Raw genomic sequence first — 89528 nt, 5'->3', positions numbered from 1 at the left:
AAGGACGACCAGGATTCATTCGGTCTCCTTCCCACTTCAACCATACACCAGAACCAACACACAGGATTCCAGGGTCTTCGCGACGGAGCTTCGCTCCTGCTCCGCCCTCGAATGACGATCGCGATGGGCGTTTCGGCCAATCCCCAACGCACCTGCCAACGCAAACAGCCGATCGATCAAAATCCCTGTGCAGAGCGTTGCTTCAGAAGAATTGTGGTTTACCAATCCCGGCGTCGCCATCCAGCCGCCCTTGACGGCGGATCGCGATGACCGCGACCGACCACGACGATCAAGAATGAACTTCGGCCATTTAAAGAGCCGGACCTAGCCGGACAGGGCTTCCGTCATAGAAACGCGACAATCGAAAACGGCTGAGGTCGTGGCCGGTTTCATTTCCCTGGATCATGTCGCAGACGATGCGGCCGATGCCAGGCCCGATACCGAATCCGTGGCCGCTCATGCCCGTCGCGACGAAAAGACCGCCGATCGCCTGGACCCGATCCACGACGGGAACGACATCGGGCATGGCGTCGATCATGCCGCCCCAGCCGGCCTTCAGGCGAACAGTCTCGAACCGGGGGAAAAGCTGTTTGAAATTGCGCTCGATCGAGCGAAGCTTTGCCGGCTCAGGGGTTGGGTTGAGCACGCGCATTCTTTCGAAAGGGCTTGAGGAATCCGGCGCCCAATCGCGTGGCGTCGACCAGCCATCCGGGTAGCCTGACGGAGCGAACGGGAAATAGCGCGTGCCGAACGGGTTGTCCCTGAGGGCGGGAATATACTTGGTGAAGTGCCGGAATGCGTCAGGCCCCAGGTAAAGCAAGTGGCTGCCGCCCGCAGCGAGCGTATATCCGCCATCCTGCCTGCGCCTGAAAGCGATATGGTCGTCGGCGGCCGCGCCTCGATAGACCTCAGGCATGGGTTCTGTGGCGGCCACGGTTACGCGGACGCTGAGCTGGGGGATGGCTACGCCATGTCTCGCCAGGAACAGGGACGACCAGGCGCCGCCCGCGACCAGCACGGTTGAGGTCTCGATATATCCCGCCTCGGTCCAAACGCCCTTGATCCTGCCGGCTGCGATCTCGAGGGTGCGCGCCGCGCAATTCTCCACGATCCTGGCGCCTTTTCGCACGGCAAGCCTGGCTAACGCAGGCACCGCCAACCAAGGTTCCGCGCGCATATCGGAGGGCGTCGTCATCGCGCCCTTGAACCTGCGCGACATGCCGGTGATGAGTTTTGCGGTCTCGTCGACGCCCAGGAGGCGTGTGTCGAGCTCATGGATCGCGGCGATCCTCATGAATTCTTCGAACTTGGCCATATCCTTGTCGGCGTTCGCCAGGTAGGTCACGCCTGTCTGGTTGAGCCCGATGTCCTCGCCGCATTCCTCGGCCAGTTGCCGCCATAGGCGAATGGCCTCGATGACGATCGGCAGCTCATCCGCGTCCCGTCCCTGCTTTCTGATCCACCCCCAATTGCGGGAGGACTGTTCGGCCGCAACGCGGCCTTTTTCCAGCAGCGTCACCGGAATGTTTCGGGAAGCAAGGAAGAGGGCCGTCGTTACGCCGATGATGCCGCCGCCGACGATCACCACCTCCGAAGCCTTCGGCGGAGGACCGGGGTACTGGACTGGATCCGCTTCGGTGAATGGGAATGTCGGCAAATGGCGCATCCGGAAGGACTGGTTGACGGTTCTGGCTTACCGGTTGTCACCGTCCAATATCAGGAGCAGCCGAAGGCTGACCGTTGTCCCACGGCAGTTGCCGGGAATGAGCCAGTGGCGAAGCTGTTGGATTAGGCGCCTATATCGGCGCTCCGGCCACCGATCCCCTGACGATCAGATCTACCGGCCAGACCTCACCGCGAGCCCCCTCTTCCAACCCCGATATCCGCGCCGCGAGCCGTTCTGCGACACGTGCGCCGGCGAGGCGGATCGAGGAGCGTGTCGTCGACAGCGGCACCGGGAAATTCTCCGGCCGCAGCCAGGGGAAGACGTCGTCATGGGCGACCAGCGAGAGGTCGCCCGGAATGGTGAGGCCGAGATCGCGCACCGCGCGCACCACACCCAGCGCCATGATGAGGCTGGAGCAGACGATCGCCGTCGGCGGCTCAGCCTCCTCGAGCAGGCGGCGGGCGGCGCGGTAGCCGTTCTCCTCGGTCATCGCCACCGAACGGATGTGGCGCTCGCCGAGCGCCAGCCCGTTCGCGGCAAGCGCGCGGCGCATGCCGCGCTCGCGGTGGATGGCGAAGGTCTCGCGCTCGTTGCCGTTGATCAGCGCCAGGCGCTTGTGGCCGAGCTGGATCAACAGCCTCGACGCTTCGTGGAAGGCGCCCTCATTGTCGATGTCGAGATAGGGATAGTCGAAATCGAAGCCCTCGCTGCGGCCGTGGACGATGAAAGGGATGCCCAGCGTGTTGACCAGCGCCAGCCGCTTGTCGGCCGGCCGCGGCGCGGACAGGTAGACGGCGTCGACCTGGCGGTTGGCGACGATGCGCCGGTAGGTCGTTTCCTCGTCGTCGGCGTCGGCGGGCGAAAGCACAAGGTCGAGCTCGTGCGCACGCGCATAGTCGCCGAGGCCGGAGAGGAATTCGACGAAGTGCGGATCGATGTCGACGGCGGCCCCGGTCGGCAGCACATAGCCGATCATTCCCGACTTGCCGGTGGCGAGCCGGCGCGCGCTGGGGTTGGGCCGGTAGCCATGGCGCTTGGCGGCGTCCACAACCCGGCGCCGGGTCTCCTCGTTGACCTCGGGGTAGCCGTTCAGCGCCCGGCTCACCGTGGTCTGCGAGAGCGACAGCATATGCGACAGCTGCTTGAGGTTCATCGGAGGCCTCCAGCCTCAAAGCGCTTTCAATTTTGAATCGGTCTGACGATTGTTGGCGAGATCATCAAGCATGACGACCTTAGAGGCCAGACAGCGTCGTTTGAAGCAAAATTGCTACTGCAGTGCCAAAAAAGCATGCTGCGCTGCACTTTTTTCGCTTAATCTTCTCCTATTTAAATCGATTAATGACGTCGCCCACTTGACTCCAAGGCGATTCAATGGCGTGATCAAAATAGCCAAAGCGCTTTGGAAGTCTCTTCAAAAGGTTGCGGTTGCCCTTTCGCTGAGTCACAGTTCCGCGGCGTCGGCGGACGAAATGGAGGTTTCGTCCTTTTTGTGATCACTGGGAGGACTTGCGATGAAGAAAATGCTTCTCTTGGGTGCGGCATTCGCGGCACTCACCCTCAGCCTGCCGGCGCAAGCCGAACTGAAGTTCAAGCCGGGCGAGGATTCGAAATTTCATTGGGCCAATTACGACGACCTCAAGAAGGTCGACCTCAAGGGCGAGACGCTGACGATCTTCGGGCCGTGGCGCGGCGAGGACGAGGCGCTTGTCCGATCCGTTCTCGACTATTTCCAGGAAGCGACCGGCGCTGAGGTGAAATATTCCTCGTCCGAGAATTATGAGCAGCAGATCGTCATCGACACCCAGGCCGGCAGCCCGCCCAACATCGCCGTCCTGCCACAGCCGGGCCTCATCCAGGATCTTGCTTCCAAGGGCGTGCTGACCCCGCTGGGCGACGACGTCGCGGCCTGGATCAAGGAAAATTACGCCGCCGGCGACTCCTGGGCCAAGCTCGGCACGTATACGGGCAAGGACGGCAAATCGGGCTTCTATGCCTTTCCCTACAAGATCGACGTGAAGGGGCTCGTCTGGTACTCGCCCGACAATTTCGACGAGGCCGGCTACAAGGTGCCGAAGACCCAAGAAGAACTCGCCGATCTGGAGAAGAAGATCGTCGCCGACGGCGGCAAGCCCTGGTGCATCGGGCTGGGTTCGGGCGGCGCCACCGGCTGGCCGGCGACCGACTGGGTCGAGGACATCATGCTGAGGACGCAGCCGCCGGAAGTCTACGACAAGTGGGTGAAGAACGAGATTCCGTTCACCGACCCGGCCGTTGTCAACGCCATCGACATCTTCGGCAAGATCGCCACCGACGACAAGATGGTGGACGGCGGCGCCAAGGCGGTCGCGGCGACCGACTTCCGCGACAGCCCGAAGGGCCTCTTCACCGTGCCGCCCAAGTGCTACATGCACCACCAGGCATCGTTCATCCCCTCCTTCTTCCCGGAAAACGTGAAGCTCGGCCAGGACGCCGACTTCTTCCCCTACCCGCCTTACGCCTCCAAGCCGGAACTGGGCACGCCGCTGGAAGTGGCCGGCACGCTGGTGATGATCACCAAGGATTCCAAGGCCTCGCGCGAGTTCATCAAGTTCCTCGAGATGCCGCTCGCGCATGAATTGTGGATGGCGCAGAAGAGCTTCGTCACCCCCTTCAAGGCGGCCAACAAGGAGGCCTATGGCAGCGACGCGCTGAAGAAGCAGGGCGAGATCCTGGTCGGCGCCACGACGGTCCGGTTCGACGGATCCGACCTGATGCCGGGCAAGATCGGCGCGGGTTCGTTCTGGACCGGCATGGTCGACCTAGTGGGCGGCAAGTCCGCGCAGGACGTCGCCGCCGACATCCAGAAAAGCTGGGACGGCATCAAATAGCATCCTGAAATCTTCCTAATCCTCCTACTGGACCCGGGCTACGGCCCGGGTCCGACCGGCGGTCCGCGCCGGAAGCCTTCGCGTTTCGATTGTTCCGAATAACCGAAAGTCGGTGCATCCGATCGCCAGCCTCGGCCGGCCGGTCATGCGCAGGGAGAGGGACCCATGGCGGCTCAGATTTTCTCGGCCATATTCGTTATCATCATCGGCGTCGGCGGCTGTGTCGCCTATTTCTGGGGCGCCAACAAACTGCTCGATCTCGTCTTCCCGTCACGCGGCGTCTCTGGCACCGCCGCCGTCGACAATTTGCGCCGGCAGGGAATGGTGCGGCCCTGGCTGTTCGTCGGCCCGGCGATGATCATCCTAGCCATCTACCTGATCTACCCGGTGATCGCGACGCTGTGGCTCTCCTTCTTCGACCGCGGCGGCACCAATTTCGTCGGGCTCGCCAATTATGAATGGGCGGTCAGCGATCATGATTTGCGCAATTCGATCTTCAACAACATCCTGTGGCTGGCCGTGGTGCCGGCCGCCTGCACCTTCCTCGGCCTGATCATCGCCGTGCTCACCGACAAGATCTGGTGGGGCACCATCGCCAAGAGCCTGATCTTCCTGCCGCTGGCGATCTCCTTCGTCGGCGCCAGCGTGATCTGGAAATTCATCTACGAGTATCGCGGCGAGGGCCAGGTGCAGATCGGCCTGCTCAACGCCATCATCCAATATTTCGGCGGCCAGCCGCAGGTTTGGATATCGCTGCCGTTCTGGAACAATTTCTTCCTGATGATCATCCTGATCTGGATCCAGACCGGCTTTGCGATGGTCATCCTGTCGTCGGCGCTGCGCGGCATTCCGGAAGAGACGCTGGAAGCGGCCGTGATCGACGGCGCCAACCCGTTCCAGATCTTCTGGAAGATTATGGTGCCGCAAATCTGGGGCACGATCGCCGTGGTGTGGACCACCATCACCATCCTGGTGCTGAAAGTGTTCGACATCGTGCTGACCATGACCAACGGCCAGTGGAATACCCAGGTGCTCGCCAATCTGATGTTCGACTGGATGTTCCGCGGCGGCGGCGATTTCGGCCGCGGCGCGACCATCGCCATCATCATCATGATCGCGGTCATCCCGATCATGGTCTGGAACATCCGCCAGGCCAACAAAGAGACGGGAGGGCACTGAGATGGCGACCAAGACCGGAAAGTCCTTCGTCGGCCGCTTCGGCGTCCATATCGCCGTGCTCGTCTTCGTGGCGATCTGGACCATTCCTACCCTCGGCATCCTCGTCTCGTCGCTGCGCGACAAGGACCAGATCGTCGCCTCCGGCTGGTGGAACTCCTTCGCCAGTTCCAGCCAGAGCGAGGCGGGACGGCTGCCGGGCGCGTCGGCCCAAACCCAGAAGGACGGCAAATACGTCATCGAGGGCAATATCTTCGGCGATGGCCCCAAGCGCGAGATCAGCGCCTTCGGCGTCAAGTCCTCCGCGCCGACGCAGTACAAGGCGGGATCGGTTGCCGACCTCGATGACGGCGTCACGCTGCAGATGAATGCCGACGGCGGCTTCGTGCTGTCGTCACCGAAGGCCTTCGAGGGCGACCGCGGCCAGCGCGTCTATTTCGCCTCCTCGGCGCCGCCGAAATTCACCACGGACAACTACGATTCGGTGCTGTTTTCCGAAGGCATCGGCCGCTCGTTCATGAACTCGCTGACGGTGACCATCCCGGCGACGATCATCCCAATCCTGATCGCAGCCTTCGCAGCCTACGCGCTGGCCTGGATGCGCTTTCCCGGACGGCCGCTGCTGATCGCGGTGATCATCGGCCTTCTGGTGGTTCCGCTGCAGATGTCGCTGATCCCGCTGCTCAGGCTCTATAACGGGGTCGGCGCCTTCTTCGGCGTGCCGTCAAAGACCTATCTCGGCATATGGCTGGCACATACCGGCTTCGGCCTGCCCTTCGCCATCTACCTGCTGAGGAGCTATATCGCCGGCCTGCCGCGCGAGATCATGGAATCGGCACGCATCGACGGCGCCAGCGACTTCGAGATCTTCGTCAAGATCGTGCTGCCGCTGTCCTTCCCTGTGCTTGCCTCCTTCGCCATCTTCCAGTTCCTGTGGGTATGGAACGATCTGCTGGTGGCGATGGTTTTCCTCGGCACGGCGCCCGATCAGATCGTGCTGACAGCCAAGCTCAACGCGCTGCTCGGCTCGCGCGGCGGTAAGTGGGAGATCCTGACCACATCGGCGTTCATCACCATCATCGTGCCGCTGTTCGTGTTCTTCTCGCTGCAGCGCTATTTCGTCCGCGGGCTGCTTGCCGGCTCGGTGAAAGGAGGTTGAAGACATGCAATCGGCTTTGAAGGCGACGTCGCAGCCAGACCCGGCCGTCGACCGCGACTGGTGGCGGGGCGCGGTGATCTACCAGATTTACCCGCGCTCCTATCAGGACTCCAACGGCGACGGCATCGGCGACCTGAAGGGTATTGTTCAGCGCCTGCCCTATATCGCTTCGCTCGGCGTCGATGCCATCTGGATCTCGCCCTTCTTCAAATCGCCGATGAAGGATTTCGGCTATGACGTGTCGGACTATTGCGACGTCGACCCGATGTTCGGAACGCTCGCCGATTTCGACGCGCTGGTGACGGAAGCCCATCGGCTGGGGCTTAAGGTGATGATCGACGAGGTGCTGTCGCACACCGCCGACATCCACCCCTGGTTCAAGGAAAGCCGTTCCAGCCGCAACAATCCGAAAGCCGACTGGTATGTGTGGGCGGACGCAAAGCCCGACGGCACGCCGCCCAACAACTGGCTGTCGATCTTCGGCGGCTCGGCCTGGCAGTGGGACACCAGCCGCCAGCAGTATTACATGCACAATTTCCTGGCCGAGCAGCCCGACCTCAACTTCCACAACGCAGAAGTTCAGGACGCGCTGCTCGACATCACCCGCTTCTGGCTGGAGCGCGGCGTTGACGGCTTCCGCCTCGACACGATCAATTTCTACTTCCACAGCCAGGGGCTGGAGGACAATCCGCCGCTGCCGCCGGAACAGCGCAACGACCAGACGGCGCCCGCGGTCAATCCCTACAATTATCAGGACCATATCTACGACAAGAGCCGGCCGGAGAATCTCGGCTTCCTGGAGCGCTTCCGCGCGCTTCTCGACGAATATCCGGCGCAGGCGGCCGTCGGCGAGGTGGGCGATTCCCAGCGCGGCCTGGAGGTGGTCGCCGCCTACACCGCCGACGGCAAGCGCGTGCATATGTGCTATTCCTTCGACTTCCTGGCGCCGGAGAAGATCAGCGCGGCGAAAGCGCGCGCGGTGCTGGAGGCCTTCGGCACGGTCGCCAGCGACGGCTGGTCGTGTTGGGCCTTCTCCAACCATGACGTGATGCGGGTCGCCTCGCGCTGGGCCGCCAACGAGGCGGATCCGATCGCCTATCTGAAGGTGATCTCGGCGCTTTTGATGTCGCTGCGCGGCTCGGTCTGCATCTATCAAGGCGAAGAGCTCGGCCTTGGCGAGGCGGAGCTGAAGTTCGAGGACCTGCAGGATCCCTATGGCATCCGGTTCTGGCCGGAGTTCAAGGGTCGCGACGGCTGCCGCACGCCGATGGTTTGGGACGCGGCCGCCAAGAATGGCGGTTTCTCGACCGCCAAGCCGTGGCTGCCGGTGCCGGGCAAGCACCTGTCGCAGGCGGTCAACGTGCAGCAAGGCGACGCAAGCTCGCTGCTCGAACATTACCGCCGCTTCCTCGCCTTCCGGCGCCAGCATCCGGCGCTGACCAAGGGCGACATCGACTTTATCGAAAGCGATGGCGACACCGTCGCCTTCACGCGCCGCGAGGGCAATGAGCGGATCGTTTGCGCCTTCAATCTCGGCAGCAAGCCCTCCGAGGTCGATCTCGGCAAAGGTGCGCTGCAACCCTTGCCCGGGCACGGCTTTTCGGGACAGACTGGCAGCGGGCCGGTCCGCCTCGGCGGCTACGGCGCCTGGTTCGGACGCATCGACTGAACTTCTAAAACAGGGATCAACGGGAGAAGAAAAACATGGCCGATGTCACGCTCAACCAGGTGAAGAAATCATACGGCAACCTCAACATTCTCCACGGCATCGACCTCGATATCAAATCAGGCGAGTTCATCGTCTTCGTCGGGCCGTCGGGTTGCGGCAAGTCGACCTTGCTGAGGTCGATCGCCGGCCTCGAGGAGATCACGTCGGGCGAGCTGAAGATCGACGGCGAGGTGGTGAACGACGTGCCGCCGTCGAAGCGGGGCATCGCCATGGTGTTCCAGTCCTATGCGCTCTATCCGCATATGACAGTTTACGACAACATGGCCTTCTCGATGAAGATCGGCAAGGAAAGCAAGGCCGAGATCGACAAGCGCGTGCGCCAGGCGGCGGAGATCCTGCAACTGACCAAATATCTCGACCGCCTGCCCAAGGCGATGTCGGGCGGCCAGCGCCAGCGCGTCGCCATCGGCCGTGCCATCGTGCGAAACCCGAAGGTGTTCCTATTCGACGAGCCGTTGTCGAATCTCGACGCAGCACTGCGCGTCGCCACCCGCATCGAGATCGCCAAGCTCAAGGAATCGATGCCGAACACCACCATGATCTACGTCACGCACGACCAAGTCGAGGCGATGACGCTGGCGGACCGCATCGTGGTCTTGAAGGAAGGCGTTATCGAGCAGGTCGGCACGCCGATGGAACTCTACAAGCGGCCCGGCAACCTGTTCGTCGCCCAGTTCATCGGCTCACCGGCCATGAACATATTGCCGGCAAAGATCGAGAAGGCCGGCAATCCGACCGTGGTCAGCCATGTCGGCGGCCGCAAGGCCACGGTGCCGATCGCGACGCCGGCCTCGGCCAATGGCGCGGCGGTCAGCTTCGGCGTGCGGCCGGAGGATCTCGCGATTGCCACAGGCGCGGACTTTCTGTTCGAAGGCAAGGTCGACTATATCGAGCAGCTCGGCGAGGTTCAGCTCGTCTATATCGATATCGGCCGCGCCGACCTGCCGCTGGTTGCCAAGCTGCCGGGCAATGTCGAGGTCAAGCGCGGCGAGACGCTGCGGCTCAACGCCGGCGCCGGCGATCTGCACATCTTTGACGCCGACGGCCATTCCTTCACGCTGCATCGCGAGGAAGCAAAGGCTGCCTGACGCTAGAGAGTTTCACCGTTTCACCGAAACGGCGAAACTCTCTATCTCTTTGTTTTCACGCAATTTCGGACGGAAAACCGCTTACACTTTTCCTGGAATTGCTTTATCGGCAGGCTGGCTTTCCCGGCAAAAAAAGAGAGCGGCGGGCCTGGCCCGCCGCTCTCTCTTTCAAATCACAGTCGGCTATCAACGGTTGCCGAAGTGGTCGCGGTCGGCACCCTGAGGCGCCGACTTCTGCACGTCGCGCGACGAGTTCAGCAACTTGTAGACGGGCGAGTCGGTGCCGATCGATGACGTAGGGGCGGTATCGACCGCCGGGGCCGGCTGGTTGACGCCACTGTTGTTGTAATTGTCGCTGCCCGCAAAAGCAGCGCCGGAAACCGCCAGCAGGGCGGCCGTGGCAAGAACGATCTTCTTCATTTCAGTGCTCCTGAATCTTGTGGTCCGACCGATGCGGCGGGCGAGCCCGCCGCCGGTTCAAGGTCGGCTGTTAGTTGTTGCCGAAAAGGTTGTGGTCGGCGCCCGTCGTGGCAGGCTGCTGGGTGGCCGGCGCAGACTGGCGGACCGCAGCCGTGTAGGACGAGTCGACCTTGGCCGCCGCCTGATTGGCTTCATTCGGGTTGTAATGGTCGCTACCAGCAAAGGCGCTGCCAGAAATTGCCAGAAGGGCTGCGGCAGTGAGAACAATCTTTTTCATTTTTGCTACTCCAGTATCTTTATTCAGTCCGTCTAGCGGCGTGTCTTGGGAATGAAACTCGCGTCGTTCGGACAGCGCTGATTTGGGTGAGCCGAGGGCAGGATTCCAATCACGAAGTTTTTCCGTCTGGACCATGATTCCGCATCTTGAAGTTTTGATAAGCATGCCTATAACTTTATTTTTATCGCATTTAATCAATAACTTATGCAGATTTGACCGTTGGCTCACCAAATGTATCGGAGCGCCAACGTTCACACCGTCCTGCACGCACCGTCAACAGAAACGAACCGTTCAGTTCGATTTTAGAATCTCCTAATAGTCACTTTTCGATACTATTAACCATCATACCCCCCGTTCCACCGGCCGATTCGGCCCGCTCCATGACCGTGTTCAGACTGAAGGCCAGCGGGCATTCGCGCCGGAAGGGTCGCAGTCGCCCTGCTTGTCGGTGCCCGTAATCGGGGCTCGAACCGCGAATTGAACACCAAAATGGTCGAGATGACGCCGTTATGCCCTGCCTTGCCAAGCAAGGATCGAGTGTTTACAGGCGTTGTCCAGGGGTCAGGGCAACGATACGACCGGCGCAGCCGCCGGCCGGAATTGCAGAGCGGGGGTCAAGAACATGCCTCTTTCCGACGTCTACGCCGTTGCAAGCCGGGACATCGTCTTCGAATCCTTCGACGGCGAAGCTGTCGTGCTCGACCTCTCCAACGGCAAGTATTTCGGCTTCTCCGATTCCGGCAGCAAAGTGTGGCAGGCGCTGTCCTCGGGTGTCGGCACCGAAGCGCTGATCCGATCGGCCGCTGGCAGGATCGACGCCGCCGCTATCGAGGCATTCATTACGCAGCTGGTCGAGTTCGGGCTGCTGGCGCCTTCCAGCGCAACGCCGCTGCCGTCATCCGACGATTTGCCGGCGGCGCTGGCTGCGGCGAGCGAACCGCTCACCGTGAGCGTCCATGACGATCTTGCCGACTTGATCATCGTTGACCCGATCCATGAAGTCGAGGAGCCGCTCGGCTGGCCGGCCGTCAGGCAGGTTTCCTGAACCGGCGAAGGGTCAGGGCGGCCGGAACAGACCATGCCACATGTGACGCTCGAGACCCTGCCGGACTATGCCCGCTTTCTCATCGCCGCTGCCGAAGGCGCCGCCGGGCAGTTTCCGGTCCGGCGTGCTGTCCGCCTGCCAGGCCTGGAATTGATCGCGCATCTCGATCCCGGCGCGCTCGCTGATGCCCTTGGCCAGGCCTTCATCGAAGCCGAAGGCGATCCGCGGGACTCCCGCCAATGCCGTATCTTCATCGGCCATCCAGGCATCGGCGACATGCCGGAACCGGCAAGCTGGGGCGATGCGCATTTCACCGAGCACGGCTTTGCCCGGAAACTTGCGGAGGCAGGGCTGCGCGGCCATCATTACCACGATCTGGATTTCTGGCAGGTCTACGATCCCGCCCGACGGATCGGCGTCCAGTTGATGCGGTCTCCCGACGCGTTTCCGCCTTGGGAGCAGGGGTCGCCGCTGCGCGCCTTCCTGCACTGGGAATACGCCGCGCGCGGCATGCGCCTTGCCCATGCCGGCACGCTGGGCCTCGACGGCAGGGGCGTGCTGCTGGCAGGCGCCGGGGGTGCGGGAAAATCCGGAACCGTCGTTGCAGGACTGCTCAACGGGCTGGACAGCGTCGGTGACGATTACGTGCTGATCGATCTTTCCGGCGGCGTGACAGCGCGACCGCTGTTTTCGATCCTGAAGCAGGATCCGCCGGGTTTCGCCCGGCTCGGGCTGGAAAGGCGGCTGGGAACCGGCCGCCCGCTCAACTGGCAAGGCAAGCATGCCTTCCACATTCACGAGATCGCGCCCCGGCCAGTAGGTGAGAGTCTGGACATTTGCGCGTTGCTGGTGCCACATGTCAGCGGCGGAAAGATAAGTTCGATCGCACCGATTTCGCGCAAGGATGCCATCATCGCGCTGGCGCCGTCCGGCATCGCCCAGATGCCTGGCGAACGCGACAGCGGTTTTCGCTTCTTCAGCGATCTGACCCGGCTACTGCCATGCTACCGGATTTCGCTTGGGTCACGCCCAGGAGAAATCGCCGCTACGATTGCGGATTTCCTTGTCCGGAGCGCCCGGTGAAGTTGAGCGTGATCATGCCTGTCTACAACCGCGAGCGCTATGTCGTTGCGGCATTGCGTTCGCTCATCAGGCAGCGCGACGCCGCCGATCTCGACATCATCGTCATCGATGACGGCTCGACCGACGGTTCGGCCCAAGCGGTGCGCGCGATGATGGACGAAGCGCCTTGCATCCGGCTGTTTCGGCAGGAAAACATGGGCGTGACCCGGGCGCGCAACAGCGGGCTCAGCCGGCTCAAGCCGGAGACGGAACTGGTGTCCTTTCTCGATTCGGACGACATCTCGCCGGCCGGGCGCTTCGCGGCGGATCTGGACCTTTTCAGGCGCGATCCTTCTCTCGAGCTCACCTATTCCAGGATGATGCTGGTCGACAGGATCGACGACGAGACGCTGGAGCCGACCCGCGACAGCACCAGCATCACGGTTCGCGGCATCCATCTCTCGGCGGCGATCTTCTCGCGCCGTCTGGTCGACCGGATCGGCGCTTTCGACGAGGACTTCGTCCAGGCCGAGGATACGGACTTCCTGCTGCGCAGCTTTGAGGTCGGCCCCCGATGCGCGCTTCCGGACACGCTGGCGCTTTATTACCGGCGGCACGCCGGCAACATGACAAGGCAGCAAGATGTCCAGTCGCGCGAGTTCATGCGCGCGATCTACAAGTCGATGAAGCGGCGCAGGGCCAACCCTTCGCTCAAGCCGATCGAAGGCATCTTCGAACTGAAGAAACTCGCGGACTGGCAGTTCATGTGATGAGCGCATACGGCGTCGTCATTCCGGCCTACAACGCCAGCGCCACGATCGCGGAGACGCTGCGATCGGTGGCGGCGCAGACGTTGCGGCCCGAACTGGTCGTGGTGGTCGACGACGGCTCGACCGACGATCTCGCCGGCGCGATCGGCGGCATCGACCTGCCGCTCAGGCTTTTGCACCAGGACAATGCCGGACCCGGCAGCGCGACCACCCGCGGCATCGCCGCGCTGTCGACGCCCTTCGTGGCCACGCTCGATGCCGACGACCTTTGGCTGCCTGGAAAGATCGCGGCGCAGCTTGCCCATCTCGAACGGCTTCCCGGCATATCCGGGGTCTTCGCCCATATGCGCGCCTTCCGCGACGGAGAACCCGACGCGATGGCCCCGACCGCAACCCCCGGCTGGTCGCGCTCAACGATGCTGATGCGCCGGCAGACCGCGGAGAGCGTCGGCCCGATGGTCGATCCGCCGGGCGGCCGCGGCGAGATGATCGACTGGATCGCCCGCGCGCGGGAAAGCGGTTTTGTCCTCGACATGATGCCTGATGTCCTGGCGCTCCGGCGCATCAGGCCGGGGAGCCTGTCCTATGGGCGCGACGCGGCACGCGACCGCGGTTACCTGGAAGTGGCACGCCTGGCCATGCTGCGACGGGCACAAAGCAAAGCCAGTTCCAGCTGATGGCGAAGATCCGTCGCATCGGCAGGCGTTTTCCAGACTATGGCTGGTCCTGGCCGACCGGCTCGCTCGACCAGTTGCTCAAGGCGGCACTTCTGCCCGACGAAGAGGCGGCGCGCCTTTGCGCCGCCGGCTGGCTGAACGAGAACGACATCGACCACGTCTCCTTCCGGGAACACCGGTTGCTTGCCGCGATTTCCGACAGGTTCGGACGCAAGCTTGCCGGCAACGCCGCTTATCCGCGCCTGGTCGGCCTGCAGAAGATGCTGTGGACGAAGTCGCGCATGGCCATGCGCGAGGCCGAGCCCGCACTGAAGGCGATGGTCGATGCCGGCTGCACGGTGATGTTGATCAAGGGCGCCAGCCGCACCGCGCTCGATGCCGCCGCGCAGCGCGGGCGCGTGGCGCATGACATCGATATACTGGTGCGGCCGGGCGATATGCAGCCGGCCTTCGATGTGCTGCGCGACCGCGGCTGGCAGATCGCCAGCGGTGTTTCCCCGCAATATCTGCGCGCACGGCTGGGATCGCTGCGCTCGATGAATTTCTTCAAGGGCAATTACGGCGACATCGACCTGCATCAGCTTGCCTATGACGGGTCGCAGCAGAACACCGAGGACGACCTCGCCATCTGGCGCCGCGCGATTGCCGCCAAATTCAGCGATGTCAGCGTAGTCGTCCCCTCGGCAGCCGACCGCATCGCGCTCGCCATCGCGCATGGCGGCCTCGACGCACATACGCATAGCGACTGGCTGGTCGATTGCACCGTGGCCATCGAGGGCGGCACTGTCGACTGGACCATATTCCTCGATGTCATCGCCAGGCGCAGTCTCGCCGTCGCCGCGGCGGTGGCGCTTTCCTATCTTGCGCTGGAGATCGGCATCGCTGTGCCGGAGGCCGTGCTGGCCAAGGTGGTGGACATGGCTGACCGGCGCGGCGCGGCCCGGTTGTCGTCGGTTCTGCAGGCCAAGCCGCGCACCGATTTCGGCGCGCTGACCTGGCTGTCGCGGGGATTTGCAAAGCAGCTGCGCCTGCAGCGCAAGAAAGGCCGGCTGAAGCAGACCGAGCCCGACATCGTGTGGCGCGGCAAGTCCGTGAAGACCAAGGCCATAGGCAAGCCTGCCGCATTTGTGCTCTCGCAACCCCTGGATGAACCGGAGGGCGAAGCCAGCGAGATGATGCTCGATCTCATCGTGCGCATCGTCGTCCCGCCGGTCAGGCGACGCATCGAGATGGAGATCAATGCGGGCGACCGGCACGTGGCCCGGCTGCGCTCGATGGCGATCAGCCGCTCCGGCGGGGAGCGGATGCTGCGCTTTCGCGGCAAGGTGAAGCTTGAGCGGGCGGGACGGGCCCTGGTGCTGGAGGCTCGGCCGTCACGCCAGTTTCGCGTCTGGGACAGCGAGCAGGCCGTCGCCAGCTATGGCGCGCTGCCTTTCCAGCTCGTTTCGGCGAAATTCTCTCCGACCGGCTGACATCAGCGCAACAGTCCGGGACGGCTCAAGAGCCTGGGGTAATCAGCTTCAAGGAGGGGAAATAGGTTCGATATCGGCCGATATCGCGGGTCAGAAGTGGAAGATGGCCGACCGCAGCGTGCGCACCAATGAAGAAGTCCGGCAAAACACCAGTCTTTTGTCCTCCTGACCGGCGGTACTGTGTAAATACCTTTCCGGCCAGGAAAAGAGCGGCCCTCGGCATGGGAGCCATTTCAAGACCGGCCGCATCGAGAAAAGCGTCAAGATCCTCGATGCGGGCGTAGCGTACGGCGAGCTCGGCATAGACCGCATCGTTGATCAACAATGGTCCGTTGAGGCTCGCCGCCTCAAGCTGAGCAACCGACCAATCTGCCCAGTTTGGATCGTCAGTAACAAGGTCAAGCAGGACGTTGGTGTCGATGAGCGTCACGCTTCACCACGCGTCAGCGCCATGATCGCGTCGGTCGTAAGCCCCTCGCCGGCATGGCCGCGCAACTTGGCGAAGCGGCTCGCCGTTTGCTTTCTGTCGACACGAGCAAGCACTACGCTCCCATCGGCGGCGCGCCGGAAATCGACCCTGCTTCCCGGGACAATCCCCAACAGATCGCGGACCGGTTTTGGAATGGTGACCTGTCCTTTTGACGTAACGGTGGTAGCCATCTTCGCTCCCCAGTAATACCAATTGTAAGCAAGGTATTACCTTTTGGGTCGAATTTCAACGGGCTTCTGTCAAACTCCATAGCGCTCGGTGCGGATAATCCCCGCCGGAACGCCGGCGCCAATCAGGGCATCAGCGGCGGCCGAGACGAAGGCGTTCGAGCCGCAGACATAGGCGAGCCTCGGTGCCTTCGGCAGGCGCTCGACGGCCTGCACCATCATGCGGGCGTCGACGCGCCGGGAATAGTCGGACGGCCGCCTAGCCGGCTCGCGGGTCAGCGTCAGCACCAGATCGAAACCGTCGCGGCGATCGTCGAGACCGATCAGCTCGTCGCGGAAAATCACCTCGTCCCAGACCCGCGCCGAGAACACCAGCACAACGGGTACCGCCGTGTTGCGCAGCATACGATGGCGCACCATCGCCATCAGCGGCACGACGCCCGAGCCGCCGCCTACCAGAAGGATCGGCCCGCCGTCGCTCTCCTCCCAGATGAAATGGCCACCCAGCGGCCCGCGCAGCTCGATCTCGTCGCCGACGGCAGCCACGTCGTGGAAGAAGGGCGAGACCTCGCCGTCGTCGAGCCGCTCGATCGCGAGCTCGACGACGGCACCTGCTTCGGGCGCCGAAGCTATGGAATAGGATCGGCGCGCCTGATAGCCGTCCGGCGCCGTCAGCCGGACGTCGACATGCTGTCCGGCCAGATGGGCGAAAGGCCGCGACGGTTGGAACCAGAAGCTGGTGACGCGTGGCGTGCGCTTTTCGATGCGGGTGATCGTGGCTTCCTGCCAGGGCGATTGCGGCGACGGCTCGGCACTCATCGATTGCTGCTCATAAATCGCCGCTCACGGGTCACTGGAATAGCGCTGCTCGCGCCAGGGGTCGCCATACATATGATAGCCGCGCAGCTCCCAGAAGCCCGGCTCGTCGCGCTCGGTGAACTGCAGCCCGTTCACCCATTTGGCCGATTTCCAGAAATAGAGATGCGGCACCAGAAGCCGGGCCGGCCCGCCATGATCGGGCGTGATCGGCTTGCCTTCGTAGAGCAGCGCCACCATCGCCTTGCCGGTGACGAGGTCCTTGGTCGGCACATTGGTGGAATAGCCGTCAAAGGACAGCGCCAGCGTGTAGGCCGTCGGCGGCTCGATGCCGGCATCGGCGAGGACGTCGTCGATCATCACGCCTTGCCAGGGCGTGTTGAACTTGGTCCAGGCCGTGACGCAATGGATGTCGCGCGTCATCTTGCTTTGCGGCAGGGCGTTGAACTCGGCCCAGTTCCATTTCTTGAGCGGTCGCGGCCCCTGCTTCAAGGTGAAGGACCAATTTTCGGTGCGCACGCGCGGCGTCGGCCCGGCCGAGAGAACCGGGAAACCTTGTTCCAGGTACTGGCCCGGCGGGATGCGCGCGTCGGCGTCGGAAGGAGGACGCCGTCCGGAAAAAAAGCCGCGCGTGACCATCGAGACGCCTCCTGCACCGGTGGAAGGATGCGGGGAGTGTTCTCGAATATACCTCTACGGGCAACAAGAATCTTGGCGACCCGCCTTGCAACAGGCAGGTCGCCACGACGTCGTCAGCCGGCCGCGAAAGGCACTGCGACGAAGATCTGCTGGTCGCCGCGATCAACAAGCAGCAGCACCGACTTCTTGCCCGACTTGGCTGCCTCGGCGATCGCCTGGTTCGCCTGTCTGGCGTTCTTTACGGGCGTCTGGTCGACGCCGATGATCACGTCTCCCGGCTGGAGGCCCGCCGCCGAAGCCGCCTTGTCCGGATTGACACGCTCAATCACGGCGCCGTGCTGGTTGTCGGCAAGGTTGAGCTCCTGCCGGATATCGGGAGTGATATCGGTCAGCCCGAGGCCGAGCGACGGCACGCCCTGGCCCGCTGACGGCTTGCCGCCTTCGCCATTCGAGGCGGTCTGCACCTCGTCGGTGTTGCGGCCGACGTCTGCGGAGACCTGAACCGCCTTGCCCTTACGCCAGATGTCGACGGTTTCCTTGTTGCCGGGCGGGACATCTGCGACGGCGCGCGACAGGTCCTTCGGATCCTTGATCTCCTGGCCGCCAAAGCCGGTGATCACATCCCCGACTTCAATGCCCGCCTTGGCCGCCGGCGAGCCCGGCGTGACCGACGAAACCAAGGCTCCGGCAGGATGGTCGAGGCCGATGGCGCCGGCAACATCCGGAGTGACCGGTTGGATCTGCACACCGAGATAGCCGTATTCGATGTCGCCGCCCTTCATCAGCTTGGCCACGACTTTCTGGGCCTGATCCGACGGGATGGCGAAGCCGACGCCGACGCTGCCGCCATTGGGCGAGTAGATGGCGGTGTTGATGCCAATCACATTGCCATGGATGTCGACCAGCGGACCGCCCGAATTGCCGTGATTGATCGGCGCGTCGATCTGAATGAAATCGTCGAACGGCCCGCTATGGAGATCGCGGCCGCGCGCCGACACGATGCCGGCGGTAACCGTGGTGCCGATGCCGAATGGGTTGCCGATCGCCAGCACCTGGTCGCCGGTCATCAGCTTGCTGGAATCGCCCCACTTGACGGTCGGCAACGGCTTGTCTGCCTTGATCTTGAGCACAGCCAGGTCATGCTTCGCATCGTGGCCGACAAGCTTGGCCGGAAGCTCGGTGCCGTCGTCGAGCGTCACCTTGATCGAGCTGGCGCCGTCGATGACATGGTTGTTGGTTACGATTGTGCCATCCGCGCTGACGATGAAGCCGGAGCCGAGCGCCTCGCTACGTGGTGCCCGCTGAGGGGGCGTCTTGGGCATCGGCATGCCCTGGTCGCCGAAGAATTGCCGGAAATAGTCGTCGAAAGGCGAGTTGCCGTCGAAGGGCGAACCCTCGCTCATGGCGTCCGGCTGGCCCTTCATCATTGTCGTGACTGTTACGACTGCCGGCTTTGTGGTGGCAACGATGGGAGCGAAGGAGCCGTTAGGCGCGGTAACGCCGGCGGCGGGAGTTTGCGTGGTGGCGACGGCGTTGCTCAATCCGGCGTTGTTCGTGCTCTCGGCAAAGGAACCAATAACGGGAGAAATGATCAGCGCAGCGCCCAACAGGGCCGCGACGCGATGTCTGCGAAGAATGTTCATGGGTGACATGGTCGTTTCTGTCCGGGCGAGAGGTTGATCGGGCACCCCGGATGTGTCTCGAAGCACGCATCCGTTGGCGTGTCGGCGACCGGGATTGCCTGCCTCGCCTTGCATGGCAGCCGGCCGGATCGACAATCAGGATTTAGGGTGCGGAATGGCCTGAATCAGGGCCTTTGGATGACCTTACGAAGATTTAATTCAGAGAGCGCTTACGAACCGCTCTCTCCGACGCAGATAAGCGGAGGCGATCTCACGCATTCGCTGGCCGGTAAAACTCGGGCCATGGCCGCCATGGCCGATGCGGATCGGCAGGTCGAGCAGGCGCCGCATGGTGCGGCAATAGGCCGTGCGGTCCGAATCCGGCAGATCGTCGATCAGCATGCCGTCATAGATGGCATCGCCGGCGAGGAAGAGGCCATCGGCCTCGTCGAAAAGCGCGATCGAATCCGGCGAGTGTCCAGGCAGATGCAGCACACGGAATTTGCGGTCGCCGAGATCGACGATGTCGCCTTCGTCGAGCGCACGCGTCAGCGGTGCTGACGGAATCCGGTAATCGGCCGCCTTCCAGTCCGGCGCCGGCAGTTTCGAGACGGCGCCGTCGAGATTGTGGAACATGTAAGCGTAGGTGACGGCATCATCCATGGCGTCGAACCGCGGCGCGCTCATCTTCGGGCCCAGGCGCAGCGGGAATTCATGCAGCGAGCCGACATGGTCGAGATGGATGTGCGTGGCGACGACGATGAGCGGCTTGCCGGGCGGCGTGTCGATCTCAGGCGCCAGCGGACGGATGCCCATGCCTGTGTCGACCAGCAGATCCGCCTCGCGGCCCTTCAGATGCCACATATTGGCGCGCACGAAATCGTGCACGAAAGGCTCGGTCAGCATCGTCGTGCCGGCATCGACTTTCGCCTTGCCGAACCAGTCGCCAACCTCAAGCTCGGGCATCGAGCCGCCGCCCATCAGATGAACGGCTTGCCGACCTTGTATTTTTCCGGCACCAGCCGCTTCAGGTAGGCCATGCCGGCTTCCGAAAGCTGATTGGCGTCCGGCTTCATGAAATCGTCGGGCATGTGGCGGGTCTTGCCGGCCACCGCCTTCAGCGACACCTTCTTCAACACCGTCTTCGACCCGTCATATTGCAGCGCGACCGAGCCGCCGCCTTCGCCTGCGACAGCAACCGCGAAAGCGCCGGCGTCGAAGGCTTCCTTGGCGTCCACGGCGCTGATCGCGCCGACGTAACCGCGCGGCATGTAGCCCAGCGCGTCGACCCGCGCGCGCTTGCCGGGCAGGCCCTCGGCCAAGGCCCGTTCGAGCGCCGCCGGCAGGTCGCTGCCCGACAATTTGACGTTGCCGTGCTGATCGCGCTCCAGCTTGTCCGGCGGCACCAGGCTTTCGACCAGCGCCTTGCCGTCGGCAGTGCTGACGCCCTCCGAGACAGCGACGATGCAGCGCTTGTGGCGGTCCAGCTTTTCGCGCACTTCCTCGATGAAGCGCTTCGCCGAGAAGGCGCGCTCCGGCACGTAGATCAGATGCGGTCCGCTGTCGGGATCGAGCTGCCATGCGGCCGCGGCGGCGGTCAGGAAGCCGGCATGCCGGCCCATGACGATGCCGACATAGATGCCGGGCAGGGCGCGGAAATCGAGGTCGACGGAGAGGAAGGCGCCAGCGACGAATTCTGCCGCCGAGATGAAGCCCGGCGTGTGGTCGTTCTCCTCGAGGTCGTTGTCGATGGTCTTGGGCGCGTGCACGAAGGCGATCGAGCCGCCGGCGGCATCGGTCAGGATCTGCTGCGTGCCCGAGGTGTCGTTGCCGCCGATATAGATGAAGGCGTCGGCGCCGGCCTTTTTCAAGCCGTTGAGGATGACCTCGCAATAGGCGGCGTCCGGCTTGTCGCGGGTCGAGCCGAGGGCGGCGCTCGGCGTGCCGGCAATCAGCCGCAACCTGTCCTCGGGGATGGCGGAGAGATCGACATAATTGCCGTCGCGCATGCCGCGCACGCCGTGGAGCGAGCCCAGCACCTTGGCGCCTGGATGGCGTTTGCGGATTTCCAGCGTGGCGCCGACGACCGTCTGGTTGATGACGGCGGTCGGGCCGCCGCCTTGCGCGATGACGAAGGTTCCAGACATGCTCGATTTCTCCCGAAGCGAAGGTTTTCAGGTACCTTGGCCTGTCTTGCGGCATCGCGCAACGGAAGAAACGGTATCTCGAAATGGCGGCCAGACAGGTCGCCTGGAAAGATCAGACCACGACGACCGGGTTCTTCTTGGAAACGCGGCTGTAGAGGTCGATAATGTCCTGGTTGATCAGGCGCACGCAGCCCGACGACATGGCCTGGCCGATGCTCCACCATTCGGGCGAGCCGTGGATGCGGTAGCCGGTGTCCTTACCGTTCTGGTAGATGTAGAGCGCCCGGGCGCCCAGCGGATTGGTGAGGCCGCCGGGCTGGCCGCCTTGCCATTTCACCAGTTCGGGCTTGCGCTGGATCATTTCCGGCGGCGGCGTCCACACCGGCCATTCGCGGCCGTACTGGATGTTGGCGCGGCCCGACCAGCGGAAGCCGTCCTTGCCGATGCCGACGCCGTAGCGGATGGCGTCGCCGCCCGGCTGGACGAGATAGAGCATGCGCTCCTGCAAGTGGACGACGATGGTGCCGGGCGCCTCGCCGGTCTTGTCGACGACGATCTGGCGGCGGAACTGCGGCTTGACCTTCTGCCACGGCACCTCCGGCACCTGGAAGCCGCCGTCGGTGAGCGAGGCATACATGACGTCCGGGCCGGTGATGTTCTTGTCGACGCTGATCGCCGGACGCATCGGCGGCACGGAACCGGTGACGGTGTTGTCGAGCTGCATTTGCGGCAGGTCGAGCGTGTCGGTGGTGCTGCAGCCGGCAAGGCCGAGCAGCGCCATGGCGCCGGCGCCGGAAAGCATGGCGCGGCGGGAAAGCTGAATTTCGGTATCGATTGCTGCGCCGTTGGAAGGCGACGTCAGACGTTGCGGCAACTCGCGCATGCACAAACCCTACGCTGCCGGCGGGGGTCCGGCCGGATCGCAGGCATTTTCGCCATTCATCGTTGAAAAAGGGTGAAAGAGCCCGTGCCGGGCTTAACCCTAACGGATCGTTATGGCGGTAGATGAGCCGCCGGCCTCGGCGCTGAAGATTTTTCCAACGGCCCCTTTACATTCTCCCCGGCCCCAGGATTTATCCTTTTCTTTGCGTTCAAGGAGCAGGGAAATGTCCTTCGAAAACTGGGCTGCCTTCGCCGCCGCCTCTTCCATTCTTCTCATCATTCCTGGCCCGACGATCCTCCTGGTCGTCTCCTATGCGCTTGGGCAAGGCTGGCGCACCGCGTTGCCGATGGCAGTGGGCGTGGCGCTGGGCGACTTCACCGCCATGACGCTGTCGATGCTCGGCATTGGCGCGCTGCTTGCGGCTTCGGCAACGGTGTTCACCATGCTCAAGGTGATCGGCGCCGGCTATCTCATCTATCTCGGCATAAAACTGTTCCGCGCCGGCGGCGCGCTGAAGGCCGAACCGCGCACCGACGCGGTCTCGGCGGCACGGATGATGGCGCATGCCTGGCTGGTGACGGCGCTGAACCCGAAGAGCATCACCTTCTTCGTCGCCTTCCTGCCGCAATTCCTCGACCGGCATGCCGATTTCTGGACGCAGATGCTGATCTTCGAGACGACCTTCCTGACTTTGGCCTTCGCCAATGCCTTCGGCTACGCGCTGGTCGCGTCCAGGGCCAGGGCGATCGTGCGCAACCCGAAGGCGATCCGCATCTTCAACCGCACCGGCGGCACGCTGCTGGTCGGCGCCGGCATCGCCACGGTGGCGATGCGGTCGGCCAACTGAAGCTATGAAGGACGCATTCGGTCTTACCTATTCCGGTGCGACCGAAGCCGGGTTTTCGTCCTACGCCCGCGCTGTGCATGAATTGCAATGCTTCATCGGCGATCCGGTCAGCTCCATCGACCGCGCTATTGGCGAAAATCCCGGTTTCGTCATGGCGCATGTATTCAAGGGCTATCTGTTCGGCCTGGCGACGGAGCGCGAAGCGACTGCCGTGGCCAAGGCGTGCTACGAGGCGGCGTTGCCGCTTGCGGCGACGACCCGCGAGCAGGCGCATGTCGCCGCACTCGGCCATCTCGCGGGGGGACACTGGCACCAGGCGTCGCGCATTCTGGAAGATGTCGCCATCGACCACCCGCTCGATGCTGTGGCGCTGCAGACCGGGCATCAGGTCGATTTCTTCACCGGCAATGCGCGCATGCTGCGCGACCGCATCGGCCGGGCGCTGCCGGCCTGGCAGAAAGACATGCCGGGCTACCACGCCGTTCTCGGCATGCAGGCGTTCGGGCTGGAGGAGATGGGCGATTATGGCCGTGCCGAATCCTTCGGCCGGCAGGCTGTGGAGATCGAACCGCGCGACGGCTGGGCGCAGCATGCGGTCGCGCATGTCATGGAAATGCAGAGCCGGCAACGAGACGGCATCGCCTGGATGCGGGCCAATCCCGACGCGTGGTCGACGGACAGCTTCCTCAAGATCCACAATTGGTGGCATCTGGCGCTGTTCCATTACGATCTCGGCGAAACCGACGAGGTGCTCAAGCTCTATGACGGGCCGATCTATGGCGACCGCTCGACATTGGCGCTCAACATGGTCGATGCCTCGGCGATCCTGTGGCGCCTCGCACTGGGCGGCGTCGATGTCGGCGACCGCTGGGCGGCGCTTGCCGGCAACTGGATGCCAAAAGCCGCCGCCGGCAATTATGCCTTCAACGACGCGCATGCGATGATGGCCTTTGTCGGCGCAGGCCTGGAGGCGCCGGCCAAGACGCTGCTCGAGGCGCAACGCGAAGCGATGCGCGGCGAGGATGACAACGCCGTCTTCACGCGCGATGTCGGCCATCCGCTGACGCTTGCGATCAAGGCTTTCGGCGAAGGCAAATATGACGAGGCCGCGCGCCTGATCCGGCCGATCCGCTCGATCGCGCATCGTTTCGGCGGCAGCCATGCGCAGCGCGACGTGATCGACCTGACGCTGATCGAGGCCGCGTTGCGCGCCGGCGATACGGCGCTCGCGCGGGCGCTGACGGTCGAACGGCAGCTCGCCAGGCCCGACAGCCCGCTGTCGGCGCTGTTCTCGCGTCGCGCCGCCGATTTGTCAGAGAATTGACCCGGAGCGGATCTTGTCCTAAAAACTGGCCAAGCCAGATTTTTTCGGGATCCGAAAAAATTAACGGCAGTGGGAGGAAATCATGTATCTCGGCCTCGACCTGGGCACTTCGGGCGTCAAGGCGCTGCTGATCGACGACGGCCAGAAGGTCATCGGCTCCGGCCATGGCTCGCTCGACGTTTCGCGGCCGCATCCGGGTTGGTCGGAGCAGGATCCGGCGCATTGGATCGAGGCCTGCGAGACGGCGATTGGCGAACTCAAGGCTTCCCATCCGAAGGAGCTGGCCGCGGTCAAGGGCATCGGCCTTTCCGGCCAGATGCACGGCGCCACCCTCCTCGACGCCTCGAACAAGGTGCTGCGCCCCTGCATTCTGTGGAACGACACCCGCAGCCATGTCGAGGCGGCCGCGCTCGATGCCGATCCACGCTTCCGCAAGCTCACCGGCAACATCGTCTTCCCCGGCTTCACCGCGCCGAAGCTTGCCTGGGTGAAGAACAACGAGCCGGCAATCTTCGCCAGGGTGGCCAAGGTGCTGCTGCCAAAGGATTACCTGCGGCTCTGGCTGACCGGCGAGCATATTTCGGAAATGTCGGATTCGGCCGGCACCTCGTGGCTCGATGTCGGCAAGCGCCGCTGGGCACCCGAATTGCTGGCGGCGACGTCGCTCGACGAAAAGCACATGCCCTCGCTGGTCGAAGGCACGGCCAAGGCCGGCGCCTTGCGCGGCGAGCTCGCGTCGAAATGGGGTATCGCGGCGGGAATTCCAATTGCCGGCGGCGCCGGCGACAACGCGGCCTCGGCCTGCGGCATGGGCACGGTCGGCGCCGGCCACGCTTTCGTGTCGCTCGGCACGTCGGGCGTGCTGTTTGCGGCGAACGCCTCCTATCTGCCCAATCCGGAAAGCGCGGTCCACACATTCTGCCATGCGCTGCCCGACACCTGGCACCAGATGGGCGTGATCCTTTCGGCCACCGATTCGCTCAACTGGCTGTCGGAGATCACGGCAAAGAGCGCCGGCGACCTGACCGGCGAACTCGGCGATACGCTGAAGGCGCCGACGGGCGTTACCTTCCTGCCCTATCTCTCCGGCGAGCGCACGCCGCACAATGATTCCGCCATTCGGGGCTCCTTTACCGGGCTGGCGCATCAATCGAGCCGGGCCGTGCTGACGCAGGCCGTGCTTGAGGGCGTCGCTTTCGCCTTTCGCGACAGTCTCGAGGCGCTGAAGACGGCCGGCACCACGCTGAGCCGGGTGACCGCGATCGGCGGCGGCTCGCGCTCGCGCTATTGGCTGAAGGCGATCGCTACCGCGCTGCAGGTTCCGGTCGATATTCCGACCGACGGCGATTTCGGCGCGGCGTTTGGTGCGGCAAGGCTTGGGTTGATTGCGGCTACGGGGGCCGATCCGCTTGCCGTCTGCACTGCGCCGGCCACGGATGCGACGATCGAGCCGGATGTCGGGCTGGGTGGCGCTTATGCTGATGCGTATCAAGGGTATCGGGCGCTGTATCCGGCGATAAGAGCGATAACTGCGTGACTATGTGCGAGGCCCCCCTCTCTGCCCTGCCGGGCATCTCCCCCGCAAGTGGGGAGATTGGATGTCACGCCGGCTTTCGCCAATCGCCGGCGTTGCAAGGAGAGGCGAGGCCTCGAAGCTGCCAATCTCCCCCCCTGAGGGGGAGATGGCCGGCAGGCCAGAGAGGGGGGCCTCGCATCCCACCTCTCCAGTTATCACTGCGCCGGCACCTTATCCAAAAACCCGGTGACACTCTTCAGCCGCCCATTCTCGATGACGCCGATGTCGGTGCCTTCGATGACGGAGTCCGTGCCTTCCGGCCCAAGATTCCACGAGAAGCGGATGCGGTCGGCGAAACCGTCCGGCTCACCCTTCAGCGAGAAGCGGAAGCCGACGAAGCGCTGTTGCACGCCGTCGATCAGCGCGGCGATGCCGTCATGGCCATCGCCTTGCATGATCGGGTCGCGATAGCTGACGTCGCTGGTGAAGGCGGCTTCGAGCAGCGCCTTGCGGCGCTGCGCATCGATCTCGTTCCAGGCGGCGATGTAATTGCGGGCGATCGTGTTGAGGTCGGTCATAGTCATGGTCCTTCGTTGGATCGTTTCGACATGACGCTTTTCGCCCGGCAAAAGAGTGAAACCAATTACGCCTGAGGTAATCGGGAAACCATCTCGGAGAGGAAGGAAACCATGAGCAGCGGATTTTTCGGCGACATCAAGACAATCAAATATGAAGGGCCGGATTCGACCAATCCGCTGGCCTACCGCTACTACAACCCCGATGAGGTGGTGGCCGGCAAGCGGCTGGAAGACCATCTGCGCTTCGCCGTCGCCTACTGGCATTCCTTCGCATGGCCGGGCGGCGACCCGTTCGGCGGCCAGACCTTCGACCGACCCTGGTTTGCCAAGCCGGGCGGCGTCGACACGATGGAACTGGCCAAGCTCAAGGCCGACGTCGCCTTCGAGATGTTCTCGCTGCTCGGCGCGCCCTATTTCTGCTTCCACGACGCAGACGTGCGCCCGGAAGGCAAGGATTTTTCGGAGAGCGCCGCGCGCCTCGACGAGATCACCGACTATTTCGCCGACAAGATGAAACAGACCGGCGTCAAGCTGCTCTGGGGCACGGCGAACCTCTTCTCGCATCGCCGCTTCATGTCCGGCGCGGCCACCAATCCCGATCCGGATGTGTTCGCCTATGCGGCGGCGACGGTGAAGAGCTGCATCGACGTTACCAAGAAGCTCAAGGGCGAGAACTATGTGCTGTGGGGCGGCCGCGAGGGCTATGAGACGCTGCTCAACACCGACCTTGCCCGCGAGCAGGAACAGGCCGGCCGCTTCCTCAACCTCGTCGTCGATTACAAGCACAAGATAGGCTTCACGGGCACGATCCTGATCGAGCCGAAGCCGCAGGAGCCGACAAAGCACCAGTACGACTACGACGTCGCGACGGTCTACGGCTTCCTCAAGCGCTTCGGGCTGGAGAAGGAAGTAAAGCTCAACATCGAGCAGGGCCACGCGATCCTGGCCGGCCATTCCTTCGAGCACGAGCTGGCTTTGGCGAATGCGCTGGGAATCTTCGGTTCGATCGACATGAACCGCAACGACTACCAGTCGGGCTGGGACACCGACCAGTTCCCCAACAACGTGCCGGAAATGGCGCTGGCCTACTATCAGGTGCTGCAAGGCGGCGGCTTCAAGACCGGCGGCACCAATTTCGACGCCAAGCTCAGGCGGCAGTCGCTCGATCCGGACGACCTCCTGATCGGCCATATCGGCGGCATGGATGCCTGCGCGCGCGGTCTGAAAGCTGCGGCGAAGATGATCGAGGACAAGGCGCTGTCCGGCCCGCTCGCCGAGCGCTATGCCGGCTGGAACACCGCCGAAGGCAAGGCGATGCTTTCGGGCGAGCGCACGCTGGAGGAGATCGCCGAGCGCGTGGTGAAGGAGAAGATCGAGCCGCAGCCGCGCTCCGGCCGGCAGGAACTGCTGGAGAACATCGTCAACCGCTACGTCTGATCGCTCAGGCGGAATGCCCGAGCGTATAGCATTCGCGCGGGGCAGAACTTCACGACAAGGTTTTGCCCCGAGCCGCCCCTCAATCGCCCCGCTCTTGCCTTCAAACAGCCGTCACGGAACTCGTATAAACGTGGCTCCTGTGGCGGGTGAAGAAGAAGGAGGCGAACCGATATGCAGCACGAACGCGAGATCGACGCCCTGCTTTCGTCCGGTGAAACCGGATCGATCATCGACCGGCTGATGGCCTTGCCCCATTCGAAAGAGGGCGGTCGCAAGACAAATGAATGGGACCGCGCGGTCGCCGCGCGGTTGGAAACGGCGCTGGCCAAGAGCATGCGCACGCGCATCGTCGGCGAAGGCCGCGACGCCGCCTGACAATTCCCGTGATTTGACGAAAAGAGGTGGCTTCTCCATCCTGCACCGATGATACGCGCGGTGCTGCTTGACCTTGTGGGTGTCGTCTATGATGGCGATCACCCGATCGCAGGAGCCGTGACCGCGGTCGGGCGTTTGCGCAAGGCCGGCCTGCCGCTCCGCTTTGTCAGCAACACGACACGCTCGCCGCGCAGCAAGATCGTCGCGCAACTTGCCGCCATGGGCATCGAAGTTGCGGATGAAGAATTGCTGACGCCGGCGCGCGCTGCGATCGAATGGTTGCGCAGGCATGGCCGCGAGCCGCATCTGCTCGTCCATCCCGATCTCGAAGCAGAGTTTTCGGGCCTGGAGGGAGGAAGCGGCAAGGCGGTCGTCGTGGGCGATGCCGGCGAGGCGTTCGGCTACGCCAGTCTCAACCGTGCTTTCCGCGCGTTATCCGCCGGCGCCGATTTTGTGGCTTTGGCCACCAACCGCACCTTCAAGGATGCGGACGGCCAGCTCAGCCTCGACGCCGGCGCTTTCGTCGCGACCCTCGAATTCGCCAGCGGCCGAAAGCCCGTCGTGCTCGGCAAGCCGTCGGCGGACTTCTTCCATTCGGCGCTTGCCGATTTGAACTGCCCGGCCGCCGATGCGGTCATGGTCGGTGACGACGCGGAGAGCGATGTCGCCGGCGCGCTCAGCGCCGGGCTCGGCGCGGCGCTGCTCGTGCGGACGGGCAAGTACCGACCCAAGGACGAGACGCGATACGATCCGGCTCCGACGGCAGTGGTCGATGACCTCGCCGCCGCAACAGACTGGATTCTCAATCGCGCCGCAGCCTGACCGGCGCCTCGCCGAAAGCCCTGGAAAATGCCCTGGAAAATGCCGCGGCCGAGGAAAAGCCGGTGCGCCCGGCGATGTCGGCCATGGCGATGCGCGTATCGACCACCAGACGCCGGGCGGCGCTGAGGCGCAGCCTCAGATAATAGGCGCCGGGCGTCTCGCCGATCGACTTGCGAAAAATGCTTTCCAGCGTCCTTGCCGTGACGCCGGCGCGTTTTGCCACGGCGTCGATGGTGAGCGGCTGGTCGACATGCGCTTCCATCAGCCGGATCGCCTGGGCAAGCCGCGGATCGTAGCCGTCGAGCCGGCCAAGCGAGACTAGCGGCTGCGCGTCGGTCGCGGCGCGCGCCTGGTCGTAGATGAAGACGCTCGCCACATCGAGCGCGGCGGCCATGCCGAGCCGGGTGCGAATGAGATGCAGCATCAGGTCGAAGGTCGGCGAGGCGCCGCCGGAGGTGAAGACCGGCCCGTCGATGACATAGCGGTCCGGCCGCACGTCCACGCCCGGAAAGGCGGTCGAGAAATCCTCCATGTCTTCCCAATGCGTGGTGGCGCTGCGGCCCTCGAGCAGGCCGGCGCGCGCCACCAGCCAGGTTCCCGCCTCGACACCACCGCAAGCGCGTGCAGCGCGCGCTGCCCTGCGCAGACCCGCGAGCAATGCCGAGGTGGCGTAGTTCTGCGTGCCGAAGCCGGCGACGACAACCAGCATGTCGGTGGCCTCGGCCGCGTCGAAGCGGCCGCTGACGGCCACGGGGAGGCCGCATGTGGTCACCGGCGCCTCGCCGGTGACCGAGACCAGCTTGAAATCGAACAGCGTCTCGCCTGAGATGCGGTTTGCTGCGCGCAGCGGGTCGACCGCCGAGGCCACGCACATGATCGAGGACCCCGAGAACACGAGGAGCGTAACCTTGAGCCTCTCGCGCTCGGACCGAAAGATGGTCGGCTTTTCGCTTTTGATCATGAGAGCTTCGTAAAACGCAAAACAGTTTCCGGCAAGTCGGGCATTCTTGCTAAATTGCCGTGCATGCCGTGCCGCTGTCGGCTCCCGCTTCTGGGTGGCATGCATGGCCGATCGAATCTGGGAGGATCAAGATGCCGCTTGCGATGAACCGCGAGGTCTTCATTACCTGTGCCGTGACCGGCTCCGGCGGCACGCAGGACCGCAGCCCGCATGTGCCGCGCTCGCCTAAGCAGATCGCCGATTCGGCGATCGACGCCGCCAAGGCGGGTGCGGCGATCGTCCATTGCCATGTGCGCGACCCCGAGACCGGCAAGCCGAGGCGCGACGTGCATCTCTACCGCGAGGTGACCGAGCGCATCCGCGAAGCGAACGTCGACGTGGTGCTGAACCTCACCGCCGGCATGGGTGGCGACATGGTGTTCGGCTCGCCGGAAGCGCCTTTGCCGCTCAACGAGAAGGGCACCGACATGGGAGGCGCCACCAACCGCATGGAGCATGTGCGCCAGTGCCTGCCGGAGATCTGCACGCTGGATTGCGGCACGATGAACTTCGCCGAGGCCGATTATGTGATGACCAACACGCCCGGCATGCTGCGCGCCATGGGCGGCATGATGACGGCGCTGGGCGTGAAGCCGGAGATCGAGGCCTTCGACACCGGACATCTGTGGTTCGCCAAGCAGTTGGTCGAGGAGAAGGTGCTCAACCCGGATGCGCTGGTGCAGCTCTGCATGGGCGTGCCGTGGGGAGCGCCGGACGATCTCAACACCTTCATGGCGATGGTCAACAACGTGCCCTCGACCTGGAACTGGTCGGCCTTCTCGATCGGCCGCAACCAGATGGCCTATGCGGCGGCTGCGGTGCTTGCCGGCGGCAATGTCCGTGTCGGCCTGGAGGACAATCTGTGGCTCGACAAGGGCGTGCTGGCGACAAACGCGCAGCTCGTCGAACGCGCGGCTAGCATCGTCACCAATCTCGGCGCGCGTATCCTGGGGCCTGAGGAAGTGCGCAAGAAGCTCAACCTGACCAAGCGGGCACCGATCGCAGCATAGTTTGGGGGTGCAGATGGCTACCGTCAAATTCACCGCGATGAAGGACGGCGACAAGGAAGACTACGAATTCCTGACCGCCCATGAGATCGACTACGCCGCCAAGACCGGCGACCGGCTGCTCGACGCGCTCGTACAGCTGGATGAGGGTCTTTCCGGCTACAAGATCACCCGGCTCGGCCATTCGCTGCAGGCGGCGACGCGCGCCTGGCGCGACGGCGCCGACACCGACTGGATCGCCTGCGCGCTGCTGCACGACATCGGCGACATCTACGCGCCCTACAACCACGACGAATATGCGGCTGCGATCCTGAAACCCTTCGTGCGCGAGCAATGCACCTGGGTGGTGGAAAAGCACGGCGACTTCCAGCGCCTCTATTACGCGCATCACCTGGGCGGCAATCGGCATGCCCGCGACCGCTTCGCCGGCCACCTCTATTTCGATGACTGCGACCAGTTCTGCGAGCGCTGGGACCAGTCGAGCTTCGATCCCGACTACGAGACGCTGCCGGTCGAGTTCTTCCGGCCCTTCGTGCTCGAGGTCTTCGCCCGAAAGGCCTACGATCCGGCGGTGATCCGCGCCGGCGAGCGCGTGGCCCTCACAGATCCCGAAACAGCCAAGACGAGAACCGGAGCCTGACAAGCATGAGCATCATCAACAAGGCGGCCGCCATCGGCGGCGGTGTCATCGGCGCCGGCTGGGTGGCGCGGCTGCTGCTCAACGGCATCGACGTGTCGATCTTCGATCCGGATCCGGAAGCCTCGCGCAAGGTGGGCGAAGTGATGAAGGGCGCGCGCCGCGCCTACAAGCAGATGCTGCCCGGCGGCCTGCCCAAGGAAGGCAAGCTCACCTTCGCCAAGACCATCGCCGAGGCGGTTGCCGACGCCGACTTCATCCAGGAAAGCGTGCCGGAGCGGCTCGACCTCAAGCACAAGGTGCTGGCCGAGATCGACCAGCATGCGCCCGCCAACGCCATTGTCGGCTCCTCGACCTCCGGCATCAAGCCGACCGACATGCAGGTGGCGATGAAGAAGCATCCGGAGCGGCTGGTCGTCGGCCATCCGTTCAACCCGGTTTATCTCTTGCCGCTGGTCGAGATCGTCGGTGGCGAGCAGACCTTCCCCGAGGCGATCGAGGTGGCCAAGGAGCTCTACGCCTCGATCGGCATGAAGCCGGTGGTGGTGCGAAAGGAGATCGAGGCCTTCGTCGGCGACCGCCTGCTCGAGGCCGCATGGCGCGAGGCGCTGTGGCTGGTCAAGGACGGCATCTGCACCGTCGAGGAACTCGACGACATCATGCGCTATTCCTTCGGCCTGCGCTGGGCGCAGATGGGCATGTTCCAGGTCTACCGCGTCGCCGGCGGCGAAGCCGGCATGCGCCACTTCATGGCGCAGTTCGGGCCCTGCCTGAAATGGCCGTGGACCAAGCTGATGGACGTGCCCGAGTTCAACGACGAGCTGGTCGACCTGATCGCCACGCAGTCGGACGAACAGGCGCACGGGCTGTCGATCCGTGAGTTGGAGCGCATCCGCGACGACAATCTCGTCGCGATCATGGAGGCGCTGTCGAGGCAGAACAAGGGCAAGGGCTGGGGTGCCGGCGCGCTGCATAAGGACTATACCAGGCAACTCGCCAAGCTGGCAGCGAAGAAGACTCCAGCCAAAACTGCCGAAAAGCCCAAGCCGGCGAAGAAGGCAGCCAAGCCGGCAAAGGCTGAGAAGTCCGCCAAGGCCGACAAGGCGAAGAAGAGCAAGAAGAAGGGCTGAGGCGATGCATTTCGGTCTTTCGGAAGAACAGAAGCTCATCGTCGAAACGACGCGCGCCTTCGTCGAGAACGAGCTCTACCCGCATGAGCGCGAGGTGGAGCGCACCGGCGTGCTGCGCCGCGAGCTGATCGACGAGTTGAAGGCCAAGGCGATCGAGGCGGGGCTTTATGCCGCCAACATGCCGGCCGATGTCGGTGGCGCCGGCTTGGACACGGTAAGCTGGCTGCTCTACGAGAAGGAGCTTGGCCGCGCCAATTACGCGCTGCACTGGACCTGCGTGGCGCGTCCGTCCAACATCCTGCTTGCCGGCACGCCGGAGCAGCGCGAGAAATACCTCTTTCCCTGCATCCGCGGCGAGAAGTCGGACTGCCTGGCGATGACCGAGCCCGGCGCCGGCTCCGACCTGCGCGGCATGAAGGCGACCGCGGTGCAGGACGGCTCGGACTGGGTGCTCAACGGCACCAAGCACTTTATCTCGCATGCCGACATCGCCGACTTCGCGATTTGTTTCATGGCCTCGGGCGAGGAGGAGACTTCGCGCGGCAAGCGCAAGAAGATCACCGCCTTCTTCGTCGACAAGGGCACCAAAGGCTTCACGGTGCGCGACGGCTATCGCAATGTCTCGCATCGCGGCTACACCAATTCGATCCTCGAATTCGACGATTGCCGGCTGCCGGCTTCCCAGGTGCTCGGCGAAGTGCACAAGGGCTTCGACGTCGCCAATTCATGGCTCGGCGCCACGCGCCTGCAGGTCGGTGCCACCTGCCTCGGCCGCGCCGAGCGCGCGCTGTCGCATGCCATCGAATATGCCGCGCAGCGCCAGCAGTTCGGCCAGCAGATCGGCAAGTTCCAGGGCGTTTCGTTCAAGCTGGCCGACATGGCGACGGAGCTCAAGGCTGCGGACCTGATGGTGTTCGAAGCCGGCTGGAAGTACGATCAGGGCACCGTCACCGACCAGGACATGGCGATGGCCAAGCTGAAGGCCACCGAAATGCTGGCCTTTGTCGCCGACGAGGCCATCCAGATCCATGGCGGCATGGGACTTATGGACGACCTGCCGCTGGAGCGCATCTGGCGCGATGCCCGCGTCGAGCGCATCTGGGAAGGCACGTCGGAGATTCAGCGACATATTATTTCGCGGGCGCTGCTGCGTCCGTTCGGAGCTTAGAGCATGATGCGCCAAGGCCCGGATCCGGCCTTGGACAAGATCGCGCTCAAACGAAAAGATGGCCATGCATAAACTCGAACGTCTCCTGCGCCCGAAATCGATCGCCGTGTTCGGCGGGGCGCAGGCCGCCGCCGTCGTGGCGCAGTCGATCAAGATGGGCTTTGCCGGCGAGATCTGGCCGGTGCATCCGACCAAGGATGAGGTCGCCGGCCGCAAGGCCTACCGCTCCGTCTCCGACCTGCCCGGAGCGCCGGACGCCGCATTCGTCGGCGTCAACCGGCATCTCACCATCGAGGTGATCAAGGCGCTGGCCGAGCGCGGCGCCGGCGGCGCCGTCTGTTTCGCCGCCGGCTTCCTCGAGACCGAGGCCTATGACGAGGACGGCGAGCGGCTGCAGGCCGAGCTCGTCGCCGCCGCCGGCCAGATGCCGATCATCGGCCCGAACTGCTACGGCCTAATCAACTATGCCGACGGCGCGTTGCTTTGGCCCGACCAGCACGGCGGCATCCGGTTGGCCGAAGGCGGCAAGGGCGTCGCTATCATCACCCAGTCGTCCAACATCGCCATCAACATGACTATGCAGAAGCGCGGCCTGCCGATCGCCTTCCTGATGACCGCCGGCAACCAGGCGCAGACCGGCCTTTCGGAAATGGCATTGGGCCTGATCGAGGACGAGCGCGTCACCTCTCTCGGCCTGCATATCGAGGCCTTCGATTCGGTCGCCGGCTTCGAAAGGCTGGCTGCGCGGGCGCGCGAGCTGAAGAAGCCGATTATCGCCATGAAAGTCGGCCGATCGGAGCAGGCAAGGCAGGCGACGGTGTCGCACACCGCTTCGCTGGCCGGCTCGGACGCCGCCTCCGGCGCGTTCCTGAAGCGGCTCGGCATCGCGCGCGTCGATTCCATTCCGGCCTTCATCGAGGCGCTGAAGCTGTTGCACATCACCGGACCATTGCCCGGCTACAGGCTCTCGTCGATGAGCTGCTCGGGCGGCGAGGCTTCCGTGATGGCCGACAGCGCCGAGGGGCGCTGGGTGCATTTTCCGGCCCTGACGGCCGAGCACCGCGCGCATGTCAAATCGACGCTCGGACCGCTGGTCGCGGTCGCCAATCCGCTCGATTACCACACCTTCATCTGGAACAACGAGCCGGCGATGACGGCCACTTTCACCGCCATGGTGTCGGGCGGCTTCGACCTCAACATGCTGGTGCTCGACTTCCCGCGCCCGGACCGCTGTTCCGACGTCGACTGGTGGGCGACGCTGCGCGCCTTCGAGGCGGCGCTGAAGACCAACAAGGCGCAGGGCGCGATCGTCTCCTCGCTGCCGGAAAACCTGCCGGAGGAATACACCGCCGGATTGATGGCGCGCGGCATGGTGCCGTTGTTCGGCATCTCGGAAGCCATGGACGCCGCCCAAGCCGCCGCCTTCATCGGCTGGGCATGGCGCGAGCCGCAGGCGCAGCCGGTCGACACCACGGCGGCGGGCACGTCGGAAGCCAAACGCGTGACGCCGGACGAGGCCGAGGCCAAGGAAAGGCTGATCAACGCCGGCCTGCCGGTGCCGAAGGGCGAGCGCGCCTCCAATGCGGTCGAGGCGGTGATTTCCTCGATGAGCTTGGGTTTCCCGGTGGCTCTGAAGGCTCTCGGCGTCACGCACAAATCGGAAGTCGGCGCCGTCAGGCTGAACCTCAAGGACGCCGAATCCGTCAGCGCCGCCGCGCATGACCTTTTGCCGCTCGGCACGGGACTCTACGCCGAGCGCATGGTGCGCGACGGCGTCGCCGAATTGATCGTCGGCTTCACCCGCGACCCGATGTTCGGTGTGGTGATGACGCTCGGCACCGGCGGCGTGCTGGTCGAGCTGTTGCGCGACAGCGTGACCCTGATGTTGCCGGCGACGCGCGACGATATCGAGGCGGCATTGCGTGGATTGAAACTCTATCCTCTGCTCGAAGGCTATCGCGGCCGGCCCAGGGCCGACGTCGACGCCGCCATCGACGCCATCGCCGGCATTGCCGACTTCGTGCAGAAGAACGAGGGCGAGATTGAGGAACTCGACATCAACCCGCTGATCGTGTGCGCCGAAGGCAAGGGCGCCTGGATCGCGGACGCCCTGCTCGTGCTTGGAGAGAAGAAGAATGGCTGAAATCATCACCACCCGCCGCGAAGGCGCTGTCCTCGAGGTCACGCTCGACCGGCCGAAGGCCAATGCTATCGATCTGAAGACATCGCGGCTGATGGGCGAGACCTTCAAGGCGTTCCGCGACGATCCCGACTTGCGCGTCGCCATCGTCAAGACAGCCGGCGACAAGTTCTTCAGCGCCGGCTGGGACCTGAAGGCGGCGGCCGCAGGCGACGCGGTCGACGGCGACTATGGCGTCGGCGGCTTTGCCGGGCTGCAGGAGTTGCGCGACCTCAACAAGCCGGTGATCGCCTGCGTCAACGGCATGGCGGTGGGCGGCGGCTTCGAGTTGGCGCTTTCCTGCGATCTCATCTACGCCTCGGACCATTCCTCTTTCGCGCTGCCCGAGATCCGCGCCGGCACGCTGGCCGACGCCGCGACGATCAAGCTGCCGAAGCGCATCCCCTACCATATCGCCATGGACCTTCTGTTCACCGGCCGCTGGATGGATGTCGCCGAGGCGCATCGCTGGGGCCTAGTCAACGAGGTGCTGCCCAAGGACAAGCTCGAGGAGCGCGTCTGGGAGATCGCAAGATTGCTCGCCAGCGGCCCACCGCTGGTCTTCGCCGCAATCAAGGAGACGGCGCGGGTGGCCGAGGCGCTGACCTTCCAGGACGCCATGAACAAGGTGACGCGCCGGCAGCTGCCGACGGTCGATAAGCTCTACGGGTCGGAAGACAATATGGAAGGGTTCCGGGCTTTCGCGGAGAAGCGCGAGCCGGTTTGGAAGGGACGATAACGTCGGAGATGACGGCGCGAGGCACCCCCCTCTGGCCTGCCGGCCATCTCCCCCGCAAGGGGGGAGATTGGCAGTGTCGGCGCCGGCGCTCCCTTTCCAACGTCGGCGATTGGCGAAAGTCGGGGCGACATCTGATCTCCCCCCTTGCGGGGGAGATGTCCGGCAGGACAGAGGGGGGTGCCCGGGCTCGACCTCTCCAGTTGGCCCAGCCAGCATGACCGACTACAAAACCCTCATCGACGCAGAAACCTGGGCCTTCATCGAGAAGACCAACTCCTACTATCCGCCGAACACGATCGACTACACGATCGAAGAGCAGCGCGCGATCTATGACCGGATGTGCCGGGAGTTCTTTGCCGGCTATCCGCAGGGCGTGACCGCCTTGACGACAGGCATCGCCGACGGCATCCCGATCCGCATCTATCGCAACGCGGAGCCGAACGACGCTGCGATGGTGCTCTACCTTCATGGCGGCGGCTTTATCCTGGGCGGGCTGGAGAGCCATGACGATGTCTGCGCCGAGCTTTGCGCCCGCACCGGCTACGAGGTGGTCTCGGTCGATTATCGGCTGGCGCCGGAGCATCTGCATCCGGCCGCCTTCGACGACGCCATGGACGCGTTCGAATGGGCCGCCAAGACCTATGACTGCCCTGTCGTGCTTTGCGGCGACAGCGCCGGCGGCAATCTCTGCGCGGCGGTAGCGCATGCGACGCGCGGCCATGAAAAGAAGCCGGCCGGCCAGATGCTGATCTATCCCGGGCTCGGCGGCGACCATTCGCGCGGCTCCTACGTCACCCATGCCGAGGCCCCGATGCTGACCGCGCGCGATCTCGACTTCTACAAGCATATCCGCACCGGCGGCGTCGACCAGACCGGCGACATCACGCTCTATCCGCTGGCCGACGCCGATTTCGCCTATTTGCCGCCGACGGTACTGATCACCGCCGAGTGCGACCCGCTGTCGTCCGACGGCGAAGCCTATCGCGACCGCGTCATCGCGGCCGGCGGGCGCGCCGCCTGGTTCGAGGAGCCGGGCCTGGTGCATGGCTATCTCAGAGCCCGCCACATGGTCGGCCGGGCACGGACGAGCTTCACCCGCATCGTCGAGGCGGTGTCGGCCCTCGGCCGGGGCGACTGGATCTGGTAACGCCCCTGGCGACCGCAAACACTTTCCACCCCGCTATCCGCCCATGAACCTTTCCATGCCGGCCAGCGACTGACGGCCAGGCGCCGCAATGGCGCGGCCCGGAAAGGAAAGCCGCCATGACCAGAAACCCAGAGACTTCGCGGTCTCCGGGAACAACGGGAATCCAGCGCGATCACCGCCTTCGGGAAGGGGTCGACGCGCTGGGCTTCCGGCTGATTCCGTTGACCCTGCCCAGCAGCCGGCGTATCGTCGCCAAGAGGAAAACAGACAATTCGAACGGGGAAGAACGTGCCGCAACGCCGCGCCTTGCCCTGGTTGGCGCGGTAGAGGCGGACGTTCCTTCCAGCGGCTTCGGGGGGAGTTCAATGTCTGGCGTTCGCGGCTCGTTCCTGCGTTCCCGTGGCCGCCGTTTGCGCCGCGCAATCGCAACAAGCGGCGGAATTCTGGCTTTGGCGCTGTCCGCCGGCTTGTGGCTCGGCGCGGCGAAGGCGCAGGAAACCCAGATCATCTATCCCGGTTCGATGGCGGTCACCGGCTTTCCGGGCACCACCATTCCCGATTTCGATCAGGGTCTGCCCCCCGGCGTCGACGCGGTCGACGAGACCTTCATCGATACGTCCCGCGCATCCTTGCGCATTTTCGACGTCTCGCATCTCGGCGGGCCCGCTTCCGGCCAACTCGTCAACACGCGGCCGCCCTTCGATGTGACGGCCGGGCAGATCGGCGAGGTGTTCGGCCTCGCCTATGACGATGGCGTGCGCGACGGCGTGCCCTCAGGCGTTCCCAACCTCTACGCGGCTGCGACCTCGCTGCATGGCGTCGAGATCGTCACGCCGGACGCCGACCATGACGGCAGGCCGGAACGGCAGCGCCGCGGCACCGCGGGCGCCACTTTCATGGACGGCCAGTTCGGCACCGAGAATGGCGGCGGTCCAGGCACGATCTGGAAGATCGACGGCATCACGGGCGCCGTCTCCAAATTCGCCGACATCGACACCAACAGCGGGCCGGGCATCGCCAATCTCGCCTTCGATCCGACCCATCGCCAGTTCTTCGCTTCGGATCTCGACACCGGGCTGATCCACCGCATCGATATCGAGGGCAATCTGATCGACAGCTTCGACCATGGCGTTGCCGGGCGCCCGGCGCATGGGCTCGCCCCGGTCGCCGACGACACCGCCGTGATGGACATCCAGGCTGCCGCTTTCGATAGCGAAGACCCCGCGACCTGGGGCTACACGCAGGATGCGCGCCGGGTCTGGGCCGTCGCCTATCATGGCGGCCGGCTCTACTATTCCGTCGGCGAGAAGGCCGAAATCTGGTCGGTCGGCATCGCGAGCGACGGAGGCTTTGCCGGCGGTCCGCACTGGGAACTGACGGTCAAGGCGGACCAGGACTATGCCGTCACGGACATCGCCTTCGACAACAAGGGCTTCATGTACCTCGCCCAGCGCGGCCCGGTCGAAAACCGTTACGATTACAGCCGCTTCGCCCATACCGGCAAAGGCGAGCTGATCCGATACTGGCGCGAGGACCCGGACGATCCGACGACGGAATCGGCCTGGGTCGAGGTGCCGCAGGAATATGCCGTCGGCTTCCCGCCAGGCAACCGCCAGTCGGCCGGCGGCGTCGACCTGCAATATCGCTATGACGCCGAAGGCAATCTCGACACTTCCGTTTGCACCGACACCGTCGTCAACACCGGCGACAAGTTGCGCGACAATCCCGAACTTGCCGAGCGCCTCGCCGCTGGCGGGCCGCTTGCCGTGCATGGCGTCCAGCTGACGCCAAGCGCGCTGGTCAAGCCGGCGAATGTTCCGCCCTTCGGCTCATGGTTCGTCGACTTCGACGGCTATTTCGAAGACCCGGACGTCCAAGGCCATGTCGGCGACGTAAGGGTCTGGCGCCCCTGTGAGGGCCGCGCCGGCTATTACGAGGAAATCCCCGGCGGCGGCTACCTGCCTCCGTTCTATCCGCCGGACTTCCCGCCCCCCGGCAACCTGCCGCCCTGCATCGATATCGAGGACGTGCATTATTACTGCACGCCGCGCGGGCTTCAGGCCGAGCTCTATCTCCATGACCATGCCGGCTTCGGCGGCGATTCGATCAAGGCGCAGTCCAGGACGCCCGGCGTCGGGGTATCAACCCTCATGTCGCATGTTCCGGGCAAGCCCTACACGGTCGACATCACCGGCCACGATCCTGGCGACACCGTCAATGTCGGGCTCTGCTTCTACCGCAAGTCCGACCAGGACAAGGGTGGCTACTACCCTTGCTGCAAGATGACGCTGCCGCTCAGAACGCCAGCCGTCAGCTGCGAACGTTGAGGGAGGGACAGATGAGCAATCTCGCCCTTTCCCGCTTCGTTTCGAGCAACCCGAAACCCGTCATGGAGACGATCATGAAACCCCTGTCATATGCCAGGCGCGGCGCGCGCTGGCTGATGGCGGCCGGTATCGCGGTCGCCATGATGCCGGCACTGCCGGCGCTCGCCCAGGACCAGGCTCCGGCCAAGACCAATCAGGCCGCCAATCCGGCGTCACGCGGCATCAATGCGGAACTCGCCCGGATCGTGCCCTTCTTCACCAAGAAAGGCAGCCAGAAAAGCTGCGATACGGTCGAATATGTCCTGAGCTTCGGCATCCATGGCGACCCGCAGGACTTCGACCGCCCAAGCGTGGCCGCCCTGCTCAAAGCGACAAGGCTCGATTTCAAGGACCAGCTGCCGCACGGCCTGCAGATTGTCGGCGTCGATGTCACCGGCGACGGCACCAGCGCCTCCGGCGGAGCGCTGCCCGCTGTTTCAATCGGCACGTCGGACAGCCCGAACGACACGGCCAGCGTTTCCAACTTCCGCATCAGCGCTGCCAACCTCGATGGCGCGGGTGCTGCGAACGAACGCGTCATCACCTTCCGCATCACCGCCAGGATAGACCATGCGACCTTTCCCGTGCCGACGACGGTCGACAACCAGGGTGAGATCGAGGTGGCCTTCAGGGGCGGTTCGGCAACAACGATCCACTCGCAGGATCCGGACAGACCGGACGACGGCGATTTCCTGACCGGCGTGAAGACCTCGATCAAGATCGACCTGATCAAGTGCAACCCGCCGCCGCCACCTCCCGGCAAGGAATGTTTCAAAGTCGAGCGCGGCACGGTCGATTGCGTGCCAGGCGGCGGCGCCTTCATCTATCATATGCCGGCCGGCCCGGAGATGGGCGACAAATGGGTGCAGGTGTCGACGACGACGCCCGGCGTCAGCATCGTTCCCGACATGCAGAAGGTGCCGATCGGCGGCGGCGTGCTGAACTGGAAGATTATCGGCGCTTCGCCCGGCGAGACCATCCACCTCGTCGTCACCGGCATCGAGACCTATGCCGGGCCGAAGGAAGGCTGGGGGCTCTGCTGCACGCAGGTGATCGACATCGTCATCCCGCGTGACCTGAGATGCCCGCCCAAGGACAAGGAGCCGGACCTCAAGGTCGAAAAACATGCGGACGTGCCGCGTTGCACGATGGCCGGCGGCTGCGACTTCACCATCACCGTCACCAATGTCGGCGACGCGCCCTATAACGGCAAGATCGTGCTCGACGAGGTGACGCTGCCGGCAAGCTCAGTGCTGACCTCCGGGCCAAACGCGCCCTGGGTCTGCGCGCCCGGCACGACGCCGATGACCTGCACCTATCCGGCGACTACGCTCAACCCCGGCGCCTCCGTCAACCTCAAGCTCGGCTTCAAGCCGGCGGGCGGCTGGCAAGGCGGCATGCTGCGCAACTGCGCCGCCTATGACTACCAGGCCAGCGGCAAGCCGCTGTTCGGCAGGCAGCAGAACGACCGCGGCTGCGCCTCGATCCCGATCTGCCGCCGCGGCGATCGCGATCCGCAGTGCAATCCGCCGGTCGAGAAGAAGGTCGACCTGATCCTGAAGAAGCGCGCCCGTACCCCGGTCTGCACGCCGGACGGCGCCTGCACTTTCGTGATCGACATCATCAACAACGGCACCGACACCTATAACGGGCCGCTGACGGTGATCGACACCTACCCCGGCGGCGCGCCCACCTCGTCGACCTTCGGGCCGAGCCCGCCATGGGCCTGCGGACCGAACGGCCCCGGACAGTTCCGCTGCGACAATGCCGGCATCTCGCTGCCTCCGGGCGCCTCGACGCCGATCGTCGTCAGAGCGGTGATGCCGACGAACTACCGGCCGGACACGGTGGAGAACTGCGCCGAGGTGAAGGGCATTGCCGGCGAGGTCGACCTTGCCAACAACAAGGCTTGCGCCACCGAGCGCATCCGCCACCCGAATGGCGGCCAGCCTGGCCTGCGCATCACCAAGACCTGCGATGGCTCGCTGGCCGGTGCCGCGGTTTCCTGCCGCATCACCGTCACCAATGCCGGCACCGCCGCCCCCACCGGACCGGTGCGGGTCAGCGATGCCGCGACGCTGGTATCGGGCGGAGCGCCTGTGCAAATCCAGAGCGTCACCCCCGGCGGTGCGGACTGGGCTTGCGGACCAGTGCCTGCCAACACGCTGTCGTGCCAGATTCCCGGCGCCGCGATGACGCCCGGAACCAGCCGGCACTTCGACGTGACGGTGAGCGGCAATGGCGCGTTCGAGAACTGCGCGCGCGGCTCCTACGGTCCGGCGCCGGGTGACGACATCGTCTACCCGATCGGCCAGGCCTGCGCGAAGGGCGGCGGCGGCTCGACCATCCGCGTCGAGAAGACCGGCGATGCCGAATGCCGACCGGGAGAACCATGCTCGTTCGAGATCACCATCACGAACGATGGGCCTACCCGCTTCTCCGGTCCGGTCCGCATCGGCGATGCGATCGGCATCGACGGCATCGGCAGGCTGGAAGGCGTCCGGATCACCGCGATCGAGCCGCCCTTCGGCTGCTCGCCGGAGCCGGCGACGCTGCCGGCGTCCTGCATCGCCAACCTGGCGCTCGGCGCCGGGGAAAGCCGCAAGCACCATGTCACCGTGACCCTTCCCAACGACAGCCGGCTTGCCGATCTCAAGGGCACGGTCACGGGGCAGAATTGCGTCGGCGTGCTCTCGCCGAACACGCCGGTGCAAAGCGGCGGCGACGTGCTGTCGCGCACGCCGAGCGGCATGCAGGGCGATCGCGGCAAGGCCTATGCGTGCCATCCCTTCACCGTCAGCCGAGAGGTTAAGAACCAGTGCTTGTATGGAATGGTGCTGAACTCGGCCGGCCGCTGTGTCTGTCCGGAAGGCACCACCTTCCGTGACGGCCAATGCTCGTCCGGTGGCAGCAAGCTTCTGCCGCTGCCGCAGCGTTGCGTCCTGCTGCAGGGCCAGATCCGCACCGAGGACGGACGCTGCGTCTGCCCGCGCGGCACCGAGCTGGAGAACGGCAAATGCGTGCGGGGCGAAGAGCCGCAGGAGCCGCAATGCACGCTGCGTCCCGGCCAGTACCGCGACCAGAACGGCAACTGCGTCTGCCGCCGCGGCGAGCTGGTGAACGGCGTATGCCAGGTCGTCCCGCCGAAATGCACGATCCGTGGTGCAGTGCTGACGACGGACGGCTGCGTCTGCCCGAAAGGTACGCATCTCGACCGTGCCGCCAAGGCTTGCGTGCCTGACAGGGAGCCGCCCGCCCAGTGCCGTATCCGCGGCCAGTCCCGCAACGCCGATGGCGATTGCGTCTGCCCGAGCGGCATGGAGGTGCGCGGCGGCGCCTGCCGGCCGATCGTGTCGAAGCAGTGCCCGGTCCGCGGCCAGCTGCGCGACGCCAACGGCAACTGCGCCTGCCCGGACGGCCTGGTGGTGCGGGGCAAGGCCTGCCAGCGGCCGAAGCCGAGCCAGGAGCAGTGCGCCATCCGCGGCCAGGTCCACAACAAGCGGGGTGACTGCGTCTGCCCGCGCGGGACCGAAATCCGCAACGGCGCCTGCCGCAAGGCGTCGGTGGAATGCGCACCGGGTGCGGAGTTCATCGACGGACAGTGCCAGCCGGTTTTCACCCGGCGGCGCTGCCCGGCCGGAACGGCCGGACAGTATCCGGATTGCTACCCGATCCGCAGGCAGCCGGACATCGAGATCAACCCCGGCATCCTGCTCAACCCGAATGTGCTGCAGCAACTGGTGCCGCAGCGCCAGCCGCGCCGCATGCTGCAGGATCCGGCGGGCGCCAACATCCAGAACTTCAAGCCGTAATCGTGCGGCTGAAGATCGAGACCCGCCGGAGCGATCCGGCGGGTTTTCTCTTCCACATCGAAGAAAGCTCCACGGCAGGCGGGCCAGTGCGCCCGTCGAAAACATGCCGCCCCTTGGCCGGATCATGGTCCAGGGCGTTGCACCGTTTCACGAAAACGGTGAACGCCCTATCTCTTTGTTTTCACGCAATTCCGGACGGAAAAGCGCTCGCACTTTTCCTGGAATTGCTCTAGGCAATCGCCCTGACAGGCGCGCGACCACGCGCACAGGACCGCCGGGAGAATTTGCGCCATGAGCAAGAAGACCCTGATCGCGCCATCGGTGCTGGCGTCGGATTTTTCGAAGCTGGGCGATGAGGTCGAGGCCGTCACCGCGGCCGGCGCCGACTGGATCCATCTCGACGTGATGGACGGCCATTTCGTGCCCAACATCACCTTCGGCCCGCCGGTGATCAAGGCGATCCGCAACCGCACCAAGGCCTTCTTCGATTGCCATCTGATGATTGCGCCGGCCGATCCTTACCTGGCGGCCTTCGCCGAAGCGGGCTGCGACGGCATGACGGTGCACGCCGAGGCCGGGCCACATCTCGACCGCTCGCTCCAGACCATCAAGGGCCTCGGCAAGAAGGCAGGCGTGTCGCTCAACCCGGCAACGCCGGAAACGGCGATCGAGTATGTGCTCGATCGGCTGGACCTCATCCTGATCATGACCGTCAATCCGGGCTTCGGCGGGCAGGCCTTCATCCCGGCGATCGTGGACAAGGTGAAACGGGTGAAGGCGCTGATCGGCGGTCGGCCGATCCGTATCGAGATCGACGGCGGTGTTTCGGCCGAAACGGCGCCGCTGGTGACCGCGGCCGGAGCCAATGTGCTGGTAGCGGGCGCCGCAGTCTTCAAGGGCGGCAGCGTCGAAGCCTATAGGGCAAATATCGAAGCAATTCGAACGGCTGCCGACAGGGCCGCCAGTTAAACATATAACGGTGCGAGCCTCGCGGGAGTTGTACAACCGCGACAGGGATTGAACGATTGTTCATTCTATGAAGCGACGCAGGAACATCGACTTTCCCTGAGATTCTACTCTGTTCAATAAATAGACGATCCGCTTGTCTTAAAGTCGAATATCGTCATCTTCCGCTTGAGACACCTCATTGCCCGGCTGTATGATACATGTACGGGAATTGCTTCGCCGCGGGGCCCTGGCAAACCAGGGGCAAAGCAACAGGAGTTCGATTGACAAACGGAAGCACCGAGCCGGGCGAGAGCAAGGGCGGCAAAAGCACGCTTGCCAGCTCGGTCTACCAGCAACTGCGCGACGACCTGCTGCGCGGAGCTCTGGAGTCCGAGACGAAACTGCGTGTCGAATGGGTCGTTTCCCGCTACGGCGCCGGCGCCTCGCCGGTGCGCGAGGCGCTCAACCGCCTGGCCGCCGAGGGCCTGCTCGGCCGTCACGACCAACGCGGCTTCTTCCTGATGCCGGTCAGCGCCGCGGAACTGGAGGAGCTGACGCGTACGCGCTGCTGGCTGGAGGAGCGGGCGCTGCGCGAATCCATTGCGCACCGCACCGCCGAATGGGAAGAGCAACTGGTGCTTGCGCTGCACCGCCTGGCGCGCGCCGAGCGCCGCCTGCCGGATGACCCGGCAACCAACAATCCGGAATGGGAAAAGCTGCACCGAGCTTTCCACCGGGCGCTGATCGCGGCCTGCCGGTCGCACTGGCTGATCGGCTTTTGCGATCAGCTTTCCGACCAGGCCTCGCGCTACCGCCTGATCGCGCAAAACGCGCCAGGCACGGGGCGCGATGATCTCGGCGAGCACCGCATCATCGCCGAACGCACGCTGGACGGCGACGCCGACGGCGCGGTCGAGGCGCTTCTCAATCACTACCGCCTCACCGCGGCGATGTGCATGGAACGCCTTGCCCAGGGTTATGATCCAAGGGCCGGCAAGTCCCAACGCGGCCGTAAATAGCGGATCGAAAAATCAACGCAGTTTTTGCTCCGGGCGCCAAATCTGGTATTCGCTCAGGCGAGCGCAAGGCATGCGCCATTCGGCCTTCGTCCGCCTTGAGGACATTTCATGCCCAATCATCTCTTCAGCGCTTTCCGTTCCCGCATGCCGGCGCCCGGCCGGTTGCTGATGGAGACGGATGACGGCCGTTCGATCACCTATGGCGACATGGTGGCGAAGTCGGCGCAGCTGGCGCATGCCCTGGCGCAGGCCGGCGTCGAGCCCGGCGACCGCGTCGCGGTCCAGGTCGAGAAGAGCCCAGAGGCGATGCTGCTCTATCTCGCCTCGTTACGCACCGGCGCGGTCTTCCTGCCGCTCAACACCGCCTACACGCTGCCCGAGCTCGACTATTTCTTCCGTGATGCCGAGCCGAAACTGATCGTTTGCGATCCGGACCGCCTTTCGGGCGTCGAGCCGCTTGCCGCGGCGGTCGGCGCCACGGTGCTCACGCTCGGCCGCGACGGCCAGGGGATGCTGGCCAGCCAGGCTTCGCGGCAGGCGACGGACTTCAGCGACGTCGCGCGCGGGCCGGGCGATCTTGCCGCGATCCTCTACACTTCCGGCACGACCGGCCGTTCCAAGGGCGCGATGCTCAGCCACGAGAATCTCGCCTCAAACGCCCGCGTGCTGGTGGAGCAATGGCGCTTCGGCGCCGACGACGTGCTGATCCACGCGCTGCCTATCTTCCACACACACGGCCTGTTCGTCGCCACCAACGTCGTCTTGATGGCCGGCGCGAAAATGTTCTTCGAGCAGAAATTCGATCCCGCGCGCATTCTGTCGCTGATGCCGCGCGCGACGGCTTTGATGGGCGTGCCGACCTTCTATGTGCGGCTGTTGCAGCAGGACGGCCTGACACGCGAGGCGGCGAAGACGATCCGGGTCTTCATTTCCGGCTCGGCGCCGCTGCTCGCCGAAACGCACAAGGCCTGGCGCGAGCGCACCGGCCACGCCATCCTCGAGCGCTACGGCATGACCGAGACCAACATGAACACGTCCAACCCCTATGACGGCGAGCGGCGCGCCGGCACGGTCGGCTTCCCCTTGCCCGGTGTCTCGCTGCGCATCACCGATCCCGAGACGGCCAAGCCGCTGGCCCAGGGCGAGATCGGCATGATCGAGGTCAAGGGGCCGAACGTCTTTGCCGGCTATTGGCGCATGCCCGACAAGACCAAGGCCGAGTTCCGCGACGACGGCTTCTTCATCACCGGCGACCTCGGCCTGATCGATGCCGACGGCTATGTCCACATCGTCGGGCGCGGCAAGGACCTGATCATCTCGGGCGGCTACAATGTCTATCCGAAGGAGATCGAGAGCGAGATCGACGCGCTGGACGGCGTCAGCGAAAGCGCGGTGATCGGCGTGCCGCATCCCGATTTCGGCGAAGGCGTCACGGCGGTCGTGGTGCGCAAGCCGGGCTCGGCGATCAGCGCCGCCGACATTGCCGGCGCCATCGCCGGCCGGCTGGCGAAATACAAGCATCCGAAGCAGGTGATCTTCGTCGACGAACTGCCGCGCAACACGATGGGCAAGGTGCAGAAGAACGTGCTGCGCGAGGCGTATAAGGATATCTACTCCAAAGCCGGCTAACTATCGAGGTTAGCCGAGACGCCCGTAGCGTTCGTCATCCTAGAGCAATTCCGGGAAAAGTGTGAGCGGTTTTCCGTCCGGAATTGCGTAAGAACAAGGAGATAGTGCGGTTCGCCGTTTCGGTGAAACGGTGAAACGCACTAGGGCGAGCAAGGAGCGAAGCGACGCGCGCAGACCCTAGGATCCATTCCGTGACGCTAAGGCGTTGCAACAGTTACAGAATTCTGCACCGTTGCGCCCTGCGGCAGAGGTCACGGAATGGATCCTCGGGTCAAGCCCGAGGATGACGAAACCGCGAGGGCCTACGCTCCAAACACCTTCCTGCCGCCGATCCAGACGTTGCTGACATCCAGGTCCTCCGACAGGCGGACAATGTCGGCGGCGGTGCCGTTGGCGAAGCGGCCGAGGCGGTGGGCCTGGCCGATCGCCTCGGCCGGATAAAGCGAGGCCATGCGCAGAGCCTCGTCGAGTTCCAAGCCGACGACACGATGGACGTAGCGCACGGCCGAAATCATGTCGAGATCGGCGCCGGCCAGCGTGCCGTCGGCAAGCCTGAGACTCCCGTCCTTGCGGTAGATGGTGCGGCCGTTGAGCATGAACGATGTCATGTCGGTGCCGATCGTCGCCATGGCATCGGTGACCAGCACGATCTTGCCAGGCCCCTGCTTGCCGCGCAGCGCAAGCATCATCGTCGCCGGATGGACATGGATGCCGTCGGCGATGATCCCAGCATACAGGCGGCCGGTGTCGGTCGCCGCACCGGCCAGGCCCGGCTCGCGGTTGCCGATCTGGCTCATGGCGTTGAAGAGGTGCGTGACCACCGTGGCGCCGGCTTCGGCGAAGGCGGTGGCCGTCGCGTAATCGGTATCGCTGTGACCGAGGCTGACGACGACGCCGGCCTTGGCCAGCGCCGCGACACGTGCCGGCTCGACCGATTCCGGCGCGATCGTGGTGAGCAGGACGGGAAGCTGTTTGCGCGCCGCGATCAGCGCCGCCTGGTCGGCGTCGGTCATCGGCCGGATCAGCGCCGGATCATGCGCGCCCTTGCGGGCTACCGAGAGATGCGGCCCTTCCAGGTGCAGCCCGAGGAAGCCTGGCGCCTTTTCCCGGGCGGCCTCGGCGCCGGCGGCGATGGCGGCGGCGGTGATCGCCGGCGTGTCGGTGATCAGCGTCACCAGCAGCGCGGTGGTGCCGAAGGGCGCGTGCGCCCGGCAGATGGTCGTGATCGAGGCGACATCGGGATGGTCGTTGAGCATGACGCCACCGCCGCCATTGACCTGGATGTCGACGAAACCGGGCACAAGCAGGCCGCCGCCGGTCTCGACCGTCGAAACGCCGGACGGAATGGCGCCGGCGGGCAGGATGGCCTCGATGACGTCGCCCTTGACGACGAGGGAGGCGTTGTCATGCCAGTCGGCGCCGTCGAAGATGCGGGCGCCGGTGAGTGCGAAACGGTCGCTCATACGGTTTCCGTCACCTTGCGCAGGTTGCGCGGCGCATCGGGGTCGAGGCCGCGATGGCGCGCGAAGGCCTCGACGAAGCCGTAGAAGGACACGATCAGCGGCAGCGGATCGGTCAGCGGGTGGCCGGTGGCGACATGGGGAAGAAGCCGCGCGGCCTTCGCCTTGTCGGATGTGATGAAGGCGGCGGCGCCCTTGGCCGTCAATCCGTCGGCCGCCTCGGCGACCGAGGGTTCGGACGCATCACGGGCGGCAAGCGCCAGGACCGGAAAACCCGGACCGACCAGCGCCAGCGGCCCATGCATGACCTCGGCGGCGCTGTAGGCCTCGGCATGCATGGCGCAGGTTTCCTTGAATTTCAGCGCCGCCTCGCTGGCAATCGCGAAGGACGGGCCGCGGCCGAGGATGAACAGCGATTGCGGGTTTTCCAAAGCGCCGGCGAGCGCCATCCAGTCGCAGGCGATCGCCTTCTCGAAATGGCCGGGAAGGCCGGCGAGCGCCTTGATCAATGCTTGGTCATCCGTGGCATGCGCCATCAGCGCAAGGCCGGCGACGGCCGAATTGACGAAGGTCTTGGTGGCCGCGACGCTACGCTCAGGTCCGGCCAGGATATCGATGGCATAGTCGGAGGCCCGCGCCAGCGGCGAGTCCGCCGCGTTGGTGATGGCGACGGTGAGCGCGCCGCCGGCCCTTGCCGTTTCGGCCATTGCGACGATGTCCGGGCTCTTGCCCGACTGCGAGATCGCCAGGCAGGCCGAGCCCCGGAGCCTCAACCTGGCGCCATAGATCGATGCGATCGACGGCCCGACCGAGGCGACGGCAAGGCCTGCCGTCAGCTCGACGGCATATTTCATGAAGGTCGCGGCATGGTCGGACGAGCCGCGCGCCACGGTGACGACGAAATGCGGATCGCGCTCGCGAAGGCCGCGACCAGCCTCGGCCAACATGGCGGACGAGCCGTCGAGAAGACGCGCGGCCGCTTCCGGGATCTCGTTGATCTCGCGCCGCATATGGGTGGTGCTGGCATTCATGGCCGGAGCTCCTCTCCCGGCCCGGTCAGCCGGAGTTCCGCGACAAAGTCATAGGCGTCGCCCCTGTAGACCGAGCGGGTGAACTCGATCACCTTGCCGCTCGCCAGATAGGAAATGCGCTCGATCTGCAGTCCGGCAACCCCCGGAGGCACTTCCAAGAGGCGCGCATCGGCGTCGCCGAGATTGGTGGCGGAGATGCGCTGCACGGCACGTACCGGGCGATTGCCGGTCGTTTCCAGCGCCGCATAGAGCGAGGAGCCGATCGCTTCGGGATCGGGCAGGACGCTGGCCGAGAGCGCCGCGCGCTCGATCGCCAGCGGCGTGTCGTTGGCGATGCGCAGGCGCGCGACGCGCGCCACCAGCTCGGTCGAGGAGAGGCCCAGCACCATCATCTCGTCCGGCGACGGCGCATAGAGACCGCGATCGAGCCAGACCGAACGCACATTCATGCCGCGGCGCGCCATGTCCTCGGTGAAAGAGGTGAGCCGCGACAGCGACTGCTCGACACGCTCCATGCGCGGCGCGACGAAGGTGCCCGAGCCGTGACGCTGGACGAGGATGCCGCCCTTGACCAGGTCCTGCACCGCCTTGCGCACCGTGACGCGCGAGATGTCGGCCTTGCTCGCGATGTCGCGCTCGGAGGGCAACGCGTCGCCCGGACCGATCAGGCCGCGATTGACCGCTTCCTCGATGCTGCGCCTGAGCTGCAAATAGAGCGGCGCGCCGCTCTGCGAGGATTCTTTCAGCATGGAGAAGATCTGGTCGGCGGCGCTCATCGGGCGGCCTCCGGACCCTTGGCAAAGATGCGCACGGCCATCTGCACGGCGCCGCCCAGCGCATCGTCGAGCGGGGCTTTGAGCAGCGCCTGATAGCGTGCCGAAAGGCGCGGCGCGTAAAGCGGCGCCAGGCCGCCGAGCAGGCAGAGCGGAGCATGGTCGGCAAGCTCGAGCGCGTTGAGCGACGCCTCGACATCGGCGACCGCCTTGCCGAGGATGAAATTGGCGACGAGGTCGCCCTTTTCTGCATGCTCGAAAACCTTTGGCGCGAAGCCGCCGAAATCGCCCGGCTTGGCGTTGGTGGTGAATTCGACCACGTCTTCGGGATTGTTGCGGAAGACAGCGAGCATGGCGTCGGTCAAGGGCGAGCCCGGACGGATGCCGTCATAGGCAAGCAGCGTCTGTTCCAGCAGGTCGCGGCCGATGCGGGCGCCGCTGCCCTGGTCGCCGACCTGGAAACCCCAGCCGCCGATGGCGCGCGACTTGCCGCCCTTACGCGCCATATAGGCGGTGCCGGTGCCCAGAATGGCCATGGCGCCGTCACTAGGCCCGACCGCGCCCTCTAGCGCGATCTCGGCATCGGTTTCGACACGACTCCGGCTGAAGGGCAGGATCGCCTCGAGCTGCTGCCGGTAAGTGCCGACATTGGCGCCGGCGAGACCGAGAATGGCCGGCGTTTGGGGAATCAGTTCCGGATCCGCGCCGGCGGCCAGAAAAGCCTGCCTGGCCGCCTCGACAATGTTGGCACGGGCGCCGGTGAGATCGGTGCGGATGTTGGCGGCGCCGCTCTTGGCGCGGCCGACAACGGCGCCGCCGACGGTCGCAAGGGCCGCCCTGCAGCTGGTGCCGCCGCCATCGATGCCAAGCACGAATTTCACGCGATTTCTCCTCGGAACCGGATAATACCAATAAAATACCAATAGCCAAGAGTTAATTTCTGTTCAAAAAAGGTTAAGGCGCATTTTATTGAAAAATCACGCCAATTTGCCGACAAGGGAGGTCCGCCGCCTGAAATTCATTAATGCGTGTGGACAAGTGGTATTTTTTTGGTATTGTTCGCTCAATCGGAGGAAAATGCATGGCCGAGACGCGCACCGAAGCGCTCCACCAGAATGCCGAGGGGCTGGATGTCCAGGCCCCGGAAACCATTCTGGCGTTCCTGGCCAACGCCCAGATCGAGGCCGGCAAGGCCGTGCACGGCGCCATTCCGGCGATTGCCATTGCCGCCGAACTCATCGCCAAGCTGTTGAAGAGCGGCGGCAAGCTCGCCTATGCGGCGGCCGGCAGCTCCGGCCTGATGGCGGTGGCCGACGCGCTGGAACTGCCCGGCACCTTCGGCATTGCGCGCGACCGCATCGCCATACTGATCGCGGGCGGCGACGACGCCTTCCGCACGCTGGCCGGCGGACCGGAGGACGATACCGAGGAAGCGGCGGCGGCGGTTGCCGCGGCCGCCATCGGCAAGGGCGACTGCCTGATCGCCATTTCCGCCAGCGGCTCGACCCCTTATGCGGTCCAGGCGCTGCAGGACGCGCGCAGCCGGGGCGCCGCCACCATCGCGATTGCCAACAATCGGGGCGCCGTCCTGTTCAAGCAGGCGGACGTCGCCATCCTGCTCGAAACGCCGCCTGAGCTGATCGCCGGCTCGACGCGCATGGGCGCGGGCACGGCGCAGAAGATCGCGCTCAACATGCTTTCGACGCTCACCGCCATCCATCTCGGCCATGTCCATGACGGCTATATGGTTAACCTCACCGCCGACAATATCAAGCTGCGCGACCGCGCCGTGCGCATGGTCGCCGCCATCAGCGGCAAGAGCCGCGACGACGCCGCCCGCCTGCTCGAAGAGAGCCGCGGCGGCGTCAAGACCGCCATTCTGCTCGCCGCGGGCGCCGCCAGCGCCGACGCGGCCGAGAAGATACTGGAAGGAACCGGCCAGAAGCTCAGGCCGGCGCTTTCCGCGCTGGGGCATGATCCCGAAAAATGGAACCCGCTTTTCGGAAAAGATCACGCCCTAACAAAGAGGTAGGGCTCTTTTCATCCCGATTTCCATCGGGGTGAAACGGGCTTGCGAGGGGAGCAAGGGGCGCTGAGCCTCTGTTCTCAAAACCGAACCTGAAAAAGGTCAACAGGGAGACTGAAGATGAAGACCAAACTACTGACGGCCCTTCTGCTCGGCACAAGCATTCTCGGTACGGGCATCCTCGGCACGACCGGGATGGCGCTGGCCGAGGACGTGACGCTCAACATCGAAAGCTGGCGCGGCGACGACCTGACCATCTGGAAGGACAAGCTGATCCCGGCTTTCGAAGCCAAGAACCCCGGCATCAAGGTGGTGTTCGCGCCTTCGGCGCCGACCGAATACGACGCGGCCCTCGGCGCCAAGCTCGCCGCCGGCTCGGCGGGCGACCTGATCACCTGCCGCCCCTTCGACAAGTCGCTGGAGCTGTTCAAGAAGGGCAACCTCGCCGACCTGAGCTCGCTGCCTGGCATGGAGAACTTCTCGCCCGTCGCCAAGGCCGCCTGGCAGACCGACGACGGCAAGTCGAGCTTCTGCGTGCCGATGGCCTCGGTCATCCACGGCTTCATCTACAACAAGGATGCCTTCGACAAGCTCGGCATCAAGGTGCCGCAGACCCGCGACGAGTTCTTCGCGGCGCTCGACAAGATCAAGGCGGACGGCACCTATATCCCGATGGCGATGGGCACCAAGGACCTCTGGGAAGCCGCGACCATGGGCTACCAGAATGTCGGCCCGAACTACTGGAAGGGCGAGGAAGGCCGCCAGGCGCTGATCAAGGGCGAGCAGAAGCTCACCGATCCGCAGTGGGTCGAGCCCTTCAAGGAATTGGCCAAGTGGAAGCCGTATCTCGGCGACGGCTTCGAGGCGCAGACCTATCCGGACAGCCAGAACCTGTTCACGCTCGGCCGCGCCGCCATCTACCCGGCCGGCTCGTGGGAGATCGGCCTGTTCAACACCCAGGCGCAGTTCAAGATGGGCGCCTTCCCGCCGCCGGTCGAGAAGGCCGGCGACACCTGCTACATCTCCGACCACACCGACATCGGCATGGGCCTGAATGCGGCATCGAAGCATGCGGAAGAGGCCAAGAAGTTCCTGTCCTGGGTCGCCTCGCCGGATTTCGCCACCATCTACGCCAACGCACTGCCCGGCTTCTTCAGCCTGAACTCCTCGCCGGTTAAGATGGAAGACCCGCTGGCGCAGGAGTTCGTCTCCTGGCGCGGCAAGTGCAAGTCGACGATCCGCTCGACCTACCAGATCCTGTCGCGCGGCACGCCGAACCTCGAGAACGAGACCTGGGTTGAATCGGCCAATGTGATCAACGGCACCGATACGCCGGAAGCTGCGGCCAAGAAGCTGCAGGACGGCCTCGACAGCTGGTACAAGCCGGCGAAGTAAGAGCATCGATTGCGATGCCGGCCGGGCTCGGGCCCGGCCGGCGTTCAAACAGTTCCCGATAGCGATTGTCGGCGCAGCCTCCTGGTCTTACCCTCGCCGTGCGGGGAAGACGGAGCCGATCTGTCGCTGGCCTTGTCTTTCTCCTCAAGGGGACAGCCAAGCCGTGCATCGAGGCATCAGCTAGCATCAACCGACCTGGAACCCAGAGACGGCGGGGAACCGAACTCATGGCTACCGAACTCATGGCTGCAGAAACGCGACCGAAAAGAGCGATCCGCTGGCATGTCGGCGTCTTCCTGGCGCCGGCGGTGCTGGTCTACACCGCATTCATGATCCTGCCGCTGTTCGGCACGCTGCAGCTTTCGCTGTTCCGCAACATCGAGCAGTCCCAGGTCTTTGTCGGACTGGGCAATTTCCGCACGCTGTTCGGCGATCCGAACTGGTCGGTGAATTTCTGGAACGCGCTGAGGAACAATGTCTGGTTCTTCATCATCCACATGCTGGTGCAGAACCCGATCGGTGTGCTTCTGGCGGCGCTTCTTTCCAGCCCCCGGCTGCGCTTCACCGCCTTCTACCGCACGGCGATCTTCGTGCCGACGATCCTGTCCTTCGTCATCGTCGGCTTCGCCTGGAAGCTGATCCTGTCGCCGATCTGGGGCGTGGCGCCGCATCTGATGGATTTCGTCGGGTTGAAGAGCCTCTTCACGCCGTGGCTCGGCAAGGAGCAATATGCGCTCACCGCGCTCAGCCTGGTCTCGGTCTGGCAGTTCGTCGGCATCCCGATGATGCTGATCTATGCAGCGCTGCTGTCGATCCCCGACGAGGTGATCGAGGCGGCCGAATGCGACGGCGTCACCGGCATGGCGCAGTTCTGGAAGATCAAGCTGCCGCTGATCCTGCCCTCGATCGGCATCATCTCGATCCTGACCTTCGTCGGCAATTTCAACGCTTTCGACCTGATCTACACGGCGCAAGGGGCGCTGGCCGGGCCGAACTATTCGACCGACATCCTCGGCACCTTCCTCTACCGCGCCTTCTTCGGCTTCCAGCTGCAGGTCGGCGATCCCAACATGGGCGCGACCATCGCCACGATCATGTTCCTGATCATCCTCGCCGGCGTCTGCGTCTATCTGTTCCTCGTGCAGACGCGCCTGCGTCGCTACCAGTTCTGAGGCGCACCATGAGCACAGCCACACGTTCGCTTCCCCGCGCCATCGGCGCGCATGCGATCCTCCTGACCTACACGGCGATCGCGCTGTTTCCGGTGGTCCTGGTGGTGATGAATTCGTTCAAGTCGCGCGCAGGCATCTTCGGCGCGCCGCTGACGCCGCCGACGCCGAAGACCTTCGACCTGATCGGCTACACCACGGTGATCGGCCAGGGCGACTTCATCCACTATTTCCAGAACAGCCTCGTCGTCACCGTCGCCTCGCTGTTCTTCGTGCTTCTGTTCGGCGCGATGGCCGCCTTCGCGCTGTCGGAATACCGCTTCCGCGGCAACACGATGATGGGACTCTACCTCGCGCTCGGCATCATGATCCCGATCCGCCTCGGCACCGTCGCCATCCTGCAATTGATGGTGGCGACCGGGCTGGTCAACACGCTGACGGCGCTGATCCTGGTCTATACCGCGCAAGGCCTGCCGCTGGCGATCTTCATCCTGTCGGAATTCATGAAGCAGGTGTCCAGCGACCTGAAGAATGCAGGCCGCATAGACGGGCTTTCGGAATACACGATCTTCTTCCGGCTGGTGCTGCCGCTGGTGCGTCCGTCCATGGCGACCGTCGCCGTCTTCACCATGATCCCGATCTGGAACGATCTGTGGTTCCCGCTGATCCTGGCGCCTTCGGAGGAGACCAAGACCGTGACGCTCGGCGCGCAGCTCTTCCTCGGTCAGTTCGTCACCAACTGGAACGCGATCCTGGCGGCGCTGTCGCTGGCGATCCTGCCGGTGCTGATCCTCTATGTCATCTTCTCGCGGCAGCTGATCCGCGGCATCACGTCGGGAGCGGTGAAGTGAGCCGCAATAGCCAACTTTTGATAGGGCTGCGCTTCACCCTCTCAGGAAAAAATGGAGCAGTCAGGTGAGCGATAAAACCCCTCTTCGCGTAGTCGTCGCCGGCCTCGGCAATATGGGCCGCAGCCATGCGCTTGCCTACCACAGCAACCCAGGCTTCGAGATCGCCGCACTCGTCAACCGTTCCGACGTGCCGCTGCCGGACGGGCTCGCCGGCTACGGCATAAGGCGCTCCTTTGACGACGCGCTGCGCGACGAGAAGCCGGATGTCGCGGCGGTCGCCACCTATTCCGACAGCCATGCCGACTATGCGGTGCGGGCCTTCGAGGCCGGCTGCCATGTCTTCGTCGAGAAGCCGCTGGCGACCACGGTTGCCGACGCAAAGCGAGTGGTCGATGCCGCGAAGGCCAACGGCAAGAAACTGGTAATCGGCTATATCCTGCGTCACCATCCGTCCTGGGTGCGGCTGATCGCCGAGGCGCGCAAGCTCGGCGGCCCATATGTCTTCCGCATGAACCTCAATCAGCAATCCTCCGGCCACACCTGGGAGACGCACAAGCAGCTGATGCAGACGACGTCGCCGATCGTCGATTGCGGCGTGCATTATCTCGACGTGATGCTGCAGATCACCGACTCGAGACCCGTCGAGGTGCGCGGCATGGGGGTGCGGCTGAGCGACGAGGTGGCTCCGTCAATGTACAATTACGGGCACCTGCAGGTGCTGTTCGAGGACGGCTCGGTCGGCTGGTACGAGGCCGGCTGGGGGCCGATGATCTCGGAAACGGCCTTCTTCGTGAAGGACGTCATGTCGCCGAAGGGCTGCGTCTCGATCGTGATGAAGGAGGGCGTCAGGTCCGACGACATCGACACCCATACCAAGACCTCGACGATTAGGCTGCATAGCGCGGCGACTGGGCCGGACGGCAAATTCGCCCGGGAGGACCAGCTGCTGTCGATGGAAGGCGAACCGGGCCACCAGGAGCTTTGCGACCTCGAACAGGCCTTCCTGCTCAAGGCCATCCGCGAAAACATCGACCTCACCCGCCACATGGACGATGCCGTGAAATCGCTCGCCGTCTGCCTTGCCGCCGACGAGAGCGTGCGCAGCGGCAACGCCGTGAAACTCTAGAACAGGGACGACGCCGTGGGTTCGCTGAAGATCGAGAATGTGAAGAAGGCTTTCGGGCCGGTCGAGGTGCTGAAGGGCATCAACCTCGAAGTGACGGACGGCGAGTTCGTCGTCTTCGTCGGCCCGTCCGGCTGCGGAAAATCGACGCTGCTGCGCGTCATCGCCGGCCTGGAAGATTCGACCTCCGGCCGCGTGCTGATCGATGGCACGGACGTTTCCGTCACGCCGCCGGCCAAACGCGGCATCGCCATGGTGTTCCAGACCTACGCGCTCTACCCGCATCTGACGGTTAAGAACAATATGGCGCTTGGCCTGAAGCAGGCCGGCACGCCGGCGGCCGAGATCGAGCGGCGCATCAAGATCGCCTCCGCGATGCTGTCGCTGGAGCCCTATCTCGAGCGCCGCCCGGCGGAACTGTCGGGCGGCCAGCGCCAACGCGTCGCCATCGGCCGCGCCGTGGTGCGCGAGCCGAAGCTGTTCCTGTTCGACGAGCCGCTGTCCAACCTCGATGCCGCGCTGCGCGTCAACACCAGGCTCGAGATCGCGCAGCTGCACCGGCGGCTGAAGGCGACGATGATCTACGTCACCCACGACCAGGTCGAAGCGATGACGCTGGCCGACAAGATCGTGGTGCTCAATGCCGGCCGCATCGAGCAGATCGGCAGTCCGATGGAGCTCTACAATTCGCCGGCCAACGAATTCGTTGCCGGCTTCATCGGCTCGCCGAAGATGAATTTCATCGACGGCGCCAGGCTTGGCGAGACGGCCAAGACCATCGGCGTGCGGCCGGAACATGTCACCGTCGACGCGACGTCGGGCGCCTGGAAAGGCACGGTCGTGCATGCCGAGCATCTCGGCGCCGACACCAATCTCTATCTCGACTGCGAGAAGGCCGGGCTGATCACCGTGCGCATCTTCGGCGTCTACAACGCCGAGCCGGGCGCGACGCTCTACGCGACCCCGGATGCGGCGAAGACGTATCGGTTTGGGGCGGATGGGAAGGTGCTGAAGTAGGCGGCGGCGTTCCCTTCTCCCCTTGTGGGAGAAGGTGGATCGGCGCGCCAGCGCCGAGACGGATGAGGGGTGCTCCAGCGGAGTGCGCCCTCAAAGATTGAAGAATTCCAGGCGTAATTCTGCAGCGCGGAGATCCTTCCAACACCCCTCATCCGGCCGCTTCGCGGCCACCTTCTCCCACAGGGGGAGAAGGGGAAATCTGAGCTTACTCGTCCGCTTTGAAGGTCTGCTTCTGCTGGCCCAATCCCTCGATGCCGAGCTCGACGACGTCGCCGGGCTTCAGGAACACCGGCGGCTTCATGCCGAGACCGACGCCGGGCGGGGTGCCGGTGGAGATGATGTCGCCGGGATGCAGCGACATGAACTGGCTGAGATAGGCGACCAGATATTTCACGCCAAAGACCATGGTCCTGGTCGAGCCGTTCTGCATGGTCTTGCCGTTGACGGTCAGCCACATCTTGAGGTTCTGCGGGTCGGCGACCTCGTCCTTGGTGACCAGCCAGGGGCCGGTCGGGCCGAAGGTGTCGCACGATTTGCCCTTGGTCCACTGACCCTGGCGCTCGGCCTGGAAGGCACGCTCGGAGACGTCATGCGCGACGCAGTAGCCGGCAACATAATCCAGCGCGTCGTCCTCCGAGACATACTTCGCTGTCTTGCCGATGATCACGCCGAGCTCGACTTCCCAGTCGGTCTTGACCGAGCCGCGCGGGATCAGCACGTCGTCATCGGGCCCGACGATCGCCGAGCTTGCCTTCATGAAGATGATCGGCTCCGGCGGCACGGTGGCGCCGGTCTCGGCAGCGTGATCGGAATAATTCAGGCCGATGCAGATGAACTTGCCGGTGCCGGCGACGCAGGCGCCCAGGCGCGGCTTGCCGGGGACCACCGGTAGCGACTTCGGATCGAGCTTCGAGAGCATCTCCAGCGAGGCCGGATGAAGCGCCGTGCCGGCGATATCGGCGACATGAGCCGAAAGGTCGCGGATCACCCCATCCGCATCGAGCAGGCCGGGCTTCTCGCTGCCAGCTTCGCCATAGCGCAACAACTTCATCATTCTTCTCCTAAGGTGCGGCCTGAAGCCATTTGCAAAATTCGTTTCGATGGGGACGTTGCGAAAGCCGGCCGGACCGTAGCCATCGATCTGATCCCCGGCAAGCGCGAACGCCGCATCGGGCGATCTGGCGAAAGGGATTTTCAGACTGATCGATGCAGTACCCCGATCTTCCTGCCAAGCCCTTCCGATTCCTCAGATCGACCAGCCGCCGTCGATGTTATAGGCCTGCCCCGACGTGTAGGTGGCGCCGGCAAGGTAGACCGCGAGATCGGCGATCTCCTCCGGCGTGCCAAGCCGGCCCATGGGCTGGCGGGCGATGAAGGCGGCGCGCGCCGCCTCATAGTCGCCCTGCGCATGCATGCGGTCCTGCAGCGACGGGCTTTCGACCGTGCCCGGGCAGATAGCGTTGCAGCGAATGCCCTTGGCGACATAATCGGCGGCGACCGCTTTGGTCAGGCCGACCACGGCTGCTTTGGTCAGGCCGTAGACGAAGCGGTTCGGCACGCCCTTTTGCGAGCTTGCCAGCGAGGCCATGTTGATGATCGAACCGTCGCCGCGCTCCAGCATGCCCGGCAGCACGGCGCGGATGGTGCGGATCATCGAACGGACATTGAGGTTGAGCGCGAAGTCGAGATCCTCGTCCTTCATCTCGAGGATGGAGCCGCCATGGACGAAACCGGCGCAGTTGAACAGTACGTCGACTTGGCCGATCTCGGCGAAGGCAGTAGCGACGGCTGCATCGTTCAGCACATCGAGCTTGCGTATCTTGATGCCAGGCGTCTTGCCCAGCTCGGCCAGCAGCGGCTCGTTGATATCGGTGGCGTGAACGGTCGCGCCCGTCTTGGCGAAAGCCAGCGCGCTCGCCCGGCCGATGCCTTGCGCCGCCGCGGTGACGACGACCACCTTACCTGCCAGATCCGCCATGTTTTCTCCTCGCTTCCCTGGAGTGTTTCACTGTTTCACAGAAACGGCGAACCGCTCCATCTCCTGCTTTGGCGCAATTCCGGACGGAAAGCCGCTCACACCTTTCCTGGAATTGCTAGTGCGTCCGCCTCTATCGATGGCCGGCCCAGGCGTCGTGTGCCAGACAGCCGGCATCGTGCGGTCAGATTTCCGCTTCATACATAAAGATGTTTTTTCTCGTTAAAGAACACGCGCCCGGGCGTCAAGCCCGAGGGCAATCACCTTCGCGGCAGCGGCCAAAACGGCTCCGTCGCGCGGCGCGCCTCAACCGGAACGCCATCAGTCGCCGTACGGCACCCAGACGTTCTTGACCTCGATGGCGCGGCGCAGGAAGGCCTCGCCTGCCGCCTCCCCCGAGGCCCAGTCGAGCGTGCGGCCGTTGCCGGTCCAGACCCGCTTCAAGTTGCCGATGGAGTCGGCCTCTGCCTTGGCACAGGCGTCGGCATCGGCAAACACCCAGAGCCCGTCGACGTCGTCATGCTTGGCCAGCACGCCGGCCAACTCCGCGCTACGGCCGGTGACGATGTTGATGGCGCCGGCAGGCAAGTCGGAATATTCGATCACCTGGTAGAGGTCTGTGGCCAAAAGCGGATGCCGCTCGGACGGGACGGCGACGACTGTGTTGCCCATGGCAAGCGCCGGCGCGACCAGCGAAATGAAGTTGAGCAAAGGCTGGTTGTCCGGCGCAACGATGCCGACGACGCCGACCGGCTCATGCAGCGCGAGCGTCACGACGCGGGCCGGCGGCTGGTGGACGCGGCCCTCGAACTTGTCGGTCAGGCCGGCATAAAGAAACAGCCGCTCGATCGACTGCTCGACCTCTTCGCGCGCGGCCTTCGCCGTCACGCCGGTCAACTGGACAAGGCGCGCGGCGAACTCATCGGCGCGGCCCGAAAGGTTCTCGGCGAAATAATAGAGCACCTGGCTGCGGTTATAGGCAGTCGCGTCCGGCCAGGCCTTGCAGGCGCGGGCGGCGGCGACGGCATCGCGGATGTCCTTGCGGTTGCCGAGGCCGACTTCGCCTGCAAGCTTGCCCTTGGCGGTGGCGACGGCGAGCGAATAGTTGCCATCCGGGCGCACCTGCTTGCCGCCGACGAACAGCTTTGCCGTGCGGTCGATCGCCATGCCGTCGGCCTGTTCGACCGGCTGGGCCGTTCCGGCCACGGCTGGCTTGATGACGGACCCGACCGGCAGCTTGGCTGCGAGATATTCGAACATGCCCTCGCGGCCGCCTTCGCGGCCAAAACCGCTTTCGCGATAGCCGCCGAAGCCGCAGGCGGCGTCGAACATGTTGGTGCCGTTGACCCACACCACGCCCGCCTTCAATTGCGGCGCGACATGCAGGGCCAGATTGATGTTCTCGCTCCACACCGAAGCGGCAAGGCCGTAGCGCGTGTTGTTGGCAAGCTCGATCGCTTCCTCGGTGTTGCGGAAGCTCATCGTCGCCAGGACAGGGCCAAAGACCTCTTCCTGCGCCAGAATGTTAGCCGGCGAAACACTCGTCGCGAGCGTCGGCAGGTGATAGTAGCCTGTCGTCGGCAAGGCAGCGTCCGGCTGCCAGCAGACGGCGCCCTGTTTCGCGCCCTCGGCGATGAGACCCTTGACGCGGTCCAGCTGGGCGCGGTCGACAAGCGGGCCGATGTCGGTGTTCTTGTCGAGCGGACTGCCGACGCGCAGCCGCGCCATCCTGACCTTGATCTTCGCAATGAGGGCCTCGGCGATGCCTTCCTGCACCAGGAGGCGCGAGCCGGCGCAGCAGACCTGGCCCTGGTTGAACCAGATGCCGTCGACCAGACCTTCGACGGCGCTGTCGAGATCGGCATCCTCGAAGACGATGAAGGCCGACTTGCCGCCGAGCTCCAGTGAAAGCTTCTTGCCCGACCCGGCGGTGGCCTTGCGGATGATCTTGCCGACTTCCGAAGAGCCGGTGAAGGCGATCTTCTGGACGCCGGGATGATTGACGATGGCCGCACCGGCCTCCGGTCCGCCCTGGACGATGTTGACGACTCCTTTCGGCACGCCGGCCCGCTCGCAGATCTCGGCGAACAATATGGCGGTGAGCGGCGTGAATTCGGCCGGCTTCAGCACCACCGTGCAGCCGGCGGCCAGAGCCGGCGCGATCTTCCAGGCCAGCATCAGAAGCGGAAAATTCCACGGGATGACCTGGCCGACGACGCCTACCGGCTTGTGATCTGGAAAATCCTTGTCCAGCGTCTGCGCCCAGCCGGCATGATGGATGAAATGACGGATCGCCAGCGGCACATCAATGTCACGGCTTTCGCGGATCGGCTTGCCGTTGTCGATCGATTCCAGCACCGCGAGCAGGCGCTGGTGGCGCTGCATGGCGCGGCCGATGGCATAGAGCACTTTCGCGCGGGCGTAGCCCGAGGATGCCGACCATTTCGGCAGCGCTTTTGCCGCAGCAGCGACCGCGCTATCGATGTCGGCGGCGCCGGCATCCGAGACCTTGGCCAGAAGCTTGCCGGAAGACGGCTCGCTGGTGTCGAAAGTCTTGCCGCTTGTCGCCGCTTTCCAGCCGCCGTCGATGAACAGCGCCTTGGAGAAGTCGCGCGAGATCAACCAGGCGTCGGCCTCGTTGCGGGCTTCCGGCGCCGGGCCGTATTCCATGGCGTGATAGCGTTCGAGGATGTTCATGGGGCGCACTCGTAGCCTACGCCATCGCGTGGCGGTGGTTGGCCGAATAGTGGCCGGTCAAATGATGTTCGAGCTGGCGCTCGATGTCGGTGAGCAGGCTGGAGGCGCCGAAGCGGAACAGGTCCGGCTCGAGCCAGGGACGGCCGAGCTCCTCTTTCATCAGCACCAGCCAGTCGAGCGAGACTTTTGCCGTCGAAATGCCGCCGGCCGGTTTGAAGCCGATGAGATAGCCGGTTTCCTCAAAATAGGCGCGGATGGCGCGCACCATGGCAAGGCCGACGGGAAGCGTGGCGTTGACGCCTTCCTTGCCGGTCGAGGTTTTTATGAAATCGGCGCCCGCCATCATCGCAACCATCGAGGCGAGCATCACGTTGCGCAGCGTGGCGAGGTCGCCGGTGCCGAGAATAACCTTGAGATGCGCATCGCCGCAGGCGGCGCGCATGGCGACGATCTCGTTGAACAGCTCGCGCCATTTGGCGCCGTAGACCAGGCCGCGCGGAATGACGACGTCGATCTCGTCGGCGCCGTCCTTCACCGATGCTTCGATCTCCTGCAGGCGGGTCGAGAGCGGCGCAAGGCCGTGCGGGAAAGCAGTCGAGACGGCGGCGACATGGATGCCGGTGCCGCGCACGGCGTCGACCGCGGTGGCGACGAAGGGATGGTAGACGCAGACCGCCGCCGGACGGATCGCCTCGCTCGATATGCCGAGGCCCTCGACGATATCGCGACGCAGGGGATTGATCGCCTTGGCGCAAAGCCGGCGCACGCGCTCGTCGGTGTCGTTGGAGTTCAGCGTGGTGAGGTCCATGCAGGCGATGGCGCGCAGGAGCCAGGCGGCCTGGTTGTCGGCCTTGATCGAGCGCCGCTTGGTGAGCGTCGCGACGCGACGCTCCAGCGCCGAGCGGTTGACGCTGCGCACCGATTCCAGAAAGCCGAGATCGAGCTTCATGCCGGGGTTGCGGGCGATGCCGTGTTCCAGCGGCAGCGGCGTGTTGGCGGCGGCCCGCGCCGGCAGCGGCATCACCTTGGGCGCGCCTGCGCCGGCCTCGCGGATCGTGCTCATCTCCTGCCCTTTCACTCAGCGCCTTTGCGCTTTTATGCCTTCGTGGGTGTCATTGGGTGGCACGAACGAAGATAGCCCGTGAAGCGATGCTTCACGAGTCTTTCAAAGGGTCATAGCGCAAAAAGCCCGCTCAGGCAGCAGATTTTTGACCGTATGGTCAAAACATCATGCTGGGTAGGCGCTCCATGCGTTGGAGATTGGCCGAAATGCCCATCCCTTCGTCATACTCGGGCTTGACCCGAGTATCCATGCCGTGACCTCTGCCGCAGAGTGCAACGGTGCAGAATTCCGTAACCGCCGCAATGCCTTAGCGTAACGGCATGGAGGGTCTGCGCGCGTCGCTCCGCTCCTTGCTCCGCCCTAGAATGACGAAGCGCGAATGCCGTCGCTAATCTCAGACGCCTCCAACAGAGCAGGCGGACCGCGATATGTCTCAGCCGACGAAAGCGCGCTCGACGACGAAGCTGGCCGGGTGGCTCAAGGAGCCTTCCTGGAAGCCGAGGCTTTCGGCGAGTTCCTTGACGTCCTTCAGCATGTGCATCGAGCCGCAGATCATGATGCGGTCCGTCTCGGGATTGAGCTTGTCGATGCCGAGGTCGGAATAGAACTTGCCCGAGCCGATCAGCGCGGTGATGCGGCCCATGCGCGCCGACTCTTCGCGCGTCGTCGAATTGTAGAGCGTGACGCGGCCGCCGGTCAGCTCGCCGATCAGCGGATCGCTTTCGAGCGCCGCCACCAGCTCCTGGCCATAGGTGAGCTCGGCATTGTCGCGGCAGGTGTGGGTGAGGATGACCTCGTCGAACTTCTCGTAGGTATCGGGGTCGCGCAGCAGGCTGGCGAAGGGCGCGATGCCGGTGCCGGTCGAGATCATGATCACGCGCTTGGCAGGCGTCAGCGCGTCGAGCACCAGCGTGCCGGTCGACTTCTGACGCATGATGACGGTGTCGCCGACCTCGATCTTCTGCAGCTCGGACGTCAGCGGACCGTCCGGGACCTTGATCGAGAAGAATTCGAGCTCGTCGTCCCAGGCGGGGCTCGCGACCGAATAGGCGCGGAAGATCGGCTTCTCGGCATTGGGCAGGCCGATCATGACGAACTCGCCGGAGCGGAAGCGCAGCGACTGCGGCCGGGTGATGCGGAAGGAGAACAACCGATCGGTATAATGCTTCACCGACACCACGGTCTCGGCATAGACATTGGCCGGGATCGGGAACTGCAGCGGCTTTGCGCCGGCGACGTTCAACGCGGATGTCGTGTTCATTCCAACCCAACTTTCCGGCCCAGATGAAACGCACTGGGCGCCAAACTTTCTCCTACGCGCCCGAACGGTCAGGTTCCGGCGTGCTCCCTGCACACTGTCAAGCGGTAAGCTCTTGTGTCGATAATTTATTAGTATACAAATGATCTTCAGGTCAAGATGGCGGCGTAAAACGCCTTTCCAAACCGAGGCATATCCGTAGTCCTGGCATTTCGGGTTTCGGCAATGAATGAGAAATTTTCGGCGTCGGCGGGAAGCGTCGTGGCTGGCATCGATGTCGGCGGGACTTTCACCGATCTGCTTTTGATCGACGGCAAGGCGGGCGGCAAGGTCCATATCGCAAAGACACCGACCACGGTGGAAAACCAGGCCTTCGGCGTCGTCGCGGCACTTGGCGCCACCGGTTTTCCGATCGACGCCATCGACCTCATCGTGCATGGCACGACGACCACGACCAACGCCGTGCTGGAGCGCCGGTTGGCGCGGACCGGCATGATCACCACCCGAGGCTTTCGCGACGTGATCGAGCTTGGGCGGCGCACGAGGCCGCAGGCCTATGGGATGACGGGCACTTTTGTCCCCGTCATTCCCCGCGACCTTCGGCTTGAAGTGTCGGAGCGGGTCGAGGCGTCGGGCGCCGTGCGCATTGAACTCGACGAAGCCGAGATGCGCGATGCGGTGAAGGCGCTGCTCGACGCCGGCTGCGAGTCGCTGGTCATCCATTTCCTGCACTCCTACGCCAACCCGTCGCATGAGCGGCGTGCGGCAGAGATCGCGGCGGAGCTCTGGCCGAACGGCCACATCACCACCGGCCATGCGCTGCTTTCGGAAGCGCGCGAGTTCGAGCGCGGCGTCACCGCGGCGGTCAACGCCTCGGTGCAGCCGATCCTGGAGCGCTATGTCGAGCGGCTGCGCAAGGAGCTTGCCGCGAAAGGCTATGCGCGCGACTTCCTGATCATGAACGGCAATGGCGGCATGATCTCGGCCCGCTTCGTCACGCAGGAATCGGCCAAGACCGTGATGTCCGGCCCGGCCTCCGGCGTGATCGCCGCCGCCTATACGGGAAAACGCGCCGGCTTCGGCAATCTCGTCACCTACGACATGGGCGGCACCTCGACCGACGTGGCGCTGATCCGCAACGCCGAACCCGCCGTCTCCAACGAGATCGAGATCGAATATGCGATGCCGATCCATGTGCCGATGGTGGCGGTGCACACGGTGGGCGCCGGCGGCGGCTCGATCGCGCGCGTCGATGCGGCCGGGCTGATCCAGATCGGCCCGGAAAGCGCCGGCGCCAACCCAGGCCCGATCTGCTACGGGCGCGGCGGCATCGAGCCGACCATCACCGACGCCAATCTGGTGCTCGGCCGCCTGGCGCCGAAGAAATTGCTGGCCGTCGACAATCCGGTCACGGTCGAGCGCGTCACCGGGATTTTCGAGGAGAAGATCGGCAAGCGCACAGGGCTCTCCGGCGTCGAAGCGGCGGGTGCCGTCTTGAGGCTCGGCAACATGAAGATGGCGGGCGCCATCCGCATGGTCTCGGTCTCGCGCGGCCACGATCCGCGCGATTTCGCGCTGTTCGCCTTCGGCGGCGCCGGACCGCTGCACGCCACGGCGCTCGCACGCGAGCTCGGCCTGCCCAGGGTGCTGGTGCCGGCGCGCCCGGGCATCACCAATGCGCTCGGCTGCGTTGTGGCCGATCTGCGGCACGACTTCGTCAACACAATCAATCAGCCCGTCGGCGGCCTCGACGAAACCGCGCTTCGCGAGGTGTTGGAACGGCACCGTAACGAGGGCGAAGCGCTGATCGCCAAGGAAGCTGTGAAGCCGGACGAAATCCGCGTCACCCATTCGGCCGACATGCAGTTCGTCGGCCAGACGCACATTATCAACGTGCCGCTGCCCTCCTCGTCGGTTTCACGAGAAACACTGCAGCTTCTGTTCGAAAAAGCCTATTTCGCCCGCTTCAAGGTCGAGCTGCCGGAAATCCGCGCCAACCTCGTCAACCTCAACACCTCGGTCACCGGCGTGCGGCCGCAGATCGACCTGTCGCGGCTGATCGACCCCGCAGGACGCGCGGCCACGCTTGAGGAGGCGCGGCGCGAAATCCGGCCGGTCTGGTACAACGGGGGCTGGCACGACACCCCGGTCTATGCGCGCGAAAAGCTGCCGCTCGACGCCACAATCGAGGGACCGGCGATCCTGGAGCAGATGGATGCGACGACCGTGCTCGAACCCGGCGACCGGGCGCGCTCGGATGCGGACGGCAACATCATCATCGACATCGGCGAGGCTTAAGATGGCAAAGCTCGACACGATCACGCTTTCGGTGCTGCAGGCGGCGCTGCAGCAGGTCTGCGACGAGATGGACCTGACCTTCTCGCGCGCGGCCTTCTCGCCGGTCATCGCGGAAGCCAATGACCGTTCGGACGGCATCTATTCGGCCGTCGACGGCTCGCTGATCGCGCAAGGCAGCCGGGGCCTGCCGGTCTTCGTCGGCGTCATGCAATACTCGACCAAGACCGTCATCGAGATGATCGCCGACGGCCGTTGCCTGGCACCGGAGCCCGGCGATATCTACATCGTCAACGACCCCTATCTCGGCGGCACACATCTGATGGATGTGCGCTTCGTCATGCCGGTCTATCGCGGCAGCAAGATCTTCTGCTGGCTTTCCAACACCGGTCATTGGCCGGATATTGGCGGTTCGGTGCCGGGCGGTTTTTCCGCTTCGGCCACGGCGGTCGAACAGGAAGGCCTGCGCCTGCCACCGGTAAAGCTGTTCAAGAAGGGCGCGCTCGATCCGGAGATCTACGCCATCATCTGTTCCAACATCCGGGTCGCCGACCAGCGCATCGGCGACATCCGCGCGCAGGCTGCGGCGCTGCTGATCGGCCAGGACAGGCTCAACGAAATCCTGGATCGTTACGGGGACGAAACCGTCGTTGAGGCCATTGCCGAACTGCGCCGCCGCGCCGCTGAGCAGATGCGCGCCTCGATCGCCGTGATCCCGGACGGCGTCTACCGCTCGCAGGCCTTCGTCGATTCCGACGGCGTGGTGAACGAGCCGCTGACCATCAATCTCGCCGTCGAGAAGCAGGGCGACACGCTGACCTTCGACTTTGCCGGCTCATCGAAACCCTGCGCCGGACCGATGAACAGCGTGCTGGCGACGACGCTGTCGTCGGTCTATCTGGCCATGCGGCATATCTTCCCGGAAGTGCCGATCAGCGCCGGCGCTTTCGAGCCGCTGAACGTCAAGCGGCCGGAAGGCACGTTCCTCGACGCCAAATATCCGCGCCCGGTCTCGGGCTGCGCGGCGGAGGTTTCGCAGCGCATCGCCGAAGCCGTATTCGCGGCGATGGTGCAGGCGCTGCCGGAAAAGGTGACGGCGGCGCCCGCCGGCTCCAGCGGCAATTTCGCGCTCGGCGGCAACGATCCGGCGCGTGGGCGCGACTATGTCATGTACCAGATTTCGGGCGGCGGTTATGGCGGCAATGCCGGCCATGACGGGTTGAGCAACGGCTGCTCGACCATCGGCATTTCGAAATCGCCGCCGGTCGAGATCATGGAGCAGGCCTTTCCGGTGCTCTACCGGCACTATGCGCTGCGCGAGGGCTCCGGCGGCGCGGGAAAACATCGCGGTGGCTTCGGGCTCGCCTATGAAGTCGAGCTATTGCGCGGCGAAGCGCGCGCATCATTCGTCATGGATCACGGCCGCTTCGGGCCGCAAGGCGCGCTCGGCGGCAGGGACGGCGCGCCGAACAGCGTCACCGTGTTCCGGGGCGGCGAAGCGCATGTGCCGCCGCATCTTTCCAAGGAACAGGACATCGCGCTCAAGGCCGGCGACCGCGTGCGTGTCGGCACGCCCGGCGGCGGCGGTTACGGCGATCCGCGCGAGCGCGACCCGAAGCAGGTCGCCGAGGATGTCAGGCTCGGGTACTATACGGCTGAGCAGGCCAGGGAGATGTTCGGGGTGGACGTGTAGGCGGACGGGCGTGGCGGATAGGTCGCGATCCAATCCAATCGCCCGCGTCGAGTTCCCGCCAACCCCCCTCTGCCCTGCCGGGCATCTCCCCCGCAAGGGGGGAGATCGATGTCACCGGCACTTTCGCAAATCGCCAGCGCCTTAGGAAGGCACCGGGTGAGAAGCTGCTAATCTCCCCCCTTGCGGGGGAGATGGCCGGCAGGCCAGAGGGGGGTGCTGTCCCTCCAGCGTCTAAAGGTGCCACCCTCTCGAAAGCAACCCTTCACGCCAGCTTCGCCAACAGCCGCAGGAACGTCGCGGTTTCCTTGGCAGTCAGCGGCGCCAACGTCTCCTCGGTGATTGCGCGCGCGAGCGGGATCAGCCGCTCGATCGTCTCGCGGCCTTCCGGCGTCAGATTGACCAGCAGCCGCCTTTTGTCGACCTCGTGCTTGGAAACTTCGACCAGCCCGCGCGCCTTCAGCCGGTCGATGACACCCTTCACGGTCGCGGCGTCCATGGCTATCAGCGTTCCCAACTGGTTCTGCGAGGTTTCGCCGATGTCGTAAAGCTTGGCCAAAGCGGCAAATTGCGGCGGCGTCAGGTCGCCGATATGCGAGGCGAAGATCGAAACATGGCGCTGGTGCGCCTTGCGCAGGATGAAGCCGACCTGGTCCTGCAGGTGGTAGTTGTTCTCGTCGCCGTCTTCGGCTTCGACCAGCCGCAGCAGATTGTCCTCGGCGCTCATCTCAGGCCGTCCCATGCCTTGATGTCCTCGGCAGCCAGGCCGCCCATGCGGTTGTGGACGCGCGGACCGCAGGTCATGGCGAGGCAGAACAGGATCTCGTCCGGACGCGGGCCGTCGCTGATGCCGACCTCCATGGCGTCGAAATGACTGCGCACATAGGCGGCGTTGATATGGCCGAGCGGCACATCGAGCCTTGACCCGAAGGCGCCGACCTTCTTGGCCGAGGGCACGATCGCCTTGGCGTCGCCGAGGCGCTCGCGCATGGCATAGCCGCCAGGGACATGCCACAGCGCGCCGTGCTCCAGCTCCCCTGCCGTGCCGACGATGGCGCCCTTGCCGTAGCCGTCGATCTTCTTCACGTCACCGCCGAGCGCCGCGATCAGCCTGTCCGAGAGCAGAAGCCCGAGCGGCTTCAGGTCCTCCATCGCGCCCTGCAAATCCTCGACATAGCGGCCGGCGAAGGGGTTCTTGACCACGGCAAGAGCCGCCGCGCGCAGGCGGGGTTCTTTCACCACCGGTCCGCCGTCGTGAAAAATCTCCTCGGTCAAGACCGCGACCTTGCGGATCGGAAACTCAGGCATCGGCAAATTCCTCCTGTGCATGCTTGTTGGGCGCAGCGAGCGTCACCGAGCCACTGATGCGGGCCTCGCCCGCCAGAAATAAAGCCGATGCGGCGACCAGGCCGCGCCGGCGAAAATCTTCGGCGACGGCAAGGCCGTTGTCCAGCGCGCGCGCAATCTCGGCGGCGTCAAGCGGGCCAACGCTCTGCGTCACCAGCATCTCGCCGAGATCGCTGTCTGGCGCCAGATCGCGCGCGGCGGCGCGTGCAATGGCGGGATGTCCGGGTAGATCGACGGCGTTGGCAATCAGCGTTGCCGCCGCGTCGGCCTCGGCGCCGGTCGGCGCCAGCACCGTGACCGCATCGGCAATGCCCAGTGAAAACGACCGGCCGCGCCAGCCGCTGGTGGAGACGCCGCGCACGCCGTCTTCACCGCGAATGGCGACGCGGTCGGCCATGCCATTCCCGGTGCCGGCGATCGCCACTGTCATCGTCTGGCCGATGCCAAGATGGAGAGCGCAGTCGCCGCCATTGTTGACGTAAGCGCGATCGAGCCGACGGCCGGCGAGCATTGAGCTGAGAATTTCGTCGGCTACCGAACCGGCAACGGCGGCCATCGGCGTGATGAAGCATTCCGCCAACGGCATGACGGCAGCCTCCATGCGGCGCGCTGTCGGGCCGGCGAAATCGCGCGGCGCCAGGAAGAAGGCCGGCAAGCGCAATTCAGGCAGTTCCTCGACCACCTCGATCAGAATCGTCTGAAAGCGGGCGACCGCCTGTTCGTAAGCGGCGCGGCATTCATCCGCTTCCCCAAAGGCCTCGACGATCAGATCGATCGGCCCATGGTTGAGATGGAGCCGCCTGCCGTCGGCAAGCCAATGCGCCTGCGGGCCGTTCATCAGCCGGCCCCGTTCGCCACGGCGCGGCGCAGCTGCGCCAACGGCGGCCAGGGGTTATCGGCCGGCGCGCCCGTGCCGCGGCGTGGGTTGAGATATTCGCCGCCCTTGGCGAGGATGTCCTCGATGCTGCGGATCTCGTTCTCGTAGCCGCCGAGCCGGACATAATCGTCGCGGCGCATGGTGAATTCGATCGGCGCCACCAGCGCCGGCGTCGGCACATAGCCGAAGGCGCCTTCCGGCACGCGGGTGACGTCGACCATCAGCGTGATGCCGCCGCCCGGCCAGACATAGACTGGCGCGCCGCCCACGGTCACATAGGTCTTCAGCCCTTGCACCGAGCGGGTGAGGTTGACCGGGTTTTCGGTGACGCCGGCGCGCAGCGAGCCGCCGGCGCCGCCGATGAACAGAACCGTGCACAGCGCCGGCTCGCAATTGTCCTCGATCAGGCCGACGGACTTTTGCAGCCGCTCGGGAAATGGCTTCTGGACCGGCTTCAGCTGGTCGTCGAGCTCGTAATAGGCGAACTGCTCGCCGGTGGTCGAGACCATCAGCAGCGACAGGCCGGGACGCGCGCCCTTCTTGGCGTTCCAATCGCCGAGGATCGACAGCGGATCGGAAATCGTGGTGCCGCCCCAACCGAGGCCGGGCTCGGACACCTTGAAATAGCGGCCGGGGGTCGAGCGGCGGCCGATGATCTTTATCCCCGTATCCTCCCAGCCCAGCACCTTGCCGGCTTGATGCTCGGAGACGACGCCGGTGATGTGGTCGTCGACCACCACGACCTCGTCAACGACGCCGCGCCATTGCGTGGCGAACATGCCGATGGTCGCCGAGCCGCAGCCGACGCGCATGCGGTGCTCGACCTTGCCGTCGATAACCGGCGCCTTGCCGGCTTCGACGATGACCGTCGCGCCGCCGTCGATGGTGAGCTCGACGGGCTTGCGGTTGCAAAGATTGAGCAGCGCATCGCAGGTGGCACGTCCCTCCGCTTTCGAGCCGCCGGTCAAATGATGGACGCCGCCGAGCGACAGCATCTGCGAGCCGTATTCGCCGGTCGTGACATGGCCGATCGCCTCGCCTTGCGCGCGCACCGTCGCCGTCTCGTCGCCGATATGGCGGTCGGTGTCGATCTTCACCTTGACCCCGCAATAGGAGAAGATGCCTTCGGTGACGACGGTGACGAGATCGACGCCTTCGACTTCCTGGCTGACGATGAAAGGCGCCGGCTTATAGTCCGGATAGGTGGTGCCGGCGCCGATCGCGGTGACGAAGCGACGGCCGGTGTTGACCAGCTCGCCATCCCAGGCCTCGCCCTCGGCAATGAACGGCACGACCGCGCCACCGGTCTCGGCCGCGTGGTCGAGGATGGTCAGCGGGTCCATGCGCACGATGCGGCCGCCGACATTGCCGTAGCGGTCGCAGGCGCCGGTGCGACCGTCTGCGATGTAGCACATGACCGGGCAGGCGTCGCAGCGGATCTTTTCCGCCACCTGCTTCTCACCGGGATCGTGGGTTTCGAACCGTTCGGCAAGCTCGCTCATCGGCGCGCCTCCTTCTCGCGGATCGCCGCCAGGATGCGGCTCGGCGTCGCCGGCACCTTGGTGACCAGGATGCCGGTGGCATGGCGGATGGCGTTGAGGATCGCCGGCGCGGTCGGGATCAGCACATGCTCGCCCAACCCTTTGGCGCCGAACGGTCCTTCCGGATCCGGAACCTCGACCAATATATGTTCGATGGGCGGCACGTCGCCGATGGTGGGGATGAGGTAGTCGTGCAGGTTCTCGGTGCGGCCGGGGATATATTCCTCCATCAGCGCCATGCCGATGCCTTGCGCGATGCCGCCCTCGATCTGGCCTTCGACCAGGACCGGGTTGATCGCCTTGCCGACATCATGCGCCGCGGTGATCTTGATCAGCTTCACGGTGCCAAGCTTGAGATCGACCTCGAGCTCGGCGATCTGCGCGCCATAGCCGTAGACCGCGTAAGGCTTGCCCTGGCCCTTGGCATCGAGCGGCAGCGTCGGCGGGTCGTAGGTTTCTTCCGCAACGAAAACGAAGCCGTCGGCATCGGCCTTCAGGGTCGCGAGATCGATGCGCCGCGCGGCATCGCCTTCGCGGATGGAGATGCTGGTGCCGTCGAGCGCGATCGTCGCTTGTTCCGAGACATTGGCAAAGCGCAGGATCTTCTCGCGCAGGGCGCGGCCTGCCTTTTCCGCCGCCTTGCCCGTTACAAAAGTCTGCCGCGAGGCGGATGTTTTGCCGGCATCGGGGGTGATGGCGGTGTCGGCGCTCTTCAGCTTGAAACTGGCCAGCGGCAGGCCGAGCGCGTCGGCGCATATCTGGCTGATGACGGTGTTGGAGCCCTGGCCGATGTCGACCGCGCCCTGGTGCAGGACGACGTCACCCGCGGCCGAGATGCCGACCTTGATGGTGGACGGATTGGGCAACGAGGTGTTGCCGCAGCCATACCAGCAGGAGGCGATGCCGACGCCGCGCTTGCTCGCGGCATGGGTAGCGTTGAACGCCTCCGCATCCGCCAGCGCACGTGCCCAGTGCGGCTTGAGCTGTTCCAGGCATTCGTCGATACCGACACCGGATTCCAGACGCTGGCCGGTGACCGTTTCGTATCCGTTACGAAGGCAGTTTTTAAGCCGGAAATTGAGACGATCCATGCCAAGCTTTGCGGCGAGCTCGTCATAGAGCGTTTCCTGCATGATGGTGGCTTGCGGCACACCGAAGCCGCGGAAGGCGCCGGCGATCGGGCCATTGGTGTGGATGGCGTAGCCCGTCGCACGATAGTTCGGCGTGAAGTAAGGACCGGAGGCATGTACCGGCACGCGGTTGGCGACCGTCGGACCCCAGCTGGCATAGGCGCCGGTGTTGAAATCGCCCTCGAAGACCATGCCGGTGACCCGGCCCTCGGCATCGGCGCCGATCGTCGCCTTCATCTCGGCCGGATGGCGCTTGGTGGTCGACATCATCGATTCGTTGCGCGTGTAGGCAAGTGCCGCCGGCCGCCCGGTCTTCATCGCCACGAGGCCGATGAGAGGCTGCAGCGAGACATCGAGCTTCGAGCCGAAGCCGCCGCCTGTCGCCGTCGGCACGATACGGACCTTCTCCACAGGAAGGCCCAGCACCTTGGCCGTGTCGTCGCGGTCCATGTAGGGCGCCTGGGTGCAGGCGACGACGACCAGCGTGTCGCCGTCCATATAAGCATAGCCGGCTTCCGGCTCGATATAGGCGTGCTCCACAAAGGAGGTCTCGATGGCGCCGGAGACAGTGACCGCTGCGCCGGCGAGCGCGCCATCGGGATCGCCGCGCTCGACATAGCCGGAGGTGAGCAGGTTTGCCGGTCGGTGCGGATGGATCAGCGCAGCGCCCTCGGCCTTCGCATCGCGCGGCTGCAGCACATGCGGCAGCTCGGTCCAGGCGATGGGAAAGTCCGTCAGGTCGAGGTCGAGGATCGCCTCGCGCTCGCCCGCCACCAGCGCAACTGCCTCACCGCGCAGGCGGACAAAACCGTCGGCCAGCGCCGGCTGGTCGGCGAAGGGGCCGATGACGCCGAAGCAATTCTTTCCCGGAATGTCCTTGGCGGTGAAGACGCCGGCGATGCCGGGATGCGCTTCCGTCCAGGCATCGAGATCGCCGAAGCCGAAGCGGGCATGATAATGCGACGAGCGCACCACAAGCACCGCCAGTGCGTCGGACGGGAAGGAATCGCCGCCGAATTTTTCGTCGCCGGTGACTTTCGGCACGCCGTCGAGCCGGATCGGCGAGGCACCGACGGCATGGCCGGCTTCCGGCAGGCGAAGATCCACGCTGTTCATGTGCTGCGAGGCCTGCATCACCGCCGCGACGATTTTCCTGTAGCCGGTGCAGCGGCAAAGGACGCCGCCCAGCGCGTCCTGCGTCTCGGCCTCGCTCGGCGTGGGATTGCGATCCAGCAGCGCGGTGGCCGCCACAAGCAGGCCGGGCGTGCAGATGCCGCATTGCGCGGCACCATGTTCGAGGAAGGAGGCCTGCAAGGCGGACAGCCGGCCGTCGGCGAGGCCCTCGACAGTGGTGACGGAGGCGCCGGCCACGGAGGCCACCGCCAACAGGCAGGCGCAGACCGGATTGCCGTCGACCAGCACCGTGCAGGCGCCGCAGTCGCCGGCATCGCAGCCGACCTTGGTGCCGGTCAGCCGCAACTCGTCGCGCAACACCTGCGACAGACGCCTGACCGGCGGCACCGACACGCTGACGGCGGCGCCGTTGACCTCGAAGGCGATCTCGGAGCGGTCCATACTGGATCGGGCCATGCCAGATTGAGCCATGCCGGATTTGGCAGCACCGGACTGGGTCATGCTCATGCGGCCACCTTGCTTTCGCCGTGGCCGATCGCAGCGCGCACCGCGCGGGCTACGATCTCGCGCGCGGCATCCTGTCGGTATTCCGCACTGCCACGCACGTCGGCGATCGGCGACAGTTCGTCGATCGGCGCGGATAGCACCGCATCGGCAAGGGCAGAAGTAACTGGCTGCCCGCGCAACGCCGCCTCGACACCGGCGAGACGGCGGGCGACTGCCGAGCAGGCGCCGACGGCGATCGCCGCATCGGCGACGACGCCATTCTCGACCACCAGCCGCGCCGCCGCCATGGCGATCGAGATGACGAGATAGCGCCGGGCGCCGAGCTTGACGAAGGCAGAGGTGCCAACCGCGGAGCGCTTCGGCACGCGAATGGCGGTGACCATCTCGCCCGGCTGCAGCGCGGTGCGGCGATTGCCAAGGATGAAGTCACCGAGGGCCAGATAGCGGACGGCTTTCGCCGAGCGCAATTCGACATCGGCATCGAGGGCCAAAAGCGCCGGCACGCCATCCGCTGCCGGCGAGGCATTGCAGAGATTGCCGGCCACCGAGGCGACATTCTGGATTTGGACCGAACCGACCTCGCGCGCGGCCGATTTCAACGCATCGAACGCGGCCGGCAACGGGTGGCGCACGATGTCGGTCCAGGTCGTGCGCGCGCCGACGCGCCAATGCTCCCCGGTCTCGGCGATGCCGCGCAGTTCGGCGAGACCGTTGATGTCGAGGACGTTGTCGCGGAAGGGTTTCGCGCCCTGCGCCGGATAGAAATCCGTGCCGCCGGCGAGAATGCGCCAGCGGTCCTCGCCAAGCAAAGCGAGCGCTTCGTCGACCGTGGTGGGTTTTGCGTAACGGATCACGCTCTGCCTTCCAGACAATTAGGGCCTTCCCAGACCTTTAGGCCTTCCCCTGGCCTCCCGAAGTGCCGCTTCAGGTCTTCTTGCCGGTCTCCGGACCGGTCAAATTCATTCGTATGCAAATGATATCAGGCCGGCCGGAATTGTCAAAGCCGGAGTTGACGCCGCGAGGAGCTGAACGCGATTGTTATGACGCCGGAGGTTGACGCCGCCGGCCATCTGGTCAAGGTTCCGTGTCCGGTCGCGTCAGCGGCTTTTGGACAGGTGCCCCAAGCCAGACGAGAGGGCCGGAACGAAAGGGACCGCATGGCCGAAGAAGCGCTCATCGTCATCGACCTGCAGAACGATTTTTGCCCCGGCGGCGCGCTGGCGGTTGCCGGCGGCGACGAGATCGTGCCTTTGGTCAACGACCTGATCCGGCGAACGGAGCACGTGATCCTGACCCAGGACTGGCACCCGGCCGGGCATTCGAGCTTTGCCTCCAGCCATCCGGGCAAGCAGCCTTTCGAGGGCATCGAGATGCCATATGGGCCGCAGACGCTGTGGCCCGATCACTGCATCCAGGGAAGCCTCGGCTCCGATTTCCATTCGGGACTGGCGTGGACCAAGGCGGAACTGGTGATCCGCAAGGGATTCCGCACGGCGATCGATTCTTATTCCGCCTTCCTCGAGAATGACCATAAGACGCCGACCGGTCTCGGAGGCTATCTGAAGGAACGCGGCATCGACACGATCACCCTGGTCGGCCTCGCCACCGATTTCTGCGTCGCCTTCTCTGCGCTCGACGCGGTGAAGCAGGGTTTCAGGACGACCGTGCGGCTCGACGCCTGCCGCGGCATCGACCTCAACGGCTCGGTCGAGGCGATGCTGAAGCGGATGCGCGACGCCGGCGTGACGCTCGAAGACCATTCGGCGGACTGACCGGATCGTGGGGCAAGCGACGGTTCCTTTCGTATCTTCCTGGTGGGGAGAGGCCACCAGTTTGCGGAGCCAAGATGCGGGCTCCCCCTTCTCCCCTTGTGGGAGAAGGTGTCGCCGAAGGCGACGGATGAGGGGTGTTCCAGGGAACGCCAGCGCCTCACTCCGCTGGAACACCCCTCATCCGTCTCGGCGCTACGCGCCGATCCACCTTCTCCCACAAGGGGAGAAGGGGAGGGCGCGCCGCGGCCGAAGGAAGGAGCTTTTCGCATTCATCGCGCTCGCCATCGCGATGCTGCTTCCGGTCCAGGCTTTCGCCTCCGAAATTCACGGGCTGCCGGGCGCCGCGATGCCGCTGTGGTGGGGATTGCCTTTTGCCGGCCTGCTGTTGTCGATCGCGACCGGACCGCTGCTTTTCCCGCATGCGTGGGAGCATCATTACGGCAAGATCGCCGCTGCCTGGGCCATGCTGGCGGTGGTGCCGCTGACGATCGCCTTCGGCCTTCCATCGGCAGGCGAAGCGGTGCTGCACACGCTGCTTACCGAATATCTGTCCTTTATCATCCTCCTGTTCGCGCTCTACACCATCTCGGGCGGCATCCTGCTTGCCGGCAATATCCATGGCACGCCGCTCGTCAATGCCGGCCTGCTGCTCATCGGTGCGCTGCTTGCCTCGGTGATCGGCACCACCGGCGCCTCGATGATCCTGATCCGGCCGATGCTGCGCGCCAATGACAACCGGCCGTTCAACGCGCATGTGGTGATCTTCTTCATCTTCCTGGTCTCCAACATCGGCGGCTCGCTGACGCCGCTTGGCGATCCGCCTCTGTTCGTCGGCTTCCTGCGCGGCGTCGATTTCTTCTGGACGACCGCGAACCTGTGGCGCGAGACGCTGTTCACCGGCGGCCTGGTGCTCATCGTGTTCCTGGCGCTCGACTTTATGCTGCATCGCCGCGAGGGCGGCATGCCGAAGATCAAGGACCCGACGCCGGACACGAAGGTGCGCCTGCGCGGCCTCGCCAATTTGCCGCTGCTTGCCGGCGTGATCGGCGCGATCCTGCTTTCGGCGAGCTGGAAGCCGGGCGTCAGCATCCCGATCCTCGGCGTCGGCCTCGAGCTGCAGAACCTGGTGCGCGATGCCATCATTATGGCGCTCGCCTTGCTGTCCCTCAAGGTGTCGTACAAGAGCCACCGCGAGGCGAACGGCTTCACCTGGGAGCCGATCGCCGAGGTGGCGAAGCTCTTTGCCGGCATCTTCACCTGCATCGTGCCGGTGATCGCTATCCTGCGGGCCGGCCATAACGGCGCTCTGGCGCCGCTGGTGGCCCTGGTCACATCCGCCGACGGCCAGCCGAACAACCTCGCCTATTTCTGGCTGACCGGGGCGTTGTCGTCGTTTCTCGACAATGCGCCGACCTATCTGGTGTTCTTTGAGCTTGCCGGCGGCGATGCGCACCACTTGATGACCGAGGCCGCCTCGACATTGGCCGCGATCTCGGCGGGTGCCGTGTTCATGGGCGCCAACACCTATATCGGCAATGCGCCGAACTTCATGGTTTTCGCCATCGCCCGGCATCGCGGCTTCAAGATGCCCGGCTTCTTCGGCTATATGGCGTGGTCGGGGCTGGTGCTGATCCCGACGTTCTTGATCGCCGGGTTAATGTTTTTTCGATGAGCTGAGCTACTCAATTTCCACCGCCGGCGCTGCCCCTCATCTGGCTGCCGCCATCTTCTCCCCGTGAACGGGGAGAAGGGGGCTGGCATCGCCGATTTCGCCAATCACCAACGTTGCAGAATGACCGCCGAGGTCGCGGCCAGCTTCTTTCTCCCCGTTCACGGGGAGAAATGCCCGGTAGGCAATGAGGGGCAGCGCAGCCGCCGATAGTCTTGGCACCGACGCGCATTCGGCGCCCTATCCCACCCCCACATACCTGCGCACCGCCGACGGGTCGGCGCGCAGTGCTTCGACCTCTACCGTCTCGCGATTGCGGCCGTTCTCGATGAATGAGACGCGGTCGGCGACCGACAGCACGGCGTCGACGCGCTGCTCGACCAGGATGGTCGAGACCCCAAGCTGGCGCAGCTTCGCCACCGTCTCGCGGATCTTGGCGATCATCGAGGGCATCAGCCCTTCGGTCGGCTCGTCGAGCAGCAGCACCTGCGGCTCGAGGCAGAGCGCGCGGGCCATTGCCAGCATCTGCTGCTCGCCGCCGGAGAGTGTGCCGGAGCGTTGCCTCAGCCGCTCCCTGAGCAACGGGAAGAGATCGAGCACGCTCTCGCGGGTTTGCTTGCCCTTGCCGCGCGCCATCAGGCCGATCTCGATGTTTTCCGCCACCGTCATCTCGGCGAACAATCGCCTGCCCTGCGGCACATAGGCGACGCCGGCCTTCGGCACGTCATGCGCGGCGAGCCCGGTCAGTTCCTTGCCGTCCAACCTGATCGAGCCGGCAGCCGCCGGCACCAGACCCATGATCGCCTTCAGTGTCGTCGTCTTGCCGGCGCCATTGCGGCCGAACAGGCAAAGCACCTCGCCCTTGTTCAGCGTGAGGTCGAGGCCGTAGAGCACCTGCACCTCGCCGTAGAAGCAATCGAGGCCGGAAATGGTGAGCAATCCGCCATTGGCTCCAATGGAGTCAGCCATGGGTCGCCCCGAGATAGGCATCCTGAACTTGCGTGTTGGCGCGGATCTCACCCGGCGTTCCTTCGGCGAGGATCTTTCCCGAATTGAAGACGGTGATGCGGTCGGCAAGCTGCATGACCACGGGCATGTTGTGCTCGATCAAAAGCACGGTGGCGTCCCTGGCAATCTCGCGCACCAGCGTGATGAAATTGTCGATCTCGCTGTCGGCGAGACCCTGCGTCGGCTCGTCGAGGATCAGCAGGCGCGGCTTCAGCGCCAGGCCCATCGCGACTTCGAGCAGGCGCTGGTGGCCATAGGAAAGCTGCCCGGCCGGCGTGCCGGCGCGGTCGGCGAGGCCGGTCCGTTCGAGTGCCGCCATCACGCCGCTTCTCACCTGGCCCTTCGTGCGGCCGTCGGTCAACGTGCGCTGCACCGGCAGCGCGACATTGTCGAAGGCGGTGAGATTGGCGAAGACGCTGGTGATCTGGAATGTATAGGCGACGCCGAGGCGAACCCTTTTGTAAGCCGGCATGGCGGTGATGTCGGCGCCGTCGAAGACGACCATGCCGGAGGACGGCCGGATGCGGCCCGAGAGCAGGCTGACGAAAGTGGTCTTGCCGGCGCCGTTGGGGCCGATGATGGCGCGGATCTCGCCCGGCATCAGCGCGAAGTCGACGCCGTCGACGGCGCGCAGGCCGCCGAAATGGCGCGACAGGCCCTTGGTGGTAAGCAGCGGCGTCATGGCAGCCACCCCAGCCAGCGCTCGCGGATGCTGCCCAATATGCCTTTCGGGAAGAACAACACCAACAGGATGAGCGCCACGCCGACGATCAGCAGATAGGCGGAAGTGAAGCCGCTGGTGATGTCGGTGACATAGTACATGAACAGCGTGCCGATCAGCGGCCCGAGCGTGGTCGCGGCACCCCCGAGCAGCACCCAGAGCAGCGGCAAGATGGAATATTGCACGGAAGCGAAGCTCGAGCCGACATAGCCGAACAGCAGCGCATAGGCCGCGCCCGAGGCTGCGCAAATGGCCCCGGAGGCGACGACTGCGGCGAGCTTGTTGGCGACCGCGTCGTAGCCGAGCATCTTGGTGCGCTCCTCATTCTCGCGAATGGCGACCAGCACGCGGCCGAAGCGGGAGCGGACGACGGCTAGAGTGACGAGCAGAATGATCGAGAAAAGCGCCAGGGCGCTGATGTAGCGCACGGTCGGATCGGTCAGGTCGAAGGATGCGCCGCCGATCGCGATCACCCGCGACGCCTGCTGGATGACCAAGCCCTGGTCGCCGCCCGTCCAGGCGGCGAAATAGAGGATCAGCAGATAGAAGACCTGGGCGAACATCATGGTGACGATCATGAAGGCGACGCCGGAGGTGCGCAGCGCCAGCAGGCCGATGACCAGGGCGAGCAGCGCGCCACAGGCGACGCCGGCGACAAAAGCTGCCGGCACGCCCCAGCCGAGGTGATAGACGGTCAAGCCGGCGCCGTAGAGGCCGGCCGAGAAGAACATGGCATGGCCGAGGCTGAGCAGGCCGACATAGCCGAAGAGCAGATTGTAGCCCATGGCGAAGACGGCGAGCGCCATGATGCGGGCGAACAGGCCCTGGTGGTAGTCCGGCAGGACGAAGTTCAGCGCGAACAGCAGCGCGATGACGCCGACATGCAGCGCATAGGTCTTTGCCGGCGACGCATCCCTCATCGCGGCGTGGTCCCGAACAGGCCTTGCGGCCGGAACACCAGCACCATGGCGACGACCAGCGTGGCGATAATCTTCGCCAGGGTCGGCGAGAAAAACATCGAGATGATGCCGTCGGAAAGGCCGATCAGGACGGCGGCCACCACGGTGCCGCGCAGCGATCCCAGGCCGCCGATGATGACGACGATGAAGGAGAGCAGCAGCGGATCCTGCCCCATCAGGTAATGGGCCTGGCTGATCGGCACGATCAGCACCGCGGCGATCGCCGCCAGCATGGCGCCGACGGCGAAGACGCCGGCATAGACGCGCTCGACCGGGATGCCGAAGGCCTGCGCCGTCTCGCGGTCATATTGGGTTGCCCGCATGATCAGGCCGATCTTCGTTCGCGTCAGCACCAGCCAGGTGATGACCAGCAGAATGGCGGAGGCGACGACCACCGAGAGTTTGTAGCCGGAATAGCCGAACCACGGCAGGAGAATGCGGTAGCTGAAAGGCGGCTCGACCGGGCGCGCCTCGGGACCATAGAAGGTCAGCGCCAGCTGTTGGATGATGTAGAGCATGCCGATGGTGGCGACGATGGTGCCTTCGGGATTGTAGTGGAGGCGGCGCAGCACCAGGCGTTCGGCAATCAGCGCGACCAGCCCGACCAGCAAGGGCGCGATCACCAGCGCGGCGACGAAACCGATCGCCGGGTGGCCGGAAATCGCCGTCGAAACCGCCCAGGCGAGCACCGCGCCCAGCATGAAGAACTCGCCATGCGCGACATTGACGACGCGCATGACGCCGAACACCAGAGACAGGCCAAGCGCCGTCAGCGCCAGCACGGCGGAGGTGACGAGGCCTTCGAGGGCGGCGAGGAGGAGATGGGGTCCGAAGTGCATCTAAACGCGAACGGATGCGCGAGGCACCCCCCTCTGCCCTGCCGGGCATCTCCCCCTCGGGGGGGGAGATCGGCTGTCCCTACCGCTTTCGCCAATCGCAAAGGCCGATAGGTGGCCGCCTTCGCACGAACTGCCGATCTCCCCCCTTGCGGGGGAGATGGCCGGCAGGCCAGAGGGGGGTGCCTTGGCGCTCACGTTTGCAGGAGCAGCTAAGCTCACAGCGCCTGCGTCGTGTAGTCCCCTTCCGGCTCGTAGAGACCGTCCTCGATCTTGGTCTTGTGGACGACCTTAAGCTTGCCGCCTTCGACCTTGGAGATGTTCTGGACGCCGAAGCATTGGTGGATCTTGCCGTTGAAGGTCTTCGGTCCCTGCGGATGCTCCGGCCCTTCGGCGAACTCCTTCAGCGCCTCGGTCGCCTCGACCAGCTTGGCGCGGTCTTCGGGTCCCTTGTAGCCTGCGTCTTCCATCGCCTTCTTGACCACGTAGAGCGTTTCCCAGCAGCCGAACATGTGGGCGGCGGTGGAGACGTCCTTGGGGTCGCCGACCGCGGCGCCGTTGTCGTCGATGCCGACCGCGGCGCGGTAGGCTTTCTGCGCCGCAGAATCGTCACGCTGCGCATAGCGCGGCGAGCCTTCCCAGAAATGGCTGCCGTCGAGGAATTCGAGGCCGGGGCTGTTGATGTCGACGGCTTCGAGCGAGTCGATGAAGCCGAAGAGCTGCGGCCGTTGCGAACCATAGAATTCGCCGAGCTCCTTGACGAAGGTGAGCACGGCCGGACCGACCATGACATGGTAGATCACCTCGGTCTCGGCCGGGATCTGCGGGAAATATTTCGTGAAGGACGACTCCGTCGGCGGGATGGCGATCTGGGCGATCACGTCGGCGCCCTGCGCCTTCAGCGCCGGCGGCAGGTAGTCGCGATGGTCGTAGCCGAAGGCGAAGTCGGGGAAGATCTGCGTCACCTTCTTGCCCGCGTTCGCCGCGATCCACGGCGCCATCGACTGGATCTGGCTCTTCACGTCGGTGATGCCGGGCTGGAAGACGTAGCGGTTAAGCTTGGTGGAGGCGACGTGATGGCCTTCGCTGACGACGAAATAGGGGATCTTGTTCTCGCCGGCGGCGGGCGCCGAGCCGATCACGACATGCGAGAACAAGGTGCCGAAGACGATGTCGGTCTTGTGCTGTTTGGCGAATTTGTTGACCACCTCGGCGCCGCGCGCCGGATCGGTGCCGTCATCCTCGATGACCAGCTCGACCTTGCGGCCGCCGATACCGCCGGCGTCGTTGATCGCCTTGACAGCGGCGGCGCTGGTCTTCTCGTACCAGCGACCATAGGCGGCGCCGATGCCGGTGCGGTGCAACTGGAAGCCTATTCTGATCGGCGCCGAGCTCTGCGCCTGGCTGTAGCGGACGAAGCCCGGCGCCAGCGCCAGGCCGGCCCCGGCGGCGATACCCTTCAGCGCGGTGCGGCGCGACAGCGTCGTCTTGGAGAGGTCGAAAAATCCGTTCTTGTCAGCCATGTCGGTTCCCCTGTTTTTTCAGTCTTGACCAGCGATAAGGCGGCGTAAACCATCCTCTTGCGAAGGATGGAAAATTGCATGTGTACAAACTAAATCACCAAAGCCGCGACGTGGCAAGCTAGCTTCCCTCGCGTCATGACGGCGGCCCTTGTCTCATCCCGCCGTTGGCGTGGCAAGCAGCCACAGGCCGAAGATCGTGTAGGCGATCATCAGCAGCGTGAGCGGCAGCTGGCTGAGCGCCGCACGCGACGGCTGAGGATGGAGACGCCAGGCAAGGCCATGCGCGACGAGGACCGCCAGCACATGGCCGGCGATGATGACGCCGGCCTGCAGGTTCCACAGCCACCAGGCGGACTCGGCGCCGGCGACGACACCGGCCTCGACCATCCTGTTGGCCGTGCCGAACAGGTTCCAGCCGAGCGCGAAAGGATCGGAGAGCGCGACCAGCGCATACTGGCCGTCGACCAGGAGCACGGCGAGGTAATGCGCGATATGGTAGGCGAGCGCGATCGGCACGATCGACCAGACCAGCAGGCCGGCCGCCTCGCCGAAAGAATGTCTGTCGCCGGCGAGGCGTTGGCTGAGAAAGACGGCCAGGGCGAACACCGCCGCCAGCAAGACGAAGCTGAGCACCAAGCCAAAACTGCCGATGCCGATCAGCGCGGTGCGGCCGGGATATTCCAGCGGATTGACGCCGAACAGGCCAAGCCAGAAGAAGGTTTTCGACAGGCCGTCGAAGGACACCGACGACAGCGCCAGCAGAAGGAAGGCCGTGCCACTTAATGGCAAGGGTTCGGCCGCCAGCAATTTGGCGCCTGGCCAGCAAAGGGAGAGGCGGCCGTCATGGCGCTCGACAGGCGCGAAGCGGGCGACCATCGAGAAGAAAACGGTCAGGAATTCGCCGCGCTTGCCCCAGGCGTCGCAGCCGAAGGTGAGCATGGCGATGAAGCTCACCAGCCAGTAGAGGCCGACGGCAAAGGCGAGGCGGGCCGGATCGTCGGGGGCGGGATCGATCAGCTCGAACCAGGCGAAGGCGAAGAACAGCACGAAGGCCGGCCAGTAGCCGAGCCAGTTGGGCAGGCGCGATCGGCTTGCATCGTCCGCAGGAAGGCCGAAGACGCGAGAGGCGACACGCCACGGCCCGTACCATGGGTTGAGCCATGCCCAGAGATCGCCGAGCAAGCCCTGCAGCAGCGTGAAGCCTGCCCAGAGCAGCGTCCAGATCACCAGCGGCAGCGGGTTGGAGAGGGGGTCGCGGCTGCCGAGAAGGCCGGCGGCGACGAGAAGTATGAAGCCGGCGAAAGAAATCAAGCTGAAGAGGGTACGCAGAGCATCGCTGAAGGTGAGCAGGGTCAGGCGCCGGCGCCAGAGGCGGTCGAGGGCAGTGGGCGGCAGCAGAGCCAGGACGAGGAAGCTGACGGCGACGGCCAGCGCGCCGCCGGCGATGTAGTAGCCGGTGGGGAGAAGCAGGACAGAGGGGGGTGGGCGGGAACTCAACGTTCTAGGATTACGGGCGTCAGGTGGTGATCCCAGAATGGACATCACCGATGCCCTCTACACCTTCACCAGCTGCTCCACCCGGCCCTTCTCGCCAAAAATCCTCAGATACCGCTTGATCTCCTTCTCGTCCCCGGTCGCCTTGGCGGGGTTGTCCGACAGCTTCACCGCCGGCCGGCCATTGGCTTCACTGACCTTGCAGACGAGCGAGATGGCGTCGAGGCTCTTGGTTTCGGTCGGCGCGCAACCCTCGAAATCATTGGTGAGGTTGGTGCCCCAGCCGAAGGACATGCGCACCTTGCCGCGGAAATGCTTGTAGGTCTCCTCGATGGTCTCGACTTCCAGGCCGTCGGAGAAGATGAGCAGCTTCTGCTTGGGATCCCTGCCTTTCTCACGCCACCAGGAGAGGACCTTCTCGCCGCCTTCGATCGGCGGCGCGCTGTCCGGCCGGAAGCCGGTCCAGTCGGCGATCCAGTCCGGCGCATCGCGCAGGAACGCGGCGGTGCCGAAAGTGTCGGGGAGCACGATCAGCAGATTGCCGCCATAGTAGCGCTGCCAGTCCTGCAGCACCTTGTAGGGTGACTGCCTCAGCTCGTCCTCGGAATTGGCAAGCGCCGCGAAGACCATAGGCAATTCATGCGCATTGGTGCCCAAAGCCTCGAGGTCGTTATCCATGGCCAGAAGCACGTTGGAGGTGCCGGTGAAGGCATCGCCGATGCCTTCCTTCAGCGCCTCGACGCACCAGCGCTGCCACAGGAAGGAATGGCGGCGTCTTGTGCCGAAGTCGGAAATACGGATGCCGGGCAGCGCTTTGAGCCGCTCGGTCTTGGCCCACATCTTGGCCTTGGCGCGGGCATAGAGCACGTCGAGCGCGAACGGACCGAAGGAGCGCATCGCCGCGCGCGAGCGCAGCTCGTTGATGATCGCAAGTGCCGGGATTTCCCAGAGCGTCGTGTACATCCAGGGCCCGGCGAAGGAGAGCTCGAACTGGCCGTCGCGCCTGGAAAGCTCGTATTCGGGCAGGCGGAAATCCTCGAGCCAGGCGAGGAATTCCGGCTCGAAGATCTGCTTGCGGCCGTAAAAAGTGTTGCCGCCCAGCCAGATCATTTCCTTCTTCGAGAAGCGCAAGGTGCGGGCGTGGTCGAGCTGTTCGCGCAACTCGCCCTCATCGATCTCATTGGCCAGCCGCACCGACGTGGTTCGGTTGATCAGCGAGAAGGTGGCGTCAACCTTGGGATACATGCCCCAGATCATCTGCAGCATCAGAAGCTTATAGAAGTCGGTGTCCAGCAGGCTGCGGACGATCGGGTCGAGCTTCCAGGTGTGGTTGTAGACGCGCCGCGCTATATCCGTCTTTGCCATGCTCGCTCACCCATAAAGCACAACGCACGGGAACGCGGGCGCCACGCTTCAAATCCTTGTTCGATCAATTCCGGCCGGAACCCCGTTGCACGAAATTGCTTTAGCAACTGCCTCTTAGCACCGTATTTCCGAACGCGCTTGCTGCTTTGCAAGCTGGCCCCACAAATAGCAGCTATGCAAGTCCAGCCGTCAGGACGCGGTCCTGGCGCCTATGACCTTGAGGGCGGGGCGTTTTCTGCGGCTCGGCACGCGGCCGGCGACCGGCGCATCGGCGCGGGCCTCGTCCTGCTCCTTCTCGGCGAACAGCCAGTCGATGAAGAGCTGGACGATCGGCGCCGAGCGCATCTCGTTGCGGCAGACGACGTAGAAATCGTCGACCGCCGGAACCGACAAACTGAAGGGCGCCACGAGCATGCCCCTGGCGAGCAAGGCGCGCGCGGTGACGGAATCGCCGAGCGCCACGCCATGACCGTGCACGGCGGCCTCCGTCGCCATGCGGGCATCGCCCAGACGGTGGCGGCGGCCGCGTTCCAGATCGAGCGCGTCGGCGGCGGCCAGCCAGATGTGCCATTCACGGCCATCGTCGCCATGCAGGAAGACGTGGTCGGCGAGGTCGCGGACGCTGCGGATCGGGCGGTTGTTGATCAGCGTCGGACTGACAACCGGAAACAGCTCCAGGCCGGACCACTTGCGTATCCAGCAGTCGCTCCAGCTGCCGTCGCCATAGTGCACGCAGACGTCGATGTCCGCGGCGCGGATGTCTTTGGGATCGTTGGACGGGATCAGCGTCAGCTGGATGTCCGGATATTGCGCCGTGAAGGAGCCGAGCCGCGGTGTCATCCAGAGCAAGAGCAGCGCCGGCACGCAGGAGACCGACAGCGCGCCGGCGCTTGCCGGTCGCGTCATGCGCTGGGTGGCGGCGGCGATGCCCTCGAAGGCCGCCGAGACCGCCGGCAGGAACTCCGCGCCATGCGGCGTCAGCTTCACGCGCTGCCCGCTGCGCTCGAAGAGCTTTACGCCCAGCGACTGCTCGAGTGCCTTGATCTGGTGGCTGACGGCGCCGTGCGTGACATTGAGCTCACCCGCCGCCTTGGTCAGCGAGGCGTGCCGCGCCGTGGCCTCGAAGGCGCGCAGAGGGTTCAGCGGCGGCAGGCGCTTGGCCATGAGGAGCTCCTCCCTTGTGAGATTTTCTCACAGCCAAGACCCTAACAATATCAATTGATTTTTCAAAGCGGCTGCCCGACACTTTTGCCCGGAACAGCTTCAAGAGACGTGGAATCCGCAACGCAGCGGCGGACAGCGATCCAGCCGGACAACAGGCTGGCTTGGCAAATCGCCCATACGGGCAGCGCTGCAGGCAGGCAGGAGGACCGGACATGGGTTACGATCGCGGCAAGCTCGAAGCGTTGCGCCGCAAATATGGCGAGAGCCATGGCGGCGAGATGTTCGACCCGAAATTCCGCAAGGTGGCCGACAAGATCTTCAACAAGTCGGGCACACGCCTCGCCCCCTATTCCGGCATCCCGACCTTCCTCGCCGCGCCCTATCGCGAGATCGCGGCCGACAATCCGGATTTTGGCGACCTGCAGGTGGCGATGATCGGCGTGCCGATGGATCTCGGCGTCACCAACCGTCCCGGCTCGCGCTTCGGGCCGCGCGCGTTGCGCGCCATCGAGCGCATCGGCCCCTACAATCATGTGCTGGAATGCGCGCCGACGCATGAGCTGCGCGTCGCCGATATCGGCGACACGCCGTTCCGCAGCCGCTACCGGCTGGAGATCAGCCACGAGGACATCGAAAAGCGGACCAATCAGATCGTCGACGCCGGCGTGCTGCCGCTCTCCGTCGGCGGCGATCATTCGATCAGCCATCCGATCCTGAAGGCGGTCGGCAAGAAGACCCCAGTCGGTATGATCCATATCGATGCCCATTGCGATACCAGCGGGCTGTTCGACATGACCAAATTCCAC

The 89528-nt window shown here is 64.8% G+C and carries 76 protein-coding genes (1 of these 76 cut by a window edge); 39 read left to right on the top strand and 37 right to left on the bottom strand.

Features of this window, described 5'->3' with window-relative positions:
• Positions 1–310: 310 nt before the first annotated feature.
• Both LB526_RS21725 and LB526_RS21720 read right to left on the bottom strand, forming a co-directional pair.
• A complete protein-coding gene (locus LB526_RS21725; protein ID WP_224629761.1) occupies positions 311–1657 on the bottom strand; it encodes an NAD(P)/FAD-dependent oxidoreductase in 1347 nt (448 codons plus the stop codon).
• Positions 1658–1796: 139 nt separating this feature from the next.
• Entirely contained in the window at positions 1797–2819 is a 1023-nt protein-coding gene (locus tag LB526_RS21720) for a substrate-binding domain-containing protein (RefSeq protein WP_224629759.1), read from the bottom strand.
• Positions 2820–3177: 358 nt separating this feature from the next.
• Here LB526_RS21720 and LB526_RS21715 point away from each other — a divergent pair, with 358 nt between their 5' ends.
• From LB526_RS21715 to LB526_RS21695, 5 genes are all read left to right on the top strand, one after another.
• The gene (locus LB526_RS21715) at positions 3178–4533 is read left to right on the top strand and encodes an ABC transporter substrate-binding protein (RefSeq protein WP_095768191.1); all 1356 of its coding nucleotides are present in this window, start codon (positions 3178–3180) and stop codon (positions 4531–4533) included.
• A gap of 165 nt (positions 4534–4698) precedes the next feature.
• Positions 4699–5712, top strand: a complete 1014-nt coding sequence (locus tag LB526_RS21710; protein ID WP_095768190.1) for a carbohydrate ABC transporter permease — start codon at positions 4699–4701, stop codon at positions 5710–5712.
• A 1-nt stretch (position 5713) separates the two neighbouring features.
• On the top strand, positions 5714–6868 hold the full coding sequence (locus LB526_RS21705; RefSeq protein WP_140844682.1) for a carbohydrate ABC transporter permease: 1155 nt from the start codon (positions 5714–5716) through the stop codon (positions 6866–6868).
• A 4-nt stretch (positions 6869–6872) separates the two neighbouring features.
• Positions 6873–8537, top strand: coding sequence for an alpha-glucosidase (locus LB526_RS21700; RefSeq protein WP_224629757.1), 1665 nt, complete (start codon positions 6873–6875; stop codon positions 8535–8537).
• A gap of 35 nt (positions 8538–8572) precedes the next feature.
• Entirely contained in the window at positions 8573–9685 is a 1113-nt protein-coding gene (locus LB526_RS21695; protein ID WP_095768187.1) for an ABC transporter ATP-binding protein, read from the top strand.
• Between the two features lie 186 nt (positions 9686–9871).
• Here LB526_RS21695 and LB526_RS21690 read toward each other — a convergent pair whose 3' ends face one another.
• Together LB526_RS21690 and LB526_RS21685 are read right to left on the bottom strand one after the other, a co-directional pair.
• Positions 9872–10105: a DUF680 domain-containing protein gene (locus LB526_RS21690; RefSeq protein WP_140844674.1), complete on the bottom strand. Its 234-nt coding sequence runs from the start codon at positions 10103–10105 to the stop codon at positions 9872–9874.
• Between the two features lie 70 nt (positions 10106–10175).
• A complete protein-coding gene (locus tag LB526_RS21685) occupies positions 10176–10382 on the bottom strand; it encodes a DUF680 domain-containing protein (RefSeq protein WP_095768185.1) in 207 nt (68 codons plus the stop codon).
• Between the two features lie 622 nt (positions 10383–11004).
• Between LB526_RS21685 and LB526_RS21680 the strand changes: the two genes are divergently transcribed.
• The 5 genes from LB526_RS21680 to LB526_RS21660 are packed head-to-tail and all read left to right on the top strand — an operon-like array spanning position 11005 to position 15408.
• Positions 11005–11427, top strand: coding sequence for a PqqD family protein (locus LB526_RS21680; protein ID WP_224629754.1), 423 nt, complete (start codon positions 11005–11007; stop codon positions 11425–11427).
• Positions 11428–11460: 33 nt separating this feature from the next.
• Positions 11461–12510: a serine kinase gene (locus tag LB526_RS21675; RefSeq protein WP_224629753.1), complete on the top strand. Its 1050-nt coding sequence runs from the start codon at positions 11461–11463 to the stop codon at positions 12508–12510.
• Entirely contained in the window at positions 12507–13259 is a 753-nt protein-coding gene (locus LB526_RS21670) for a glycosyltransferase family 2 protein (protein WP_224629751.1), read from the top strand. The genes LB526_RS21675 and LB526_RS21670 overlap by 4 nt, the downstream gene beginning before the upstream one ends.
• Positions 13259–13936 (top strand): glycosyltransferase family 2 protein, encoded by a 678-nt coding sequence (locus LB526_RS21665; RefSeq protein WP_224629749.1) that lies wholly within the window; start codon positions 13259–13261, stop codon positions 13934–13936. The genes LB526_RS21670 and LB526_RS21665 overlap by 1 nt, the downstream gene beginning before the upstream one ends.
• Positions 13936–15408 (top strand): nucleotidyltransferase family protein, encoded by a 1473-nt coding sequence (locus LB526_RS21660; RefSeq protein WP_224629747.1) that lies wholly within the window; start codon positions 13936–13938, stop codon positions 15406–15408. Before LB526_RS21665 ends, LB526_RS21660 begins: the two co-directional genes overlap by 1 nt.
• Positions 15409–15433: 25 nt before the next feature.
• On the opposite strand, the gene LB526_RS21655 is transcribed toward LB526_RS21660, so the two are convergent.
• The 8 genes from LB526_RS21655 to LB526_RS21620 all read right to left on the bottom strand — a co-directional run bounded on the left by LB526_RS21655 (position 15434) and on the right by LB526_RS21620 (position 22091).
• A complete protein-coding gene (locus LB526_RS21655; protein ID WP_224629745.1) occupies positions 15434–15838 on the bottom strand; it encodes a type II toxin-antitoxin system VapC family toxin in 405 nt (134 codons plus the stop codon).
• A complete protein-coding gene (locus LB526_RS21650; RefSeq protein WP_095768178.1) occupies positions 15835–16068 on the bottom strand; it encodes an AbrB/MazE/SpoVT family DNA-binding domain-containing protein in 234 nt (77 codons plus the stop codon). The genes LB526_RS21655 and LB526_RS21650 overlap by 4 nt, the downstream gene beginning before the upstream one ends.
• 69 nt (positions 16069–16137) lie before the next feature.
• The gene (locus LB526_RS21645) at positions 16138–16884 is read right to left on the bottom strand and encodes a ferredoxin reductase (protein WP_224629743.1); all 747 of its coding nucleotides are present in this window, start codon (positions 16882–16884) and stop codon (positions 16138–16140) included.
• A gap of 24 nt (positions 16885–16908) precedes the next feature.
• Positions 16909–17520, bottom strand: coding sequence for a molybdopterin-dependent oxidoreductase (locus LB526_RS21640; RefSeq protein WP_224629741.1), 612 nt, complete (start codon positions 17518–17520; stop codon positions 16909–16911).
• A 113-nt stretch (positions 17521–17633) separates the two neighbouring features.
• Positions 17634–19172, bottom strand: a complete 1539-nt coding sequence (locus LB526_RS21635) for a DegQ family serine endoprotease (protein ID WP_224531745.1) — start codon at positions 19170–19172, stop codon at positions 17634–17636.
• A gap of 189 nt (positions 19173–19361) precedes the next feature.
• Positions 19362–20108, bottom strand: a complete 747-nt coding sequence (locus LB526_RS21630; protein WP_224610165.1) for an MBL fold metallo-hydrolase — start codon at positions 20106–20108, stop codon at positions 19362–19364.
• A gap of 14 nt (positions 20109–20122) precedes the next feature.
• Positions 20123–21289, bottom strand: coding sequence for a diphosphate--fructose-6-phosphate 1-phosphotransferase (locus LB526_RS21625; protein WP_224629738.1), 1167 nt, complete (start codon positions 21287–21289; stop codon positions 20123–20125).
• Positions 21290–21401: 112 nt separating this feature from the next.
• A complete protein-coding gene (locus LB526_RS21620) occupies positions 21402–22091 on the bottom strand; it encodes a L,D-transpeptidase (RefSeq protein ID WP_224531778.1) in 690 nt (229 codons plus the stop codon).
• 304 nt (positions 22092–22395) lie between these two features.
• Here LB526_RS21620 and LB526_RS21615 point away from each other — a divergent pair, with 304 nt between their 5' ends.
• The 3 genes from LB526_RS21615 (at position 22396) to xylB (ending at position 25880) form a co-directional block, all read left to right on the top strand.
• A complete protein-coding gene (locus tag LB526_RS21615) occupies positions 22396–23019 on the top strand; it encodes a LysE family translocator (protein WP_140844649.1) in 624 nt (207 codons plus the stop codon).
• A gap of 4 nt (positions 23020–23023) precedes the next feature.
• On the top strand, positions 23024–24343 hold the full coding sequence (locus tag LB526_RS21610; protein ID WP_224629737.1) for a tetratricopeptide repeat protein: 1320 nt from the start codon (positions 23024–23026) through the stop codon (positions 24341–24343).
• An 82-nt stretch (positions 24344–24425) separates the two neighbouring features.
• Complete coding sequence (gene xylB, locus LB526_RS21605) at positions 24426–25880, top strand: xylulokinase (RefSeq protein WP_224629735.1); 1455 nt, start codon at positions 24426–24428, stop codon at positions 25878–25880.
• A 194-nt stretch (positions 25881–26074) separates the two neighbouring features.
• Here xylB and LB526_RS21600 read toward each other — a convergent pair whose 3' ends face one another.
• Positions 26075–26437 carry a nuclear transport factor 2 family protein gene (locus tag LB526_RS21600; RefSeq protein ID WP_224629733.1) on the bottom strand — a complete coding sequence of 121 codons (363 nt, stop codon included), beginning with the start codon at positions 26435–26437 and terminating at the stop codon, positions 26075–26077.
• A 111-nt stretch (positions 26438–26548) separates the two neighbouring features.
• On the opposite strand from LB526_RS21600, the gene xylA reads away from it, so the two are divergent.
• The 3 genes from xylA (at position 26549) to LB526_RS21585 (ending at position 29071) form a co-directional block, all read left to right on the top strand.
• Complete coding sequence (xylA, locus tag LB526_RS21595; RefSeq protein WP_224629731.1) at positions 26549–27874, top strand: xylose isomerase; 1326 nt, start codon at positions 26549–26551, stop codon at positions 27872–27874.
• Positions 27875–28045: 171 nt separating this feature from the next.
• Complete coding sequence (locus LB526_RS21590) at positions 28046–28249, top strand: hypothetical protein (protein ID WP_224531740.1); 204 nt, start codon at positions 28046–28048, stop codon at positions 28247–28249.
• A gap of 60 nt (positions 28250–28309) precedes the next feature.
• The gene (locus LB526_RS21585) at positions 28310–29071 is read left to right on the top strand and encodes a TIGR01458 family HAD-type hydrolase (protein ID WP_318013283.1); all 762 of its coding nucleotides are present in this window, start codon (positions 28310–28312) and stop codon (positions 29069–29071) included.
• Here LB526_RS21585 and LB526_RS21580 read toward each other — a convergent pair.
• Entirely contained in the window at positions 29052–30032 is a 981-nt protein-coding gene (locus LB526_RS21580; protein ID WP_224629722.1) for a GlxA family transcriptional regulator, read from the bottom strand. The genes LB526_RS21585 and LB526_RS21580 overlap by 20 nt on opposite strands.
• A gap of 131 nt (positions 30033–30163) precedes the next feature.
• Here LB526_RS21580 and LB526_RS21575 point away from each other — a divergent pair, with 131 nt between their 5' ends.
• The 12 genes from LB526_RS21575 (at position 30164) to LB526_RS21520 (ending at position 47852) form a co-directional block, all read left to right on the top strand.
• On the top strand, positions 30164–31081 hold the full coding sequence (locus LB526_RS21575; RefSeq protein ID WP_127862597.1) for a 3-keto-5-aminohexanoate cleavage protein: 918 nt from the start codon (positions 30164–30166) through the stop codon (positions 31079–31081).
• Positions 31082–31094: 13 nt separating this feature from the next.
• Positions 31095–31718 (top strand): HD domain-containing protein, encoded by a 624-nt coding sequence (locus LB526_RS21570; protein ID WP_224629720.1) that lies wholly within the window; start codon positions 31095–31097, stop codon positions 31716–31718.
• A gap of 5 nt (positions 31719–31723) precedes the next feature.
• On the top strand, positions 31724–32845 hold the full coding sequence (locus tag LB526_RS21565) for a carnitine 3-dehydrogenase (protein ID WP_224629718.1): 1122 nt from the start codon (positions 31724–31726) through the stop codon (positions 32843–32845).
• 4 nt (positions 32846–32849) lie between these two features.
• Positions 32850–34013: an acyl-CoA dehydrogenase family protein gene (locus tag LB526_RS21560; RefSeq protein ID WP_224629716.1), complete on the top strand. Its 1164-nt coding sequence runs from the start codon at positions 32850–32852 to the stop codon at positions 34011–34013.
• Positions 34014–34077: 64 nt separating this feature from the next.
• Positions 34078–36156 (top strand): acetate--CoA ligase family protein, encoded by a 2079-nt coding sequence (locus LB526_RS21555; RefSeq protein ID WP_224629714.1) that lies wholly within the window; start codon positions 34078–34080, stop codon positions 36154–36156.
• On the top strand, positions 36149–36931 hold the full coding sequence (locus LB526_RS21550) for a carnitinyl-CoA dehydratase (RefSeq protein ID WP_224629705.1): 783 nt from the start codon (positions 36149–36151) through the stop codon (positions 36929–36931). The genes LB526_RS21555 and LB526_RS21550 overlap by 8 nt, the downstream gene beginning before the upstream one ends.
• Before the next feature lie 214 nt (positions 36932–37145).
• Positions 37146–38078 (top strand): alpha/beta hydrolase, encoded by a 933-nt coding sequence (locus LB526_RS21545; RefSeq protein ID WP_224629703.1) that lies wholly within the window; start codon positions 37146–37148, stop codon positions 38076–38078.
• A gap of 365 nt (positions 38079–38443) precedes the next feature.
• Positions 38444–40405 (top strand): hypothetical protein, encoded by a 1962-nt coding sequence (locus tag LB526_RS21540; protein ID WP_224629701.1) that lies wholly within the window; start codon positions 38444–38446, stop codon positions 40403–40405.
• Positions 40406–40416: 11 nt separating this feature from the next.
• Positions 40417–44256 (top strand): DUF11 domain-containing protein, encoded by a 3840-nt coding sequence (locus tag LB526_RS21535; protein WP_224629699.1) that lies wholly within the window; start codon positions 40417–40419, stop codon positions 44254–44256.
• Between the two features lie 291 nt (positions 44257–44547).
• Positions 44548–45225, top strand: a complete 678-nt coding sequence (gene rpe, locus LB526_RS21530; protein WP_224629697.1) for a ribulose-phosphate 3-epimerase — start codon at positions 44548–44550, stop codon at positions 45223–45225.
• A 260-nt stretch (positions 45226–45485) separates the two neighbouring features.
• The gene (locus tag LB526_RS21525) at positions 45486–46223 is read left to right on the top strand and encodes a GntR family transcriptional regulator (RefSeq protein ID WP_224629695.1); all 738 of its coding nucleotides are present in this window, start codon (positions 45486–45488) and stop codon (positions 46221–46223) included.
• 108 nt (positions 46224–46331) lie between these two features.
• On the top strand, positions 46332–47852 hold the full coding sequence (locus LB526_RS21520) for a malonate--CoA ligase (protein ID WP_224629693.1): 1521 nt from the start codon (positions 46332–46334) through the stop codon (positions 47850–47852).
• Positions 47853–48154: 302 nt separating this feature from the next.
• Here LB526_RS21520 and nagA read toward each other — a convergent pair whose 3' ends face one another.
• From nagA to LB526_RS21500, 4 genes are read right to left on the bottom strand one after another with little or no spacing between them, the layout of a single operon-like run.
• The gene (nagA, locus tag LB526_RS21515; RefSeq protein WP_224629692.1) at positions 48155–49315 is read right to left on the bottom strand and encodes an N-acetylglucosamine-6-phosphate deacetylase; all 1161 of its coding nucleotides are present in this window, start codon (positions 49313–49315) and stop codon (positions 48155–48157) included.
• Entirely contained in the window at positions 49312–50343 is a 1032-nt protein-coding gene (locus LB526_RS21510) for an SIS domain-containing protein (RefSeq protein ID WP_224629690.1), read from the bottom strand. The genes nagA and LB526_RS21510 overlap by 4 nt, the downstream gene beginning before the upstream one ends.
• Positions 50340–51119, bottom strand: a complete 780-nt coding sequence (locus LB526_RS21505) for a GntR family transcriptional regulator (protein ID WP_224531693.1) — start codon at positions 51117–51119, stop codon at positions 50340–50342. The genes LB526_RS21510 and LB526_RS21505 overlap by 4 nt, the downstream gene beginning before the upstream one ends.
• The gene (locus LB526_RS21500; RefSeq protein WP_224629689.1) at positions 51116–51997 is read right to left on the bottom strand and encodes a BadF/BadG/BcrA/BcrD ATPase family protein; all 882 of its coding nucleotides are present in this window, start codon (positions 51995–51997) and stop codon (positions 51116–51118) included. Before LB526_RS21500 ends, LB526_RS21505 begins: the two co-directional genes overlap by 4 nt.
• 200 nt (positions 51998–52197) lie before the next feature.
• Between LB526_RS21500 and LB526_RS21495 the strand changes: the two genes are divergently transcribed.
• The 6 genes from LB526_RS21495 (at position 52198) to LB526_RS21470 (ending at position 58697) form a co-directional block, all read left to right on the top strand.
• Entirely contained in the window at positions 52198–53148 is a 951-nt protein-coding gene (locus LB526_RS21495; RefSeq protein WP_224629688.1) for an N-acetylmuramic acid 6-phosphate etherase, read from the top strand.
• Between the two features lie 114 nt (positions 53149–53262).
• Entirely contained in the window at positions 53263–54537 is a 1275-nt protein-coding gene (locus tag LB526_RS21490; protein ID WP_224545272.1) for an ABC transporter substrate-binding protein, read from the top strand.
• A 242-nt stretch (positions 54538–54779) separates the two neighbouring features.
• Positions 54780–55709, top strand: a complete 930-nt coding sequence (locus LB526_RS21485) for a carbohydrate ABC transporter permease (RefSeq protein ID WP_224629771.1) — start codon at positions 54780–54782, stop codon at positions 55707–55709.
• Between the two features lie 8 nt (positions 55710–55717).
• Positions 55718–56557: a carbohydrate ABC transporter permease gene (locus LB526_RS21480; protein WP_224604417.1), complete on the top strand. Its 840-nt coding sequence runs from the start codon at positions 55718–55720 to the stop codon at positions 56555–56557.
• A 64-nt stretch (positions 56558–56621) separates the two neighbouring features.
• The gene (locus LB526_RS21475) at positions 56622–57683 is read left to right on the top strand and encodes a Gfo/Idh/MocA family protein (RefSeq protein WP_224545271.1); all 1062 of its coding nucleotides are present in this window, start codon (positions 56622–56624) and stop codon (positions 57681–57683) included.
• Between the two features lie 15 nt (positions 57684–57698).
• A complete protein-coding gene (locus tag LB526_RS21470) occupies positions 57699–58697 on the top strand; it encodes an ABC transporter ATP-binding protein (protein WP_224545270.1) in 999 nt (332 codons plus the stop codon).
• Positions 58698–58902: 205 nt separating this feature from the next.
• On the opposite strand, the gene LB526_RS21465 is transcribed toward LB526_RS21470, so the two are convergent.
• From LB526_RS21465 to LB526_RS21445, 5 genes are all read right to left on the bottom strand, one after another.
• Positions 58903–59748 carry a fumarylacetoacetate hydrolase family protein gene (locus LB526_RS21465; protein WP_224629769.1) on the bottom strand — a complete coding sequence of 282 codons (846 nt, stop codon included), beginning with the start codon at positions 59746–59748 and terminating at the stop codon, positions 58903–58905.
• Positions 59749–59943: 195 nt separating this feature from the next.
• Positions 59944–60675 carry an SDR family oxidoreductase gene (locus LB526_RS21460; RefSeq protein WP_224629686.1) on the bottom strand — a complete coding sequence of 244 codons (732 nt, stop codon included), beginning with the start codon at positions 60673–60675 and terminating at the stop codon, positions 59944–59946.
• A gap of 318 nt (positions 60676–60993) precedes the next feature.
• Positions 60994–63369 carry an aldehyde dehydrogenase family protein gene (locus LB526_RS21455; RefSeq protein ID WP_224629684.1) on the bottom strand — a complete coding sequence of 792 codons (2376 nt, stop codon included), beginning with the start codon at positions 63367–63369 and terminating at the stop codon, positions 60994–60996.
• 16 nt (positions 63370–63385) lie between these two features.
• On the bottom strand, positions 63386–64432 hold the full coding sequence (gene deoC, locus LB526_RS21450) for a deoxyribose-phosphate aldolase (RefSeq protein WP_224629682.1): 1047 nt from the start codon (positions 64430–64432) through the stop codon (positions 63386–63388).
• A 433-nt stretch (positions 64433–64865) separates the two neighbouring features.
• Positions 64866–65693, bottom strand: coding sequence for a ferredoxin--NADP reductase (locus LB526_RS21445; RefSeq protein WP_224629680.1), 828 nt, complete (start codon positions 65691–65693; stop codon positions 64866–64868).
• Positions 65694–65915: 222 nt separating this feature from the next.
• Between LB526_RS21445 and LB526_RS21440 the strand changes: the two genes are divergently transcribed.
• Together LB526_RS21440 and LB526_RS21435 are read left to right on the top strand one after the other, a co-directional pair.
• Positions 65916–67988, top strand: a complete 2073-nt coding sequence (locus tag LB526_RS21440) for a hydantoinase/oxoprolinase family protein (RefSeq protein ID WP_224629679.1) — start codon at positions 65916–65918, stop codon at positions 67986–67988.
• 1 nt (position 67989) lies between these two features.
• Entirely contained in the window at positions 67990–69678 is a 1689-nt protein-coding gene (locus LB526_RS21435) for a hydantoinase B/oxoprolinase family protein (protein ID WP_224629677.1), read from the top strand.
• Between the two features lie 262 nt (positions 69679–69940).
• Here the strand turns inward: LB526_RS21435 and LB526_RS21430 are convergent, their stop codons facing one another.
• Genes LB526_RS21430 through LB526_RS21405 form a run of 6 tightly spaced genes read right to left on the bottom strand, consistent with a single transcriptional unit; the run spans position 69941 to position 77065 of the window.
• Positions 69941–70402, bottom strand: a complete 462-nt coding sequence (locus tag LB526_RS21430; RefSeq protein ID WP_224629767.1) for a MarR family winged helix-turn-helix transcriptional regulator — start codon at positions 70400–70402, stop codon at positions 69941–69943.
• The gene (locus tag LB526_RS21425) at positions 70399–70983 is read right to left on the bottom strand and encodes an amino acid synthesis family protein (RefSeq protein ID WP_224531661.1); all 585 of its coding nucleotides are present in this window, start codon (positions 70981–70983) and stop codon (positions 70399–70401) included. The genes LB526_RS21430 and LB526_RS21425 overlap by 4 nt, the downstream gene beginning before the upstream one ends.
• On the bottom strand, positions 70976–71860 hold the full coding sequence (locus tag LB526_RS21420; protein ID WP_224629675.1) for a UPF0280 family protein: 885 nt from the start codon (positions 71858–71860) through the stop codon (positions 70976–70978). The genes LB526_RS21425 and LB526_RS21420 overlap by 8 nt, the downstream gene beginning before the upstream one ends.
• On the bottom strand, positions 71860–73401 hold the full coding sequence (locus LB526_RS21415; protein WP_224629674.1) for a 6-hydroxynicotinate reductase: 1542 nt from the start codon (positions 73399–73401) through the stop codon (positions 71860–71862). Before LB526_RS21415 ends, LB526_RS21420 begins: the two co-directional genes overlap by 1 nt.
• Positions 73398–76175, bottom strand: a complete 2778-nt coding sequence (locus tag LB526_RS21410; RefSeq protein ID WP_411909039.1) for a molybdopterin-dependent oxidoreductase — start codon at positions 76173–76175, stop codon at positions 73398–73400. The genes LB526_RS21415 and LB526_RS21410 overlap by 4 nt, the downstream gene beginning before the upstream one ends.
• Before the next feature lie 32 nt (positions 76176–76207).
• On the bottom strand, positions 76208–77065 hold the full coding sequence (locus LB526_RS21405; RefSeq protein WP_224531654.1) for an FAD binding domain-containing protein: 858 nt from the start codon (positions 77063–77065) through the stop codon (positions 76208–76210).
• Between the two features lie 303 nt (positions 77066–77368).
• On the opposite strand from LB526_RS21405, the gene pncA reads away from it, so the two are divergent.
• Together pncA and LB526_RS21395 are read left to right on the top strand one after the other, a co-directional pair.
• The gene (pncA, locus tag LB526_RS21400) at positions 77369–77983 is read left to right on the top strand and encodes a bifunctional nicotinamidase/pyrazinamidase (RefSeq protein WP_224629672.1); all 615 of its coding nucleotides are present in this window, start codon (positions 77369–77371) and stop codon (positions 77981–77983) included.
• A 289-nt stretch (positions 77984–78272) separates the two neighbouring features.
• Positions 78273–79655, top strand: a complete 1383-nt coding sequence (locus LB526_RS21395) for a sodium:proton antiporter (protein ID WP_224629671.1) — start codon at positions 78273–78275, stop codon at positions 79653–79655.
• Positions 79656–79892: 237 nt separating this feature from the next.
• Here LB526_RS21395 and LB526_RS21390 read toward each other — a convergent pair whose 3' ends face one another.
• From LB526_RS21390 to gcvA, 8 genes are all read right to left on the bottom strand, one after another.
• Positions 79893–80621, bottom strand: coding sequence for an ABC transporter ATP-binding protein (locus LB526_RS21390; protein WP_224629669.1), 729 nt, complete (start codon positions 80619–80621; stop codon positions 79893–79895).
• The gene (locus LB526_RS21385; RefSeq protein WP_224629668.1) at positions 80614–81342 is read right to left on the bottom strand and encodes an ABC transporter ATP-binding protein; all 729 of its coding nucleotides are present in this window, start codon (positions 81340–81342) and stop codon (positions 80614–80616) included. The genes LB526_RS21390 and LB526_RS21385 overlap by 8 nt, the downstream gene beginning before the upstream one ends.
• Positions 81339–82301: a branched-chain amino acid ABC transporter permease gene (locus tag LB526_RS21380; RefSeq protein ID WP_224629666.1), complete on the bottom strand. Its 963-nt coding sequence runs from the start codon at positions 82299–82301 to the stop codon at positions 81339–81341. Before LB526_RS21380 ends, LB526_RS21385 begins: the two co-directional genes overlap by 4 nt.
• A complete protein-coding gene (locus tag LB526_RS21375) occupies positions 82298–83179 on the bottom strand; it encodes a branched-chain amino acid ABC transporter permease (RefSeq protein ID WP_224629665.1) in 882 nt (293 codons plus the stop codon). The genes LB526_RS21380 and LB526_RS21375 overlap by 4 nt, the downstream gene beginning before the upstream one ends.
• A gap of 215 nt (positions 83180–83394) precedes the next feature.
• Positions 83395–84699 (bottom strand): ABC transporter substrate-binding protein, encoded by a 1305-nt coding sequence (locus LB526_RS21370; protein ID WP_224629663.1) that lies wholly within the window; start codon positions 84697–84699, stop codon positions 83395–83397.
• 153 nt (positions 84700–84852) lie between these two features.
• On the bottom strand, positions 84853–86241 hold the full coding sequence (locus tag LB526_RS21365) for a hypothetical protein (RefSeq protein WP_411967913.1): 1389 nt from the start codon (positions 86239–86241) through the stop codon (positions 84853–84855).
• Positions 86242–86253: 12 nt separating this feature from the next.
• Entirely contained in the window at positions 86254–87558 is a 1305-nt protein-coding gene (pncB, locus tag LB526_RS21360) for a nicotinate phosphoribosyltransferase (RefSeq protein WP_224629660.1), read from the bottom strand.
• Between the two features lie 189 nt (positions 87559–87747).
• Entirely contained in the window at positions 87748–88722 is a 975-nt protein-coding gene (gcvA, locus tag LB526_RS21355) for a transcriptional regulator GcvA (RefSeq protein ID WP_224629659.1), read from the bottom strand.
• 212 nt (positions 88723–88934) lie between these two features.
• On the opposite strand from gcvA, the gene speB reads away from it, so the two are divergent.
• Positions 88935–89528: the 5' portion of an agmatinase gene (gene speB / locus LB526_RS21350; RefSeq protein WP_224531636.1), read on the top strand. 462 nt of this gene lie beyond the right edge of the window; the window shows 594 of its 1056 coding nt (coding positions 1–594); the start codon lies at positions 88935–88937; its stop codon lies off the right edge, out of view.

The sequence above is a fragment of the Mesorhizobium sp. CA6 genome (assembly GCF_020165035.1).
GTDB lineage: Bacteria > Pseudomonadota > Alphaproteobacteria > Rhizobiales > Rhizobiaceae > Mesorhizobium.
This window is presented reverse-complemented; position numbering and strand designations above follow the sequence as displayed.

What these genes read in the sequence shown, in the direction of transcription:
- LB526_RS21635 (WP_224531745.1), bottom strand. Translation starts at nt 19,172, where the DNA reads ATGTCACCCATGAACATTCTTCGCAGACATCGCGTCGCGGCCCTGTTG.
- LB526_RS21705 (WP_140844682.1), top strand. Translation starts at nt 5,714, where the DNA reads ATGGCGACCAAGACCGGAAAGTCCTTCGTCGGCCGCTTCGGCGTCCAT.
- LB526_RS21425 (WP_224531661.1), bottom strand. Translation starts at nt 70,983, where the DNA reads ATGCCTGAGTTTCCGATCCGCAAGGTCGCGGTCTTGACCGAGGAGATT.
- LB526_RS21395 (WP_224629671.1), top strand. Translation starts at nt 78,273, where the DNA reads ATGCTGCTTCCGGTCCAGGCTTTCGCCTCCGAAATTCACGGGCTGCCG.
- LB526_RS21490 (WP_224545272.1), top strand. Translation starts at nt 53,263, where the DNA reads ATGAAGACCAAACTACTGACGGCCCTTCTGCTCGGCACAAGCATTCTC.
- LB526_RS21615 (WP_140844649.1), top strand. Translation starts at nt 22,396, where the DNA reads ATGTCCTTCGAAAACTGGGCTGCCTTCGCCGCCGCCTCTTCCATTCTT.
- LB526_RS21440 (WP_224629679.1), top strand. Translation starts at nt 65,916, where the DNA reads ATGAATGAGAAATTTTCGGCGTCGGCGGGAAGCGTCGTGGCTGGCATC.
- LB526_RS21675 (WP_224629753.1), top strand. Translation starts at nt 11,461, where the DNA reads ATGCCACATGTGACGCTCGAGACCCTGCCGGACTATGCCCGCTTTCTC.
- LB526_RS21610 (WP_224629737.1), top strand. Translation starts at nt 23,024, where the DNA reads ATGAAGGACGCATTCGGTCTTACCTATTCCGGTGCGACCGAAGCCGGG.
- LB526_RS21695 (WP_095768187.1), top strand. Translation starts at nt 8,573, where the DNA reads ATGGCCGATGTCACGCTCAACCAGGTGAAGAAATCATACGGCAACCTC.
- nagA (WP_224629692.1), bottom strand. Translation starts at nt 49,315, where the DNA reads ATGAGCGACCGTTTCGCACTCACCGGCGCCCGCATCTTCGACGGCGCC.
- LB526_RS21665 (WP_224629749.1), top strand. Translation starts at nt 13,259, where the DNA reads ATGAGCGCATACGGCGTCGTCATTCCGGCCTACAACGCCAGCGCCACG.
- LB526_RS21420 (WP_224629675.1), bottom strand. Translation starts at nt 71,860, where the DNA reads ATGAACGGCCCGCAGGCGCATTGGCTTGCCGACGGCAGGCGGCTCCAT.
- LB526_RS21480 (WP_224604417.1), top strand. Translation starts at nt 55,718, where the DNA reads ATGAGCACAGCCACACGTTCGCTTCCCCGCGCCATCGGCGCGCATGCG.
- LB526_RS21700 (WP_224629757.1), top strand. Translation starts at nt 6,873, where the DNA reads ATGCAATCGGCTTTGAAGGCGACGTCGCAGCCAGACCCGGCCGTCGAC.
- LB526_RS21430 (WP_224629767.1), bottom strand. Translation starts at nt 70,402, where the DNA reads ATGAGCGCCGAGGACAATCTGCTGCGGCTGGTCGAAGCCGAAGACGGC.
- LB526_RS21455 (WP_224629684.1), bottom strand. Translation starts at nt 63,369, where the DNA reads ATGAACATCCTCGAACGCTATCACGCCATGGAATACGGCCCGGCGCCG.
- LB526_RS21370 (WP_224629663.1), bottom strand. Translation starts at nt 84,699, where the DNA reads ATGGCTGACAAGAACGGATTTTTCGACCTCTCCAAGACGACGCTGTCG.
- LB526_RS21505 (WP_224531693.1), bottom strand. Translation starts at nt 51,119, where the DNA reads ATGAGCGCCGCCGACCAGATCTTCTCCATGCTGAAAGAATCCTCGCAG.
- LB526_RS21555 (WP_224629714.1), top strand. Translation starts at nt 34,078, where the DNA reads ATGCATAAACTCGAACGTCTCCTGCGCCCGAAATCGATCGCCGTGTTC.
- LB526_RS21460 (WP_224629686.1), bottom strand. Translation starts at nt 60,675, where the DNA reads ATGGCGGATCTGGCAGGTAAGGTGGTCGTCGTCACCGCGGCGGCGCAA.
- LB526_RS21570 (WP_224629720.1), top strand. Translation starts at nt 31,095, where the DNA reads ATGGCTACCGTCAAATTCACCGCGATGAAGGACGGCGACAAGGAAGAC.
- LB526_RS21580 (WP_224629722.1), bottom strand. Translation starts at nt 30,032, where the DNA reads ATGATCAAAAGCGAAAAGCCGACCATCTTTCGGTCCGAGCGCGAGAGG.
- deoC (WP_224629682.1), bottom strand. Translation starts at nt 64,432, where the DNA reads ATGAGCACGATCCGCGAGGCCGGCGCAGGCGCGCCCAAGGTGATGCCG.
- LB526_RS21710 (WP_095768190.1), top strand. Translation starts at nt 4,699, where the DNA reads ATGGCGGCTCAGATTTTCTCGGCCATATTCGTTATCATCATCGGCGTC.
- LB526_RS21560 (WP_224629716.1), top strand. Translation starts at nt 32,850, where the DNA reads ATGCATTTCGGTCTTTCGGAAGAACAGAAGCTCATCGTCGAAACGACG.
- LB526_RS21445 (WP_224629680.1), bottom strand. Translation starts at nt 65,693, where the DNA reads ATGAACACGACATCCGCGTTGAACGTCGCCGGCGCAAAGCCGCTGCAG.
- xylB (WP_224629735.1), top strand. Translation starts at nt 24,426, where the DNA reads ATGTATCTCGGCCTCGACCTGGGCACTTCGGGCGTCAAGGCGCTGCTG.
- LB526_RS21435 (WP_224629677.1), top strand. Translation starts at nt 67,990, where the DNA reads ATGGCAAAGCTCGACACGATCACGCTTTCGGTGCTGCAGGCGGCGCTG.
- LB526_RS21550 (WP_224629705.1), top strand. Translation starts at nt 36,149, where the DNA reads ATGGCTGAAATCATCACCACCCGCCGCGAAGGCGCTGTCCTCGAGGTC.
- LB526_RS21390 (WP_224629669.1), bottom strand. Translation starts at nt 80,621, where the DNA reads ATGGCTGACTCCATTGGAGCCAATGGCGGATTGCTCACCATTTCCGGC.
- LB526_RS21575 (WP_127862597.1), top strand. Translation starts at nt 30,164, where the DNA reads ATGCCGCTTGCGATGAACCGCGAGGTCTTCATTACCTGTGCCGTGACC.
- LB526_RS21720 (WP_224629759.1), bottom strand. Translation starts at nt 2,819, where the DNA reads ATGAACCTCAAGCAGCTGTCGCATATGCTGTCGCTCTCGCAGACCACG.
- LB526_RS21640 (WP_224629741.1), bottom strand. Translation starts at nt 17,520, where the DNA reads ATGGTCACGCGCGGCTTTTTTTCCGGACGGCGTCCTCCTTCCGACGCC.
- LB526_RS21520 (WP_224629693.1), top strand. Translation starts at nt 46,332, where the DNA reads ATGCCCAATCATCTCTTCAGCGCTTTCCGTTCCCGCATGCCGGCGCCC.
- LB526_RS21600 (WP_224629733.1), bottom strand. Translation starts at nt 26,437, where the DNA reads ATGACCGACCTCAACACGATCGCCCGCAATTACATCGCCGCCTGGAAC.
- LB526_RS21590 (WP_224531740.1), top strand. Translation starts at nt 28,046, where the DNA reads ATGCAGCACGAACGCGAGATCGACGCCCTGCTTTCGTCCGGTGAAACC.
- LB526_RS21410 (WP_411909039.1), bottom strand. Translation starts at nt 76,175, where the DNA reads ATGGCTCAATCTGGCATGGCCCGATCCAGTATGGACCGCTCCGAGATC.
- xylA (WP_224629731.1), top strand. Translation starts at nt 26,549, where the DNA reads ATGAGCAGCGGATTTTTCGGCGACATCAAGACAATCAAATATGAAGGG.
- LB526_RS21645 (WP_224629743.1), bottom strand. Translation starts at nt 16,884, where the DNA reads ATGAGTGCCGAGCCGTCGCCGCAATCGCCCTGGCAGGAAGCCACGATC.
- LB526_RS21660 (WP_224629747.1), top strand. Translation starts at nt 13,936, where the DNA reads ATGGCGAAGATCCGTCGCATCGGCAGGCGTTTTCCAGACTATGGCTGG.
- LB526_RS21495 (WP_224629688.1), top strand. Translation starts at nt 52,198, where the DNA reads ATGGCCGAGACGCGCACCGAAGCGCTCCACCAGAATGCCGAGGGGCTG.
- LB526_RS21545 (WP_224629703.1), top strand. Translation starts at nt 37,146, where the DNA reads ATGACCGACTACAAAACCCTCATCGACGCAGAAACCTGGGCCTTCATC.
- LB526_RS21680 (WP_224629754.1), top strand. Translation starts at nt 11,005, where the DNA reads ATGCCTCTTTCCGACGTCTACGCCGTTGCAAGCCGGGACATCGTCTTC.
- LB526_RS21535 (WP_224629699.1), top strand. Translation starts at nt 40,417, where the DNA reads ATGAGCAATCTCGCCCTTTCCCGCTTCGTTTCGAGCAACCCGAAACCC.
- rpe (WP_224629697.1), top strand. Translation starts at nt 44,548, where the DNA reads ATGAGCAAGAAGACCCTGATCGCGCCATCGGTGCTGGCGTCGGATTTT.
- LB526_RS21565 (WP_224629718.1), top strand. Translation starts at nt 31,724, where the DNA reads ATGAGCATCATCAACAAGGCGGCCGCCATCGGCGGCGGTGTCATCGGC.
- gcvA (WP_224629659.1), bottom strand. Translation starts at nt 88,722, where the DNA reads ATGGCCAAGCGCCTGCCGCCGCTGAACCCTCTGCGCGCCTTCGAGGCC.
- LB526_RS21380 (WP_224629666.1), bottom strand. Translation starts at nt 82,301, where the DNA reads ATGAGGGATGCGTCGCCGGCAAAGACCTATGCGCTGCATGTCGGCGTC.
- LB526_RS21540 (WP_224629701.1), top strand. Translation starts at nt 38,444, where the DNA reads ATGTCTGGCGTTCGCGGCTCGTTCCTGCGTTCCCGTGGCCGCCGTTTG.
- LB526_RS21415 (WP_224629674.1), bottom strand. Translation starts at nt 73,401, where the DNA reads ATGAGCGAGCTTGCCGAACGGTTCGAAACCCACGATCCCGGTGAGAAG.
- LB526_RS21385 (WP_224629668.1), bottom strand. Translation starts at nt 81,342, where the DNA reads ATGACGCCGCTGCTTACCACCAAGGGCCTGTCGCGCCATTTCGGCGGC.
- LB526_RS21625 (WP_224629738.1), bottom strand. Translation starts at nt 21,289, where the DNA reads ATGTCTGGAACCTTCGTCATCGCGCAAGGCGGCGGCCCGACCGCCGTC.
- pncB (WP_224629660.1), bottom strand. Translation starts at nt 87,558, where the DNA reads ATGGCAAAGACGGATATAGCGCGGCGCGTCTACAACCACACCTGGAAG.
- LB526_RS21715 (WP_095768191.1), top strand. Translation starts at nt 3,178, where the DNA reads ATGAAGAAAATGCTTCTCTTGGGTGCGGCATTCGCGGCACTCACCCTC.
- LB526_RS21365 (WP_411967913.1), bottom strand. Translation starts at nt 86,241, where the DNA reads ATGTCCATTCTGGGATCACCACCTGACGCCCGTAATCCTAGAACGTTG.
- LB526_RS21485 (WP_224629771.1), top strand. Translation starts at nt 54,780, where the DNA reads ATGGCTGCAGAAACGCGACCGAAAAGAGCGATCCGCTGGCATGTCGGC.
- LB526_RS21465 (WP_224629769.1), bottom strand. Translation starts at nt 59,748, where the DNA reads ATGAAGTTGTTGCGCTATGGCGAAGCTGGCAGCGAGAAGCCCGGCCTG.
- LB526_RS21690 (WP_140844674.1), bottom strand. Translation starts at nt 10,105, where the DNA reads ATGAAGAAGATCGTTCTTGCCACGGCCGCCCTGCTGGCGGTTTCCGGC.
- LB526_RS21650 (WP_095768178.1), bottom strand. Translation starts at nt 16,068, where the DNA reads ATGGCTACCACCGTTACGTCAAAAGGACAGGTCACCATTCCAAAACCG.
- pncA (WP_224629672.1), top strand. Translation starts at nt 77,369, where the DNA reads ATGGCCGAAGAAGCGCTCATCGTCATCGACCTGCAGAACGATTTTTGC.
- LB526_RS21620 (WP_224531778.1), bottom strand. Translation starts at nt 22,091, where the DNA reads ATGCTTTCCGGCGCCGGCGCCATGGCGCTGCTCGGCCTTGCCGGCTGC.
- LB526_RS21510 (WP_224629690.1), bottom strand. Translation starts at nt 50,343, where the DNA reads ATGAATGCCAGCACCACCCATATGCGGCGCGAGATCAACGAGATCCCG.
- LB526_RS21685 (WP_095768185.1), bottom strand. Translation starts at nt 10,382, where the DNA reads ATGAAAAAGATTGTTCTCACTGCCGCAGCCCTTCTGGCAATTTCTGGC.
- LB526_RS21375 (WP_224629665.1), bottom strand. Translation starts at nt 83,179, where the DNA reads ATGCACTTCGGACCCCATCTCCTCCTCGCCGCCCTCGAAGGCCTCGTC.
- LB526_RS21630 (WP_224610165.1), bottom strand. Translation starts at nt 20,108, where the DNA reads ATGCCCGAGCTTGAGGTTGGCGACTGGTTCGGCAAGGCGAAAGTCGAT.